The following is a 115,343-nucleotide window of genomic DNA, read 5'->3' as shown; positions in this document are numbered from 1 at the left end:
AAGCGAGGTTAAGGTGAAGCGAGCAGTACTTTACGTTGTTATCTTTATCGTCTTTTTTTCAGTCAGTCTTTTAATAGGATTACCCGTTTCTTGGGTGTTACAGCAAGCACCAACCGTGAGAGGACTAGACATTCAGGGTGCCAATGGCTCTGTATGGCAAGGTCAAGCTTCTAGTGTTCGTTGGCAGCGCCAGAACCTTGGAGAAGTTAATTGGGATTTCCAATGGTCGAGTCTACTAACTGGTAAAGCTGAGTTTGCCGTACGCTTTGGTCGTGGTAGTGAAATGGACGTTCGTGGTCGCGGTTTTGTTGGTTATAGCTTGAGTGGTGGTCCTTATGCCAAAAACTTAGTTGCCTCGATTCCGGCAGTAAAAGTTGTAGAGCAAGCTCGTCTCCCTGTGCCTGTCGGCGTTGATGGGCAACTTGAGTTAAATATTCGTCATGCGACTTATGCCGCGCCTTGGTGTAAGAATGGTGAAGGCACTTTGGTATGGAATGCCAGTGGTATTCAAAGCCCTGTTGGTAGCCTTGAACTCGGCCCTGTGATTGCCGATCTAAACTGTCAGGACAGTGTGTTGACAGCGACTGGTGAGCAAAGCAGTAAACAAGTCTCAGCGGCGTTCTCAGCAGAGCTTATGCCTAATCAGCGATACTCAACCAAAGCCTGGTTTAAACCAGGAGCTGAGTTCCCATCCAGCATGAGTGAGCAACTGAAATGGTTGGGCAAGCCGAATCCCCAAGGTCAATACGAGTTTAATTACCAAGGTCGCTTCTAACCTATCGTGACAAAAACCAAAATTCTCAAAGAGCTGCGATTGTGCAGCTCTTTTTGCTTTTGGATCATAGTAGGCGAAACCCTCTATTCGCTGTACAAAGATCGTGGTGATCATAGGATGTAATTATAAGGTTATGATTCTAAGGGGTTTATTTTCTTGTGTTCAGCACTTTAAGCGATTGGAACATAGTAGGCCAAATACTTCTAACGCTGTACAAACAGGTCAAAAAGAAAAGGCCACGAACATATTCGTGGCCTTTCAATTGCTAGTATTTAGGTGCTAACTTTACGGATAGAGCGCTTAATCTTTGCGTTGTAAAATCTCATTCCAAGGTAAATCCGCGTCACCAAGCACAATAAAGTTTGGGTTCTCTAGCGTTTCCCGCTCGTTATATGACAGCGGCTCCAATTGCGTGCTGAGAATGCGACCGCCCGCTTCTTCAACAATGCACTGTGTCGCGGCGGTGTCCCACTCACCTGTTGGGCCTAGTCTGAGATAGCAATCCACAGCGCCTTCTGCAACAAGACACGCTTTTAATGCCGCAGAGCCGAGCGGAATTAAATCGTAATTCCAAGCACTGCTCATGCGGCTAGTGATGCGATTGATATCTTGACGGCGGCTAATAGCAATCGCGATGCTTTGCCCTGGCTGCTCGTGTTTGTGCGTATGGATTTTTACGCTGTCCGACATGTCGGGAATTTTCCAAGCACCTTTGCCACTATAAGCGTAATAAGTCACGCCAGAGACAGGGCCATAAACGACCCCCATGGTTGGTTTGTTGTTGTCGACCAGTGCAATAATAGTCGCAAAGTCGCCGCTGCGAGCGATGAATTCTTGAGTACCATCGAGAGGGTCGACTAACCAATACCGTTCCCACTGAGCTCGTTGCTCGAGGCTGATGTCTGCGTCTTCTTCTGACAATACGGGAATGTCGGGTGTGAGTTCACTCAAGCGTTCTGTGATGAGCTTGTGAGCCGCGATATCTGCGCTCGTTACCGGAGTCTCGTCACTTTTTGTGTAGGCCTCGTACTGTTTTTTTTCATATATTTCGAGGATCATTTGCCCGGCACTACGGGCAATTTCGATGACTTGAGGAAGCAGGTGAGATAGATCTTTTGTCATTGGCATAAGTGATAGTCCTTACTCACAGTATTATTCGGTTCTCATGACCGTTATTGGTTATGTTTGTGAGTGGTGTTTGGTAAGTGTTTCAGTGCCAACATTAGCGCGGTGATGCTTCGTGCTTCACAGAAATCCATGTGAGTTAATAACTCTTCGGCTTGCGCAAGTGGCCAACGCACAATTTCCAGAGGCTCAGGCTCATCGCCTTCTTGCTTCTCTGGATAAAGCGCCTGTCCTAAAAATAGAGTCATTTTGCTCGAAAAGTAAGATGGCGCGAGGATAACTTGTTTCAACGGAGTCAGCTGATTGCAGCCAAATCCGATTTCTTCTTTTAACTCTCGATCCGCAGCTTGGTGTGGGGTTTCACCTGGATCAATCAACCCCTTCGGGAAGCCCAACTCGTAGCGTTCAGTCCCAGCGGCGTATTCACGTACCAGTAATAAATCGCCTTGCTCAGTCACAGGAACCACCATCACCGCATCGCGTCCACTTGGCTTCATGCGTTCATAAGTACGGTGTTCACCATTGGAAAAACGAAGGTCGAGTGCTTCCACGGCAAACAGTTTGGATTTTGCGACCGTTTGGCATGAGAGTATCTCTGGTGGGGTCCGTTTCGACATGGCGCTGGCTCCTTGGTGTCGTTGGCGTTTACGAGATGCGTAAGATTCTTAATATATGAGAACTCCGCCTGAGTTTCTAGCGGATTTTGCGGGCAGCACTAAGCATCTCAAGGTTACCTCAGTATCGATACAAAAATGGGAGACCGAAGCCTCCCATTTTCTGACCGTATTTACTCTTAGTAGTAAGAGTGATCACCACGGTCATGTTCTGTTGCATCACGAACAGCGGTGAGTTCACCAACGAATTGGTTTAGCAGCTCTTTCTCGATGCCTTCTTTTAGTGTTACGTCAACCATAGAACAGCCATTACAGCCGCCACCAAATGCAACAATAGCAATGCCATCTTCAGTGATCTCAACCAAGTTTACGTGACCACCGTGGCCAGCAAGCTGTGGGTTGACTTGAGTTTGGATAACGTATTCAACGCGCTCAACCAGTGGCGCGTCGTCCGCAACTTTACGCATTTTAGCGTTCGGAGCTTTTAGCGTTAGCTGAGAGCCCATTTTATCGGTAACAAAATCGATTTCAGCGTCTTCAAGGAATGGCAGACTTAGCTCATCCACGTAAGCTGAAAAACCGCTGTAAGGGATTTCAGTGTCGGTCGCTTCTACTGCTTCTGGTGGGCAGTAAGACACGCCACACTCAGCGTTTTGTGTACCTGGGTTCACAACGAAAATACGAATGTTAGTCCCTTCAGGCTGTTGACCTAAAAGGTTAGCGAAATGCGTTTGCGCAGTTTCTGTAATAGTAATATTTGACACGACGAATACCCGAGTAAATTTGTAGGTTACTGCTGCTATTCTACTCTTGTTGACGTATGGGTCTAGTCTTTTTGATGCTAAGGCATGGCGAAGCGATCTAGAGAGAACGAGGAGCAGGTGTTCTGCAGATGCAGTAAATATCGATGCTTTCTACGCCAACTTCAAGTAGTAAATGACATAATTGTCGGACGGTACTGCCTGTGGTGACTACATCATCGACGATGGCAACGTGGGAAGATGGCGGTCGCTTATTGAGAACAAATGCGCCTTTTAAGTTTTGTTCACGGCTTGCTTTGGTATTACCACGCTGTGATTGAGCGAGCTTTACTCGACGAAAGACCTTCGCATCAAAATTGGTCTGCAATTGCTTGGCGAGGTGTCGGGCTAAAACATCACTTTGATTAAAGCCCCGGCGCAGGTAACGCTGCCAGTGCAATGGCACACTGGTAATGATTGGAGCTGGCGTGGTGATGCGCTGTGCCAGTTGCTCGGTTAATGCTTTTACATGCCAAGACTCTCCGTGATCTTTAAAGCGTTGTACTTCCCGTGAAAGGGGAAAGTCGTAATCGCCTAACGTGTATAGCCTTTGCCATGGCGGTGGCTCTGAAAGACATTCACCACAAATACTATCCGTACTCATTTCTTCTTTCTGTAATGATAAACCGCAGCGTTGACATCGTTTTACCGGAGTTAGGTATTTTAAACAGTGCTCGCACCAGCGCAGAGTATTTGTGTGGCTTGGTGTGTGAATAGGGAACCGACACAGACCGCATTGACTGCTCAACACACGATGCATGATGTTTTGCCAGTGATGAGATAACATAGCGCTTATTCATGGTGATATTTTACTCAGCCTAACGCTTGGCTGATGGCGTAGGGAATAAAATAAGTGGGAGAGATTGAGAGCATGAGCACGAAATTACATTGGCAGTCGTTTGGTGAAGGACCTGATCTGGTGTTGTTACATGGTTGGGGTATGAATGGCGCGGTTTGGCAGCAAACCGTCGAATCACTTCAAACCGATTTCCGTGTTCATGTTGTTGACCTTCCGGGCTATGGACACAGTGCCGAGCATCATGGTGAAGATTTAGACCATATTGCTAACTTGGTCGCGCAAAGTGCGCCAAAGAAAGCGATTTGGCTTGGCTGGTCCCTCGGAGGCTTAGTGGCGACGCATGTCGCATTAAACATGCCCGAGCGTGTGACTAAGTTGATCACCGTAGCCAGTTCACCAAAATTTGCCGCAGAGAAGCCTTGGCGCGGTATTCAACCGAATGTACTGAGCGCGTTCACCTCTCAGTTGTTAGAAGATTTTTCACTGACCATTGAGCGCTTTATGGCGTTGCAAGCGATGGGCAGTCCATCTGCACGCAAAGATGTGAAACAACTCAAGCAAGCGGTACTGTCGCGCCCTCAGCCAAACCCTGAGTCGCTGTTGGTTGGGCTAAACATCCTTGCTGATGTGGATCTGCGCGATGCATTGACCTCTCTTTCTGTACCAATGCTGCGTCTTTATGGTCGTTTGGATGGATTGGTGCCGATTAAAGTGGCGAATGATTTAAGTGAACAGTTACCTCATACTCAGCAGTTTGTTTTCAATCAGTCCTCTCATGCGCCCTTTATGACCGAACATGACGAGTTTTGTGCCCAAATTCGAGAGTTTGCTCACGATTAGTCAAATACAAGCGGAAAAAGCTCAAGCTGTTTGAAAAGTGGTCGATATAAAGGTTGGTGAGGTTTTATTAGCCAATAAAGCTAAGCCATATTGACGAGTTGGGCGACTCTGAGGAGGGTTCGCAATGATTGTGTCACCGACCAACGTAAGTGTGCCACTGATCGCCCCATCCGTGAATGTGCAGACGGAACAAGCAGCTCGCGACAATAAAGTCCGAGAGCCTGTGACGCCAACGGTCGCATTGGCCAAAACCAATGCAGAGCGAAAAGTAAAAGGCGATGACAAGCGCCGACGTCAGTCTTCTTGGGATCCTTCAGAGCATCCTGATTATGACATGGAAACAGAAGTCGACACGCGTTATCAAGAAGAGCCGGAAGATACACTAGAACGGCTTTTTAGTTTGCTTGCGCTCAAGTCGTACAGTGAAGACCAAGGTAAGGGCTACGCAATTCGTTTTCGCTTACCAAAGCGCATTTTGGATGCTGCGATCAATGAAGGATTAATGGAAAAGCGCAGGAAGGTGATCAAGTTTCATTATGGTCATGCAGTCGCTCCCCATACCCCGTCAGAAGTGATAGCAGTATTATGACGACTCAATATCCTACTCAAACAAAAACGCTCCAAGCAGATTGAACTGATTGGAGCGTTTTCTTTTTAGCTATGAAAGCTCGTTAGCGGTGAGCCTAGGCGAGATTACTTTTTCGCTTTAGCAAACGCCGCCGCAAAAGCACCGCCCATTGCACTGTTCGATGAAGACTCATCGCGGCGAGGCTGACGACGTTGTGCTTGGTCATTACGACGTGGTGCGGCTGAAGAGCGTTGGCTACGGTTATCTTGACCCGGCTCGTCGTTCAAACGCATCGATAGACCAATACGCTTACGCTGTACGTCCACTTCCATCACTTTTACCTTGACGATGTCACCTGCTTTCACGACTTCACGTGGATCAGAAACATAGCGGTCAGTCAGCGCAGAAATGTGGACCAGACCATCTTGGTGAACACCGATATCGACGAAGGCACCAAAGTTGGCTACGTTAGACACCACGCCTTCGAGGATCATGCCCGGTTCTAGATCAGAAACTGAGTTTACGCCTTCTGCAAACGTAGCGGTCTTGAATTCAGGACGTGGGTCACGGCCCGGTTTATCCAGTTCTTTGATGATATCGGTAACCGTTGGGACACCAAAGTGTTCATCGGTATAATCCACAGCGTGTAAGCCTTTAAGGAATGCTGAGTCACCAATCAGTGCCTTGATGTCTTTGCTGTTTTTCTCAGCAATTGCTTTGACTACTGGGTACGCTTCCGGGTGGACCGCTGAAGCATCAAGTGGGTTCTTGCCGTCCATAATACGTAGGAAGCCAGCACACTGTTCGAACGCTTTAGGACCCAAGCGAGGTACTTTCTTCAACGTCGTACGTGCTTCGAAGCGGCCATTTTCGTCGCGGAAGTCGACAATGTTCTGCGCGATGGTGCTTGATAAGCCTGCTACGCGCGTTAATAGTGCGGCAGAAGCCGTGTTCACATCAACCCCAACCGCGTTTACACAGTCTTCCACAATCGCATCTAGGCGTTTTGCCAACATAGATTGGCTTACATCGTGCTGGTATTGACCCACACCGATCGATTTCGGATCGATTTTCACGAGCTCAGCCAATGGATCTTGCAAACGACGCGCAATCGACACTGCACCACGCAGTGATACGTCCATATTCGGGAACTCTTTCGCTGCGAGCTCAGAGGCCGAGTACACCGATGCGCCTGCTTCGCTGACGATGATTTTCTGAACTTTTAGGTTGCCGCGTTTGATTACGTCTGCGACAAAGCTATCGGTTTCACGAGAAGCCGTGCCGTTACCAATCGCAATTAAATCCACGTTGTACTTACGCACTAACTGGTCAACGATTTGCGCTGATTTGTCGTATTGTTTTTGCGGAGGGTGAGGGTAGATGGTTTCCGTAGCCAGAACTTTACCCGTTGAATCGACAACCGCGATTTTTGAACCGGTACGCAGACCAGGATCGAGACCAAGTGTTGCACGAGGGCCTGCCGGCGCCGCCATCAACAAATCTTTTAGGTTGGTCGCAAATACTTCAATCGCTTCAATTTCAGCACGCTCTTTCATTGCGCCCATTAGCTCGGTTTCCATGTGCATCGATACTTTGATGCGCCATGCCCAGCTGATCACTTGTTTGCGCCATGCATCTGCTGGTGCGCTACTTAACGTCACACCATAATGGTCAGCAATGATGCTTTCACAGTAAGATTGGCGAGCACCTTCTTCCTGCTCTGGATCAGCGTTCATGGCTAAAGTCAGGAAGCCTTCATTGCGGCCGCGCAACATCGCAAGTGCACGGTGAGAAGGGACTTTGCTCAGCGGTTCGTTGTGATTGAAGTAATCTTTGAACTTCTCACCCTCTTGCTCTTTTCCTTCAACGACGCGTGAGACAAGTTCCGCATTACGATTTAAGTGGTTACGGATTTTTTCCAGTAAGTTTGCGTCTTCAGCAATGCGTTCCATGATGATCGCACGGGCACCGTCTAGGGCGGCTTTGGTATCTGTGATGCCTTTGTCGGCATCAAGATATTTGCTTGCTTCGCTTTCTGGCTCGGTTTGCGGATGATTCCACAGCATGTCAGCTAGCGGTTCTAGGCCGGCTTCAATGGCGATTTGGCCTTTAGTGCGGCGTTTAGGTTTGTAAGGTAAGTAAAGGTCTTCAAGACGAGTCTTGCTATCGGCTTGAATAATTTCTTGCTCAAGCTCAGGCGTCAGTTTGCCTTGCTCTTGGATCGATTTGAGAATGGTTTGACGGCGGTCATCCATTTCACGAAGGTAAGACAGACGGCTGTCCAGAGTACGCAGTTGGGTATCATCAAGGCCACCCGTCACCTCTTTGCGGTAACGTGCAATAAAAGGGACGGTGTTACCGTCATCAATTAGGGTGACAGCGGCGTTGACTTGCTCAGGGCGAACATTCAGTTCTTGAGCAATCATACGACAGATAGCTTGGCTCATCCGTGTTTTCTCTTTCAATTCGGTTTGGGTTGTATAGAACATTGGGGTCGTTCGAAGAATTTGCAATGTTTTAAATTAACGAGACAAAAATTTACCGGGCGCTGGTGGACATCAGTCAGATTTGTGTCAAAACTGTAATTAAATTGAGAACTTATATCCGCAACTATCGACTAACCTATATCCACGGTTATTGATATAACTAAATGTACCTCGGCTTATACGGATAATCATGATGAAAAAAATGTCTTTGGCGTTAGCGCTTACGAGTGCCTTACTTTTCGCCCCGCTTAGTTGGGCACAATCCATATCAGCAACCACACAAGACCCTGTATATCAGCTTGATGACAAGTTGGTGCTTGGACGAGTGGAGAGCGTTTACTACAGTGATATTCCAGAGCTAAAAGCGGTACCATTTATTGGCAAGATTGATACTGGTGCTGACACCACGTCTATGCATGCAGAGAACATCCATGTCAGTAGCTCTCATCCCGACTACCAGAACTTGAAAGACAACGAGTTGTTGTGGGCGATTGTCGATGACTTAGGTGGGACGAAGGCGAAGTGGGATGCCGATACTTTTAAACCATATCAAGTGAAGGTGAGCTTTACGGTTCCTCATCCTTACACAGGAAAAGAAATACAGATTACCGATGACCTGGAACGAGTGAGCGCTATTCGTAGTCGAACAAGCAAAAAGCCTATTTTACGCCCGACGATAAAAATGCCGATGACGATTGCAGGCCGCACCGTCGATACAGAAGTGAACCTGACCAAGCGCACGCAATTCTCTTCTCCTATCTTGATTGGTAAAACCTATCTCGATAACAATGCGTGGGTATTCGCTGGCTACGACTATCTTCAAGAGCAACCAAGCGCAAAAATGATCGGCAAAAAAGAGACGGTTGAAGTTGAAGGCGTGCCATACAAGATCAGCATCTCAACCACCAGCCGCTACACCAACGTTCACGCACTGGATATCAAGGTTGATAAAAAGAACAATGCAGTTTCTTTCACGCTAGAAGGTGAAAACGGCAAGCGCCACCCAATGACGTTACCTTTGGTACGCATGCTGAAAACCACTAAGAGCGAGCGTCCGTTGGTCTACTTACCAGTGAAAATTGACGAAAACGAAACCCAACGTTGGTTAGTCTATTTGCGTGACCGCAGTAAGTTCAGTTCACAAATTCGCTTGGGTCAGGATGTCGCGAGCCAACACTTTGTGATTGATACCGACAGAGAAAACCTATTGGGCGGTGTTGAAAAAACGTTCAAGAGCGCACTCAAGTCAAAGCCCCTCGTGATTTCACCGGAAGAACAAGTCACCATTGATGGTTATACCGTTCCTGCTTACCCCACGTTTACGGTGAAAACGCCATTACTGCGTGTAAATGGTTTTGAAGTAACAGAAAAAGGTAAGGATGAATCCGTCACGTTTTATTTAATGAACGATGAGGGCAAAGAAGAAAAAATTACCAAGCCCGTGGTGAAAAAGCTCAAAGTGGGTAGCACTGTGCGTCCCGTTGTTGATGGCGATTTCCTTTTCGGTAGCAAAGAGACATCAATGGAATTTGCACTCGATGTGCTAGATGAAGACGAGACGCAACCATTTTTCGTTTTTGGTCATGATATCGCCAAAGGCGGTGTGCTGCTGAATACTCGTGCCGACCATTTACTAGATGCAAGGCCACTTTTCAAAGCCGGTCATATCGAAGTGGCTGAAGTGGAAGGGATGTCTTTCCCTGTCAAATTGGACACTGGTGCTGACGTGAGCTCGATTAATGCCAAGGACATCAAGCGCTTTCAAAAAGACGGTAAAGATATGGTGAGTTTTACTTATGAAAACGATCTAGGCATGACCAAGGCGTTTACCCGTGAGGTGGTGGATGTCATGCGTATAACGGCCAAAAAAGGAGAAAAGGCCAACGAACGGCCGGTAGTAGAAATGCACGTTAAACTTGGCGAGTTAGAGAAGAAGATCCGAGTCAATTTGCAAGACCGAGGTCGCTTCCATTACAGCATGATTTTAGGTAAAAACTTCCTAAAACATGGCGCGGTTGTTTCGAGTGATACGAATTACATCGTGACGCAAAAACCAGATTACGAAAAGTAGCACTCTGGCCGCCTTATTATCTTGATACCCAAAGCCCGAACGAAGCCAGTGCTTTGGGTATATCATCTCCTTAATGCTGCTCAAGAGCGGCATTTTTTAGTTGAGATAGGAGTTAACTTGAAAACTAAGCTGATTACCCGTGAAGGTTATAACAAACTCAAACAAGAGCATGATTACCTTTGGAATGAAAAGCGTCCTGAAATCACCAAAATCGTCACTTGGGCGGCGAGCCTGGGCGATCGCTCAGAAAATGCGGATTACACCTTCAACAAACGTCTGCTTCGTCAGATCGATCGTCGTGTTCGATTTCTTCGCAAGTTTCTGCCTGAAGTCACGATCGTTGACTATTCTCCGCAGCAAGAAGGCAAAGTCTTTTTTGGTGCTTGGGTTGAAATAGAAAATGAGGCTGGAGAGGTGAAGAAGTTCCGCATAGTTGGGCCTGAAGAGATTTATGGAGATGCGAAAGACTACATCTCTATCGATTCACCTATGGCGCGAGCGATGTTGAAAAAGCAAGTGGATGAAGAATTCACGGTACGCACCCCAGAAGGTGAAAAAGAGTGGTTCATTAACTCGATTGAATACAACAAACCAGCCTTGGAAGACTGAGGCTTTATCACTGATTCAAGTCTCTTGAAGTTCACTAGAAGTGACTTGAGTCTCAACGTCAGCTTATTGGATACAAAGGCATGGTGCCTTTATCGGAGAAGTAAAATGAACAAAGCAGTCATGTGTGGTGCTGCACTAACAATAGGATTCTCACTCTCAGTTTTTGCTCAAGATGAAGTGAAAGGCTGTGACGCCAAAGAGTTAGCGGTAGAACAGCAGCTTGAGTATGCGAAAGCACAAGGTAATGAACATCGAATTAAAGGCTTAGAGCAAGCACTTACCGCTATCCAGAATGAATGCTCGGAAGGTGAACTGCGTCAAGAACTGCAAGCGGAAGTGGACGAAAAGGCGCGAGACGTTGAGGAGCGTGAGCAAGAACTAGCGGAAGCGCAGCGCTCAGGGAAAGCAGACAAAATCGAGAAAAAACGTCACAAATTGGCAGAAGCACAACAAGAGTTACTTGAGGCCAAACGTGAACTGGAATGGAATTATGGCCAATAGTAGGTGCTGAAAATACCTACTAGAGAGAAAATAAAGCGCTTAAGATAAAAAGAGTAACAATTTGCTTGAGCACGTTAGGAAAAACAGTGATACATTTTCGACAATAGATGCTTCTGAAAGGATGTTTCAATGCAAGAAAATCATAAAATTTTAGTGGTTGATGACGATGCTCGTTTACGTGCTCTATTGGAGCGTTACCTTTCTGAGCAAGGTTTTCAGGTCCGAAGTGTCGCCAATGGCGAACAGATGGATCGCCTACTAACGCGCGAAAACTTTCACTTAATGGTGCTGGACCTAATGTTGCCAGGTGAAGACGGTTTGTCGATTTGTCGTCGCCTACGCCATGCAAACAACATGCTGCCAATCTTAATGCTCACCGCGAAAGGTGATGAAGTGGACCGCATTGTGGGTCTGGAAGTGGGGGCGGATGATTATTTGCCAAAACCATTTAACCCACGTGAATTACTCGCTCGCATTAAAGCCGTATTACGCCGTCAAACCGTAGAGTTGCCGGGCGCGCCAAGCACCGAAGAAAAAGTAGTGGAGTTTGGTGAGTTCCGACTCAATCTAGGCACTCGCGAGATGTTCCGCGGTGACGAGGCAATGCCACTGACCTCAGGAGAGTTTGCTGTCCTGAAAGCGCTCGTGACGAATGCGCGAGAGCCGATGTCACGAGACAAATTGATGAACATGGCACGTGGCCGTGAATATTCTGCGATGGAACGTTCTATTGACGTGCAAATCTCACGTTTGCGTCGCATGTTAGAAGACGATCCAAGCAAGCCACGCTACATTCAAACCGTGTGGGGCTTAGGTTACGTTTTCGTCCCAGACGGCAAAGAGGTGTAATCTCCTCACTCCATAGCCAGCACTTGGCTATAGCAACTTCAGCCTTCAAGTCCTTCCCTTCGAAGGCTGAAATTTCGCGATTAGGACCACCAGGAACGTTCCATGCGCATCCGAAGTTCACTGACACAATCTATCCTACTGTTCATCTCTTTGCTCCTCGCTAGCCAAGTTTTCTCTTACTACGCCGTTTTTAACTACGCGTTGATGCCGAGTTTGCAGCAGTTCAATAAAATTCTAGCCCATGAGCTCAATTTGGTGCTTGATGATGAAGGGCCATTAAAATCTGATGCACCGCTGAGACGTCAATTATTAGAAAGGCTGGGGGTGACGGTTCACAGCCTCGACAGCGATAAAGCGGTTGAATTTCATCACGCGATGTCGATTGATTTGATGTCTGAAGAAATGAGCCAAGAGCTAGGCTCGCCCACCGAAGTGCGCTTATTGCTTGGCGATGAAAGTTACATCTTGTGGATGCACATCGAAAAGTTGCCGAACTCCATCATTCGTATTCCTTTATCTGAGCTGCAAGAAGAAGATTTTGCACCGCTGTTTCGTAACAGCTTGATTATGGCGCTGCTGATCATTGCTGGTGGTTGGTTGTTTATTCGTTTACAAAACCGCCCACTTTTGGCTTTAGAGAGAGCCGCGAAAGACGTCGGTCGGGGTGAAATCCCGCCACCGTTGGCAGAAAAAGGCGCATCGGAGATTCGCTCTGTAACCCGAGCGTTTAATCAAATGTCCAAAGGCATTCAGGAGCTCGAAGAAGATCGCGCCCTATTAATGGCGGGGATTAGCCATGACTTGCGAACACCGCTGACGCGCATTCGCTTAGCGACAGAAATGATGTCTCCCGAGGACAGCTACCTTGCTGAAGGGATCATTAGCGATACGGAAGAGTGTAATGAGATCATTAGTCAGTTTATGGACTACCTCAAACCGGTGAACAAAGAATCGTTTGAACCTGTAGATATCAGTACGATTGCCAGTGATGTAGCCAGTTCGGAAGGTGGTTATGAGGCTGAAATTGAAACGGATCTTAATCCTAACCTGCCACCAGCCAAAGGAAGCGCCATTGCGATTAAACGGGCGATCAGTAATTTAGTTGTCAATGCACTGCGTTACGGCAATGGCTGGGTCAAAATCAGTACCGGTGTGACGGCAGATAAGCAGCTAGTGTGGATATCGGTAGAAGACAACGGACCGGGTATCGAGCATTCTCAAATCGCAAAATTATTTGAACCCTTTACGCGTGGTGATACAGCTCGTGGCAGTGAAGGTACAGGGCTTGGGCTGGCGATAGTGAAGCGTATAATCAGCCAGCACTCAGGCTCTGTGGTGATGCGTAATCGCAGTGAAGGCGGTTTAATCGCTCAAATCAGCTTTCCTACCAAGTAAGTCGGTGACTGTACCATTTAAAACAAAAAGCCCAACCTAAACAGGTTGGGCTTTGCTTTTCTCTACAATCTTATTAAGACTCTTTCACTTCTTGAGGAAGTTCATCTTCGTCTTCCAGTTTCTCTGGCAGAAGTAGGTTTAAAATGATCGCTGTGATACCACCTGCAGCAACGCCAGTGGAGAAAATACTCTTAATAAATTCTGGCATGAATTGCAGGATCTCTGGTTTTTGTGCGATACCAAGCCCCATTGAGAAGGATAAGGCCATGATCAGAATTGCGCGGCGATCGAGCTCAACACGAGAGATAATACGCACACCAGCGGCAGCAATCGTACCAAACATGACAATCGTTGCGCCGCCAAGTACTGGCTCAGGAATCAGCTGAACAAAGCTAGCGACACCAGGAAACAAGCCAAGAATCACTAACATGCCAGAAATAAAGTAACCCACGTAACGGCTCGCGACCCCTGTTAGCATGATGATGCCGTTATTCTGGCTAAAGGTGGAGTTCGGGAAACTGTTAAACACGGCTGCGATTGCAGAGTTTAAGCCGTCTGCTAGTACACCACCCTTAATGCGTTTCATGTACACTGGGCCTTTGACTGGCTCGCCAGACACTTCGGATGTGGCGGTAATATCGCCGATGGCTTCTAGTGCGGTAATAAAGAAAATCAGTACCAGCGGAATGAACAGTGACCAGTCAAACGATAAGCCATATTGCATTGGTACCGGTAGTGCTACAAGCTCGGTTGTGCCTAGCTGAGAAGTATCTACCATCCCCATAAAATACGCCATGATGTAGCCTACTAGCATCGCAATCACAATCGAAGCCACACGGATGTATGGGTTTTTAGAGCGGTTTAATATCACAATTAAGCCAAGTACCGTTCCTGCGAGCGCAAGTTTGTCTAAGCTGCCGAATGTGCCTTCATTTAATGCTGAGTAGCCACCGCCCATTGATACTAAGCCGACCTGAATCAGTGTGAGGCCGATAAGAGTGACGACAATGCCTGAAACGAGCGGAGTGATAATGCGACGAGCATGCTCTAATACGCGAGATAGGAAAATTTCTGCAAATGATGCGACTAAAATCGTACCAAAAATGGCTGCCATCATGGTGCTGATGTCTGCACCACCTGCTTTAAGCGATAGGCCTGCACCAATAATAGGGCCTAAAAAGTTAAAGCTGGTGCCTTGAACAGAGAGTAAACCAGAGCCAATTGGGCCAAAGGTGCGAATTTGAATAAACGAAGACACGCCTGACGCAAATAAAGACATGCTGATGATGGTATTCGTTTGGTCTGCTGGTACACCCAAAGACTGACAGATGATCAGTGACGGAGTGATAACCGCGACGAACATCGCCAATAAGTGCTGAAGTGCGGCAAAAATGGTTTGAGGCAAAGGTGGTCGATCATTGAGTTGATAAACCAGTTCCGAAGATCGGTTTGAAGTTGTCATTGTTTGTCTCGCTAGTCGCAATATATTCCCAGATCTCGCTGAATGGGAGAGCAGGGTGGAGTTGACGTCGTTACCTGTGATTGCTGTTAATCAGAGTCAACTCAGGTTGGTGGAGTGTGATGCAACACACTTAAAAATTTGTGCGCGATTATAGAGAGATTTACCTAAAAAGCAAACGATTGCTTTGGTTTTTAGCGTATTAAAAAACGAGCCATTTGGCTCGCTTTCAATCATTACGCTTTGGAGTAAATATCCCGCTCACCCAACCAGCGATCGATAATCGCTGTTGCGTTAGTCGGGTAATTGTCATGAATATGACGCGCAATACGCTGAACTTCGGGAATCAGGCGTTGATCTCGAACTAAGTCTGCAATTTTGAAATCAGCAAGACCAGTCTGCTTTGTACCCAAGAGTTCGCCCGGGCCACGAATCTCTAAGTCTTTCTGTGCGATGACGAAGCCATCGTTACTTTCACGTAGTACTCCCAGACGTTTTTGCGCGGTTTTCGACAGTGGAGAGTGGTACAGCAGCACACAATGGCTAGCAACGGAGCCTCGGCCCACACGACCTCTTAGCTGGTGTAATTGTGCCAAACCAAGACGTTCGGGGTTTTCGATGATCATCAAGCTAGAGTTTGGCACATCCACGCCAACTTCGATCACCGTCGTTGCGACCAGCAAATGCAGTTTATTGTCTTTGAAATCTTGCATCACCGCTTGTTTCTCTGCCGGCTTCATTCGGCCGTGTACTAGACCAATTTTTACTTCCGGTAGCTTACGTTGAAGCTCTTCAGCGGTATCTGCCGCGGCTTGCGCTTCTAATACTTCCGACTCATCAATCAGAGTACACACCCAATATGCCTGCTTACCTTCGTTTAAACAGGCATTTCGGACACGCTCGACGATGTCGTCACGTTTTGTGTCAGGAATGGCGACGGTTTGAATCGGCGTTCGACCCGGTGGCAGTTCGTCAATCACGGAAGTTTCTAGGTCAGCGTATGCGGTCATCGCTAACGTGCGAGGAATGGGCGTTGCCGTCATGATCAACTGATGTGGGTAGGCGCCTTGTTTAGCGCCTTTTTCACGTAACTCTAATCGCTGATGGACACCAAAGCGGTGCTGTTCATCAATGATGACCAAAGCAAGGTGATGAAATTCAACGTGCTCTTGGAATAGCGCGTGAGTACCCACTACCATTTGCGCTTCACCACTGGCAATACGAGCCAGCTCGGCTTCCTTTGCTTTACCTTTGAGTTTGCCCGCTAACCAACCGACTTGAATGCCCATTGTTTCAAACCAGTTGGCGAAGTTGATCGCGTGTTGCTCAGCCAATAGTTCGGTTGGTGCCATGAGTGCCACCTGATAGCCGTGCTCAATGGCACGAACGGCGGCCAAAGCGGCAACCAACGTTTTCCCCGATCCCACATCGCCTTGCACTAGGCGCATCATTGGGTGCGGTTTTTCTAGATCGGCTTCAATCTCTTGTACTACTCGGGTTTGAGCGTTTGTAGGAGAGAAAGGCAGTTGGGCTAAAAGCTGCGTTTTTAGTTTATTACAAGGACCGAGAGGTAGCGCTGAATCCTTCTGGCCTTTGCTACGCACCGCCAGCATGGATAAGTTTTGTGCGAGCAACTCTTCCATGATCAAGCGGATTTGAGCAGGATGTTTGCCTTCATCAAACTCATCTAAATTAATGGTTGGTGGTGGGCGATGAATGGTGTGCAGCGCTTGCGACATCGTGATTTGATGGTTATACAGCCCGGCTGGAAGTAATTCCTGCACTGCGGTTTTATCAAGCAGGGCTAAAGCTTGTTCGGTAAGGTTGCGCAATGTGATTTGGCGTAAACCATCTGTAGTGGGATAAACAGGGGTTAAGTTCTGTTCTACATCGGGCTTTTGATCGCTGACGTAAAACTTGTAGTCAGGATGAACAATTTCCAAGCCCACGCCACCGCGCTTAATTTCACCGTAAGCATGTACTAACTTACCTTGCGTGAAATTGTTCTTCATGGCTGCGGTAAAGTTGAAAAAGCGTAGCGTGATAGTGCCATTACCGTCGCTGATTTTTACCGTTAGCATTTTGCGCTTACCGAAGATGGTGTCGACAGCCATGACCTTGCCTTGCACGGCCGCCCAAAGGCCGGCATGCAGTTTAGCAATAGGATAAATACGGGTACGATCTTCGTAGCGCAGTGGAAGATGAAACAGCAAATCTTGAACGCTATGTAAGCCAACTTTGGCGAGTTTTTCTGCGACTTTCGCGCCAACCCCAGAAAGGGAGGTTAATGGGACGGCAGATAACATTTGGGCGGACATAGAGGGCTCAAGAAAATGGTTAACATAGCAGTATGTTAACCATGGAGCTGTGTTTTTGTACAGGAAAAAATAGTCATGCTTTAGTTAGTGTCATGATTTGACTGATAACCTGTCATTCCGAGGAGGCTAGCGACATCAGGAATCTATTTCCAACAAGTATGTCGTTGAAGTTAACACTATCAGCATCTGTATATTTGAGAATTAGATCCTGAATCACGCTCCTGCGTCGCTGTTCAGGATGACGAAAGTCTGTTACTTGCTTTGCATCTCTTGCCACCACGCGTCATCGGCGATGATTTGACCTTCGTCATCGAGTGGCGGGTAAGCGAGTCCTTTTCGTTTCGCGACTTTTGCCAGCACCGGGTGGCCACGTTCAAAGAGAATACGGTTGATTGCCTCTTTAGGTAGAGCGCTTTCTTCTCGGTCGTACATGCCTGCGGCTTCACGTTGACGTTGCGCTTCATACAAAATTACGGCACTAGCAACCGATACGTTTAGTGACTGCACCATGCCCACCATCGGGATAATAATGTCTTGATCGGCAAGTTGTTTGGCTTGCTCTGAAGCGCCAACTTTTTCACTGCCTAAAATGATGGCAGTTGGTTTGGTGTAGTCGATCTCGCGAAAATCGACGGCGGTGTCCGAAAGATTGGTCACCAAAACCTGCATACCTTGCGCTTTGAGTTCGGTAATCGCAGTTTCAATGGAGTCGTGAGTATCCACTTCAACCCAGTTACGCGCGCCAGCTGAGGTATGGCTCAGCGTACGCATTTTATCAGGCCAAATGGCATGAACTTTGTGTAAACCTGTCGCGTCAGCGGTGCGGATCACGGCAGAAACGTTGTTTGGCTTATGCACTTCTTCGAGACAAAGTGTCAGATCAGTTTGGCGAGTTTTTAGGACTTGGTGAATGCGGTTGTAACGTTCTAGGTTCATATTTATTGAGGTATAAAAAATCGCCACCTAACAGAGTAGGTGGCGATAGAAGTTAGTTCTTTCTGCGTCTGACTCGGGTTGCTTGAGGCATTGCCTTAATCTTACGCATGATACCAGCAAGGTGGACACGATCTTTCGTCGTCAACAGCACAGTCACAGTGTACAAACGACCATCACGTTCTTCCGTTGAAAGACCATGAATGTTTGACCCTGTTTTCGAGATCACGTTGGTCAGTTCTGCAAGAGCACCTTGGTTGTTAAGCATGTCGACTTTAAGTTCAGCAATGAACTCTTTATCGTAGTCGTCAGACCAAGCGACAGCCATATAACGGTCTGGCTCTTTCTGATAACCACGAACGTTCGGACATGTTTCTCGGTGAACAACCAAACCACGACCAGGCGATACGTGAGCAATAATGTGATCATCTGGGATTGGATGACAACAATTTGCAAACGTCAGCAATAAGCCTTCTGCGCCACGAATCGGAAGCTTCTTCTTCGAGTCCGTTGGGATTGAGCTTGTTGTCGTGAGCTCTTCGGTATCACCAAGGAGACGACGTGCGATCACAATGCTCATCAACTCACCCAATCCAATAGCTGCCAATAAATCATCGATGCTTTCTAGGCGAAGATCATTCAAGACTTCTTGGATATTTTCTGGATAAATTGAATCAATCGAGTGGCGGCCAAGTGCGTGATTAAGTAGGCGACGACCTAAAGTAATCGACTCTTCACGACGCATCGTTTTCAGTACTTGTCGAATCTTAGTGCGGGCACGAGAAGTCACGACATAGTTTAGCCATGCCGCATTCGGACGCGCACCAGGGGCACTGATAATTTCCACCGTCTGACCGTTTTTCAATGCCTTACTCAATGGGTAAGGGTTACGATCAACACGAGCACCAACACAAGAGTTGCCTACATCGGTATGTACGGCATAGGCAAAGTCGACAGCCGTTGCGCCTAAAGGTAATTCAACGATACGACCTTTTGGTGTGAAGACGTAAATCTCATCTGGGAAAAGATCGGATTTTACGTTTTCAATGAATTCGAATGAGTTACCCGCGCTTTGTTGTAGCTCTAACAGGCTTTGCATCCAACGCTGAGCTTTCACTTGCGCAGTGGTGCCAGACTTGTCGCCTTTGTCTTTGTAAGACCAGTGTGCCGCGACACCTTTGTCTGCCATTTGATCCATATCTTCAGTACGGATCTGAACTTCAACAGGTACGCCGTGTGGGCCAACCATAGAAGTATGTAGCGACTGGTAGCCGTTTGCCTTTGGTACCGCGATGTAATCTTTCATGCGACCAGGACGTGGCTTATACAAGCTGTGTACTTGGCCTAAAACGCGATAACAAGTATCTGCGGTATCAACAACGACTCGGAACGCATAGATATCCATGATGGTGTGAAAGCGCTGTTCTTTGGTTTTCATCTTGTTGTAGATAGAGAACAGGTTTTTCTCACGACCAACGACGCGAGCATTCAAGCCGAAATCTTGCAGACGGCCTTCTATTTCGCTGTGAATGCGTTGGATCATCTCTTTACGATTGCCGCGTGCCGCTTTTACCACTTCTTTTAGTACGCGGTAGCGGTTGGGATATAGCGCTTCAAAGCCCAGCTCTTCGAGTTCGGTTTTGATATTGTGAATACCAAGACGATGAGCTAGTGGCGCGTAAATCTCTAACGTTTCACGAGCAATACGACGCTTTTTATCTGGTCGAAGCGCGCCAAGCGTACGCATGTTGTGCGTGCGGTCAGCCAGTTTGATCAGAATGACGCGGATATCTTGCACCATGGCCAGAACCATCTTACGAAAGTTCTCGGCCTGAGCCTCTTTCCTATCGCGGAATTTGAGTTTGTCCAGTTTAGATACACCATCAACCAACTCTGCGACAGTGTTGCCGAATTTCTCTTCGAGATCTTCTTTAGTTACATCACAGTCTTCAATGACGTCATGCAGCAAAGCAGCTTGGAGGGTTTCGATATCAAGGCGCATTTCGGCCAAGATACGAGCCACAGCGACAGGGTGGATGATGTATGGTTCACCGCTAGAGCGGGTTTGCCCTTCATGGGCATCTCTCGCTACCACATAAGATTGACGCAGAGCCTCAATCTGAGGCTCTGTTAGGTATTCTTGGGCAACGTCTTTGAGGCTATCGAATAGATACAAATTATAGGCCCGGGAGGTTGTTGAATTCTAAAGTCAGAATTAACGGTTGTGAGCGATGCTGCTTACTGCCGCTAGCTCTGCCGCTTCTTGCTCTTGCTGTTCTTGACGTTCACGAGCGTCTAGAACTTCTTTAGTAATTAAACCTTCTTCGATTTCGCGTAGAGCGATAACCGTTGGCTTATCGTTCTCTTCTGGCACTAGTGCATCTTTACCGCCAGTTTGCATTTGACGAGCGCGGCGAGCCGCAATCAGTACTAGGTCGAAACGGTTGCCAACTTTTTCAACAGCGTCTTGAACAGTTACGCGTGCCATGAGGACTCCAAATAGTTAACTAAAATTTTAGAATGACGAGAAAGTATACAACCTAACTACTTTATTTACTAGCAATTAGACAAGCCACCGTTTGTGGACTTTCTCAAGTAGTTTATTGTGTTTTTCGCACTGAGCAAAAAACGAGAAATTCTTTATGTTTTACAGCGTGACTTTTTTGAAGCTACTCTGCTAACAACGCGTCAAGCATACCTTTATATTTAGCAGCTTGCTTTTCTTCCTTCAATCTCTCTGCACGCAAGATGGCTTTAAAGTCCATCAAAGCGATATCAAAATCGTCGTTTACGATCACGTAGTCGTATTCGCTGTAATGAGAGATTTCTGACTTGGCTTCAGCCATACGTTTTGCGATCACTTCATCGCTATCTTGACCACGAGTGTTCAAGCGACGCTCTAGCTCACCGTTTGATGGTGGCAGGATGAAGATGCTTTTGGCTTCAGGCATTTGCTCACGGATTTGGCGTGCGCCTTGCCAGTCGATATCTAGAAAAACGTCGATACCTTTATTTAGCGTTTCTTCAATCCACACACGAGAGGTGCCGTAATAATTACCAAACACTTCAGCGTATTCTAGGAAATCACCTTTAGCGATCAGGGCTTCAAACTCATCTTTCGCTACAAAATGGTAGTGGACACCATTTTCTTCACCAGGTCGCATGTTACGCGTGGTATGAGACACAGACACTTTCATTGCGTAGGTTGGATTGCGTTCCAACATCGCTGAGATCAAGCTAGATTTACCTGCGCCGCTAGGTGCAGATACGATATAGAGAGTACCTTTGCCCATTGTACTGTTCCACTTTTGATTGGATTGATTGAGTGCCGAAGGAAAGTCCGACATTCTTATAACGATAGCACTGGCAATGATAGATCAACCACCAAAGGGATGGATATTGGTGATAATCCCGCCAGAAAAATGGAGGCGAAGAGTATCATGATCTCTATTTTGTTACCAGTTGATCTTTTCGTCTTACTTAAATGTTGAAAAAAGCTCGCATGCGCAAAAACAAACGAAAAAAGGGGAAGCTTTCACTTCCCCAGGCGTGCGACTGACTCACACTTAATCTTCAAATTATCCTTGGGATTCTAGGAAATTTATCCAAGGGCTAACGGTAGACCTAAATTTTGGCGATTGAGCCGCGCCTTTCATTGCCTGTAAGGCCTTTTGTGGCTGCTTAAGCTCGAAATAGGCCATTCCGCGAATGTATTCAAGTTCTGCCTTTTGCTCTTTAGAGGCATTCGATGCTGCGTTTTCTACAAAGCGAGTCGCTTCAGAATACTGCTTGTCTTGTACCATTAAGCGAGCAATCTGAATTTGCGTTTTAGCAGAAGGAGCGATGTTATATGACTTTTTATAAGCGAGAATCGATTTATCTAGCTCTTTAGCTTGCTGCCAGAAGCTGGCCAAGCGATCATAGTTTTCCTTCGTCTTTTCAATGTTTCCAGATGCCATCTCCTTCTCAAGAGTTTTGGCCGCTTTATATGGAATACCTTGGTAAGCTAAGAAGTTTACAAAACGTAAGTACTCTTTCTCTCCTTCCAGTTTCCCCATTTTGTAAACCATTTCTAAGGTTGCTAAAGAGTTTTGCTCTTGACCCAACTCCATATAAACGCCAGAAAGTTGCATCCAGTAACGCTTTTTCTGAGGGTACTTTGAAGTAAGGGTTTTAAGCACACTGGCAACGCTTTTCAGCTGGCCTAACTCGTAGTGAGAGGCAACGAGAATTAAGTACCAAGACTCACTTGGGCTCTTGCTCATCGCAATTGCTTTTTTGGTTGGTGGGATTGCATTTCTGTAATCTTCCAACTGGACATAAGCGCTTGCTAACGTGATATAAGCATGAGCTTGAGGTTTTTCTTTGGTTGTTTCTGCTACCTTGAACCATTCCTTCATCGTTTTTACAGACAACGTGTACTTCTCTTCAGCTAGGTAAAGCTGAGCTAAGCTGTAGCGAACTTGTTGAGCGACTGGAACGGGAAGCGCATCGAGCTTTAATGCTTCGGCAAAGTATTTCGCGGCTTGCACATAATTGTCTTGTAGCGAATACAAAAAGCCCGTTTGCTGAAGTAAAACTGCTCGGTCGTATTTTTTCGAACTTGTGCTTTCTAAAGCGCTTGCTAGTTTTTCTTTCGCTGCTGAATATTTTTCAGTTGCGATCAACTCTTGCACTTTGTTGACGGTTCGAAATGTCCGATCTGATAACTGAGGAGCTTCTTTTGCCATCGTAGGAGCGGCAAATGCCACTCCTGCGAAGAGAATTAAAGAAGCCACTTTGCTTTTCCATAAACTTTTCATCGTGACTCCTTAATTGGTTGAGAACTCTATTTCTTGCGATAGGCGCGAGCTAACAGGTTTCCCGTCAACCAATTTTGGTTTAAATGTCCATTTAGAGACTGTTTTTCTTGCCGCTCGACCGAGGCCTAAGCGTCGTGGTTGCTCTTTAAGAACTTTGATGTCCTCTACGGCACCACGTGCATTTACAGTAAACTCTAGTAAGACAACCCCTTTTTCAATTCCTGCTTTCGCAGCCTTTCTAGGCATTTGAGGCTGGAATGTTGCAAGAGGGGTCGGACCTCCGCTACCCGCTAATTGTGCACCTCCACCCTGGCTATAATGTCCAAGCACCGAGCCACCTGTAACATTTACGGGTAGGTCAAGTTTTGGCATATCCATTGGGGTCTGCTCCATCACCGGTTTTACTGTCGCTGTCACTTTCATTTCTGGCGGCGGCGGCGGACGCTTAGGTGGTGGTGGTTTTGGAAGTTCGCGTTTTTTCTCCTGTATTTTTTCTTCTGGTTTAATGCGAATAAACTCGACCATACGCAGGTCATCATTCGACACTAACTCGTGGCGCTCTTTGTTTACTAGCTTGTCCATCCCCCAGAACAACCCGAGGGAGACAATGAGCGCCAGTGCAATTGAGGCCAGATACCGCATAAGCTTAATCCTTATTGGTTGCGGCAATGGAGATGCTTTCTACACCTGCCATTTTGATCTGGTCCATAACCTTCACGACTACGCCAGCATTTGCTTCAGTGTCGGCTTGGATAACAACTGCGCCATCAGGACTTTCTGCACGAAGACGTTCAATATTCGCGCGAACCGCGTCCACTTCGATGCGGCGTTTATCAACCCAAACATCACCCGCTGCACCAACTGCGACCATGATGTTACCTTTCTTAACGGTTTGCGCTGAGCTTGCCGTCGGACGGTTTACTTCTAGACCTGCTTCTTTTACGAACGATGTTGTTACGATAAAGAAGATCAACATGATAAATACGATGTCGAGCATCGGTGTCATATCGATAGCGGTTTCATCACTGCTATCACTGCTATAGCGTCTTTTCATGACCTATACCTCTAATTCCATTTACTCAGGCAATATGCTTTAGCTTATCTTCCAGCTTTTGCGTTGTGACTTTGGCTAAATGATCAAGACGTGAACTAAAGAACAGTCCTGATAGAGAAGCCACCATCCCGGCTAAAGTTGGGATTGTTGCCTTTGAGATCCCCGAGGCCATTGCTCGAGGGCTTCCTGTTCCTGTTACCGCTAAGATGTCGAATACTTGGATCATGCCGACAACGGTGCCGAGTAGACCCAGTAGGGGACAAAGTGCAATCAATACTTTCACGATTGGTAGTCCCTTTTTATTCTCAATGTCCTGACGAGAAACGATTTCTTGTCGGATCATCTTAGCGTTCCAACTTTGATGCTCTGAGCGCCCTTGCCATGAGCCAACGGCTTTTTTCATGGCTTTTGGAGCGACGGCAGCAAAATAGAACCAACGTTCTAACAATACTGCCCACAGCATAAAGCTGAGGATGAAGATGGCGACGAGTACATCGCCACCCATTCCCAAGAAGCGCCTAATTGATTCAAGTTCTCCAACTAACCACCACATAACGCCTCCTTAGCTTTCGGCTTTATGCAGTTTTTCCTGATAGCGAGCGATGAAGCCTGCACTCTGTTCTTCAAGAGTTTGAACCAAACGACGACCTTTGCTGTGTACGATGGTGTAAAGGAACAGCAATGGAATTGCGACAACCAGACCTAGCATAGTGGTAACAAGAGCTTCAGAAATACCGCCAGCCATCAGTTTAGGGTCGCCGGTACCGAACAGAGTGATGGCTTGGAATGTGCCGATCATACCCATTACCGTACCCAGTAGACCAAGTAGAGGAGCTACAGAAGCAAATAGCTTGATTGAACTGATGAAGCGTTCAATGCTTGGAGCGTTACGTAGAATGATTTCGTCCAGCTTCGCTTCCAGATCTTCAAGGTTGTCACCTTTGTGCTCTTGGTAAGCTTGGATAACTTCACCCAATGGGTTGCCAGGAATCACGGTTTCTGATTTTGCTTGCTTACGCATTTTGCCGCCAATCACTTGAAGGCGTAGGAAGCAAATTAGAGCAATGATAGCGCCAACTGCACCCATACCAAGGATGACGTAACCTACAATGCCACCTTGATCAATACGTTCTTGAACGGTAGGACTTTGCACAAGTAGAGACAAAATGACACCACGGGATGGGTCAATAAACAGTGGCTCATAGCTGTTTGACGCTGATTCAAAGCCTGCAACATGACGTGTAATGTTGGTGCGAGGCTGTCGAGAGAGTTCTTCGAACTTACCTGTTTGAGGTACATAAGTGACGTACTTACCATCGGCAATCGCGTTAAACTCACCGACGAGAGTGACATCGCGAACCGCTTCTTTACCTTCGCCATAAACAACCGTTGCTTGGGTTGTTGCAGTTTCGCCAGAAGCAACCACTTGTTGAAGAATGGTATGCCAGAAAGCTTCTAGCTCTTGTGTTGACGGCAGTTCTTTACTTTCAGCCAGTTTCGTTAGTAGAGCGTCACGCTCTGGGAACTGAACAGCGTTTTGAGAGGCTGCAAATAAGCCCTTAAACTCTCCCGCATACTGGCGGACCACACCAAACATTTCGCCCAAAGTACCAGAGCGAACACGTAGGGTTTCTGTTAGTTCAGTTAGCTGTTTATCGTTTTCATCAAATGTTGCTTTAAGTTGATCGCCCAGTGCTTGCTGCGCAGCTAACTCTTCGCGAGCTTGTTGCAATAATGCCGCTTGCTTATCGCGATTGTTCTTGAACTCAGCTTCACGGGCTTTGTTCTCTTTCGACTCAACGATGCTTTCTGATTTTACGTTTTTAAGTAGTTCAGATAAGTTTTTAGGCGCTTCTGCTTGTACGCCAGAAACCATAAATAAGCTCGCTAGTAGGCCAGCGGCTAGCGTTTTGAATCCTTTCATCTCTTATTCCTCCCCAGCAAATACAGGCAGTTTGATTAGCGCTGGTGGCGCTTGCTTCTTCGCGATACGAAGGCCTTGCTGTACCGCGATGCGGTAGCTTTCCGGTAATGTTTCCCATTGACGTGTTTGTTGGTTCCACATACCTGTCTCACCACCGTCTGGAGATTGGAATAGAAGTGCTGTGCGACCAATACGTAGGAAATCGTAAGTCACGGTTTCACCATTTCGGTCTAGGCTAGCTTTGTAAGATTCGATTGAGCGAGAGAAGCCTTCTTCAATTTGGTACGCTTCCATCACTTTACGGAATTTTTCTGAAGTTGTTACGTCGGCGCGATCCATGAGACGACGCAGTTCTTGGACACGTTTATTACGCTCTTTTTTCTGGAAAGGCAGATCGAGAGTCACAAATTCGTCGAGTGCATCGATCATTTTTAATGTAAGTGGCACCACTTCTGTTGCCGTTTGATCGATTTGAGCAATTTGGTTATTTAATGAGTCCAACTCGCCTTGCTGCGATTGAACCATACGGTTAATTTGCTCGTTGTAGACTTTCATACTGTCGATTTGACGAAGTAAGCCTTTGTATTCTGCCAACATGCCTTCAGTGCTTTCGGCATAGTTGTCGATTTTTTGTTGCGAAGCTTCTGAAGATTGATTTGCTTTTGCTTGTGTGGAAACGACAGCACCAGAGTTGGCCGCTACAGAGCTACTACTGATAGTAAGCAATGCTGCAGCTATGGCACTGAGACCAAATTCCTTGAATTTCATGGTTGCATCCTTGTCAGTGTTTTAGTCAGTCGAAAAGGGCGCGGAAAACCCGCGCCAAATATTTTTTAGAAGTCGTATGATGCCTCGATGTAAAGCTGACGGCCGATTGGATCGTCATATCCAGTTGCATAGAATGGAGAGGTATCATTTAGAGGATCGGCAGGCGGTACCTTGTCAAACATGTTGATAGCACCAAGAGTTACACGACCACTCTCGTTGAATTGGTAAGAAGCCGTTAGGTTCCATGTTGTCATGCTCGCGATTTCTGCTTTGTAACCAGCTTTCTTAGCAGAGTCACAGTCATCAAAGTAGTAACGGTTCGCATAGCTTGAACACATACGGTCACGGTATTTACCAAATAGGTTGATAGCGACATCTTCGTATGCCCAGCCAAGGTTTAACGTTGCGGTGTATTCAGGCATGAAATCTCTTTCATCCGTTACTGGCTCACTGTCGTTTTCTTGATATTCAGCAATCAAGATCTTAGTTACAGCTACGCGCGTATTGAATGAACCGAACTCATTAGTGTCGTAAGCATATTTCACAGCAAGGTCAACACCAGAGCGCTCTTCATATGACTGGTTGACTGGGCCGTAAGATACGGACTTGATTGTACCGTCTGTATTACGAACTACTTCTGTGCCTGGGTATTTACCTGGATCGTTAATTACGTCTTGGTAAGTTGGTGCTGTTACGACGTCTTCCATCTTGATGTGGTACCAGTCAACGGTTACGCCAAGGTCATCCACAGGTTCCCACGCTAGACCCAAGTTAATGTTTGTACTTGTTTCTTCTTTCAGCTCAGAGTTAGGGCCGTTAAGCGTATCGAAGTATTGAGTATCACACTCTGGGTACTTATCTTTATCTTGTGGGCCGCTACCACCAGCGTTGGCACAAAGCACAGGGTCAAAACCAGAACCAAAGCCTCGAGTTTGATCGCCAAATAGTCGTTTCAAGTCAGGAGCTCGGAAACCTAGACCGTAGCTACCACGAAGCAATAGAGTGTCAGTAGGACGGTATGCTAGTGCTACTTTAGGAGTGAAGGCTCCGCCTGTTGCCGAGTCGTCGAAGTAGTGGTCATAACGACCAGCGACTCTCATTTCCAAATCTTCAATGATAGGAATTAGGGCTTCGACACCAAGACCAATCTGATCACGGTCACCGCCACCTGATGTTCCGCCTAGACCAGAGAAACCACCAGCTGCTGTTGTCGCATCAATCGTTTCATTGTAGTCAGTACGGTTCCATTCACCATAAACAGCAACGCCAGACATACCAGCAGGCAGTTCAACCAAATCACCGGCCAGTGAGCCGTTAACAGAGTAAAGCTTTGAGTAGGCTTCTTTGCTTGATGTGCCGCTGTATTTGTTTACAACGTCTTGAGAGATAGGCCCTAGAAGATCGACATCGCCATTTTGTACGGCTTGATCAAGAGTTAGGTAGATTGCTGGGTTGCTTGTTTCAACGCTTTGCTCTGAGTAACCAGCTGATAGGTCCCAATCATACGTATCAGCAAGCAGGCCGTTCAAGCCTAAGGTTAAGCCAAAAGAATCGGCTTCAGTGTTACTTTCGCGTGGGCCAAATTCGACCATACGGCGAGTGTATTCACCTTCGCCGCGGAAGTGAGTGGCATCAACTTCGACACTGTAAGGGTTAGGTTCGAATTCAGATTCTGTAGATTTGTAGCCAAAACGGGCTTCTGCCATGGCAGTAACATTGTCGTTAATGTCCATTTCACCGCGTAAAAGCAGGTCTACTTGTTTGTTCTCTGGTTTCAACGTTCGGTATGCAGAGCGGTTAACACCACACTTGCCATCCGCTCGTTCAATAGCGGCATCACCAACGACTTCTTTACATGAAGAACCAGCATCAGCGGGTGTTAGAAGTGTTCCGTTTGCGCCTTCAAAGTTTGCACCGTAGCTAGAGTAACCACTTAGTTGAGAACGGCTTGAACCGTCATCGCCAGCCCAATCATCTCGGTCAGATTGTTTAAGCATTTCGTTGCCCGCAAATTGGCCAACGAAGAGAATACGTTTATCGTCAAAATCTTTACCTGCAACAACGTCTAAACGGCCATTTTGGTAGCCACCATCTGTTGCGTCACCCGCACGTACTTTTACAGAAACGCCATCAAAGTCTTTCTTTAAAATGAAGTTTACGACACCGCCGATCGCGTCGGAGCCGTAGATAGCGGAACCTGAATCAGTCATTACTTCAACACGCTCGATAGCGGCAACAGGGATTTGACCAATGTCTTGGAAGTTAGATGTGCCATCTTGAGCCAGTGGGTATTGAGGAAGGCGACGACCATCGATAAGAATCAATGTGCGTGAAGCGCCAAGACCACGTAAGTTGACTGACTGTGCTGCAGGTGTGAATGAGAAAGAGTTCGTTTGAGCCATTACACCACCGGTGTTTTGAGTCAAACTGTTCAACACGTCTTGCGCGCTGTTAAAACCTTTAGATTCAATATCTTTACTATTAATAACAGTAACTGGTGAAGGACCTTCCATATCCGTCGTGGAGATACGCGAACCAGTAACTTTCATCTTTTGAAGTTTTTCAACTTGTTGCTCTTCTGCCAGTGCTGTTGCTGGGGCTACGACTGCTGCTGTCCCCAACGCAAGGCTTATCGCAACAGATAAAGCGGTTGTGTTTTTATACATCCTTGTTGCTCCGATTATTATTATTTCCTATGTCTGGCCGCATAGCGGCCAATTGTGACGTTAATATTTCGTTAACGTTCGGCCAATGTATAACCGAGATGAAAAAAGGAAGTCAAACCAGTGGTAAACGGGGATGCTTAAATGTAAAAAAGATGTAAATAACCAGGGTTGATTTAAAACGCGGAATAAAAAACTAAATAGCCTTACCAAGGCGACATCAAATTTCAATAAAACACCGTATTTTGTGTTTCTTATAAACTTTAATGACTTATCTTGCCTATGGTTTTTTAGTGGGTAATTGAATCTGAAAAAAGATATTTTTCCAGTGAATTGTTCTGAGATGAGTTTTATATCGAATCCATACTTTGGTGACTCGAACTTATAGGGTGGTATCAAAATATGATACCCATTGCTGTAAAAGGGCTCACTCGTATTTTTAGGTCAAATATACATGTGGTGGATATGTCTATTTATTCCATATATTTGCATTTTTATGTAGGGTTTTGGCTCTAAACAGCCTAGATTGATATTCTGTGTGAATTATTTTTGTGGTTTTTTATAATTTTTTACAAAAACATTTCTGTTTTTCGACTTCGGAGGAAGTTTGTCATGTTTTGGTTTCAAACACTTGAAGCTGATGTGGATTCAAGATAAATATGACGCTGAAATTATTGCAGTAGTAGAAAAGCCTGGTTCTTGAAACGCAGGGAGTGTGTTTCAACAGTTTTAGTTACTACGAGATAAATATGCACCACTTTAGGCGGGGAACTTCCTCTTTCACTCCGCCTGAATTGGACAGTAGACAAGGAGCAAGTTGTATATGCTGTCGTACTTTTTACGCCGTTTGGCGTTGGTGATACCAACGTTTCTCGGGATAACTATTCTTATCTTTGCTATCACTCGTTTCGTGCCGGGCGGACCTGTTGAACGCATGTTGTCACAAATGCAGTCTCAAGGGGATGGTGCCGCATCAATGACGTCTGCTGGTGGCAATACCGCCCTTTCTGATGATCAAATCGCTGAGCTAAATGCGTTTTACGGTCTGGATAAGCCAGTGACAGAAGCGTATGTGGAGTGGCTAAGTCGCTTGGTCGTGCTAGACCTTGGTGAGTCAACACGTTACTACGAGCCTGTCTCTGACATGATTGCAGAGCGTTTACCTGTGTCGTTATTTTATGGCGGCATGACCTTTTTTATCAGTTATTTTATCTCGATCCCTCTTGGTTATTACAAGGCGCTCAAGCACGGCTCTGTGTTTGATTCCGCTTCTTCAATACTCATCTTTGTGGGCTATGCATTGCCTGGCTATGTGGTGGGTGTATTGCTCATCACGCTATTTAGTTATCACTTGGAATGGTTTCCGATGGGAGGCTTTGTCGGCGATGACTTCGACGATTACGAAACTTTCTTTGAACGCGCCAAGGACATCATGTGGCACGCGGTGTTGCCTTTAATCTGTTACCTCATTGGCGACTTTGCAACACTGACAATGACGATGAAAAACAACCTGATGGAAAACCTTTCTTCAGACTATATCCGTACAGCTATCGCGAAGGGCTTACCTTTCAAAAAGGCGGTTCGTAAGCACGCGTTGCGTAACAGCTTAATCCCAATCGCGAGTCACTTTGGTAACTCTTTGTTGTTCTTCATGACTGGTGCCTTCCTGATTGAAGTTATCTTCAATATTGATGGCATTGGCTTATTGGGTTACGAATCAATCATGGAGCGTGACTACCCTGTTGTTATGGGTATTGTCGCCATTAATGCGCTGTTGCTGCTCATTGGTAACATTATTTCAGATATTTGTGTTGCTTTAGTCGACCCTCGTGTGAAGTTTGGAGCGTAACATGATTAAAGTTAGTCCATTAACTCAAAAGAAAATTCGCCACTTTAAAGAGATCAAACGAGGCTATTGGTCGTTTGTCATTCTCTCAATCATGTTGATCTTGTCGCTCTTTGCTGAACTTCTGATTAATAGTAAAGCGCTAGTCGTCAAGTACGATGGTAGCTACTATTTTCCTGTTGTCAGTGATGTCCGTTTAGGCAGTGAATTTGGCCAAGAGTCATCCAGCGAAGCGGATTATCGCGTACTGCAAAAAGCGTTTGAGGCCGAAGGGAGCGACAACTTTGTTATTTTGCCGCTTGTGCCATGGAACCCATATGAACAGGATTTTAGTGGTGATTTCCCGCCAACAGCGCCTAGTGCCGAAAACAAGCATTATTTAGGTACAGATGTTATAGGTCGCGATATTTTGGCACGACTTGTCTACGGATTCAGAACGGCAATGGGATTTGCGTTGCTCACCATGGCAATTTCCTACGCGATCGGCACCGCAGTTGGTTGTGCTATGGGTTTTTGGGGCGGTAAATTTGACTTGTTTGTACAGCGACTTATCGAAATCTGGTCAATGGTACCGTTTTTGTACGTCATTATGATTCTTGTCTCAATCGTTCAACCGACGTTCGCTCTCTTTGTCGCTATTAACGTGCTTTTCACCTGGATGGGTATGACATGGTACATGCGGACCATGACTTATAAAGAAGCGGCACGAGAATACGTAATGGCGGCACGTGCTTTAGGGGCATCGACGGGACGTATTTTGTTTAATCACATCCTACCGAATACGATGGTGATGATCGTGACATTGGCGCCGTTCACTATTGCAGCAAACATCACTGCGCTGACCGCTTTGGATTATCTAGGTTTAGGTCTTATGCCACCAACGCCAAGTTGGGGTGAGCTGCTACAACAAGGTAAATCTAACCTAGACTCGCCATGGATTGTTGCCTCAGTGGTGACGTCAATTGTACTCGTGTTGGTAATGGTGACCTTTATTGGTGAAGCCATTCGAGCAGCCTTCGACCCGAAAAAATTCACACGCTATGTTTAAGCGAGCATTGTGAGCAAAACATAAAAAAGGGAAGTTTTATGAAGAAATTATTTTTAGCGTCCACGCTGAGCGCCCTGAGTTTTGGTGCAATGTCAGCAACGCTTCCGACGGACTTAAACTGGCAAACAAACTGGGATGAGCCTCAATATGGTTCGCCTGAAGCGAAACGTGGAGGGACCTATCGCACCTTCATGTCAAGTTTTCCACAGACGTTACGTAGTGTTGGCCCAGACGCCAATGCGGGGTTGCGTTCCTTTATCTTGGATGAAACCCCTGGATTGGTGGTTCGCCACCCAGACACTTTAGAGTTCATCCCTGAACTTGCTAATGAGTGGGCGTTAGCTGGCGACAATAAAACCGTTTATTTCAAACTCAATCCAGAAGCCAAATGGTCGGACGGCAAGCCTGTGACTGCCGACGATTTTGTATTCATGCTTAAGTTTTATCGTTCTAAGGATATCCTAGAACCTTGGTACAACGATTATTACAACAAAACCATTGCGGATGTTATTAAGTACGACGCTTATACGTTTGCTGTTAAGGCCGCGAAAGAGTTCAATCCGGAAGAATTGTTGCTAAGAATGGGGGCTTTACGCCCACGTCCCGCACACTTTTATGCCAACCCTTCAAAGGATGAAAATGGTGATGGTATTCACGACAACTTTGTCCGTTACTACAACTTTAAGAGTGAACCAACGACCAGTGCGTACTACCTAGATGATATCAAAAAAGGTAGAAGTGTGACTTTCAAACATGTTGGCGAAGATTGGTGGGGTTACAGCAATAAGTACTACCAAAATCGCTACAATGTCGACAAGATTCGCATCACGGTGATCCGCGATAGCGATATTGCGATGAAGCATTTTGAAAAGGGTAAGTTGGATGCATTTGGTCTGGTTCTGCCAAGTCTATGGCACGATAAATCGAACACAGAACCGTACCAAAAAGGCTACATTCAAAAGTTCTGGGGTTACAACCAATTTCCAGTCGGTGCGGGCGGCGTATGGATGAACACCGCGATGCCTTTACTGGATGATTTAAACGTTCGCAAGGGCATTACTTACGCAATTGATTTTGATGGCATGATTGAGAACATCATGCGTGGTGACTACTCCCGTAAGCCAAACCCGACGGGTTATGGCCATGGTAAATACACCCTACCAGACGCGAAAGCACCGAAATTTGACCCCGCAAAAGCGGCCGAGGCATTCGAAGCCGCAGGCTTTAACAAAATTGGTTCCGATGGTATTCGTGTCAATGATAAAGGTGAGCGTTTAAGCTTCGAGCTGACCTACGGAACACCTGTTCATACTCCTCGTATTGCTTTTTTGCGTGAGCAAGCCAAGCTAGCAGGGTTGGATATTGAGCTCAAGTTGGTTGATGGCTCATCCATGTTCAAATACGTCCGTGAGAAAAAGCACGATTTGGCTTTCTTAGATATGGGTACGTCCGAGATCCCAACGTATTGGGAGTACTTCCATTCAGTCAATGCGAACAAGCCGCAAACTAACTCTTTCACAAACTACAGCACGCCAGAGCTGGATGAAAAGATCATCGAGTATCGTTTTAGCATGGATATGGATAAAAAGATCCAGCTAGGTCATGAGATTCAGCGTGACATCATTGATGCGCACGTTATCGTAACAGGCTACATGATTCCTTATGTCCGCTACGGTCACTGGCGCTGGCTAAAGTTTCCTGATAAGCCAATGAATCGCATGACAGAGGCGTTGTTCAGTGGTGGCATCATAGGGGATGGCACTTACTGGATTGATAGCGATATCAAGAAAGAAACCAAACAAGCGATGAAATCAGGCAAAGCTTTTGAACCTGTCGTCGTCGTAGATGACACTTATAAGCTGTAAGGATTGGTTATGGAAAACGATGTAATCCTAAGTGTTAAAGATCTCGAGGTTGAATTCACCACCGATGATGGACCAGTGAAGGTGCTGCATGGTGTGAACTTTGATGTGAGAGCTGGACGTACACTCGGTCTGGTGGGAGAGTCAGGCAGTGGGAAGAGCGTAACCTCAATGTCGATCATGGGGCTACTGCCTAAGCCATATGGCAACATCATCAAAGGTGAAGTGAATTATCGCGGCACCAACCTAGTTGATTTGCCTGCGGAAGAGATGTACGCCATGCGTGGCGATCGCATTTCGATCATCTTCCAAGATCCGATGACGGCGCTCAATCCAGTACACACTATTGGTCGTCAAATATGTGAAGTGCTTGAACTCCATCGACCAGAGCTCGACAAAAAGGAGCGGGAGGCTTTCTCGATTGAGATGCTGGCAAAAGTCAAAATCCCAATGCCAGAGAAGCGATTGAATGAGTATCCCCATAACCTATCTGGCGGTATGCGCCAGCGTGTCATGATCGCGATGGCGTTGGCCTGTAAGCCGGACATTCTGATTTGTGATGAACCGACTACGGCGTTGGATGTTACGGTTCAGGCGTCTATCCTTGAACTGATGAATGAGCTTCAGGAAGAAACAGGCATGGCGATGATCTTCATTACTCACGACCTCGGGGTTGTGGCAGAAGTGTGTGATGATGTTGCCGTGATGTATGGTGGGCGTATTGTCGAAAAAGCAGAAATTTTTGAGTTGTTTGATAACCCACAGCACCCATACACAGAGCGTTTGATGGGGTTGATGCCGAGCTTAGATAATGAGCCGAAGCAGATGATCGATATCAAGCCTATTGATGCCAGTATGTTTGTCAGTTAACTGGGCAAAGTGAACGAGTCATAAAAGAGGATGTTATGGCAAAAGAAGTATTAAGAATTGAAAATCTTAAGCAGCACTTTGTTTCTGGTAAAGGGCTGTTCAAGAAAGGCTACACCATCAAGGCGGTAGACGGGGTTTCACTGTCTGTTTCTGAAGGTGAAACACTGGGACTAGTTGGTGAGTCAGGTTGTGGTAAAAGCACCCTTGGTCGCACGATCTTAAAGTTATACGAGCCAACGGAAGGTAAGATTTTCTTTGAAGGTAAAGACATCACTAAACTGTCTGTCAAAGAGATGCGATCGCTGCGGAAAGACATGCAAATCGTCTTTCAAGACCCAATGGAATCACTCAATCAGCGTCATACCATCGGTATGATTCTAGAAGAACCGTTTGTTATTCATAAAATCGGTACGCCAGCCGAGCGCAAACAGTGGGTAAAAGAGCTTTTAATCAAAGTGGGCTTGCCAGAAACGGCAGTCAACCGCTATCCCCATGAGTTTTCAGGCGGCCAACGTCAGCGTATCGGTATTGCTCGTGCGATTGCATTGAAGCCTAAATTACTGATTTGTGACGAATCTGTATCTGCGCTAGATGTGTCGGTACAGGCACAAATCTTGAATCTATTACTACAACTGCAACAAGAGATGAACTTGGCGATCATCTTTATCTCTCACGATCTCTCTGTGGTGAAACACGTCTCTGACAAAGTTGCCGTGATGTATTTTGGTAAAGTGGTAGAAGCAGGCAGCGCGAAAGAAATTTATGCAAACCCGCAAAATGAGTACACCAAGAAACTCCTATCTGCGATTCCGATCACCCACCCTAAATATCGGAAGAAAAAGCGCCTGGCTGAAAAAAAGCAGCAAGTGGCGTAAGTGATGCCACAGGTCCTATAGCACAAAAACGCTCCGCCAAATAAGGGGAGCGTTTTTATAGGCCTATGTTAGGTCTTGGTGTCGATTGGCGCTTGAGTATTATGATTGATTGAAGATCGTTGCATGCTAAACTCAAGGCCTATCTTCTTTGTCTGGATAATGGACCATGCCGTCGAATTTACCGAAATCCTTTAGTCGACCGTTCCTGAAAATCTTCCATATTTTGGAGGCGGTATTACTAGTCTCTATTACCTTGGCGACGTTGTACGCCATGATGCAAGAGTTTGTACACGTATTTGTCGAGAAGCGTGTCTTACTCACGGACATTCTTTTGATGTTTATCTATCTGGAAGTGCTCGCCATGGTGCAGCAGTTCGTGATGAACGGTAAAATTCCGGTACGCTATCCTATCTATATCGCGATGATGGCGATCGCCCGCTATATCACACTCGGAATGAAAGAGCTGGATGCGGTTTTGGTTGTGTGGTTATCTCTGGCAGCGTTTATCTTAGCTGCGGCAACCTTGCTCATCAGAGTCGGGCATCATTATTGGCCCTACGTTGATAACAGAACCTTGGAAAAAGATGAATAAAAGAAAGTCCCGCACTAGCGGGGCTTTTTGTTTCAATACTCGATGACTTTTAGATCATTCAATGTTTTGGAACTGTCTTTCTGAGCGTGTGTTTTTATTAAAAAAAACAAAACATTAAGATTTTTATTCATATTTTAAGACTTTTTGAATCAGTTTGGACACTAGAAAACTGCTTGTTAATGCTGGTGGCCTGTTCATGGATAGATACACAGGGGCAATGCCCATGAGGGGTCTAAGACTAAAAATAGAAGTCGACGATGAGTTTAGCGTCAAAACCCCAGAAGGTTACAAAGAGTGGTTTGTGAACGCCATTCACTACTCATAAATGACGTTGTTCAGCCTGTAGTTAGGCCTAGTGCATACGTTTAGCGCGACTTTCGGCGTACGTCACTAGGCGAATGCTGAAAGCTGCGTTTGTAGGCACGAGAAAAACTCGACAGCTGCGCAAACCCGACTTCGGCGGCAAGTTCTGTCATAGGCATATGGCTGTTACGCAGCAAAAATTGTGCTTTTTGCATGCGTCTCTGCATCACGTATTTTTGTGGTGTCACTCCAAACTGCCTTTGGCATAAGCAGTAAAAATGGCTTTCGCTGAGGTGCATCGCCTGAGCTAGCTGAGCATTGGTTAACGCAGTCGAAATGTTTTGATCGATATACGTATTCAAATGGCTGGCTTCTAAGCGACGATGCGGGGCTGGTGGTGTGACATTGGATGACATTTGCCCAAGCTGCGTTAAAAATAATGACACGAGCTGGCAGTTTATCTGTGGTGACATTTGCCCCTGACTGACTTTCTGCGCAGCAAAATCCAGCAATATCCGACTTTCTGTACCCAAGTCTAGGAAGTAAGGCTGCTGAAATACCGATTCCTTTAATGACAAGTTACACGCTTGTTCCAGCGCTTGGATGTAAGGGTCAGCCGGCGCTAAGTCGATGACTAATAACTCACTATCTTCACTTAAGCCATTATAAAAATGGGGGGCATTATCGGGCACTATCGCCACTGTGCCATGGCCTATATTTCCACTTTCGCGTTCAAACTCGCACGCCATTGTGCCTCGCCAGCCTAACAATACCTGAGCGTAGCTGTGCAGGTGTTGGCCCTGGCGTCTGGCAATAACATTTCTTCTTATCTGAGTTTGATTCACAGTGAGTTTCCTACTTGTATCCGCGCGCTTAGTTTGCCCAATGTAGCTTTTCCTTTCCCAAAGTTTTTCAGTTCCGGAGTCTGGGTTAAATACCGCAGAGTCTCGGGCAAATGAATGGCGCTATTAATAGATAAAATAACAATATATTAACAAGGAAGGAAGAATGACATGCAACTTAACCAGCAACAGGTTCGCGATGCACTAGCTTGGCTACCATTGGTCGACGCTTTAAAAGATATTTTTACCCGTGATGTAACGGCGCCTATTCGTCACCATCACACGATGAATGTGCCGCAAGACCCTAGCGCGACCTTGTTATTAATGCCGGCATGGATTGAAGGCGAGTACTTGGGCGTAAAACAGGTGAATGTCTTTCCGGGGAATTCTGCGCGTAATCAACCTGGACTAAGCAGTCACTATTTACTGAGTTGTGGTCAGACAGGGCAAATGCTGGCTCAGATCGATGGCAATGAGCTCACCGCGCGCAGAACTGCGGCGGCCTCGGCACTGGCTTCTCGTTACCTCTCGCGTGAAACGGCCAGCAAAATGTTGATGGTTGGTGCAGGACGCGTTGCACGACGCCTAGTACCAGCCCATATGAGTGTACGTCCAATTGAAACTGTTCATGTGTGGGATATTAATCCGGCTGCGGCAGAGCAATTGGCTATAGAATTGCGTGATGAGGGCGTTGATGCCATTGCATGCTCCGATGAGCAACTAGAAACGGTCGCGCGCGAAGCCGATCTCATTAGCTGTGCCACGCTTTCAACCGAGCCCCTAATTAAAGGTGAGTGGCTGAAGCCGGGCGCGCACTTAGATTTGGTGGGGAGTTTTACACCGACAATGCGCGAGACTGACAACGAAGCGTTACAGAGAGCGAATGTATTCGTGGATGTGAAGGCGGCGGCACTGGTTGAAACGGGCGAGTTGATCATGCCTATCCGTGACGGAGCGATTACCGAAGAGAAGATTTTAGCGGACTTTTCGGTGTTGTGTAGTGGCCAACATGCAGGACGTGCAGAGCTCGACGAACCAGAAACAGCGATCACGTTGTTTAAATCGGTTGGCGACTCTCGTGAAGATCTGGCGGGCGCGATTCTAGCTTATCAGTCAGTGCAGGGTGCGTAAATCGTAATCAGGCCGACGCATATCTTGGCTTTTCTTTTGCCCTGCTTGCGGCTTTGTTATCCGCTATCAGGTTTTCCATGCGCGCCGCACCTTTTCAGGTGCGGTCCCTCGCGACGTGATTTGGAAAAAGACCTATGACTAAAAAGAACTCAGATTATACGGTGCCGCCACCACTAGGCTTGGCGGTCGTACCGATTATCCTCACCATTGGCTTGTTAGCGACACAGATTTTTTATTATGACGACTTTACTCCACATATCGCGTTAGCGATTGGTTTTGCTATTACCGCGTTAGTTGGCTGGTACCAAGGGCTGCGTTGGCAGGACATCGAATCCGGCGCATTTCGTGTCTTACATGTGGCGATGCCCTCCATTGCAACCCTTATTGTGGTAGGGATGCTGGTAAGTACATGGATAGCCAGTGGCACAGTACCGACTCTTATCTATTACGGTTTAGTCTTGATTGAACCAGAGTGGTTTTTGGCAGCCACCATGCTGTTGTGCTCTTTGGTATCTCTTTCGATTGGTTCGAGTTGGACAACCGTGGGCACGGTCGGGCTGGCGTTGGTTGGAATCGGTTTTGCGTTTGGTATTCCAGCATATTGGACGGCGGGTGCCGTTGTCTCAGGCGCTTTTTTCGGCGACAAGATCTCACCGTTATCGGATACCACTAACCTTGCTGCCGCCGTAACCGAAACCAATGTATTCGCTCATATTCGTAATATGATGCCGACAACCATTCCAGCTATGCTGATCGCTTTGACGCTGTACTCGATTCTTGGTGGTGTGGTGATGGGGGATGCGACCTCTGACGCTCAACAACAGCTACAACAAATCACCGCGATTCAATCGGGCATGGAGAGTCATTTCTTACTCGGTTTGTTGCCTTTACTGCCGCTCTTGGTGGTGATGCTATTGGCGTTTTACAAAATAGCACCGATCCCAGCCCTGTTTATTGGCTTTGTTCTCGGCGCTGGTGTCGCGGTTCATAATTACGATTACAATCTGAATGACATTCTCACGTTTGCCCACAGTGGGTACAAGATAGAGACCGGATCGGCCGCGTTGGATAACTTACTAAATCGCGGTGGCGTTACCTCAATGACTTGGGTGATCACTTTGATGATGTTTGCGTTGGCATTTGGTGGTGCACTGGAGCGGACTGGGTGTTTAGAGTCGGTCGTGAATGCCGTGATGAAGTCGACACGAGGCTTCAAAGGGTTACAAACGAATGCCATTCTTACTTCCGTTGCGACCAACGCCGTATCGGGTGATGTGTACCTCTCGATTGCTTTACCTGGGCGTATGTTTGGGCCGCAATATGACAAGTTGGGCTATAGCCGACTCAATCTTTCCAGGGCGATTGAAGAAGGGGGCACCTTAGTCTCGCCATTGATCCCTTGGAATGCAGGTGGTGCATTTGTGATGGGAACTTTGGGGCTGATTGTCGCACCAGGCGATTACAGTGCTTTGTTGTATGCACCGTTGGCGTTTGCTTGTTGGTTATCACCTGCGATTGGCATTTTATACGCCCAGACAGGGTGGTTCTCAAAGCGTGTGGAGCAAGAGGCGCCGGCAAGCACAGAGCCTGTCTCACCAGCGAGTAGCAGTACCCATTAAACCGTAGCCAATACATTCTTTAGCTAAGCCAGTAGGTAGAACATGACACAATCCGCGAAACATACCCCTTTTAACGACGAGCCCACCGTTGCGGTAGTGGGGGCTGGAGTGTTGGGGCTTTGTACCGCCCTAGAAGCACAGCGTCATGGCTTTCAAGTCACTTTGTTTGACAAGGGTTTGCCGGGTGAAGGCGCTTCGTTTGGTAATGCTGGCTATTTAGCTACAGAACTGATTGATCCTCTGGCAACGAAAAAGACACTGGCTGCCGCGCCAAGGATGTGGATGGATCCCAAGGGGCCGTTGGCCCTTCCTTGGAAGTATTTACCTCAAGCCCTGCCTTGGTTGGCGCGTTTTGTTCGCTCGGCTTCTTCTGCACGAGTGGAGGCAAGCCGACAAGCGCTCTACCAGCTCAATCAAGCGGCCGTTCCTGCTTGGCAACGCTGCTTGGCTGATATAGGGGCCGAAGAATATCTTGTTCCGTCAGGTTACCTGTTGGTATGGGAGTCAGAAAATAAGTTAGACGAGGCCAAAACGCATGCTGCTTACCTTGCTCAATGGGACATAGAAAGTGTCCTACTGCAGGGCGCACAACTGAGGGAAAAAGAGCCAGAGCTGGCTGAGACTGTCAGTCACGCTCTGTTTTTCCCTAATGCGTGTCGAGTGAAAGATCCTTATTTACTATCGAAGCAACTGTTTGCGGTTTTTCAAGCGCGCGGTGGGTGTTTTGAACAAACAGAAGTGAGTGAAATTCTTCTGCAAGAGAACGCCGTTGGGGTGGTCACAGCGACGAGTCAAAATAAGTTCGAGCACGTGGTGCTTTGCACCGGCGCTTGGGGTAAGCCTCTGTTAGAACAAACAGGGATATCTGTCCCACTTGAAGCGGAGCGTGGATACCACCTGACGATAGAGACTGCCGACATGGAGACGCCGCCACTCCAACATCCGATTGGCTCTGCGGAGCGTAAATTTGTGATGAGCCCTTTGGCGTCTGGTTTAAGGGTGGTTGGGATCACGGAAATAGGTGGTTTGCGTTTACCGGAATTTACTCGCAGGTTTAATGTGCTGCGCCATCACAGTAGGCAACTATTGCCACGATTAAACAACCCTGCTCTTAAAGTGAGTGAATGGATGGGACATAGGCCGACTCTGGCGGATTCGTTGCCAGTGATAGACCAGCACCCGCGTCATCCACGGTTATTGTTTGCCTTTGGGAATCAGCACCTAGGGCTGACTCAAGCCGCCATTAGTGCAGAGTTGGTTATTAGCCTATTGCGCCAAGTGGAGCCTGAGTTTGACGTGCAGCCGTATCGGGTAGACCGATTCTAAGGCCCGAAGACAGCAGATAGTAGAGTGATAAAAAAGCACGTCGAACGGAGATCTCACATGTCGATTCACACTGGCACATCATTGATATATTGCCACTTGCCTGCGCCTGATTACCCCCCGCAGATTCGTGGTTGATGATGAATTCCATGGATGTGTATAGAAGAGCGAAATAAGAAAGCCCTTTTAATTAAGGGCTTTATACATGGGCATGGAACTGGTTGGAATCTATTCTATATTCTGGATCTGCTCACGCATCTGTTCAATCAGTACTTTCAGTTCAACGCCCGATGCGGTGATGTCGGTGCTGATGGATTTCGACGCTAGCGTGTTCGATTCACGGTTGAACTCTTGCATCATGAAGTCCAGACGACGACCCACTGCTCCACCTTTTTTCAGAATGTTTGTGGTTTCTTTTACGTGAGAGTCCAAGCGATCGAGCTCTTCAGCAACATCCGATTTTTGCGCTAGCAAAATCAACTCTTGCTCGATACGAGACGGATCCAGTTCCACTTTAGCGTCTTCGAACTTCGAGAATAGTCGCTCACGTTGCCATTCTAGTATTTCTGGCATGCGGGCACGCACTTTTATGACTTCTGCAGAGATGGCGTCTAAACGCTGTTCAATCAGCGCTTTCATGTTCTCGCCTTCACGAGCACGAGCTTCAATAAACTCATCCATTGCGCCATCAAACGCTTCTAGTAGCACTTTATTTACCGCATCCATGTCTTGCTCTGGAGTTTCCATTACCCCCGGCCATTGCATGACTTGAAATGGGTTGATTCGGCTCAGTTCACCAGTCATGTGCATGACTTGTTCAGCGGCCTTAATTACCTGGCTAGCAAGCGCTTCGTTGATGCTAAGCTCACCTTTTGCGGCAGGGTTTGCTTCAAAGCGCAGATTACATTCCACTTTGCCTCGCGCTAAGCGCTTACGAAAACGCTCGCGTAAAACGGGCTCTAATCCGCGAAATTGTTCTGGCATGCGGAAGTATGTTTCTAAATAACGCTGGTTCACGCTGCGGATTTCCCATACCGCAGAACCCCAGTCGCCTTTTACTTCTTTGCGTGCATACGCTGTCATACTGTAAATCATCGAATTTTCCTGTCTTCATTTTTTGAAAATTACTTCAAGAGTGTATCACGCTGCGTCGATAGGTGCGCGGGATGTATGGATTGTTTATGTTGTGCCAGCGGCGTAACCTATGAATCCGGAATCGATTCCGTTATAATCTTCGCCCAACCAAATCGTCTTCTCCTCATATTTAAGGTAGATGCCCATGCGTCCAAACGATCGCAAGGCGGATCAAGTTCGCCCTATCAAAATTACTCGTAACTACACAGCTTACGCTGAAGGGTCAGTGCTAGTTGAGTTCGGTAACACCAAAGTGTTGTGTAATGCGACCGTAGAAGAATCTGTGCCACGTTGGCTAAAAGGCCAAGGTAAAGGCTGGGTTACAGCTGAATACGGCATGCTACCTCGAGCAACACATTCTCGTACTCGTCGTGAAGCGGCAAGTGGCAAACAAGGCGGCCGTACGATGGAAATTCAGCGTCTTATCGCGCGAAGCCTACGTGCCGTTGTCGATCTAAAAGCCATGGGTGAGTTCATGATCACCGTTGACTGTGACGTTATCCAAGCTGACGGTGGTACGCGTACTGCATCTATCAGCGGCGCAAGTGTTGCAATGGCCGATGCGTTCCAACACCTAGTGGATAGCGGTAAGCTAAAAGCGAATCCAATGAAAGGCCACGTAGCGGCAGTTTCAGTTGGTTTGCTAGGCGATGAAGTATTGTGTGATCTTGAATACGTTGAAGATTCAGCGGCAGACACAGACATGAACGTGGTAATGACCGAAGAAGGTAAGATGATTGAAATTCAGGGCACCGCAGAAGGTGAACCGTTCAGTCACGAACAGCTGATGGCATTGCTCGAGTCGGCTAAAATCGGCATTACGGAAATTGTCGCAGCGCAGAAGGCGGCGTTAGCCAATTGATTTAGATAGCTCCCATTATGGGGGCTATTTTTTTATCTCGACAATAGAGAAATGAATGATTGTCGAGAAGAGACACAAGAAACCAAGGATATAGAGAGAAAATAATGAAAGCATACCAGCGTGAATTTATTGAGTTTGCACTTGAGAAAGAAGTTCTTAAGTTTGGTGAGTTTACTTTGAAATCTGGCCGTAAAAGCCCGTACTTCTTTAACGCTGGTCTTTTCAATACTGGTCGTGACCTAGCGCGTCTTGGTCGTTTTTACGCAGCCGCGCTTGCAGATTCGGGCATTGAGTTTGATGTGCTGTTTGGCCCGGCGTACAAAGGTATCCCAATCGCGACGACAACAGCAGTCGCGCTGGCGGATCACCACGATATCGACACGCCTTACTGTTTCAACCGTAAAGAAGCGAAAGATCACGGCGAAGGCGGTAACCTTGTAGGCTCTGCGCTTGAAGGTCGAATCATGCTAGTGGATGACGTAATCACAGCAGGTACTGCAATCCGTGAGTCGATGGAAATTATTAAAGCAAATGGCGCAGACCTTGCTGGTGTACTGGTTGCTATCGACCGCCAAGAGAAGGGCAAGGGCGAGCTTTCTGCGATTCAAGAAGTTGAGCGTGATTTTGGTTGTGCCGTGATTTCAATTGTAAGTTTGGGTGATCTTGTGACTTACTTAGAAGAGAAAGGTGACGCTGCTGAGCACTTGGAAGCAGTTAAAGCCTATCGCTCGGAATACGGCATTTAATTTGTTATTTTTCTGAAAAAGTAAAAAGGGCAGATGGATATCCATCTGCCCTTTTTTTGTTTTTGGATTTATCGCCTTGACGACTTACTTATAGCGAATGCCTTTCTCGACATGCTCATCTTGCATGGTTTTGTAGCGTTTATGGAGCCACATCCATTGCTCTGGAGCGCGTAGAATGACCTCTTCCACATACTTGTTCATATAAGCGGCAGCGGCGACTTCGTCTTTTTGTGGATAGTCGGCTTCAATGCACTTATCGGCGATGATGTCGTATTTTCCTTCGTCATTGCGAAACCCTGAGCCTGGGATGATCGCACATTTTGAGGTATACGCCAGAATGCTCGTGCCTGTTGTCGTACACGCATCGTCTACGGCAAAGAAGGGCACAAATACTGATTTTTTGCGACCGTAATCGTGATCCGGCAGATAGAACAGACGCTCACCACTGCGTAATACACGAATCATCTTTTTCACATCTTTACGATCAATCAATTTATTGCCGTTATGTGTCCGTCCCCAATACTGGATAAAGTTATAAGCAGGATTATTATGTGGACGAAACGCGCCGTACCCGGCCACGCCTAACACGGCGAAAGCACGCGCAGTGATCTCTAGATTAAGAGCATGGACACAACAAAGTAGGACGCCTTTACCTTCTTTGGCTTTTTCACGCAGTGCGCCGAGATCTTTCTCGACGATCAGGTTTTTAAAGCGCCAAGTCGGCCAGAACCAAGTGATCCCGGTTTCTATGAGTGCCATACCGGTATTTTTGAAGTTCTCTTCAACAATATGTTGAATCTCTTCAGGTGTTTTGTCTGGAAAGGCCAATTCTAAGTTACGTTGAGCAACGTGGACACGCTTTTTACCGTAGCGCATGCCAAGTTTACCGAGTGAACGACCTAATGAAAGCAGCAGCCGATAAGGAAGAATATTGACGAGGATGGCCAACAGACCAAAACCAAGCCATACGCCCCAGTTACGAGGGTGAAGAAGTGAAAGAGAAAACTCGGGCTGCGTGTATTTGTCTTTACTCATAATCTTTTACTTTATTTGTGCACTCAAAAGCGCCCAGTACTCGTCAAAGTTTGCAGTCGGCTGGTATTTAAAGTCGCTACGCACAAAGCGGTTTAGGCTACCCTCAACTTGTCCCAGAATTTGCGCGGCTAGGATGCGCTCTTCGACAGGGAAAGACTTCCCTTCACGAATCTTACGTTCACGCAGGATCTGGCGCAATTGTGTTTCTATGCGCTCAAAGAGTTGATTGATGCGTTCACGTAGGCGTTCATTTTCAAACATTAGAGCATGGCCCGACAAAATGCGTGTCAGACCAGGGTTACGTTCAGAGAACGCCAAAATCAGGTGCATCACCATACGAATACGCTCTAGAGTATCTTTTTCGTCGTCTAGAATACGGTTGATACGTGTCATCAATGCTTCTTCAATGAACTCAATCAACCCTTCGAACATGCGCGCTTTACTTGGGAAATGACGATACAGCGCGGCTTCTGAAACGCCGACTTGCTTGGCCAGTTTTGCCGTAGTAATGCGTGAAGCACCATCTGTTGATTCAAGCATTTCTGCCAATGCTTGTAAGATCTCTTCACGACGGTTGGATTTTTTACTGCCGGCCATTAGTTACTTCCTTTCAAAATACAAAGTTGAGCGGAGGGGATTATAAGACGCTATTTCGCCTCAAACTAGACCACTAAGGGTGGAATGGGAGATTTAACACCCTTAGTTGTCATGTTTGTACCAAATTTATGCCAGCTTTTGTGAAAAGTTGGCAGGGTTTTCAAACGTTAGTTACATCAATTGATGCATTTTTTCGAGAATTTTAAAGCTCAATGCTTCTTTTGATTCTAAATCGAGCGCAAGTTCACCCTCAGGCCAGTACAGGGTAATCGCGTTGTCGTTGCTGTTAAATCCTTGCCCTGCAACCGAAACGTCGTTTGCACAGATCATATCGAGGTTTTTCTTTGTTAACTTGCCTCGAGCGTAGGTCTCTACGTCATTGGTTTCAGCCGCAAAGCCGACGGTAAACGGACGCTTCTCCGTCATTGCTGCTACAGATGCAACAATATCAGGATTTTTAACCATATTAATGACCATTTCGTCGTTGTCTTCTGTCTTTTTCAACTTTTGAGACGCGATCGTTTGTGGGCGGTAGTCCGCAACGGCAGCGCAGCTAATAAACGCATCATGCTTGTTTGCGTGTGCAATAACGGCTTCGTGCATCTCTTGTGCACTGGAAACATTAATGCGCTCAGCACCTACGGGCGTATTTAAACTGACAGGACCGCTCACGAGGGTGACTTTGGCTCCCATCTGCGCTGCGGCGCTCGCCAATGCATAGCCCATTTTCCCGGAGCTATGATTCGTAATGTAACGCACTGGGTCAATCGCTTCGCGTGTTGGGCCTGCGGTGATGAGTATCGACTTACCTTCTAGCAATTTTGGCTGAAAGAACTGTTCACATAGATGCACTAGCTGCATTGGTTCCAGCATTCGACCTGGGCCCACATCGCCACAGGCTTGCTCTCCTGCAGCGGGGCCCCAGATGTGCATACCGCGACGCGCTAACGTTGCGATGTTCTCTTGGGTTGCGATATTGCGATACATCTGCTGATTCATCGCAGGAGAAACAGCAACAGGGGAATCCGTCGCGAGCACGAGCGTAGTAAGTAAATCGTTCCCCATGCCTGCGGACATGCGCGCGATTAAGTCCGCGGTCGCGGGCGCTAATAGCACTAAATCTGCCCATTTGGCCAATTCAATATGGCCCATAGAGGCTTCCGCTGCTGGGTCTAGTAAACTGTCCGAGACTGGACGGCCCGAAACGGCTTGCATGGTTAAAGGGGTAATGAACTCTTTTGCTGCTTTCGTCATTACCACTTGAACTTGCGCTCCTCTCTCTATGAGGCGACGGGTTAGCTCCGCACATTTATACGCGGCAATACCGCCACTGATGCCGAGTAGAATTTTCTTTCCTGCTAGTGTTTGCATGTGAGATCTCCAATTTGATGACCGGATTTTAACACAATTCAAAGTCTGACCGCCCGAGCATATATAACGAGAAGATAATTCACATCAAACTCCAGAGTATTAATCTGACCGAGGAAGGGAAAATTCTCGCCTACCTCACAGACAAGTTGCGCGGAGTTTGCAAGTCTGAAAAGAAAAAGAGGTGCTGGAAACCATGGTGTTGAAAAGTCGAAACAAATTGCTGCTGATAACCCTAATTCCGTTGTTGTTGATCACTACGTTGATCTCAGTGGTGTATTACATCAACAGCAGTAAAAGTTTGGAAGCGGAGCTGGCAAGAGACAGGCAAGAGCTCATCGAAACGAAAAAGAAAGAGTTACAAGCCTACATGATGATGGGTGTGACGGCGATAAAACCGTTATACGACACGGATGTAAATGGAAGTAATAAAGAGGCAGCAAAAGAAATTCTGAAAGCCATGCGCTTTGAAAGCGATGGTTACTTTTTTGCCTACGACTCTCAAGGTGTGAATACGTTACATGCCATCAAACCTTCTTTAGAGGGTAAAAACCTTTACGATTTAAAAGATGAAAATGGGGTCGCAGTTATCGCGGGCTTGATTGATGCTTCTCAAAAAGGGGATGGGTTCCTCTATTTCTCGTGGCACAAACCGACCATTGACGCACAAGCGCCTAAGCTAGGCTATGCAGAATATTTATCGAAATGGGACTGGGTTTTAGGCACTGGTGTTTATATTGATGACATCGACCAGCAAGTTGCGATGCACAGAGAGTTAAAGACTCAAGAGCTAAAAGAGCATACGTTATCTGCCGTGTTGATTTCCGTTGTTGGGTTGATCATTACCAGTGTTCTCACCAGTATCGTGGTGTCGAAAGGCATTCAGCCATTACAACATGTCGCGGCGTCATTGAAAGATGTAGCCGCAGGCGGCGGTGACTTAACGGCTCGTTTAAAAGTCGAAAGTCAGGATGAAGTCGGTGAAGTGGCGGCCGCGTTTAATGAGTTTATGGATAAGCTGCACCCACTGATGCAGGATATCCACCGCTCTGCGACGACAGTACAGACCGTTTCTCAAGATTTGAACACTCAGACCAGCCAAGCGAGCGGTCAAATGCAGGATCACTGTTTAGAGACGGACAAAGTCGTGACAGCAGTGACGCAAATGAGCATGACAGCCAAAGAAGTAGCCAGCAATACCAATGCGACCGCGCAGGCAATTGACGATGCCAATAGTCAAGTCACCGCCGCTCAGCATGAGGTCGAGCAAGCAATTGAAGGCATTACCGAGCTAGTGAGGGAGATAGACAGTACGTCAGATGCAATTTCTGAGTTGAGTTTACAAACCGAAAAAATAACCAAAGTGCTGGATGTGATTGGCGAGATAGCCGAGCAAACGAATTTGTTGGCCCTAAATGCGGCGATTGAAGCGGCTAGAGCGGGTGAGCAAGGCCGAGGGTTTGCCGTCGTTGCGGATGAAGTGCGCTCGTTAGCCAGTCGTACGCAAAATAGTACTCATGAAATTGGTGACATGCTTAAGCAGCTGCAAAATGGTGTATCAAGAGCGGTCAGTACAATGTCGGTGAGCCAAAAACGAGGTGTAAAAACGGCGGAAGAGTCGGCGCTCATTCAGCAATCTCTTTCTGGTGTTCATCATTCTATCGGTACGATTCGAGATATGGGTATTCAAACCGCGTCTGCCGCTGAAGAGCAAAGTGCGGTTGCAGAAGACATCAACCAAAACTTAGTGGCTATTCAACAGATCGTGAACAACATTAATGAGACGTTGCAGCATGCCGAGTCAATCAGCACGCAGCTATCACAATCTGGAACAGAAATTCACGGCTTGGTTGGCAACTTTAAACTCTGATGAACTGTTAAGTTGCATGGAAAGCACTGATGGTACGAAGAAAGCGAAAGTCATACTCGACTTTCGCTTTTTGTTTTGTGGAATAGGGGCACTTTCCATATAAAGAGACATCAGATGATACTGAAAGCTATGCCAACTGAGTCCATGCCCAGAGAGAAGTTGTTGCAACGAGGACCGCAAGCATTGACCGATGCTGAGCTACTGGCCATTTTCTTGCGCACAGGCACCCGCGGAATGAACGTGATTGAGCTTGCAGACTTCCTTATTCAAGACTTTGGTTCGCTCAGACAACTATTTTCATCATCAGAAGAAGAGTTTTGTCGTCATAAAGGGTTGGGACAAGCCAAGTATGTTCAGTTGCAAGCGGTACTAGAAATGACGCAGCGCTATTTAGCGGAAACGCTAAAGCGTGGTGACGCCTTAACCAGCCCCGACCAAACTAAGTTATATCTTTCTTCTATTTTAAGGGATCGGCAAAGAGAGGCTTTTTATATTCTTTTTCTCGATAACCAGCACCGAGTGATAAAAGATGAAATTTTATTTGAAGGAACGTTGGATGCCGCGTCGGTGTATCCGAGAGAAGTCGTCAAGCGTGCTCTGCATCATAATGCGGCGGCTTTGATTTTAGCGCACAATCATCCTTCAGGCGTTGCTGAGCCGAGCCAAGCTGACAGAAGGATTACAAGGCGTCTCACCGACGCATTAGCATTGGTGGATATTCGTATTTTGGACCATTTCGTCATCGGAGATGGGGAAAGTGTCTCTTTTGCTGAAAGAGGCTGGATATAACTGTGCGTTTTTTAGGTTGTTAGTTGCTAAAAATCTGCTATCATCCACGCCACTAAATTTTTAACTGAATTCAGCTTGGACTGCTAAAAAAATCTGCTGTCTAAAAAAAGATCACGAAAACCTGTAAAAAGGATCTGTTCGGGTCTTGAGCAATGCATATCAAGTTAGTATAATGCGCGACCTTTGATAGCCTTGTATGGATTTTCCATAGCGGTTCTTAACCTCTAACTTCTTTTCGAGAGATAGAGAGGTTCGGCCACCAAGGTTGATATCGAGCTGAAACGATTTTGGAGAAGACATTCATGTCACGAGTATGCCAAGTAACTGGTAAGCGTCCAGTAACGGGTAACAACCGTTCACACGCACGAAATGCTACTAAGCGTCGTTTTCTGCCGAACCTACAAACTCATCGTTTCTGGGTAGAGAGCGAAAAACGTTTTGTTAAACTACGTCTATCTGCTAAAGGTATGCGCATCATCGACAAGAAAGGTATTGATACTGTTCTTGCAGACATGCGTGCACGTGGCGAAAACGTTTAAGAGGAAATAAGCAATGGCAAAGAAAGGCGTTCGTGAGAAAATCCGTCTAGTATCTTCTGCAGGTACAGGCCACTTCTACACAACTGATAAGAACAAGCGTAACATGCCAGGCAAATTTGAGATCAAAAAGTTTGATCCAGTAGTTCGCCAGCACGTTATGTACAAAGAAGCAAAAATCAAATAATTGGTTTCAGTCTCTTTGATGAATTGAAAAACCCAACTTTCGAGTTGGGTTTTTTATTACTTGAAGAAAAATGTTCAGTACGTCATCGGATTATAAAGCACTGCTGAAGTCATTTTATCGGTCCGACGCTACACTAGAATTTTTGGTTTATCGCTCTCTACCGCTTTGCCACCAATTCTCTACACACTTGCACACCGTTGTTCTAGTCAAGCTCAATACTCTTTGGTAGTTTACTCATAACTATAAGAGAGTAGAGATGGTTATGCGTGTGAGTCCGGCTCGTCGTCGCCGATGGAACAATATTCTTATTCTGGGCATTATCGCGTTTATAGTGATCTTAAATGCGCCGATGTGGATCAAAACTTACCTATTAACAGACCAAGCAGACCCCTACCCAAATGTACTTCGCTCCGATTATACGGTGGAGTCTTTGTACTATAGTGGCTGGGAGTTCGAACTGCATGATGGACGGTGGCAATCTAACGTCAAAGTCGATGCACCGATCAGTGAACTTGTATCACGTTGGCAATCATTGGAAGGGACCGAGCTTACCTCGGAACAGTACGATCATTTAAAACCTAACCTGACGGTACCTGAAACGGTAGAAGTCTGGTATCAGGATCTCGAAGAGCCGCAGCGGGTGACTTTCTTTCGTTTACCTGATTTCTGGCTATTTAAAACCTGGCAAGACAAATGGGTCGCTATCTCCGTCGATGAAAACTACCTTATGCCAGAGTAGAGCCTTTTTGCGCCTATACCCCTAACAAGCTTCCCTATTTATCGTTTTTCTTTTCGATTATGCTAGCAGCGAGAACTATTAGCCGGTGAATTGGAGAATCTAATGCCTGAGTTGCCAGAAGTTGAAGTCAGTCGTATGGGGATTAGCCCCCACATGGTTGGACAAACGATCCAGTCGTTTACTTTTCGAACGCCTAAATTGCGCTGGGATATTCCTATAGAGCTTAAAAAATTGGAAGGGCAGGTGATCCGTGCGATTAGCCGTCGTGCGAAATACTTACTGATCGAGACAAACACGGGTACAGCCATTGTTCACTTGGGAATGTCGGGATCTTTACGTGTTCTAGATGCCGACTTTCCGCCAGCAAAGCACGATCATGTGGATCTCAAACTAAGCAGTGGAAAAATACTGCGTTATAACGATCCGCGTCGTTTTGGGGCATGGTTATGGTGTGCTCCTGGCGAGTCACATGCTGTACTAGCAAACATGGGGCCTGAACCATTAACTGAAGAGTTCAATGCGGAATATGTAGCGGAGAAAGCTAAAAATAAGCGTGTTGCCGTCAAGCAGTTCATCATGGACAACAAAGTCGTAGTTGGTGTCGGGAACATCTACGCGAATGAGTCGTTGTTTAAATCTCGAATTCACCCTTCAAGGCCCGTAGGTAAGCTGACTTCTCAAGAGTGGGGGTTACTTGTTGAAAATATCAAAATGACACTTGAGATTGCCATTACGCAAGGTGGGACTACGCTGAAAGACTTTGCGCAAGCCGATGGAAAGCCGGGTTACTTTGCACAAGAGTTATTAGTTTACGGAAAAGCCGGAGAGCCATGCCCAGAATGTGGCGAACGACTTCAAGAGCTAAAAATAGGGCAGCGTAATACCTTCTTTTGTGGTGAGTGTCAGAAGTAATAGGCTTGGAGAGTTATTGATAGTTCACGCTCAACAATGAGTATCCTTGCTAATAATTATAGGGGTAGATACTATATTGAGCTGCACTAAATCAGCTGAGGGTTTAACGGTGGAACTAAGCAGTAATACACCATTGAAAGTGTTTGTTATTACAACTGGAAATGAAGAGCGAGTAAATCGCATTCAAAATTACCTAAAGGGTATCGATTTTGAATTTGTTTACTCAGATTCTTATGATGATCTTCTTAAGCTAGAGAAAGAGTATGAAAGTTACTCTCATAAGTTTCGCCAAAAAGCGATCATGGCTGGAGAGATTGGTTGTTTTAAGACACACTCTCAAGCATGGGAATTGATTGTTGCGTCTGGAACGCCTGCGATTGTTCTTGAAGACAATATTGAGTTCATCGGTGAAGCATCAAGATTACTTGCTGATGACGTACTATCTTATATCCAAAGTTGTGGCTTAGTGAATTTTACTAACTTCTGCTACATTTTAGACCCAGAAAAACCTTTTAAAATATCAGATGTAAAAGAAAAGAAGCCGTTTCCAACCGTGTGTTATGGCATTACACCATTAAGAGCTAGAGATCTATTAAGCAGCATGAGAAAAACGGCTTATGCTGTGCCAATTGACAAGTGGTTAGCGATTCCCAAATTAAGTGGTTGTTATGGTTACATCAGCCCAATAGTGGTAGCGAAAAGAGAAGATAACCTGACTAGTATTGCTAATAAACGTAAGGGGAAAAAGACTTTTAATCCCCTTAACATGATTCAGCGTGTTATCAATAAAATTAAGTACAACTACTAGTTATTTCAGGGTTACCTAATAGATTTAGGTAACCCTTTTCTTCGTTTCTGCAAGATTAAAATACTTCTCTGCGACCAATAGAGAAATCAACCTTTCTCGTTTGGTGTCTTTAAATTGCTCAACCCACTGATGAGCATTCTGTATAATTTCTTCTGCCTTGTCAGGGTGTTCTAAGTAGTAGTCCATTTTTTCATCTAGGTCAGAAAAATCATCTTTGACTTGAACAAAGTGCACACCCGCTTTTAGTTTTCCTTCCATAAACCATGTTTCATAGCGCAGCTTAGGGGTGAAGCACAAAGAGTTGGAGGACATGATCCACTTAAGATTGGTTGCGACGTCCATTCCCTCCAAGCTCAAAATGAATTTGTACTCAAGTTGTTCTGAGATACTCATTGAAGGGGTCACGTAGCTCAGTTGTTCTGGATCTTTATCCTGCGTATCCACTCGACCGATATTACAGCGAGGATTATGGAAATGACGAGAAAGTAGTTTTCTTCGATTTGGTCGAAATCCCGTCCCACGCCATACAATCATGTCTTTTTTAGTTTGGTACGGCTTGTCTTTGTCCACAAAAAAGTAGTGTCTAACGGCGTTTAGCTTTAGTAGGACCGAGTTGGTGTTCTCTCCTTTAATAGGTCGACTTTTTAAAAAACTCGGCTCGTTTGGTACATCAATGACATCGCCATTGACATATTTGAAGACAGCCTTTTTGGGGAAGCATTTAATAACCTTCAATAGATCATAGTAATAAGCGCTGCCGCCCGTTTTTTTAAAGTCTTTTACTTTCGTAAGATCTGGAGGAGTCAGTTCGAAGCTCGTGGTATGTTTATTGTAATAATTAACGCGTTCACGCAAGTACTCTTCATCATAACTTGGGGCTTGTGCTAATAGTTTTTTTGCGGAATAACGAAACAAAAAAGAAGGTAAATAAGCGAGTATTCCGTTAGATAAGTAATACTTTAACTTTTTCATGCTGAACGTAGTTTTTCTAAGATGGCTGTGTTTACAGGGCTCGGAACGAATTGGGCGACATTTCCACCATGAATCGCTACTTCTCTTACTATTGTTGAGGACAAGAACGCGAACTCTTCTGAAGGGGTAAGAAAAATACTTTCTAGTCCGGGTAGTAACTTACGGTACATACTCGTCAAACCAAACTCGTACTCAAAGTCCATTGTTGTGCGAAGTCCTCTGATTAGGATCGAAGCTTGTTGTTCTTTGGCGAAATCCACAAGTAAACCACTAAAGCCGACAACGCTGACATTGCTTAAGTGTTGACAGCATTGGTGGACCAGTTCTACACGCTGATCCAATGAGAACATGGTGTTTTTCGAAGGGCTAGCTGCAACTCCAATTGTTACTGAGTCGAACATTTTTGATGTGCGTTCGATTAAATCTAAATGGCCATTGGTAATTGGATCGAAAGTTCCAGGATAGATAACCTTTTTATTCATCGCTGCAATCCTCTGAAATAAACTGATCAACACCATTCTCACAACGCTTAAGCTTGTTTTTAATGGTATTATCTAAGATTTCATCGTTTTGGCTCAATGACGCACGAGAGTTTTCTACGTGGTATAAGTGGTAGCCTACACCTGCAAATTTTAAGTAAAGGCGTGACTTGCCCGCATTCAACATGCGGTGAACAAATTCGCTATCTTCGCGTCCCCATCCAACAAAATCTTGGTTGAAGCCGTTGACCTCTAAGACATCTTGTTTCCAAAACGCCATATTGCAACCGCGAGTGGCTTTATCGTTATTGCGCTCGTAAGAGAACCATTTTGATAGCAAGGCGTTGGTGATGCAGTTTTTACGATTACGAATGCCGTTGCTAAAGATAGAAGGCACTAAGCCGTTTTCCATGATGGCCTTGCTGCAGTTTTCATCCGTTAACACACGTCCACCCTGCACAAACCAATTTGGCTTTGCGACTTGTTTATGTGATTCAATAAACGTTTGAGACAGCACCATGTCGCCATCAATCATGATGAGGTAGTCACCTGATGCTTTGGCGATTGCACGGTTGCGGCTCATTGAAAGTTGAAAGCCATTATCTTCGTGCCAGCTATGAATAAGTGGTACTGGAAAGCCTTCACGCAGTTGGTCGATCATTGCTTTGGTCTCGTCTCGAGAACCGTCATCTGCAACGATGACTTCATCAGGCAAAACGGTTTGACGTTTCACGCTTTCTAACACCGCTTTTAATGCTTCTTTCCAGTTGTAAGTGGTGATAATTAAAGTCGTTTTCATGATTTTTTTGCCTGTTCACGTAAGTAGAGATCGATATATTTTACAAAAGTAGAGTGCATGCTTAGCCAAGCTAGAATGAAGCCATGTTTGCCATCAAGGAAACCTCGTTTGAGAACATACATCTTCAAAAAGCTCGCAAGAGCGTGAACGATAGCGGTCGTTAACCCCGCTTTCTTTTTACCTTCCCGTTCATCTGTCCAGGCCTTAAGGTAACCAGTGGTCTTATTGATGTAATGATGAAGGTGCTCGTAAGTGTAGTGATGCAGTCGACCATCCAGTTTTTCAGTTTGATAGTTTTTCTCATCAACTTTTTCATGAACGAGCGAATCATTATATTGTGTATATTCGGTGCGATATAAGCGCACAATCCAGTCTGGAGACCAACCAGAATGGTAGATGAACTTACCAAACGCTGAGCTTAGTCGGTTAAGCTTGTATAAAACGTTCGGCTTATTGGCTGATACCGCGTGTAAGATACTTTCTTTTAGCTCTGGAGTGACTTGTTCGTCTGCATCAAGCCATAAAACGTAGTCTGCCGTAACGTATTGCTGCGCAAGTTGGCGTTGTTTACCGAAACCTGGCCAATCTAGGTTGGTGTAAAACTTATCCGTGTATTGTCGGGCGATTTCTTCGGTGCGATCGGTGCTGCCCGAGTCTAGAAGGACAATCTCATCGACCCAATCTTTTACTGTGTCTAGACAAGCTTGTAAGTGCTTCTCTTCATTTTTTACAATTAAGGCAACGGCTAAGGTTGGTTTGGACAAGGTCATTTCCTTCTTAACAAATCAAGACAGTAAGTTTACTGGTATTGAGGATACAAATCTTCTAAGACTTGATCGAACATGCTCATTACTTGAGTGCTGGTAATGCGGTTCATTGCCGTTTCATCTTTAGCGCGAGTTCGCCAGCTTAACTCGTGACTGTTTTTGCCTGTTTCCGCAAAGATCGTTTCTTCATAAACCGAGACAACGTATTTTAGGTAGCGGTAAGGCCCCACTCGAAGCGGATTATGGTGTGCATAGAGCCCGATGATTGGCGTTTTCATGGCATTTGCCATGTGTGCTGGTCCGGTATCGGGGGCGATGACCATTTCAACCTTATCTATTAACGCAAGCATTTGCAGAATTGAACTTTGTCCAACTAAATTTAGACACGGTTCTTCCAAGCGAGATTGAATGGCCTCTGCCAGGTCCAATTCTACCTGAGCAGGGCTGCCTGCCAGAATCACGTTCCAGCCTTTTGCTCTGGCGTGATGAATCACATCCACATAACCTTCCGCGTTCCAGTTTTTATAAGCTTTGCTCGCACCAGGCACAATCAGCAGGTTAGGTTTACTACGAGAAATATGAGACTCTGCCCAAGCTTGGTCGTGGTCTGAATAAGAAAGTACCCAGTCCAGTTCTGCCTTTGGTACCCCAATTTGATGGGCAAAGGCCATTAAGCCATCTGCGACATGCAGAGATTGCGGGGAAGGCACTTTGACATTGGTAAATAGCGTCTGAAAATCTTGGCTTCTATCAGAAGAGAAACCAAGTTTGTATTTTGCTTTAATGCCCAACGTCGCGACACTCGCTCGAATCGCGTACTGCATATGCAATAGCGCATCAAACTCTCTGCCTTTCAGCTGTCGCCAAAGCGATTTGTAGCCATCAAGTCCCGCTTTTTTATCAAAAACAATCACTTCTACACCATCGATGGCGGCTAATAACTGGGCTTCAAGTTTACCCGTTATCCAAGTAATCTGGGTCGAAGGCCAGTGTTTCTGAATAGCTTGAATGGTGGCGATAGTATTGCAAACGTCTCCAATAGCGGACAAACGCAAGACGCATAGTGACGATGGGGCAGAAGTGAACATAATTATTGTCTGATTCGATGAATAGAGGCAGGTAAATTATGCAGACATCCCCAATAAATGTAAAATACACGGCTCGAATATAGCTAAGTACTGATAAGTGTTCTGCAATGTCAAAGACAACACCGCATCAATCGCAAGAATCTGGCAAACCGGGTAATACCGGGCTAAAGCGCATCGTTAAAGCGACGGGTTATTCGATCCAAGGATTAAAAGCGGCTTTTAAGCATGAAGCTGCCATTCGACAAGAGTTGGCTCTGTTGAGTATCGCTGTGATTTTGGCTTGGCTAGTGGATGTCGGCATGATTGAGCGTATCTTAATGATCGGGGTCGTGGTGTTAGTCTTGATTGTAGAGCTTGTGAATTCAGCTATTGAGGCTGTGGTTGATCGTATCGGTATTGAGCGGCATGAACTCAGTGGTCGAGCTAAAGACATAGGCTCTGCTGCCGTTATGGTTGCATTGGCGTTCGCCGGATTTACTTGGTTGTATATATTAACCAGCCGATATTTAGGCTAGGGGGTAAGCGCGTGACTCAACAGTATCAAAACAACAACCAAATGATCTGGTTTGATGACGAGATCCTTACAGACCCTAGCCAACCGATATTTGATGCGGAATACTGGCAGTCCTTAGACAAGGTGGTTGGCAGTGCGACGGGGCGAGGCACGACATGGTTTATCCAACTAGAGAACATGCAAGCAGCACTGCGTCATTACCGTCGTGGCGGTTTGTTTGGGAAGTTGGTTAACGATCATTATTGGTTCTCTGGCTGGGATAACACCCGTAGTGCGCAAGAGTTTCAGCTTTTATTGGCGCTAATCGAGGCTGGGGTGCACGTTCCTCGTCCAATTGCAGCAAGAGCCGTAAAGTCAGGACTCTTCTATCACGCTGATTTATTAAGTGAGCGAATCCCAAACGCCAGAGATCTGGTTAGTATCTTGCAAGAACAATCGTTATCGGCAGAAATGTATCAGAAAATAGGGCAAGAAATTGCCAAGATGCATCAGGTTGGCGTTAACCATACCGACTTGAATATCCATAATATCTTGATCGACGACAAAGATAAGGTATGGATTATCGATTTTGATAAGTGTCGTTTTGAAACTTCTGGTGACTGGAAGCACCAAAATCTAAATAGACTTCTGCGTTCATTTAATAAAGAGCGTTTAAAGCGACAGATTATTTGGCAAGAATCCGATTTTGAGCATTTGCAGGACGGTTATGCTTCTCAATCTTAATTGAGTTTTTTATTATTTTGCATTAATTGCTCTAAGTAAGCCCTCTTGAGTCTAACGATGCTCGAGTGAGTCTATAAACTACAATAATCATAAAGTATTCATGTGTATCTGATAGCACACAAATTAACGTAGGTAACATTTGTAATGAAAATATTAGTAACCGGTGGAGCAGGCTTCATTGGGTCAGCTGTTGTCCGACATATCATTCGTGACACCCAAGATACCGTTATCAATTTAGATAAACTGACCTACGCAGGGAATCTAGAGTCACTGGTTGATGTCTCAGAGAGTGAACGTTACTACTTCGAGCAAGTGGATATCTGTGACCGAGCTGAACTAGACCGCGTTTTTTCAGAGCATCAACCCGATATGGTGATGCATTTGGCCGCCGAATCTCATGTCGATCGTTCTATTGATGGTCCTGCTGCTTTTATTGAGACCAACGTGATGGGCACTTACCATTTGCTTGAAGCGGCGCGTCAATATTGGTCGAACCTAGATGAAGCGCGCCAATCAGCATTCCGTTTTCATCATATTTCTACGGATGAAGTGTACGGCGATTTAGAGGGGACGGATGATTTGTTCACCGAAACCACTTCATACGCGCCGAGCAGCCCATATTCCGCATCTAAAGCGTCGAGCGATCATCTGGTTCGCGCTTGGCAACGTACTTATGGTTTACCAACACTTATCACTAATTGCTCCAACAACTATGGCCCGTACCACTTCCCAGAGAAGTTGATCCCTCTGATGATTTTAAATGCCCTCGACGGCAAGCCGTTGCCTGTGTATGGCGATGGTATGCAAATCCGAGATTGGCTGTTTGTGGAAGATCATGCACGCGCGCTGTACAAAGTGGTCTGCGAAGGTGAAGTCGGTGAAACCTACAACATTGGTGGCCATAACGAAAAAGCAAACATCGAAGTGGTGAAAACCATTTGTGCTTTGCTTGAAGAGTTGCGACCAGACAAGCCGGCCGGGGTCGAGTCTTATGAATCTTTGATCACTTATGTCAAAGATCGACCTGGTCATGATGTGCGTTACGCAATTGATGCCACCAAGATCGCTCAAGAGCTTGGCTGGACGCCAGAAGAAACGTTTGAAAGCGGTATTCGCAAAACCGTGGAATGGTACCTAAATAATCCACAATGGTGGCAGCGTGTGCTTGATGGCTCATACAGTCTTGAGCGACTAGGAGCGGGCGAATAATGAAAGGCATTATTTTAGCAGGCGGCTCGGGCACTCGCCTTTACCCTATTACACGTGGTGTCTCTAAGCAGTTGCTGCCGGTTTATGACAAACCAATGATTTACTACCCGTTGTCGGTACTCATGCTTGCGGGCATTCGTGAAATCTTAATCATCACCACGCTAGAAGACCAGGAGGGTTTTCAGCGCCTATTAGGTGATGGCTCAGAGTTTGGCATTGAGTTGCAATACGCGATTCAACCAAGTCCAGATGGCTTAGCTCAAGCGTTCATCATTGGCGAAGAATTCATTGGCGATGACTCAGTATGTTTAGTGCTGGGTGACAACATCTTTTATGGACAAGGGTTCACTCCTATTCTTCAGCAAGCTGCGATGAAGAGCCGTGGTGCGACGGTATTCGGTTATCAGGTTAAAGATCCAGAGCGATTTGGCGTTGTAGAATTTGATGCCAATATGCAGGCGATTTCGATTGAAGAAAAACCAGTAAAGCCTAAATCCAATTATGCTGTCACTGGGCTATATTTTTATGATAACCGAGTCGTCGAATTGGCAAAAAAAGTCAAACCTTCATCTCGTGGTGAGTTAGAGATTTCGACGCTAAACCAAATGTACCTTGAGCAAGGTGACCTGAATGTTCAATTACTAGGGCGCGGCTTTGCTTGGTTAGATACTGGAACACATGAAAGCCTGCATGAAGCCTCTTCGTTTGTTCAAACCATTGAAAATGTTCAAGGTCTTAAAGTTGCCTGTTTAGAAGAGATTGCGTGGCGCAATGGGTGGTTATCAACTTCTCAAGTTATCCAATTTGCTCAACCAATGTTAAAAAATGACTACGGACAATACTTAAATAAAATTATTTGTGATGATTGCTCATCAAGCTAAATAGAGATTACCCAAAACGAGTCCAAGCTTCAGGTATTGTTATGTGTAAAAAAATAGTATTACATGCGATGACTAAAAAAGGGTATGAAGTTGCTACCCTTTTATTTGAAAAATATCGAGAAATTGTTGATTTCCTTGTTATAGGAAAAGATAAAAATATTAAAGATGATTATAGTGAAAATTTGAGAAAATTAGCTATCAACTACGGTGTTCAGTATTATTATCATAATGACACTTACACAATACCTCAAGAATCCTATGTGTTAGCAGTGTCATGGCGCTGGATGATTAGAAGTATCGAAGATAGCAAGTTAATTGTTTTCCATGACTCTATTTTACCTCGATATAGAGGCTTTGCTCCGCTAGTGAATAGTTTAATTAATGGTGAGCATGAAATTGGTGTTACAGCTCTATTTGGTTCAGATGAGTATGATAAAGGTGATATTATTGCACAAGCTACTTCATTTATTGACTATCCAATAAAATTATCTGATGCAATTGAAGTGAATAACCTCAATTATATAAAACTGGCAGATTTGATATTTAATAGTTTACATTCCGGAAGAGAAATAAAATCCTCACAACAAGATGAGTCATTAGCGACATATTCAATATGGCGAGACGAATCTGATTATGAGATCGATTGGAATCAAAGTTCTACATACATTAAACGATTTATTGATTCTGTAGGGTACCCATATTCTGGAGCTATTACTAATGTTGATGAGAATAAAGTGGTGGTCTTGGATGCTGAAGTAGTACAGGATGTGGTTTGTGAGCATAGGCATGTTGGTAAAGTGATATTTGTTGAAAATGGCTGCCCCGTTGTAATTTGTGGTAAAGGCTTGTTGAAAATCACCAAAGCAGTAGTGAAGGAAGAAAACCAAGCTCGAGATTTCTTGCCGATCAATAAATTTAGAATGAAATTCTATTGATTGTAACCCCAGAGAGATAGATTAATGATTCCATTTAATAAGCCCCCAGTTGTAGGTAAAGAGCTTAGCTTTATTGAGCAAGCTATCCAAGGAAGTAAACTCTCGGGAGATGGGCCACTTTCTGAACGATGCGAGAGTTGGTTTGAAAACAGAGCGAGCTGTATTAAGACTTTGTTAACGCCTTCATGTACCCATGCGCTTGAACTTGCCGCTTTGCTGATCGATATTCAGCCTGGTGATGAAGTGATTATGCCAAGCTACACTTTTGTTAGCACTGCGAATGCATTTGTACTGCGTGGTGCAAAAGTGGTGTTTGTTGATATTCGTCCAGATACGATGAACATTGATGAAACCAAAATTGAGGCTGCAATCACTGAAAAAACGGTTGCTATTGTACCTGTACATTATGCTGGTGTTGCTTGTGAGATGGACACGATCATGAGTATTGCAGAGAAGTATAAACTCATTGTTATTGAAGATGCGGCTCAAGGTGTGATGTCTACTTACAAAGGGAAAGCGTTGGGGGCAATTGGCCATCTAGGTGCATATAGTTTTCATGAGACGAAAAATTATACGTCCGGTGGTGAAGGTGGACTACTTCTTATTAATGACCAATCTTTTGTTGAGCGTGCAGAAATTGTCAGAGAGAAGGGGACGAACCGAAGCTTGTTCTTCCGTGGCATGGTAGACAAATATACTTGGGTTGATCTTGGTAGTAGTTTGCTTCCAAGTGAGATACAAGCAGCATACCTTTGGGGACAGCTTGAAGAAGCTGAAGGGATTAACCAAAGACGGCTACAAATTTGGCGAAAATATCTAGATGAGCTTACGCCTCTTGCCGCAAAACACAATATAGAAGTGCCAACTGTTCCTTTTGAATGTCAGCACAATGCGCATATGTTCTACTTGAAACTGGAAAATCTGGAATTGAGAAGCCAGTTTATTGAAATGCTTCGTGAAGAGGGCATAGTTTCTGCGTTTCACTATATTCCATTGCATAGCTCACCAGCTGGCCAACAGTTTGGTCGGTTTGTCGGCAGTGATATATATACGACACAAGAAAGTGAGCGCTTGGTAAGACTACCACTGTACTTCAATATGAGTGATAGTGAGCAGTCTTATGTTATTAATGCTATAAAAAATGTTTTAGGGCGCATGGAATTGTAAAAATGCAAAGCAACGAGATTAAACATATTTTTTTAGTGTCTAGCACAGACTACTTTTCCCCTCTGTTTATTGATGCCTTAATTGAGAAAGCTGGCATTAATCACGAGACGTTAGGTGTCGTCATTTTCGGATGTGGTGATATTGAATCTCAGTACCCTAAGAAAATTGATGGAGTCACTTACTTTTCTTATGAGAAGGTGAACAACTCTATTTTTTTGAACGCTTCAACGATAACTTATTTCTCTCTGAGTGCACTTAACTCTGCTCAAATTCGAGAGGTTCTCGAGCTTAGTCCACAAATGAAGAGCAAGTGTTATATGTTTATCACGGATGATGAGGTTGACAGATGGCTTTGGTGCAAAGATAAACATGGACGCTTAGTTGCAGATGTTAAGCTTAACATTACAGAGAATGATCTTTGGGTTTTAAGTCAACAAGAGCAGTTTATTGCTTTAAATAGTGCGTTTCGTGAGAAGTTGAGCCAAGTATTAGAAAGGTGTGATTTTTGTCTTGTTGATTCTAGTGTTGTCTTCGACACATTACCCACTAAATCTGCTGAGACTCTGGCGATTTCTGTTTATGCAGACGAAAAAAATAAGAAAAAAAGTATCCTTTTAGGTACTAAACCTAATGCATTTAAATATCAAAACATTAAAGCGATGTTGCGTGCATTCATAAAAGCTGGAGTGCACACGGAATACAAGTTTGTTGTGATGTGGCCTGTAAAGCAGTGGCGAAAACGTCTTCTTTTAGATCTTTATTTAACCTATTTGCAAAAGATAAAGAAGCAAACAGTCGATGTGTCTGTCATAACTTCACTTCCCCCACTAGCTTACACGGCTGTTGTGATGTCGTGCACCCATCTTGTGCTTCAACCTAGAGGCGGAGCTAGTACCGCCCGTCAACTGATGAAGTGGGGGCAAGGTAAGGTTTATGTGGCGAAAGGAAGCCACAATGAACTGTTCTTTAAAGATGCACAAAATGTTGAACTCTGTAGTTTTTCTACATTTGATGAGCTAGCGAGCAGTTTAGGAAAACAGATTGATGTTAAAGCTAATGCCTCTAAAATAAATGCAGAAGAGCAACGTTCACTTCAAGAGCTAGCTACACTTTATAGCTAGGCCACACCCAGATTTTCAAGGCTAAATATGAGCAATATTCTCTCTCTTATCGGTCGTACCGATGCTTTATTCACTCAAGACATCTCAAATCAAGAAGTTGAATTGTCAAAGATTGTCTCTGAATCTCGCTTTCTTGTCTTAGGTGGGGCGGGCTCTATTGGTCAAGCGGTCACGAAAGAGATTTTTAAACGTAACCCAAAGAAACTTCATGTTGTTGATATTAGTGAAAATAATATGGTTGAGTTGGTTCGTGATATTCGTAGCTCTTTTGGTTACATTGATGGCGATTTTCAAACATTCGCATTGGATATTGGTTCCATTGAGTACGATGCGTTTATCAAATCGGATGGGCAGTTTGACTACGTGCTGAACTTGTCAGCGCTGAAACACGTGCGCAGTGAAAAAGATCCTTTCACACTTATGCGTATGATCGACGTGAATGTATTCAATACAGATAAGACCATCCAGCAATCAATAGAATCTGGAGCGAAGAAATATTTCTGTGTATCGACAGACAAAGCGGCAAATCCAGTCAATATGATGGGAGCGTCTAAGCGCATTATGGAGATGTTCTTGATGCGTAGAAGTAAGCAAATGTCGATTTCAACCGCTCGCTTTGCCAATGTCGCATTTTCTGACGGCTCTTTACTGCACGGCTTCAATCAACGTATTCAAAAGCGTCAACCTATTGTTGCTCCTAATGACATAAAGCGCTATTTCGTAACGCCACAAGAGTCGGGTGAGCTCTGCCTGATGTCTTGTATTTTTGGTGAAAACCGAGACATCTTTTTCCCTAAATTGAGTGAAGCGCTTCACTTAATTTCATTTGCTGATATTGCAGTGAAATATCTAGAGCAATTGGGTTATGAACCATATCTCTGTAGCAGTGAAGATGAGGCTCGTGAACTGGCGAAAACTTTACCTGAGCAAGGTAAATGGCCTTGCTTGTTTACAGAAAGTGATACTACGGGTGAGAAAGATTTTGAGGAGTTCTTCACGGATAAAGAAGTCCTTGATATGGAACGCTTTGAAAACTTAGGCATCATCAAAAATGAACCTCTTTTCGAACAAGCTCTTTTGACTTTGTTCGAGCAAAGCATTGCTGAGATGAAAGATAAACGTGAGTGGAGCAAGGAGCAAATTGTAGAATTGTTCTTTACCATGATTCCCGACTTTGGCCACAAAGAAACGGGAAAATACCTAGACAGCAAGATGTAAGCGGAGCGAATGATGAATCCAACATCGATTGTTGAATTTGTGCAAGATACGTATAAAACCGAAGACTTTATTCCATTACACGCGCCAGCTTTCCAAGGCAATGAAAAAGCGTATGTGATGGAGACTATTGACAGTACTTTTGTATCAAGCGTCGGTAAGTTTGTTGATCAATTCGAACAGAAAATAGAGCAATACACTGGCAGTGAAAAAGCGGTAGCAACTGTTAATGGTACTGCTGCATTGCATGCTGCGCTGTATATGGCAGGTGTGCAACGTGGTGATTTGGTGATCACTCAGGCCCTCACTTTTGTGGCTACCTGCAATGCCCTTTATCATATGGGGGCCGAGCCTATTTTTGTTGATGTTTCAAAAGTTAGCCTTGGTTTGTGCCCTAAAGCGGTTGATGCTTACTTAATGGAACACGCAAAGCTTACAGAGGAAGGGTGTTTTCATCAAACAACGGGTCAACGCATTAGGGCTGTTGTGCCCATGCATACGTTTGGTCATCCCGTTGAGTTAGATGAATTGATTGCGATTTGTCACAAGTGGCAGCTTAATTTGGTTGAAGATGCGGCAGAAAGCTTAGGATCTTTTTATAAAGGTCAACACACTGGAACGATTGGTGATTTTGGTGCGGTTAGCTTTAATGGCAATAAGATTATTACGACAGGTGGTGGTGGTATAGTGTTGTGTAAGACCAAAGAGTTAGGCCAACACACTAAGCATGTGACTACGACCGCGAAAGTGCCTCATCCTTATGAGTTTTATCACGATGAACCTGGGTTTAACTATCGTATGCCAAATCTAAATGCTGCACTTGGCTGTGCGCAGATGGAAGTGATAGAAACGTACTTGGCACAAAAGCGTGAGTTAGCAAAGCAGTATCAAGCTTTCTTCTCTAGTAGTGATGTTCAGTTTGTGACTGAGCCTGAGTACGCACACTCAAACTACTGGCTCAATGCGATCATTTGTCCGGATATCGAATCACGAGAAGCGATATTACAAGAGACTAATGCCGCGGGCGTGATGACTCGTCCAATTTGGAAGTTGATGCATCGTTTGCCGATGTTTGAAAATGCACTGCGTGGTGATTTAAGTCACTCAGAGTTCATCGAGGCGCATTTAATTAACTTACCAAGCACTCCAGTTGCACTAAATCGTTAAGGCAAGATTAAACATGACACAGCAGCAAAAGAAAGTCGCCGTGTTTACCGGGACGAGAGCAGAATACGGGCTGCTTTACTGGCTTCTAAAGGATATTCAAGATGATCCTGAGTTGAAACTTCAGCTCTTGGTGTCTGGTATGCACCTTTCGCCAGAGTTTGGCGAAACTTATCATCAAATAGAGCAAGATGGCTTTGTCATTGATGAAAAAATTGAGATTCTACTTTCATCCGATTCGGCAGTTGGGACCGCGAAAAGTATGGGACTAGGAGTACTTGGCTTTGCTGATGCCCTTTCAAGACAGCAACCTGATGTATTGGTCATTTTAGGCGACCGATTTGAAGCTCTTGCCGCAGCACAAACGGCAATGATACTGCGTATCCCTATTGTTCACTTGCACGGTGGGGAGATCACTGAAGGAGCGTATGATGATGCAATACGCCATGCCATTACCAAATTAAGCTATTTGCATGCTACGTCCACAGAGGATTACAGGCAGCGTGTTATTCAGTTAGGTGAGTCGCCCGACCGAGTAAAAAATGTGGGTGCTATCGGTCTAGACCACCTAAAACGCGCAACGTTTATGACGGTAGATGAGCTTGCTAAGTCACTTGCCTTTAACCTAACTCAACCATTTTTTGTGGTTACATATCACCCAGTGACCTTAGGTGATGAGAAGCCTGAGGCAAGCTTTCAAGCGCTTTTAGGCGCATTAGATGAATTTCCCAATCATCAAGTAATCCTTACTTATCCGAATGCTGATGATGGAGGACGACGTATTATCCCTATTTTGGAACAATATGCTCAAGCTAACCCACAACGTGTATTAGCTATTCCATCTCTTGGGCAAGTACGTTACTTGAGTGCGGTAAAGCATGCAGCTGCTGTGATTGGTAATTCTTCGAGTGGGATTATCGAAGTGCCTGCTTTTGATGTACCTACCGTTAATATTGGTTCAAGACAAAAAGGGCGTTTGGCCGCCAAGAGTGTCCTAAATTGTAAGCCTAATCAGATAGATATTTCTGCTTCAATAAGTGCGGCTGTGCAGAGAGCTTACAAAAGCGATAGCAACGAGGTTGTCTTAAATCCTTATGGGCAAGGCGATACAAGCGGGCAGGTGATTGACATGATTAAGACTTTGCGTTTTGAGCCGAGTAAAGCCTTTTTCGACCTAGATTTTGATAATGTATAATTATCCCATTGTAGATTTAAAGACGATATAAAGAGACTCTATGACATTAATAATTGCTGAAGCTGGTGTAAATCACAATGGTGATGAGACGTTGGCATTTGAGCTAGTCAATGCGGCGCATAAAGCTGGTGCTGATATTGTTAAGTTTCAAACTTTTAAAGCTAAAAACTTAGTTACAGCTGAAGCAAAACAAGCTGAATATCAAGTAGCAAATACGCAAAAGCAAGAGTCTCAACTTGCGATGCTTAGTCGGTTAGAACTTTCTTATGATGTTCATCACCAACTAGTAGAGCATTGTCAGTCAATCGGTATTGAGTTTCTATCGACAGCTTTTGACTCTGAGAGTCTAGATTTCCTTGTTAACGATTTGAATCTCACCCGATTAAAAATACCGTCGGGCGAGATTACTAACGCCCCTCTAGTTTTAGAACATGCACGTACAGGTTGTGATCTCATTGTTTCTACAGGAATGGCTACACTCTCGGAAATAGAAGCTGTTTTGGGAGTGATTGCTTTTGGTTACACTGCTGATCAAAATGCCACGCCAAGTGAGCTAAATTTTCAAAAAGCTTATGCCTCTGAAGTGGGGCAAAAAGCCTTAAAAGCAAAAGTGACGCTACTGCATTGTACGACAGAATACCCTGCACCAATGGAAGAGATAAACCTTAAGGCTATGGATACTCTTGCAAACGCCTTTGAACTATCCGCTGGCTATTCTGACCATAGTGAAGGTATCACAATCCCAATTGCGGCTGTTGCTCGCGGAGCGGTACTAATAGAGAAACACTTTACTTTAGATAAGAATATGGAAGGGCCAGATCATAAAGCTTCGCTCGAGCCGAGCGAGTTGACTGCAATGGTTTCAGCTATTCGTCAGGTGGAAGTTGCGTTAGGTGTTGGAGTGAAAAGCCCAACGGTTTCTGAGGTAAAGAACAAAGCGGTAGCTAGGAAGAGCTTGATTGCAGCGACAAACATCGCTGTAGGTGAAGTTTTTACTCAGGATAACCTGACTATAAAACGCCCTGGCACGGGCCTTTCTCCTTATAAATTTTGGGAACTACTGGATAAGCCAGCCAGTAAGGCTTATCAAGCAGGAGATTTAATCTTTGAATAAAAAGAGCTTGAAGCCTCTCGTCATTATTGGTGGAGGTGGTCACGCTAGTGTACTAGTGGATGTACTTCTACAGCAGCAAAGAGAGATCTTGGCGGTTATTTGCCCGGATGAGCTGAGTGAGCGCGGCATTTTTAACGAGCTACCCCATTTTCGCAAAGACGAAGATGTCTTTAGGTTTGATTGTAACGAAGTTTTGCTAGTCAATGGCATTGGTGCTCTCCCCAAATCGGGCTTAAGAAGCAAGCTAACTCAGTTTTATACAGCGAGTGGGTACCAGTTCGAAACCGTGATTGCCTCTTCTGCTCAAGTATCTCCTTTTGCGGAAGTTCATATGGGGGGGCAAATTCTTTCCAGTGCCATTATTCAAGCCGGAGCCAGAATTGGTCGCCATACAATAGTGAATACTGGCGTTATAGTTGAGCATGACTGTGATATTGGATCTTTTAACCATTTGGCCCCTCGTTCAACACTGTGTGGTCAAGTTCTGACTGGCGATAATGTTTATATTGGAGCTGGGGCTACGGTGATTCAAAACGTCCGAATAGATACAAACTCTATTGTAGGTGCTGGAGCGACAATCACTCAAAATGTGCCAATGGATACGATCTGTTACCCATATAGGGTAACAATGAAAAGTTTTAAATGATTTAGAAAATAGGTTAAGCATGAGTCATTGTTGGAAAAATGTTTTAATTAAGCCAACCAGTTCATTACTTGATGCGTTAGAAATTATAAACAATGAAGCGTTGAGAGTTGTGCTAGTTGTTGACGATAATGACCATCTTTTGGGGGTCGTTACGGATGGTGATATTCGTCGTGGGTTGCTTAAAAACTTGCCTTTGACTGCTGATGTAGCGCAAGTGATGAACACTAACCCATTGACGGCTAATATTAACACCCCTCGTGAAGAGTTAATTTCAGCAATGGAGAGCCGTAGCGTTCTTTCTATTCCATTGATAAAAAACGGAAAAGTGGTTGGTTTAGAAACTTTGCACGGTGCGCTACGCCAACCAACCTATCAAAATCCCGTTTTTCTCATGGCTGGTGGTTTCGGGACTCGGTTGAAACCTCTGACTGATACATGTCCTAAGCCAATGCTCAAAATTGGTGGTAAGCCTATTTTAGAAACGGTTATTCGAAGCTTCATTAAGGCTGGTTTTGTTAATTTCTATATTTCTACTCATTACATGCCGGAGCAGATTGAGCAGTATTTTGGTGATGGCTCTAAGCTCGGGGTAAATATCACCTACGTTTATGAAGAGTCTCCGTTAGGTACTGGCGGTGCTTTGGGTTTGCTACCTAAGGACTTACCAGCAGACCTGCCATTAATAATGATGAATGGCGATGTCTTAACGAAAGTTGATTTTCAGAGACTTCTGGAGTTCCATACAGAAAATCAAGCTGATGCAACGATGTGTGTCCGTGAATATGATTATCAGATCCCGTATGGTGTTATCAATGGCGATGGCAATAGAATTACCAGCATGGTAGAAAAACCAATCCAACGTTTTTTTGTTAATGCCGGAATATACGTTGTATCTCCGAGAGTCATCCAATCCGTACCGAAAAATCATCATATTGATATGCCGACTTTACTTGAGCAACATATGAATGAACGTGAAAATGTACTCATGTTTCCAATTCACGAGTACTGGCTTGACATTGGTAGAATGGATGATTTTAATCGCGCTCAAGCAGATATTCATACGTTAGGTGTACTGTAGTGATCGATGGTAAAAAAGTAATTGCGCTCATTCCTGCTCGTGGGGGTAGTAAGCGCTTGCCTAGAAAAAATGTGTTACCGCTAAACGGTAAACCTTTAATTGCTTGGTCTATTGATGCTGCGAATAATTGCCCATACATCGACAAAGTCTTGGTGAGTACTGATGATCAAGAAATCGCAGATATTGCATTACAATTCGGGGCTGAAGTTCCTGAATTGCGGCCGGAACATTTGGCTTCTGATACAGCGAAAACAGAAAGTGTGTTGATTTACACGCTTGAAAAGTTTGGTAAAGGTGATGAGATACTTGTCTTGTTACAACCGACATCCCCTTTACGCACCACTCAGCACATTAATGAAGCTCTGGAGTTGTTCATAGAAAAGCAAGCTTTGTCAGTGGTTTCTGTTACACCATGTGAGCACTCCCCGCTATGGTCGAACACGCTTCCGGAAGATGGTTCGATGGGGGGATTTTTGAGGCCAGAAGCACTTAATCGTTCACAAGACCTCGGAGAGTTTTACCGACTAAATGGAGCGATATACATTTTTGATGCCAGAGATCTGCTGGAACAAAAAAAAATTCATTATACCGCTAAGTCATACGCCTATGTCATGGATAACCGAGTCTCTTTTGATATCGATCAGAAGTTGGATTTTGAATTGGCTGAGTTTTTTATGGGCAAAACGAACTGATATATAATGCCTTGTTACAAGGCATTATATTACTTAATGGTTCAAATTTTCTTATTTCAGGTTTTTGTCTGTTTTCCATTGAGTAAGGAAATCGTGTAGATCCTGTGCAAGTAAATCAACTTGTATATTATCATTGACCTCTTTTAGGTTCAGTACAGAGGTTGAGTTCAAAGTATAAAGATGAATATTTTTATCATCTGGAGAAATAAGAACTTCAGCTGGTATAAATTTATCTAGAACCAAACAAGAAAAGTGCTTAGTATAATCTGTACATTCGCGAGGATGTGGCTTTATTACTGTAATGTTATATTTCTCAGCAATTTCTTTGTACAGCTCTATTTTTCCATCTTCCGTCACCAGATCGCTGATAGGTTGAGTAAATAAAATGTTTTTTCCACTAAGAGACTCGAAGCTGTGCGTTAGGATCATCTGCAAACTAAAATTTCTGGTGTAGTCCAACATATCAACAACATCGAAGACTTTTGTTTTGCTTTGTAATTGAGAGTCTACAAGTTCTGGTTTTGATAAATAGATGCTAGTTATTTTATTTCCATAGCCCAAAGGAGAGACAACTCTGCCTTTTAAAGCGCGTTTTACTCTTTTTTTGAATGGTATTGGGCCATTATAGTTTCCAGCACCATCTTCTAGAACTGAGCCATGAGATAAATCGAATAGAAACGCATAGGTTAGGTGATCGTGACCAAAAAACTTTTTCTTTTTAATTAGAGTTGTAATGTCATATTGTAGAAGTCCCATTTTGTAAAGAAAAGAGTCCCAATTTTTGTTGAGCTTAGTGTTAACAATGACTACGTTATCTAACTTACTATTCGCTAACAGAGCCTGGAAGTCAATATGGCTAACGAACAGTGTATTATGGCCCCCTTTATTAATATATAAGTATAAAAAAAGTGCGAAAATTGAGTTTACGTAACATACGTTCTCATAATTAGATTGAATTCTCTTATACGTAATGATGTTTTTCATTATTTTTTCTCAAAGATTATTGTTACTATTTTATTCACAACATTTGTATAATTAGCGATGAAATTTGCACTATGCAAACTTATAGAGTTTGTACTTAATGAAAAGTGATTATCTATCAAGTTACTGAGTTCGTTAACTTTTGTAATGATATTGCAGAACGAATGTTTTTTAAGAAGATTAACAATTTCTGTAAAATTGTAATAACTTGGTCCGGTGATTACAGGTACTCCCAGAGCTGCTGGCTCTAACACATTGTGTCCACCGACTTTATCTCCGATTAGACTGCCACCCATAAAGCAGATGTCTGCTGCACCCATCAAAGTTAGCATCTCACCCATAGTATCGCCGAGATATACTTGAGTATTTGTCTCTACTGCATGCGTTGACGTACGACGCACAGTGTTAAAGCCTTGCTGTTGGCAAAGCGTGAATACATCATCAAATCGCTCTGGATGGCGAGGAACCAAAACGAGTAAAGCATTTGGATGAGATTTTAAAACTTGTCTATGTGCATCTAATACCTGTTCGTCCTCGCCTTTGTGGGTGCTAGCGGCAATCCAAATCGGACGATCGTCTCCAAGCTGGGCTCGAAGCTGCTGTCCTTGCTGTTTCACTTGCTCTGATATTTGAATATCGAACTTAATAGAACCGGTAACGGATAGTTTCTTTTTCTCGACGCCTAAGCGTTCAAAGCGCTCGGCATCTGAAGCTGTTTGGCAGAGTACTTGAGTTAGGCATGGATGAAGTTGGTTAAAAAGCTGCTGTATTTTGGCGTAGTTCTTACACGATTTTTCAGATAGGCGCGCATTCACGACAGTTATAGGGATACCCGCTTTGTGAACATTGTGAAGCGTGTTTGGCCACAGCTCAGTCTCAATGATCAACATCTGTTTTGGTTGCACTGCTTTAAGAAAACCTTTGATAGCGAACCCAAAGTCAATTGGCATATAGCGGTGTTCAACTAAATCACCCAACTTAGCAATCTGTTCAGCTCCGGTACTTGTTGTTGTAGTAACTAGAATAGATTGTTCGGGGTTTTGTTCCTTAAGGGCTTTGATTAAAGGTGTTGCTGCTATGCTTTCACCAACAGATACGGCATGTATCCAAATAGGTTTGTCGTTGCTTTTTAGCTTGGGAGTTATGCCAAAGTGCTCTTTCCAGCGAGAGCCGAACTTAGGCTTATTTGGTTTGCTCTTGTACAAACCAAATAAAAGCAGCGGTGACGCTAGAGCGAGTAGTAAGGTATAAACAATACGAACTAACATGAGCTTATCGTAATGGCGTCAAGTTTTTGGATACTATCTAGCACTTGCTTAGGCGAAAGTTCTGTCAAGCACTTAAGGTGTTTGTATTGACATTCACGCTGGAAACAAGGGCGACAATCAATATCGGTATGAACAATCTCCACTTTTTCTGCGAGTGGGGGGGTGTACTTCGGTGAAGTTGAGCCATACACGGCAACAACATTACAACCAACCGCAGCAGCCACATGCATTAAGCCTGAGTCATTCGCGACAACAGTCTTGCATGCAGCAAGTAGATCGACCGCTTCAATTAAGCTGGTTTGGCCGGCTAGAACATGAATGTTCTCATGGAATTGCGTCGGGACAAGTGCGCGGATATTGTTACAAGTCTCTAAGTCTTTTTGAGAACCAAACAACCAGATTTGATGCCCAGATCGAGCCATTTGCGTCGCAACTTCAGCGTAGTGTGTTTCGGGCCATTTTTTGGCAGGACCAAACTCTGCTCCTGGGCACAGTCCAATGATTGGTTGGTCTTGCGTTAAGTTGAACTTTTTGAGCGTGGCTTGTTGCTCAGCCGCGTTGATTGCAAGGCGTGGGCGGGGCAAGATTTCAAGCCCGCCAAGGGAGTTGGAGTCCACCATCTCTGCTTTTGGATAAGCTAATGCTACATAGCGTTCTACCATGTATTGAAAAGACTTCATGTTGGGGCGTAAGTCATTCAATAAACCATAGCGCATTTCTCCCTTCCAGCCAGTACGAAGAGGAATGTTGGCAAACCATGGAATCAGTGCTGATTTCGCTGATTTAGGCAAGATATAGGCGTGGTCATATTGCTTTTCACGTAATGATTTACCAATTTCCCTGCGGCCTAATAAGTTAAATTCACCATGACCGATAGGCATTTCAATCGCTTGGTGGATTTCTGGCATACGCTCAAGAATCGGTTTACACCATCCTGGAGCGATAACTTCAATTTGGCTATCTGGATGACGTTGCTTTAATACGATATATAACGATTGCGACATTACCATATCGCCGACCCACGCAGGGCCAATAATTAAAATCTTTTTCATTTATTTACTTGCCAATCAGTATCATATCTAGGCTTAAAGATATTGTAATAGTTATTGCCGTCTTCTTGAGAGTGCAGCAACTGCAGTACCCACATATATTGTTCGGGTTTATCACCGACAAAATATTCAATGGCTTCATTACAGGTACGAGCGTCTTGCTCTTCGCCTTTGTCTAAGTCAAATGCAGGCAAAATTTCGATATCGAATGTTCCATCTTCGGTGTTCATTGAAGCGAACAGAGGTAATACTTTGGAACGTGATAGTTTAGCAATTTTACCCAATCCAGGGAGCGTTGCTTTACGTGTGGCGAAAAAGTCGACAAACACACTATGTTCTGGGCCGTGATCTTGATCGGGTAGATAATACCCTACATAGCCATCTCGAATGGATTTCAGAAAAGGCTTAATGCCACCTGAGCGTTCATAAACACGACCACCGTATTGAACTCTTTGCTTGTGCATCAGCCAGTCAGCAACATCATTCTTTTGTTTCTTCGCCATTGCAGAAACTGGCATTCCCATTGAAGCGAGCAAGATAGCAGGCACATCAATTGCCCAAGAGTGGGGAACCATTAAAATCACATTTTCGTTGTTATCAATGTGCTGTCGTAAAATGTCTAGGCCGCGAATTTGGCAACGGCTCTGAAGCCATTTTGGTGAGCGTAAACTTAGTAACCCGAAGCGAAAAAAGAATATGGCTGCTGTGTAGAGTGTTTTTTCTATTAAAGCTTCACGTTCTTGGAACGACTTTTCCGGAAAACACAGCTCAAAGTTAACCCTCGCTCGGTGAGCAGGGCCTTTGTGGGATTTAGATAGTTTTTTGGCTATGGTTTTCGCCAACCACTTTTGTAAACTTAGTGGCATTAATGATAAAGGTAAAAATAAGATAACACCTAACCACGTGCCCCAGTACTTAGGCGACAGGAAGTGGCGCTTAAACTCAGGGTTATATGCTTTAGGGTCGAAGTCATCACGTTTTATGGTCATGGCGTGTCTAGTTACCTATTCGTGTACTGGCGAAGTGGTTTAAATGAGAAAAAAGATATTAAGGAATGATACAGGCTATTGCACTTGAGTAAAGGTGGCAGGTTATGGTTCTGCCACCTTGTGGTGCTTAACGGTTTTGGATAGTTAAGTATTCGGCAACGCCTTCTGCAACCGTCTTGAACTCAACATCACAGCCTGCGGCGCGCAGTTTGGTCAGATCGGCTTGTGTGAATTCTTGGTAAGCGCCTTTTAGGTGCTCAGGGAATGGGATGGTTTCAATTTGGCCTTTGCCATGATGTTTGATAACTGCTTTTGCTACCTCTTCAAAAGATTCAGCACGGCCAGTACCACAGTTAAAAATGCCTGATACGCCGTTTTCTAAGAACCACAGGTTTACTTTACAGACATCACCAACGTAAACGAAGTCGCGTTTGAATGATTCGCTGCCCGCGAACAATTTAGGATTTTCACCTGCGTTAAGTTGGTTGTTTAGGTGGAACGCAACTGATGCCATGCTACCTTTGTGGTCTTCACGTGGGCCATATACGTTGAAGTAGCGGAAGCCGGTGATTTGAGAAAGGGTCTCACCATGTTCTTCAGCGTCTTGCCATAGGCGACGAACGTAGTTATCAAACTGCTGTTTCGAGTAACCGTATACATTCAGTGCGCCTTCGTATTCGCGTTCTTCAACGAAAGTATCTGTATCGCCGTAAGTGGCTGCTGAAGAAGCGTATAGGAATGGAATCTCGCGATCTAAACAGTAATGAAGCAGCTCTTTAGAGTACTCGTAGTTGTTTAGCATCATGTACTTACCGTCCCACTCAGTCGTTGCAGAACAAGCACCTTCGTGGAAAATTGCCTCAATCGGACCAAAATCATCGCCCGCCATAATTTGGGTCAGAAAGTCGTCACGATCCATGTAATCTGTGATGTCCAGATCAACTAAGTTCTTAAACTTTTTGCCATTTTTTAGGTTGTCGACAACCAGGATATCGTTAATACCAGCTTCGTTTAGTGCTTTAACAATGTTGCTGCCGATCATGCCAGCGCCACCAGTTACGATGATCATAGAACTTCCACCATAGATTAAAATTTTCTCAGGAATTCTAGCAAGAAACGAAAAGTAGCGCTATTGGAAGCAGGAAGATAGGTTTTAGTCTTCTATGACTCAGTATCTATATATGAAAAAGGGAGCCGCAGCTCCCTTGATTATTTTATTATTCCACATCCGAACGGTTAGGTCTTTGGTACCAAGGATTTCGTTCGTCGGTTAACTCAATTAAGCTGTATTTGCGGCCGAGCTTCTGCCCTCCGTCACGAGTAAGAGGCTGCCAACTAAAGTTCGCACGATTGTTACTTGGCTTAACGGTCATGATGTCAAACGGAATCGACAAGTAGAAACCTTTAGTAAAGCTACCTTCACCAAATTCATCCGCAGACAAGTCTGTAAATGAGGCAAAGGCGCCAGCAATTACGCCACTCTTGAACTGCTTAGAAACATTGATTTGTGTACCAACATCGCCAGCTAGGAACTGACCAACATCGACTTGGATCATCAAATCTTGCAGGAATTCCCATTGAGGGTAGTAGTAACCAGATACAAAACCAGTGAATCCTTTATCAATAACTTGGAACGGACGTCCATATTCTGGCACGTTTTGCCATTTCTCATCGTAAACACCGAAGTAACTTTGTGGATCACGTTGAGAAATTAAGTTGACGTCAGCGCCAATCGCCCAGTTAGCTCCTTGTGGTCGGTAAAGAAACTCGGTACCGACTCCGGCAAACATGCTCTCCAGATAGCCAGCGTAGAATTGCTGGTCCATCGTATTGGAATACTCTTGGAACCAAGTCAATTGTAGGTTTGACATGGTTACAGTATGTTCATTTTGGTAAGCGCGGAACATGGTGCGAACACGAGGAACGGTAGTACCATCAGGTGGAGTGACATAGTTAAACTTATCGTAGTTGTTATACCAATCCCAGTATAAGGAGCCGCCAATTTCAAGGTTATCCGTCAGCCAGTATGAGGCATTACCGCTTAGTCCTACACTAAAGAGGTAGAAGTCTTCTGCGTTACCGAGAGTTTGAACAAGCTTCGGTGCAAAGCCCCAATCAAAACGCTCAAAACCATCATAGACAGATTCTCCACTTGGCTTATTGCTAGCTTTTGCGGTTGCATCTTCTATTTTAGGGTTGATGTAATTAACTTGGGCAAAGTCGCGATATTTCTCCTTGGAAATAATCGTTTGTTCGCCGACTAAGCCTCGGCTACGTTCATTGATCGCATAGGTATCAATATCTTCAGGCATTTCATTATGAAGTACAGCCGCCGCTTTTTCATGTGCCTCTGTACGGTCACGATATTTCTTCTGTTCACCAACGACAGTTACGGTGTTGTCATCAACATAAATGCGCGTGTTTTGGTAACCCGCAATTTTGTCTAAATCTTCCGTTACACGTTCCCAGTCAACATTAGACAGTTCTTCTGGTTGGTTATCTTCGACTTCTGGCGTAGGCTCATCTCGCCAGAATGATGGCATGTCATTGAAGTTAGTGTTGAGCGTTAAACCTGCAACCAAAGTGTCTCCGCGTTCATAACTTAAACGAAAATCGGCCATTCCGATACGGTACAGTATACCAACGTTCCACGGAGTATGTGGTGTCATGTCCACGCCACCTTTTACCACAGGGAAGTCTTCGCTGTAATCATTGCTATCGTATTCGAGTTTAAAGCGTAATGGTGCATGTAAGGTCTGATATTCAACACCACCAAACAATGCAGTTGGTCCTTTAAATGCTCTATCAAAGTTAGTTGTGCCACCTGTATCTAAATAGTCAGAGGGGCGTTCACAAAATCGATCTGACAATTTACAAGTCGGGTTAGAGATGTTGTCACGAGTGCCTAGCGACCCCCAACCAATACCAAAAGTAAAATCAAAGGTCCCTAGCTCAGAGTTGGAATACCGCTTCGTAGCTGCGATGTATTCTCCATCGAATAAGCCGGTACCAGCAAAGTCTCGAACACCCAGTGATAGCTCAGGAATATACTGAGATTCTTTTAGCAATCGAATTTTAAAGTCAATACCTTTATCGGTATAGTTTGTATCTCCCGAGAAACTAGGATCCTTACTATAAAGCAAATCTCGCACCGAAGTATAACGAATGGTTGTTTCTAACCAAGGCATTAGTTGCAGAGTAACGTTGTAAAAAAGGTACTCATCACTACCGGTAACAGAAAAGTTGAATTCCCCTTCAGGAGCCATACGTCCTGTTGGCATCTGCATCAAGCCAACACCACCAAAATCAGATTGAGAAGGCTGTAACGAGGGAGCCTCAAAGGGTACTTCTTGAGCCCAAACCAATGCTGGGCCCATTAAAGAAAGGGTTAAGCTTTTTCTAATTGGTATCATTACGGTCTCTTTGTAGCATTTGGTATCAGTTGAGTGAGTAGGCGGATTATATCTTGATCCATGTCAGACCGTTCAAGATCACCAAACGGTACATATACCAAGGTCAGAGGTGGTAGGTAATATTGTGTTGTTAACCAAGCTCCGTGATGTGGCTTAACTACGTGACCATCTGGGTAGATCAACACTGGTGGTGTTGATAATGCACCAATGTTACTTTTCAAATTCTCTATTTGCTTCTGCAAAGGGATGCCTGCTTGCCCTTTAATAGAATACACGCTATTCAAGTTTCCCAAGAAATACACTTTTTCTTCGCGCAGAGGGCTTGCGAGTAGGAGATTGCCGCGCAACAGTGGGTTGTCGAATTTATTTAGTCGAATTTTATCAACATCGATCGCAGACAGTAAGCGTGGTGCAAAGCTTTGCTTCTGAATGAATTTATAGAATGGATGTGCAACCAAATTATGTTGAATCATTTGATTGAGTACTGTGCTCTTTAAAGCGGTAGAGTTTTTTTCGGCGCGTTCCGATTTGTCAAACAAAGTGGTACCAAGAGAGTATTGCAGAGACACGCTTTGCTCCTTAGCAAGTGCTAACAGGCTTTCTAAACGAGTCGGCTCTTGGAATTGTAGCTGTTTGCCTACTCCTAGCAATTCAACATTTAATGGTTGCATAGCAGAGGTTTCTGTTTGAGCGAAGCTAGGCATACTCAAAAGCGGCATGACCAAACCGAGTAATGTTAGTAGTTGCTTGCTCATGATTTGCTATATCCCTTCAAAATGGTTAACTCAACCGGAATCATATTTGGTCCTAAGTATTGTAAGGTTTTGATAACCTGACCTTGCTCGTTTACCCAATAGTAGTTTTCGACTGATTGAGAAAGGCTGCTAAACTCAACAACTTCTTTATATACGTCGGTCATCGTGTCGGATATAGGGGTTGTTAACGTTTTTTGGCCTGAGTAAGAACGAGTCACACTTGCTGGAAAGCCATAACGATATTGTGTCGCCCAGTCGTATGAGAGTGCGTAGTTGACAGAGGCTGAATCAGAAGAAAAATCTGGCACATCACCATAAACACCCGCTAAGTCCCCATTCTGTAGACCTATCGTTTTGACGATATGCCCATTCTCCGTAACGATCATAGCTTTGTCAGCACTTACCCATTTTAGTTGTGTTTTTCCATTGAGAGGATTTCGCTCTGCAAAAGCTAAAACAACAAATACCTGTTTTTGATTCCCAAGTTTTAAATAGGCACTGGCATAAGGAACGGCATTTATTTCTTCAGGGGTCATCTCTACATCGATGTAGTTACCGTACGCTTCTTGAACGGTTGCTGAAACATCATTGAACTTTTGTGTACAACCAAAGAGTAAGGCGAATAGCGGAAGAGTGAGAAGTGGGCGTATCCATTTAGACGTTCGGAAGATATTCATTATTCCCTCTTACAAATAAAATCGCCCTGAGTCATTCAGGGCGATTATCTTCTATCTACAAAGCGAAATTAGTTAGTAGAAGTAGAAGTAGAAGTAGATGTTGAAGTAGATGTTGAATCGCTATCTGACGCTGCAACTGCCACTACAGTTACTGCTGCAGCTGCACCTACTGCTACGGCTGTTGTACCTGTTGCAGATGCAGACGCTGCGCCTGCTGAACCTGCTTCTTCTGCTGCAAATACAGTTGATGCGCTTAGAGCCATAAGAATAGCTAGAGCTGTATTCTTCATTATTAATCCTTGTGTTAACTAGTTTTAAAACATCGATGTTTGAAACTCTATTTATAGTTCCAATTCATATTCTAGTTAAAAGTTGGGCAGACTGTAAATAGTTTCTTATAAAAGGTTTTTTTTGTTGTATTTATGAAACTGTTGGTTTTTTTACCAAACAATTGCGTGCAGCTAATTAATTGGAAAATTGCGAATATGCTCCATTGAGTATACTCTTCCGCGGGTGTGGACTTGCCTCAAAGGAGAGTTATCTTGTACCCTAGTACGCACTTCAAAGGGGGCATTCACTGTGGGAGAAGCTGATGAGCAAGTCCAGAGTACACCGAGTGCTCAAAGCATCTTATTTGCCAAAATACATACGTGTTATGGATAACGTGTTTAACCATAGGGCGGTAGCGTGCGTAAAAATGACAAAACATCTATTTTTCAGACATAAACATCTCTTCATTTCTCTAGTGTCCATTACAGTGCTGAGTGCATGTGCGAGTAAACCTCGCCACGTTAAGGCAGATCTTCCACTTGTTACGCAAGAGTCATCTTCGATAGAAATGATGGAGGAAGTTCCAGAACAGTATTGGGGATATTTGAACAGACCTGAACTGGTGTCTATATCGCATCCAAATTATCATGTTGCTGTTGGGCCGATTTATTTCTCTGCACTGGGCCTATACTGTCGAGAAGTGAACATTGACTCCACTTCTAATGTAGTGTGCTCGATAAAGTCAGATAAAAACAATACCCCAAATACTTGGTATTGGGTCAATGGGCTTGTTAAAGATAAACTAGAGAAAAAGCTTTAAAAATGATGAAGATGACAAATAAAGCACCTCAATGGCTAGTTGCAATTACAAGCTTTGCTTGTATCAATTCAGCTTTCGCGCTTGATAGTAACAATTTAAACCTCAATGCAGCTAATCCTACGTTTTCTTCCTCTGGAACTTTAAACCAATCTCAGACGCCACCCAACGAGAAACTCTCTGCTGGTTCATTTAATAAAGAGAACAGAAATAATCTTCTTTTGCCAGGTGAGGTGGATGTTAGACAATTACTCCCTTCCTCCGGAGAAGAACTACCACCTCCTTATGCAGCAAATATTTTTGCTGGTGGTTATGAGACTGAAAGAGCTGATGGTTTGAATGATAATTATCTCGTTGCGGCTGGGGATAAGATTAACATCTGGCTGTGGGGAGCTGTAAATTACTCTAATGTTGCTACGGTGGACAATCAAGGAAATATCTTTATACCAGAAGTTGGCCCGATTCATGTCCTTGGAACAAAAGCTAGCCAAATCAACGAGCTTGTGACAAAAAAAATTAAACACGTTTATACCACTAACGTAAACGTGTATGTGAATTTACTTACTGCGACGCCAGTTAGTGTTTTTCTAAGTGGGCCAGTCATTAGACCAGGGCAATACGCTGGAATGGCCTCTGATTCAATACTTTATTTTCTTAAACGTGCTGGCGGTATTGACTCTGAACGTGGCAGTTATCGAGAAATTCAAGTTCTACGAAATGGTAAAATCATAATCAATGTTGATCTCTATGATTTTATGCAATCTGGAGTTATGCCACAAGTTAGCTTTAAAGATGGTGATGTTATCTTGGTTACACCACAGAAAGCTGCTATCACAGTATCCGGAGGGGCTCGCAATCCCTTTCGCTTTGAACTGGAAAATTCTAGTGAATTAGGAGAAAAGTTAGCGGCTTATGCAAAGCCGCTCGCAAAAGTTTCGCATGTTGGAGTTGTTGGGAATCGAATAGATGGGCCATTCTCACGTTATATGACTTACCAAGATTTCCTGAGGTTTGAATTACGAGACGGGGATAAAGTTATCTTCAATGATGATTTACACGCTCAAGTCATAGATGTTCAGGTTTCTGGGAGCTACTTAGGACCATCTTACTTTGCTGTTACAAAAGGCACTAAGTTACATGATTTGCTGAATAATATTCCTATTGATCCCATGCTTGCAGATTACCAATCTATTTATATATTGAGAGATAGCGTTGCGAAAAAGCAAAAAGAAATGATTGATGAGTCTCTTAATCGGCTAGAAAGAAGTATTTTTACTGCACCAGCGTCTTCAGATGGAGAAGCTGTAATCAGAGCAAAAGAAGCAGAAATGGTACTTCAGTTTACTGAACGAGCTCGTAAAGTTCAGCCGCTAGGGAAAGTCATCGTTTCTGAACATGGTCTTGTAGCTAATATATTATTAGAACAAGGTGACCAAATTGTCATTCCAAACAAAACAGATCTAATTCAAGTGGGGGGTGAGGTTTTGATGCCACAAGCGCTCGTTTATAACCCTAATGCCACTATCGACGACTACATTGCTTGGGCCGGTGGTTTCACTGATAGGGCCGAGGATCAGCGTATAGCAGTTGTGCGAGCAAACGGCCTGGTTGAATTTGATAGTGGGAAACCCATACAAAAAGGTGATCAAATCTTAGTTTTACCTAAAGTTGACACTAAAACAATGCAGGCAGTTAAAGATATTACGCAAATCATTTACCAAATTGCTGTAGCAGCAAATGTAGCGATAAACTAACCTATGAAAACTGATCATATAGTGTTATCGCTAGATCCAATGTACTCGCCACTACACGAGAAAATAGCGGGGATATTGGGAAAGAAAAGGTATGCAGTTACTTCCTGTTTATCAAAAAAAATCTATCTACCTACTTTCAAGCAGTTTCTAGCAGTTAATATGATCGCAGCAGTGAGTAAGGAGCAAGCGCAGCCTTACCAAGAAAAAATATCTTTACTTCGAACATACCATCATGCTTATGTTCAAAAAGTAGAAGATCGGACTCTTTGCAATGATGAGTTGAACTATATGGCCAGGTTTTATGTTGCGCTTAAAGAGTTTGTTATAGAAAAAGATATCAATCTCGTTCTACTGCATAATGATGCAAGGTGGTATCACGCTGTGGCAATTGATATATGCAAGGAGTTGGGTATAAATTATTTGGTTACAGAGCAGGGGCTTATTCGACCATTTACAACTGTTATCGATCCCCAAGGTGTTAATGCCAACAGCAAGATAGATTTTAAAATATTTAGTAATGAGGTTCAGCACACCCCAAAAGAGCAGGGGAGTTTTATACCAAAAGATACTCATGACTCAATAAAGTCGATGTTTTTTTTCTTTATTTTTTTATTGGGTTTTGCTTTTGAACGTATAAACAAGAACCGAACAGTTATCCGCTATATGCATAATAGCTATAGTTTGAAAAAGTATTTCAAACGTATTGCGAACAAACTGATTAAGAGAAAAAAGGGAACATTAGTACCTTCATTAAGTTCTCATGGTTCCATTCTACTACTACTCCAGTTGGAAAATGACTCACAGTTTCTACTGCACAGTCCTTTCAAGTCTAATCAGGAAGTTATCAACTTGGTCGCAGGTTTGGCAAAGTCGGCAAAAGTGAAGTTAGCAATTAAGCGTCATCCGTTGGACGACAAAGAGTATCAACTTGATGACAATACCTACTATGTTAATGGGAAAATAGCAGAGCTGGCAGATTCTGCTGAATTTGTATTTACCATTAATTCCAGTGCTAGTATTGACGTATTAAAAACCGCCGCCCCTTTGATACTAATGGGTGAGTCGATTTATGCCCATAAAGGTGTGGCTGTAGAGTTTGACTTTCATCATCCATATCAGCAGATGACACAAGCGAGAGCAGAGGTCGATTTCGTTGCTAGACAACGGTTTATCAATTATCTGCATAACGAATATTTGGTTCAGGGGGCTGGTTATTCGTTTTGTTCTCAGCATCTTAGGCGAAAATTAGAGCAGATTTTAGATTAAAGACGGTATAGACACTGTTGGTTAAAGAGAAGAATTGCATGAAAACACTAGATATTAACGACTACTATTCGATTTCGGCTGAACAAAAGCCAGCACTGGAGTCGATTGTTGATACGTTTAAGCACCAGGCGAACGCATTGAATGAGATGGCTGATAGTATTGATTTAGAGCAATATCAAAAGGCCATCTCTTATATTATCAACTGTCAAGGCCATGTCATTGTATGCGGAATGGGGAAATCTGGTCACGTTGGAAAGAAGATTTCTGCCACTTTAGCGTCAACTGGTACGCCAAGTTTCTTTTTGCACCCAAGTGAAGCATTTCACGGCGATTTAGGGATGATTACGAAAGACGATGTAATTGTCCTAATTTCGAACAGTGGTGAAACAGATGAAGTATTGCAATTGATTCCTTCGTTGAAGTCATTTGGCAATAAGATCATCTCTATTACCGGAAGACTTGATTCTACGATGAGCTGCAACTCAGATGTCACATTGCTACTAGCGCAGATCCAAGAATCTTGCCCTAACAATTTGGCACCAACCACTTCAACAACTCTTACTATTGCCTTAGGTGATGCGTTGGCCGTTGCGTTGATGAAAATGCGCCAGTTTATGCCAAATGACTTTGCTCGCTTTCACCCTGGTGGTTCTTTGGGACGACGTTTGTTGACTCGTGTGCGTGACGAAATGAGTGCCGAGAATTTACCATTAGTAGACGTTAGTGATTTGATGACCTCTGTCATTATTAAAATGAACGAGAGCCGTAAAGGTGTGGCTATTGTTACCGAAAATGACCACCTGAAAGGTATCATCACTGATGGAGACTTACGTCGTGCGTTGGCAAAAGAAGCTGAATTTAATAGTTTAAAAGCTGGCGATATAATGACTATTGAGCCTAAAACTTGCTATGACACGGAAATGTTGGCCGATGCAGAAGATAAGATGCGCCAGTATTCGATTTCATCTTTAGTTGTTTTGGACGATGAGAGCAAGGTTGTCGGACTAATCCAAATCTTTAATATGTAATGAAAGACCTAAGACAGGCTTTAAGAGTACAAGGGCGGGTCTTATACGCCCTTATTTTACGTGAAGCCCTGGGAAAATACGGCAAGAGCAAGATTGGCTATTTGTGGGCCTTGTTTGAACCGTTAACCCAAGTGCTAATATTAGTCGCAATTTTTTCTGCATTAGGGCGTAAATCTCCGGTCGGCGGTGATTTGGCGGTCTTTTTTACTACGGGAATTGTTCCTTGGTTAATCTATAGTAATATCGCAAATAGGTTATCGGGGGCTTTAGGTGCTAACCAAGCGTTGTTGGCGTATCCACACGTGACACCTTTTGATGTACTTATGGGTCGAGCGTTGCTGGAATCTATCACAATGATAGTGGTATTTGCATTGATCATTGTATCTCTTCAGCTAGTTGGTAAAGCATTAGCGATTTATGATTTGTTCAATGTCTTAATGGGACTGATCGTTCTGGTTGTATTTTCAGTTGGATTAGGTATGGCTAACTCAGCGATTAGGATCTATTTTGACAGCTGGGATAAGCTATTTAGTGCAGTTAATCGTCCGCTCTACTTTATCTCAGGTATTTTTTTTACTGCGGCCAGTTTGCCCCCTCAGGCGAGAGAGTACCTTCAGTGGAACCCGCTTTTTCAGTATGTTGAATGGGTGAGAAGTGGCTTTTTCTCTACATATCAAAATGTTTATATTAATCATCAATACGCCATTGCCTGCGCGGTTATAATGTTATTGATAGGATTAGCTTTAACTCAATATACAAAAGAGCAAGCACGTAATTTATGATTGATCTTATCAATGTATCGAAAGTATATAAAACCCCAAAAGGTAAAAAACAAGTTTTGAAACCCTGTTCTGTGAGTTTTCCCAGAGGCAGAAATATCGGGCTTTTGGGAGTTAACGGTGCTGGGAAATCAACGTTGCTGCGGATGATTGCTGGTTCGGAAGCACCTACTACTGGGGTCATAAAGAGAAAAGTTAAAATGTCCTGGCCATTGGGATTTTCGGGCGGCTTTAACGGTTCATTAACCGGAGCAGAAAATTTACGTTTTGTTAGTCGAATTTACGGCGCAAATATAAAAGAAGTGACAGCATTTGTCCGAGAGTTTTCTGAACTGGGAGATTATCTTGATATGCCCATCAGGAGTTACAGTTCCGGTATGAAAGCGAGATTAGCTTTTGGATTGTCGATGGCTATAGACTTTGATTGTTATCTGGTAGATGAAATCACCGGGGTAGGTGATAGAAGGTTTCAGGAAAAATGTCGCATGGCATTTAAAGACCGAAGTGAAAAATCTAGCTTAATCATGGTGTCTCATAGTATGCCTACATTAAAAGAACATTGTGATATGGGATTAGTATTGTCGGATGGGGTATTAACCTTTTTCGAGGATATCAATGAAGCAATCGATAAATATCTGACATTATCAAAATGAAATTACAGAAAAAGCATAAAACATTTATTAATAAGTTTTGGAAAAATAGGAACAATAAACAGAGAAGTTTTATTGTTGTAGTGTTGGTCCCGACGATAATTGCTCTGATTTACTATAGTTTTATAGCATCAGGAAAGTTTGTTGTAGAAACGCGATTTTCTGTAAAAGGTAATGAGATGCAACAGCTCGATCTATTGAGCGGCATTGCTGGAATACCTTCTCAGGGCGGTAGTGCAACAGATTCTTATATTGTACAAGACTATATACACTCTTTAGATATGGTCAGAGAAGTAAGCAAAGAGCTGGCTTTGAAAGACATTTTCAATCACCCTGATGCCGACTGGATATCTGCGTTAGGTCGCAAGACAACACAAATGGAGCTGATAACTTACTGGAATAAGTTTGTCACGGCTTCATATGATCCGACAACGACAATTATCACGCTTAAGGTAAGAGCATTTTCTCCGGAAGATGCGAATAAACTAGCGAAGGCCATTCTTCATCAGAGTGAAATCCTGGTAAATAACCTATCTGAACAAGCGAGAAAAGATGATCTCGCTTTTGCAGAAGCTGAGGTTCAAAGGGCAGAAGAAAGGGTAACCAATGCGCGTGTTCTTATGAATGATTTTCGTACTCAAGCACAGGATTTGGACCCTACACAGACAGCAACTGCAAAAATGATGTTGATCGGTGAGTTGGAAGCGCAGCTTGCAAAAGCCCAAGCCGAATTAAATGCTTTAACCAGTTATATGGATGTCAAAGCTCCTTCTGTTATCAATTTAAAGCGTAAAGTAAAAGCACTCACTCAACAAATACAGAGTGAAAGAAATTCGATAGCAGGGGATACCGATACTCAGTCTGCGCTAAGTGGTGTATTTGCTGATTATGAACCTTTAGTGGTTGAACGAAAATTTGCCGAAAAAGCCTATACCTCTGCTTTGGCATCATTGGAAGCGGCGCGTATTGAAGCTTCGAGAAAACACCGTTACCTCGCGACTTTCGTTGAGCCAACCCTTCCGGATGAGGCATCGGAGCCGCATCGAGTCCGTTCAATCATCACAGTATTCTTAGCTAGCTTAGTCAGCTGGGCGATCGGTTTACTTGGATTAGGAATTATTCGAGAGCACATCGGTTGGGTTTAGTTGGAAAGATTAAAATTTATTAGTAGGTAAAAAATGTCCTTAACTTATATTACACCTTACAATTGCAGTGATAAAAATTCATACCTTTATGAGAGAGCAAAATTCTTCTTGCAAGAATCTTATGTTTCTGATTTCTCAAAAAGAATATTTGTAGACTTTTCCTCTTCAAAAGATATTTCTGATGAACTTGAGCCGATTGCGAAAGCTCGGGGTATTCGTTATATTCGGTTGAATCGACATGGAGAATTATATTCTAGTGGTGTATGTCGAAATGTAGGCGCAATAGAAGCAGATACGCAGTTTATATCTTTCCAAGATGTTGATTTGTTTGCTAATGACTCAGTTTACAAAGCTATTGAAAGTAGGTTAGGGAAATATAAGTACTTTAATGAGCTTGAGCTCATTCCATGTTTATATTTAACAGAGAATTTCTCTAGAGAATATCTAGACATGACTGATTACGATCAGAATTTTACGATTCATCAAGCCTATTTGGAAAATGATAAAGAAATCATACATATGTATGCGCCTGCCTCATCATGTAAACTCTTAGACCGTAAATTTTATTTAATGAGTGGAGGGATGCATAAAGAGTTTTATGGTCATGGTTTTGAGGACTTTGAACTACACTATCGATTGTGTGATATGAGTAAAAAATATTACAAAACACATGAGCCTCGTTCTCATAACTACATGTATGACTCTCTAGATTATAAAGGCTATAGAACTTTTTTTAGTATGTTTGGTAGACCACTAATGGACGAAGGGCTTTATTTTGTTCATCTTTGGCATGATAATCATGTAGGAACAAATTACCAAAAGAGAAACAGGATCAATCGTGGTATTTTTGAGCGTTTGATGAATGAATACGATAGTGGTAAATCACGAATTACACCATTGCCAAACATTCACGCTAAAGAAAATATTCTGATACTAGCTTCAAAAAAATCTATTAATGCAACTTCTCTTAAACAACTATTTGTTGAAATTGGTAATTGTGAGTTTGTTGATGAAAAAATAATTGCAAATAGTGATAGTTTAAAAGAGTTAGTAGAAGATAAACAGTATGATAGAGTGTTTTTCTTTAACCCTTATGGGAATGAACACCGATTGTCTTTGTACAGGGGCTGTAAAGAGTATGGTATTCCATACTATGTCTTTGATCGAGGTGCATTGAATAATTCTTGGTTTATAGATCCAAATGGCTTTAATGGAGATAGCGATTCTTATTCGAGAAAGCGTTGGGACCATGAGTTAACAGAAGAGCAATCTATAGAAGTTGAGGAATATATATATAACACTTTCCTTGATGATGAGACTTTAGAAAAAAATGGAGAAAGGATAGGGAGCGAGTTCTTTAGAGAGAAATATGGCGTAGACAACAAGAAAATACTATTTGTCCCATTCCAAAGACCAAATGATAGTGTGATTAATTATTTCTCTGGTAATGTGGAAAGTGTAGAGGAATTTTCATATCAACTAAGAGTTATTGCAAGTAAGCTTTCTAAGGATTGGGTGGTGGTTGCCAAAAAACACCCATTGGAGAGTTCATTGCAGTTGCCTGAAAATATAATTGAACTTCCTGCAGATACCCATATCTATGATTGTATTCAAGGTAGTGATTCTGTTTTACTAATTAACTCTGGAGTTGGATTGCTTAGCGCGATGGCGAAAACGCCAGTATATCATTTCGGGAAAACATACTACTCACATGAAGGAATTGCATGCGAGGTATTGGATGCTGATGATGCCGTGAGTAAGATTCGATCTGGTTATGAAACAGATTTCGAAAAAGTTAAAAGGTTCATTAGTCACCTCATTAATAATGTATATTCATTTGCAAATACAGACTACCAAGTAGTAAAAGAACCCGATGGTAGCTCTAGAAATATAGCGATGCTTTCAAGATTTTACAAAGTTAATATCATTGATGAGTTGCGGTTTGAGCGTGAATGGAGAGAGACACCATACTCCACAAATACAAGGTTTTATGATTACTACCGGGCATACTTTAAGTTGAGAGCTCAGGGTAATAATAAGAGTGTTAGTCCTACTAAAGCAAAGGTAGAACAAAAGCCTGTAAAGATTGAAAGTCCGAAGAAGGCAAATAACGCAAGTAAAATTATTCCAAGCCAAAACCCGAAGAAGTATGGTGCCAAACACAAGATGAAAAAATTGCTGAAAGACCCTATCGGTGTTGTGAAGAGAAAGCTATTTAAAGTAGCTAGCTAGTTGCTTGTTATACTTCGTTTTCTATTCTCTCTTAGAATAAAGTGTTTGAACTATGAATAATACCTTGGTGCTATCGAAGGGTATAAAAAAGTTACGAAACTTGGGTCGCTTTTTGAATGATGATGTAGTTATATGCTCTACTTGCCATCGGGGACAATATGACTCGGTTATCGGCTGGGGCTTTAAAGCCACTGCAAAGCGAGCCAGAGATTATGCTGAAAAGCATGATCTCCCTTACGTTGCATTGGAAGATGGCTTTCTGCGTTCTATTGGCTTAGGGGTGGCGGGCGCGCAGCCTCTGAGCCTGGTCGTAGATGATGTCGGTATCTATTATGATGCAAGGCAGCCGTCGAAGCTTGAAATTCTGATCAAAGAAAGCGAAGGCTTAGGTGCCGATCAGCTTGTGCGCAGTCGCTTATGTATTAACGCGATTCGCCAGTACCGACTCTCGAAATACAATCAAAACCAGCGGGATGAAACCTTAATAGAAGAAAAACCAAGGGTATTGGTGATTGATCAGACCCTAGGTGATGCTTCTGTTGAGGGCGCGCAAGCCTCGCAAGAAACATTTGTTGACATGCTTAAACAGGCAGTTGAGGAAAATCCAGACGAAACAGTTTGGGTGAAAGTTCACCCTGATGTTGTGCATGGAAAGAAGAAAGGTTTTCTTTACCCTCTGCCATTTGAGCACCCGAATATTCGGGTGCACACGGAAAAAGTAAACCCTTGGGACTTTTTAGACAGCGTTAAAAGTGTCTATACCGTTTCCAGCTTGATGGGATTCGAAGCGCTCTTAGCCGGGGCGAGTGTTCATTGTTTTGGTGTGCCGTTTTACGCCGGGTGGGGGTTGACTAACGATAGACAACAATGCCCTCGCAGAAACGTTGATCGTTCACTGGAGCAGTTATTTTATGCAGCATATATACAATATGCACGCTATGTAGATCCTATTCTTGGGGAACGGTGTGATATTGAGCGTATTATCAGTTATATGGCGGATACACTCAAAGTTATGGCAAAACCTTCCAGAACAGTTTCTATATCAAAATTGTCGTGGTGGAAACAACGATGGATTGGTGACTACCTGAAAGCCTGGCGGTTTGAGAAGGTGAGTTCCGAAGCGGAAGAAATGCTGCGCTGGGGTCGTGGGTCGTTGGATGAAAACAACTATTGTATTGAAGATGGCTTTATCCGATCTGTAGGGTTAGGGGTGCATTTTAATCGTCCGGTATCTCTTGTGTGCGATTCGCGTGGTATTTACTTTGATGTCCGAGAGCCCAGCGACTTAGAGTACATGTTGGAAAATCAGCAGTATAGCGATTGGGACTGCGTACGTGCGCGTGCGCTGATAACTCAACTGCTGGCGACTAATCTGACTAAATACAATGTTGGTAGCGATTGCGACGTCTCTTTGCCTCAAAATCGAAAAATCATTTTGGTTCCGGGCCAGGTAGAGTCTGATGCGTCAATCAAGTATGGCTCACCGGAGATCTATCACAACGAGACGCTTCTTAAAGCTGTAAGGACGGCGGAGCCGGATGCCTACATTATTTATAAGCCACATCCCGATGTTTTGGCTGGTCAACGAGATAACGGTAACTGGCAGGGCGATTTCACACGCGCGGCCGACCATGTCGAAACGCAGGCCTCAATGGCAAGCTTATTAGAAATGGTCGATGAGGTTCATACCATGACGTCCTTAACCGGGTTTGAAGCGCTGTTGAGAGGTAAGCGCGTCACCTGTTACGGCTTACCATTCTATGCGGGGTGGGGGCTTACCAATGATAAGCTGATTTGCGCAAGAAGAACGCGTTCTCATTCGGTCGAAAGCTTGGCTTACTTTGCCTTGATAGAATACCCGACTTATGTGGACCCTATTACGCGTAAAACGATGACAGCAGAACAGGCGGTGACTCGTGTAGCACAAATGAAAGCTGGAAAAGTGCAAGTCAAAGATACCAAGTTGCAGTTGTTACTTGCGATGAAGAAAGCTAAAAATACGCTCAAGCGATTTATCCGATCTTAGATCTGCTTCTTATCTCTAATCAACGTCACTCACAAAGATGGAACGTTAATGTCTAATATTCATATTGTTATTCCAGCTCGCTTCGGTTCAAGCCGATTGCCTGGCAAACTAATGCTGGATCTGGTGGGTAAGCCAGTGATTGCCCATGTTGTAGAGCGTGCCCTGACCCTGACAGACTCGGTCTACGTAGCGACAGATAATCAAGATATTTTTGATGTTGTCAGTCACGCTGGTGCAACCGCGGTCATGACCTCGGAGAAACACAATTCCGGCACCGATCGCTTAGCTGAGGCGGCGAACAAGCTAAACTTTGCTGATGACGACATCGTGGTAAACCTTCAAGGAGATGAGCCATTGATGCCGATCGCGCTGTTACGACAAGTCTCAGCCCTGCTTGATGCCCATAGTAACGCTGGCATTGCGACACTAATGCAGCGCATTAAGCATGTAAAAGATTTTATCAACCCTAACGTGGTAAAAGTAGCTCAAGGCGAAAGATGCAAAGCTCTTTACTTTAGTCGAGCTCCAATTCCTTACCCGCGTGATGAATTCTCTACTGAAATAGCTGAATTGCCACAAGGCGACTATTTCCGACATATCGGTTTATATGCCTATCGAGTAAAGACGTTAAAAGCGATTACTCAACTTACTGAGCATCCTCTTGAGTCTTTAGAGAAACTGGAGCAGTTACGTCCGTTAGCTCACGGCGTCGAAATCGTCATTGATGAGGCAAGTGAGGAGCCTGAGCACGGTATTGACACTCTTGAAGATTTAGAACGTGTTCGTCATGTTCTACTAGCTAAATAAATATATTCATTAAGATAAAAACGGAAACCCCAATGAACCAGAAAACCGTAAACATCGGTCATATTGAAGTTGCGAATGACAAACCATTCACTCTATTTGGTGGTATGAATGTCCTAGAATCGCGTGACTTAGCGATGCAGATTTGTGAGTACTACGTAAAAGTAACGGAAAAGCTTGGTATTCCGTATGTTTTCAAGGCGTCATTTGATAAAGCGAACCGTAGCTCTGTGCACTCTTATCGTGGTCCAGGTCTTGATGAAGGGATGAAAATTTTCCAAGAGTTGAAAGATACATTTGGTGTGAAAATTATCACTGATGTTCATACCGAAGCTCAAGCACAGCCAGTTGCTGAAGTGGTGGATGTGATTCAGCTACCTGCATTTTTAGCTCGTCAGACAGATCTTGTAGAAGCGATGGCTAAAACTGGTGCTGTGATCAACGTCAAGAAACCCCAGTTTATGAGCCCGGGCCAAGTAGGCAATATTGTAGAAAAGTTTGGCGAGTGTGGGAACGATCGTATAATCCTGTGTGAACGTGGTGCTTGTCATGGTTATGATAACCTAGTTGTTGATATGCTTGGCTTTGGGGTAATGAAAAAAGCATCGCAAGGTAGCCCAATCATTTTTGATGTGACGCACTCATTGCAAATGCGAGACCCTTCTGGTGCCGCGTCAGGCGGACGTCGTGAACAAACGGTTGAGTTAGCTCTTTCTGGTATGGCAACCGGGATTGCTGGTCTGTTTATGGAAGCTCACCCTGAACCGAATAAAGCAAAATGTGACGGCCCGTCTGCGTTCCCGTTGGCGAAACTAGAGCAGTTCTTATCTCAGGTTAAGCAAGTCGATGACCTAGTTAAGAGCTTTAGTGCAATTGATATCAAATAATCACTAGTTTTGATTTTTAAACGTTGTCTAATCGTCACATAACTAAGTTTGGCTTTGTTTAAAACTAGCTATTTATAAAAGCAAGCGCATTTGAGCTTGCTTTTTTGTATAAAATCTAATTCAAGAGAATTTATTTGATATACAATTAGTAGGTGATTTTGATAAACGCAGGAACTAATGCCTGTTAGATCACAAACCGCGTGCAAGCAAGTTTAGCTAAATCAGCTGATTTAATGAAAGCCGCAAAATGTTTCTTATAACTATACTTATCACAACGGAACTTGGTTTGATCTCTCTCGTTTTACTTACTGTCAGTGTGTCTTTTATTAGCTTGTTTACTTTCAGGAAGCTTGCTCTTGCCCATGACTTCGTCGATAGACCATCATGTCGCAAAAAGCATATTGGAGATGTACCTGTAATAGGCGGTTTGTCCCTCTTTGTCACGATTACTTTAGCAAGTATGTTTGAAGGACAACTTTTGCCAAATCAGCAAGACTTTCTTGCATGTGGTTTAATACTGACTATTATCGGCACAATAGATGACAAGTTAGACATCAGCGCTTCTTTCAGGCTGTGCGTCATTACCGTTATATCCGTTTGGCTTACACTTGGTGAAGGGATTGCGCTTACAGAGCTTGGCAATCTATTTGGATTTGGGGTACTCAACGTAGGCAGTGCAAATGTTTTGCTAACAACGATTGCTATCATTGGTTGTATTACAGCATTTAATATGGTCGATGGAATTGATGGTTTATTGGCGTCTTTAGCATCAGTCACATTTTTAGCTTTAGGGTTCATGTTTTACCAAGCTGGAGAAGTAAAGCTAACAATATTCTGTTTTATCTTTGTGCTTTCCATGTTCCCGTACATATTGTGTAACCTAGAGCTGATCCCTAAGCGCTCATTTAAGGTATTTATGGGAGACTCAGGAAGCTTTCTGATTGGTTTTACTATCGTTTGGTTACTAATACATAGCTCGCAAAGTATTTCTAATGAGGTACAAGCTATTTTAATGAAGCCTGTCACGGCCTTATGGCTAATTGCCGTTCCTTTAATGGATATGGCAATGGTCATGCTACGTCGTTTAAGGAAGAAACAGTCTCCTTTTAAGGCAGATCGTTTACATCTTCACCACATATGTATGCGGTTGGGTTTGTCATCGCGACAAACTTTAGCATTCATTACCTTCTGGGCGCTATTGTTTGCCGCGTTTGGAATTTTAGGGCAGGTGTTTCAGGTGCATGAACATGTCATGTTGATACTCTTTTTATTAGCATTTACATGTTATGTCTTCATCATTAGCTACATTTGGCGTATTACCTGCTGGATTAGAAAGCGATTTCAAATTGGTAAGACACATGTAACGGTAAGTAGCTGACGCTTATTTAACAACGGTGGAGCCTTTTTCTGTTAAGTTGGATTGTAGGGCTCTTTTTACTTTATTTTCACCATGAATTAAATGCACTTCTTTCGGTGGTGGATTAATTCCTTCTACAAAGCAAATTAGATCGGATTGATCTGCATGAGCAGAATAGCCAGACATCGTATGTATTTGAGCTTTCACTTTAATTTTCTTTCCTTCGATATCAACCTCACTCGCACCCTCTTGAATTTCTCTCCCTAGCGTTCCCTCTGCTTGATAGCCAGCAAACAGCACATCATTACGACTATCTGGTAACAACGCATTGAGGTAATTCACCACTCGACCACCTTCGCACATCCCAGAAGCAGCAACCACAATAGCCGGTTCAGAAGTGCTCGCCAGACGATTCACCAATCTCATATGTTCAGCATGAGTCTCAATCGTAATACATTGTTCAAACGCTAAAGGGTGACGATGTTGCTCCAAACGCTGCTTCGCTTCTTTACCCCAAAGCTTTTTAAAGCGCCGATAAGTCTTTGTCACCTTTTTTGCTAAAGGCGAATCAAGAATAATCGGTAGGGCTCCATGTAAAGACTCCTGGTACAAAAGCTGTTCAATATCGAATAACAGTTCTTGTGTTCTACCTACACTAAAAGCAGGAATAACAATCACACCACCATCTTCCAGTGCATGTTCGACAATAGAAAGCAGCCGAGCACTTCTACTTTTCACACTTTCATGGTGCTTATCACCATAGGTCGATTCAATAAACAAATAGTCCGCTTTTTCTGGCGGCTTAGGATCAGGGAGTAAAGGCGTATCACTTGGACCGAGATCACCGGAGAATACAACTACGTCATTATTTGAGAGTTTAAATTCCAAATAAGCAGAGCCTAAAATATGGCCTGCAGGCTGAAAGCGTAAATAAGCCAACCCCTTAAGAGGAAGCCATGTGTTGTACTGGCACGGTACCAATCGTTGCTTAATTAGATTTAAGATGTGCTGTCTTTGATGCTTGCCTAAACCCAGTTGTAGCTTTAATCCATCCTCTAGCATAAGAGGGACCAACTCAGCAGTAGCTTGTGTGCAGTAGATTTTACCTTTAAAACCCGCAGCGAGTAACCACGGTAATCGGCCTATGTGGTCAATATGAGCATGAGTCAACACCAGTGCTTTTACCTTGGCTAAGGAAAACTCTATCGCCATCGAACGGTCATGACGGCCTACCAATGCATCCTTACCCTGAAATAGCCCACAATCGATCAAAATGCTCCCGTGCTCGAGTTGCAGTTCGTGACAAGAGCCTGTCACCGTATTCTTCCCACCATGATGAAGTACTTTCATAACGATCTCCTTTTCATGAGCATCAATGTAATGAATTCAAGAAAGAAGAGGGAGAGGCAACCAGCCAGATAAACACAAAAGTAGGAGTCAAAATGCTAGGAGAGTGTCAAATGGTGTTTTTAGTTGCACTAAATTGTGATGCATATTCCACATAGTCAACTTTTTGCATTTTGTAATAAATAAAAATGAATAAATGCGTATTATAAAACGCGTTTTAGGTAGGCAGAATTTACGATTTTCTGGTTAAACTGACAGTTTGCATTTTGGCCAGTTGTCATAAAAAAGCCATTTTTTTGTCAGTGTTGTGCTTTTCGTTGCAACCTGTTTGCTATACAATCCTTTGCCTTGAGCACAAATGATAAAAAAACAAATGCATTGCCTTTAGGAGCCAGACCTAAGGGCGGTAGCGTGCCAAAAAGCAAAAAAAGTTCTCCGAGTGACATAAAAATGTCGCCAGACAATAAATACAATTAAGCACATAGTTGCATTTCTGGCAAGGTCGGCTTTTATAAAAAGTGCGCCTAAACAAATAATTAACTAAATGTCCCATTACGTCAGAGGGGCAATTCAAAGCTGCGATGGCAGTTTTTGAGTGATAATTGGCTAGGCATAAGGTTCCTCCCTTCTATTTACCATTCATGTATCTAGTTCCGTAGCGCGTTCTCGTTGCACATATACTCATGTGCCATATCAACGTGTCTACGGCATGCCTAAAACATCCATATTCGCCATTCGAATACAAATCACTCTAACAAGTATTAAGAATTTTTAAGGGTGCCTTGAGCGTCCTTAGTCTATCTACGCCTTTGGTTACCCTAACCAGACCTAAAGGCGTTCTAAAAATCTAAACTTGCTAGGAACTAAAAATGAATTTTTCATTAGAAAACGCCAGAGTTGGCATCATTGGCTTAGGTTACGTTGGTTTACCACTCGCGGTGGAATTTGGCAAAAAGTCACCAACGATTGGCTTCGATATCAATCAAGCCCGTATCGATGAACTCTCTGCCGGACGCGATAGCACATTAGAATGCAGCGATAATGAATTAGCAGAAGCAAAATACCTTTCTTATACTTCCTCTCTTCAAGAACTCAAAGAGTGCAATGTTTACATTGTTACCGTTCCTACTCCAATTGACGAACACAAACAACCGGATTTAACGCCTCTTATTAAAGCTTCAGAAGCATTGGGTACAGTAGTCAATCAGGGTGATATCATCGTTTATGAATCAACCGTATACCCAGGTGCAACAGAAGAAGATTGCATTCCGGTTGTTGAGCGTGTTTCTGGCCTTAAGTTTAACCAAGACTTTTTCGCAGGCTACTCTCCAGAACGAATCAACCCTGGTGATAAAGAACACCGAGTCACGAACATTCTTAAAGTAACAAGTGGCTCAACGCCAGAAGTCGCAGAGTTTGTCGACCAGCTATACAAAACCATCATCACTGCAGGTACACACAAAGCGTCATCAATTAAAGTAGCCGAAGCTGCCAAAGTCATTGAAAACACTCAGCGTGATGTAAACATTGCATTAATCAACGAGCTATCCATCATCTTCAACAAGCTGGGTATCGATACGCTAGAAGTGTTAGAAGCGGCAGGCACTAAATGGAACTTCTTACCATTCCGTCCAGGTTTGGTAGGCGGTCACTGTATTGGTGTTGATCCGTACTACCTAACGCATAAAGCGCAAGCAGTAGGCTACCATCCTGAAATGATTTTGGCTGGCCGACGCCTAAACGATGGTATGGGGCAATACGTTGTTTCTCAGCTGGTGAAAAAAATGCTGAAAAAACGTATTCACGTAGAAGGCGCAAACGTACTTGTTATGGGCCTAACATTTAAAGAAAACTGCCCAGACCTACGCAATACCAAAGTGGTGGATATTATCTCTGAGCTAAAAGAGTACAACATCAACGTCGATGTTATGGACCCTTGGTGTTCAAATGATGAAGCGCAACATGAATATGGCTTAACGCTTTGCGAAAAAGAAAAGCAAGGTAATTACGACGCGATCATCATGGCGGTATCTCATAACGAATTTAAAGAAATGGGTGTCGAGAAAATTCGTACGTTGGGTAAACCAGAACATGTATTGTACGACCTGAAATACGTTCTAGATAAAGAAAGCGTAGATATGCGTTTGTAAGGAAGGTCCTAGGTCCTAGAAGCTATAACCTCAGAGCCGAGCCATGAAATTCGAGCAATTAGACGTTTGGAAGCGTTCATCACGTTTGGCGAGTAACGTCTATAAACTCATGCGAGATTGCCAAGATTATGGCTTTAAAGATCAAATAACGCGATCAGCTTTATCTGTTCCCTCTAATATCGCAGAAGGTCTTGAAAGAGAAACCGCGAAAGAAGAATCAAGGTTTCTCTATTACGCAAAAGGCTCGTTAGGTGAACTCCTTACGCAAACCTATATTGGCATCGATATAGGTTACATCGATAAAGAAAGTGGCTTATTCATTGTTGCAGAATGCAAAGAGATAGCAGCAATGATCGCCGCTTTGATTAAAATCCGGAAAGGTTTTGTTAGGGAAGAAAAGGGAGATTATGTTTCCTAGACCCTAGACCCTAGACCCTAGACCCTAGACCCTAGACCCTAGACCCTAGACCCTAGACCTTCCCCACACGGAAAAACACAATGACCAAATACGAACAAATCCAACAAGAACTAGTTGAATCACCAAAGACGTGGTTAGTAACGGGTGTTGCGGGCTTTATTGGCTCAAACCTACTGGAAAAATTACTCAAGCTTGATCAAACCGTAGTGGGTTTAGATAACTTCGCGACAGGCCATCAACACAACTTAGATGAAGTAAAAAGCCTAGTAAGTGAAGCACAGTGGGATCGTTTTACCTTTATTGAAGGAGACATCCGTGAGCCGAAAACGTGCCAACAAGCCGTAAAAGGTGTTGATTACGTACTACACCAAGCAGCACTCGGTTCTGTACCACGCTCTATCGCTGATCCACTAACGACAAACGCAGCGAACATTACCGGCTTCTTAAATATGTTGGATGCCGCAAAAGAAGAAGGGGTAAGCAGCTTTACTTATGCTGCAAGCAGCTCGACATACGGTGACCATCCAGCATTGCCAAAAGTGGAAGAAAATATCGGTAACCCACTTTCTCCTTATGCAGTCACTAAATACGTAAATGAGCTTTATGCTGGTGTATACGCCCGTACTTACGGTTTTAAAACGATAGGGCTTCGTTATTTCAATGTATTTGGTCGCCGACAAGATCCAAACGGCGCTTACGCTGCGGTAATTCCAAAATGGACAGCAGCAATGATCAATGGTGAAGATGTCTACATTAATGGTGATGGCGAAACAAGCCGAGATTTTTGTTACATCGATAACGTAGTACAAATGAACCTGTTAGCAGCAACAGCGGAAGAAGATGCAAAAGACGAAGTCTACAACGTAGCTGTTGGTGATAGAACTACGTTGAATGATTTGTACTATGCAATTAAAAATGCGCTGAATGAAAATGGTATAAAAGTCGAGGGTAAGCTGGTTTATCGTGATTTCCGAGCTGGTGATGTGAGGCATTCTCAAGCTTCTATAAGTAAAGCTAATATTAATCTTAACTATGATCACATGATACGAATTAATATTGGTATAAAATTAGCCATTAACTGGTATGTCAGAAAAGCATTATATCTATGAGCACATCAATTAGCTCAATATTCAGCTTGTTAATAAGCTCTGCAGGTGTCGGGTTTGTGGGGCTATTGATTCAATGGACTATAGCAAAACAGCTTAATGTTGATGAATTTGGAAGTTTCTCTGCAGCATATAATATGGTGATGCTACTTTCTCCGCTTGCAGGGTTAGGAATCCAGCAGGTTCTATTAAGACTTTATGGCGAGTATGGTAGCTCAGCTAGTAAAGGAAAAAAAACGTATATATCATATATATTATTAACAACAATTACTGCAAATATCTTACTTTTTTCTATAAGTTTTTTAATTTATGGTGGAGATCAAACGGGGTTTATACTAAGAGTTCTTTCTATAATAATAGTAGCTCAATTGATGCTTCAGTTATTGAACACCAAGTATCAGATTGAAGGAAATTATAAATCCTATTCAATATTAAATTTCACATATATAGCTTCAAGGTTAATTGTTATATATCTTCTGGTATTATTTGGATTTTCATTTAATATAGTCACATTAAGCCTTTCTTATTCGATGCTGGCATTTATTTTCATTGTATATGCTACAGTTAATTTACATGACGTTGAGAATAGATTAAAGTTAAATAGTAATAAAAATCTAGAATCATATGACTCTACCGAGATTAATGTTAAGAATGTTTTTAGTCTTGGTTGGATGTATGGATTTAGTGGCATCTTATATTTGATATATTATCAGAGTGATATAATAATTATTGAATATTTCATATCTTCTAAATCTGCTGGATTATATACTGTTTCCTATATAATAATATCCGTTGCCTATATTTTACCTAGTGTAGTGTTTCAGAAGTATTTATTACCTATAGTGCATAGATGGTATTATGAGAAGAATGAAAATATTATATTAATATTTAAGGTTTGGACTCCGATATCATTTTTAGTAGGTTTTTTTATAGCCATATTTATATACTTTATTTCTGAATACTTGGTTGGTTACTTTTTCGGTGAAAGTTATTTGGAGGCCTTGAGTTATATTTATTTGTTAGTTTTTTGCATTCCTATTAAATTTGCATCCACATGTCTTGGTTTATTATTTAGTTTAGAGGTTTTAATTAAAAGAAAATTCCAAATAATGTGCTTTGTTGCTGCTTTAAACTTAGTCTTAAATGTCTTGCTTATCCCTAGTTATGGAGCCATGTGGGCTGCTTATACGACAGTTATTTCTGAGTTTTTGATTTTATTGTTCTTTATTTTTGTTATTAACTTGAGATTTATTAATGAGTACAAGAAAGTATAGGTATATGTTTACTGGCTTTTATGGCATGAGAAATTTTGGTGATGATCTGTTTTCGTCAATATCTTCTCACGGAGCAGCAAAGTATTGGAATGAAAATAATGTTAAGATTATTGGTCCTAAAGTAGATAATAGTAATGTGTACTATTCTATTCCAAATGAAAAAATGCTTAACATCTATTCCAGCCATGGTTTTTTAGGTAAAAGCTACAGATTATGGAATAGTTTATCAAATGCAATTAATAGTGAAACGGTTGTGTATAGTGGTGGCTCATTATTTTCAAATGTAAGTTCTAGTGTGAGAGAGTTCGTTGATAGTTACAGTGGAGCACAACTATTTGCATTGGGAGTTTCTGTAGGTCCATTTATTAATTCTCACGACGAATTAAAAGTAAAACAAAAACTATCTAAATTTAAATATATATCTGTTAGAGATAAAACTTCATTTGATATTGTTAATAGTTTTGAACTCGATAGTAAGATTGTTCAAAGTTGTGATTTGGCAGGCTTGATTCCAGAGATATATAATTTTCATAAAGAAGATAGTGATTTTATTAAAGTAGGATTTTCGCCTTGTAATAACGTTAATAATCCAGAGGAAATGAGGAGCTTTTGTGAGGATTTTTATAATTCAATATTAAAGTTGTCAAAATTTATTAATCTGGAAGTTACTTTATTTAATTTAAATACACACTCTATTATTGGAGATCAGAAGTTAAATAATAGATTGTATTATCGATTAATTAATTCTGGTATCAACTGTAAAATAATATCGTATTCTAGTTGCGGGATTGAAAAAACCATATCATTAATCAATAATTTAGACTTGATGGTTAGTGCTAGACTACATGGTGCGGTAGCTGCATATACACTAAAAGTTCCATATATACTATACGAGTATCACAAAAAGTGTGAAGAATTTAACTTATTTGTTGGTAACGATAAAGGATTAAGTTTGAAAAACAACTCAATGTATAGCTCAATTTCTTACGCATTAAATAACCCAACAGCAACTGTACTTAGTACAGAGGAATATTGCCAGAAATCAAGATTGAATTTTATAGAGGCGCCAATAAATGGAAAGTAACTTCCTACCTATCTCAGTCGTTATACCATGCTATAACTGTTCTTCAACTATTGAGCGTGCTGTCAAATCAATATCTAAGCAAACAAGGCTACCATATGAGGTTATTCTTGTTGATGATAAAAGCTCTGACAAAACTGTTCCATGCTTAGAATATTTGAAAGATAAATATTCTTCACTTCGAATTAAAATCATTGAACTTAACAAAAACTCAGGGCCCGGAACTGCAAGAAATGTTGGTTGGAATAGCTCTAGTCAAAAGTTTATTGCTTTTTTAGATTCTGATGACTCATGGCATAAAAGTAAACTGGAGATTCAATATAAAGTAATGGTCGAAAATAAAGATATTTACTTTTCATGCCATGGTTCAGAGCTGTTTGAAGATGCACATCGCGGCAATACTAAAAAAAATCAATTAAAAATTGTAGAGCTGACACCTAAAAGTATGTTTGTCTCTAATAAAGTTTGTACAAGAAGTGTTATGGTGGTTAACGATGATAGCTTTAGGTTTAAAGAAAAAAAGAAATATTCAGAGGATTTCTTACTCTGGATGGAAATTATATTAAATAAAAAGCAAGCGGTTTTTATTGATGCTACGCTGGCATTTTCCTACAAAAGTCCATTTGGAGAAGGAGGTCTAACTGGTGACTTGTGGAAAATGCAGAAAGGGCAGTTTGAGACATATGACATTTTAAGAGAGAAAGATTTAATATCATCAACGTTTATAAAGTTTATAAAAACTTACGCTTTTTGTAGATATTTAAGAAGAGTTTTAATTAGTAAGTTTTCGCTATGAAACTAATAAATGTTACTTTATTTTGTATTGTCACTTCTATATTAATGAAACCATTGTATTTATGGAGTAGTGGTCTTCCTCAGATATCTGATTTTCTTTCAATATTAGGCATCTTGTGTTTTATAGTATATTCATTGAAAAATAAGGTTTGTTTTTCCAATGATAAAAAAATGATTTTAAATATTTTTTGTTTTTTTGTTCTTTATACGTGGGTCATTAACATATCATTATCAATTATTTATTCTAATCCAGAAGCAATAAAGACCTCTATATATTATACATATAATCTAACCTATGCATTTGTATTGATTGTCACGATCGAGACTATATATTCTAAGAATAATAATATTTTAATGGTTAATCATTTTGTCTTATTAAGTCTTTTTATAGGTTTGATACTAGTTTCACTTCTTTTAATATTACCTCCTGATTATGGGACTAGATATTCTTTGACATTCAACAATCCAAATCAATTAGCGTCGTATGTTATGTTGATTAGCGTGATATTAGTATTTTTTTCTATTGATTACAGGCGTTTGGTTACTTATAAATATAAAACTCTAACTTTGATTACCCTGATGTTAATGATTGTTGTGTCTATTGCTTCACAGTCGGTTGCTGCAATTTTTGCGGTTGTAATGGCATCTATTTTGTTTGTTAACTTTATGTATGTCGGCTATCAAAAAGTAGTGTTATTTTTTTTGGTTTTTATTTTGTTTATATATTTTATCTCGTCAAATATTGACTACTATTTTTCTGAGGTTATGGTGAGAATGGATGATAAAATATCAACTTCTAGTATTGACGAGTTTTTTAAGGAAAGAGGATACGACAGAATTTTTAATCATTTAGATTTAATTATTTTTGGTGCCGGAGAAGGGATATACTCACGATTAAACTCATTTATAATCGATGATTACTATCAATTAGAGTTACACTCTACTTTTGGAAACATCCTCTTTAGTTATGGTCTGTTTGGTTTTTTATTGTTTTTGTTGGCTATAATTAGATTGTGTTGCAAAAATTTAAACTATATGTTTATTTTAATGTTTATGATGCCTTATCTATTAACTCACAACCTAATTAGACAGCCATTGTTTTGGTTTTTTTTAATGGTTCCACTTATTCTTCTATATAATGAAAAACAGAATAGGATAGTTTCATGAATTGCTACATAATAGGTGCTCTACCTCAATCATTGATTAATTTTAGAGGAGAGCTTATTAGATCTTTTTCTCAAAAAGGTTTAGCTGTTGTTTCTATGGCTAGTGGGGCTAAAGTGAATGAAATAGAACAATTGAATATAATTGGTTCTAAGTATCTGGGCTATCACGTATCCAGAAATGGATTAAATCCAATATCAGATATAAAAACTTTAAAGAACTTGATAGAGGTTTTCTATAAAAATCGGCCAGATTATATTTTAGCGTATACTATTAAGCCTATAATCTGGGGAGGGTTATCGGCAAGAATCACTAAGATTAATAACTTTTATGCTTTAGTTACTGGTCTTGGCTATGCTTTCCAAAAAGGTGGATTTGCAAAAAACTTACTCAATTTTCTTGTTAGACTCCTATACCGTTTAGCATTGAAGAAGTCTAAAGGCGTTATTTTTCAAAACAGAGACAACATGCAAGTCTTTATTGATGAAGGCATTGTCCCAAAAGAAAAATGTTTTCTCGTAAATGGTTCGGGGGTCGATCTCAGCCATTACAGCTTATCTCCTTTACCTTCTACTCCACACTTTCTGTTAATTGCCCGGTTACTAGGCGATAAAGGGATAAGAGAATACGCTCAAGCTGCTAAGTTAGTTAAGCAGAAGTATCCTGAAGCGGTATTTGAGTTAGTTGGCCCTGAAGACCCATCTCCTGATGGTATTAAGCTTGATGAGGTTCACCAATGGACTGAGTCGGGAGCGATTAAATACAGTGGCGCAACCACAGATGTGCGTCCATTTATTGAAAACTGCGCTATTTATGTACTGCCCTCTTATCATGAAGGAATGCCTCGTACAGTGTTAGAGGCGATGGCGATGGGTAGACCAATCTTAACCACTGATGTGCCAGGTTGTAGAGAAACGGTAATTGATGGCGAAAATGGTTGGTTAGTTGAAAAAGCCAATGCAGAACAGCTTGCAGAAAAAATGATCTGGTTTATCGAGAACCAAGACAAGTGGCAGGAAATGGGCAAAAGCAGTCACGATATGGCATATGAAAAATTTGATGTCCATAAAGTTAATGCGGAGATTTTAAAAATCATGGGACTATCTAATGAAAAGGATATTTGATTTCACGGCTTCTTTATGTGGCCTTATTTTACTTTCGCCAATTATCGCGCTCGTGGCTTGGAAAATACGTAAGAACTTAGGCTCGCCTGTATTGTTTCGTCAAACACGTCCTGGTTTGCATGGTAAGCCGTTTGAAATGGTTAAGTTCCGTACCATGAAAGATGCGGTCGATGCACAAGGGAATCCACTTCCTGATTCCGAGCGAATGACTCCGTTCGGAGACAAGTTGAGAAACTCGAGCCTAGATGAGCTTCCGGAGTTGTGGAACGTATTGAAAGGTGAGATGAGTTTAGTGGGGCCACGTCCTTTATTAATGCAGTACTTACCTCTTTATAGTAAAGAGCAAGCAAGACGTCACGAAGTCAGGCCTGGCGTAACGGGCTGGGCTCAAATTAATGGGCGTAATGCGATTAGTTGGGAAGATAAGTTTAAGCTTGATGTCTGGTATGTCGATAATCGTAATCTGTGGCTAGATATCAAAATTCTGTTCCTAACCGTTAAAAAAGTGTTTGTGAAGGAAGGAATATCGGCAGATGGCCATGTCACGATAGAACCTTTTACTGGTCAATCAAAGCAGAGCGAAATCCATGAATAGAACTTGCGCAATTTTAGGCGCTAGTGGTCACGGTAAAGTCGTTGCTGAAATTGCGGAGCTAAATGGTTATACAAACATTGAGTTTTTTGATGACCGCTGGCCGGAGTTGCAAAATGTTGAGCATTGGCCAGTCAAAGGGAATTCCGAAGCCTTGTTAAAGATAGCGGCACAGTTTGATCTAACGGTGATAGCCATCGGCAATAATAAAGTCAGGTTAGAAAAGCAGAAGCAACTGAGTATAGCTGGCGCTAAATTCTCTGTACTAGAGCACCCTAGGGCCACAATTAGTCGGCATAGTCAGCTTGATAAAGGTACGGTGGTCATGGCTGGTGCTGTCATCAATCCTTTTGTCAAAGTTGGTAAAGCATGCATTATTAACACGGCCTCAACGATAGATCATGACTGCCATTTAGCGGATGGCGTTCATGTTAGCCCTGGTTGTAATCTTGCGGGCGGGGTAACTGTCGGGGAAGGTTCTTGGCTCGGTATCGGAAGCCAAGTTAAACAACTTATTTCCATTGGTACGGGCGTAATGGTAGGAGCCGGCGCGACTGTCCTGAACCATGTACCAGATTTGCAAACTGTTGTGGGTACGCCTGCACAGCTCGTAAATTCAAAATAACATTCTCAGAATAATTTTTATTTAGGTGACATCGTGCTTAATACTCCATTTTCTCCATGGCCTTCTTTTACTCAAGAAGAAGCCGACGCAGTTAGTCGTGTACTACTGTCAAACAAAGTAAACTACTGGACGGGTAGTGAGTGCCGCGAGTTCGAAAAAGAATTCGCAGCTTGGGTTGGATGTGATCATGCTGTTGCACTAAGCAACGGTACCCTTGCACTCGATGTCGCGCTTAAAGCGTTAGCGATTGGTGAAGGGGACGAGGTTATTACGACGCCTAGAACGTTTCTTGCTTCTGCGTCTTCTATTGTTACGGCTGGTGCTAATCCTGTTTTTGCGGATGTAGATCTAAACAGCCAAGCCATTACGGCAGCGTCGATTGAAGCGGTCCTAACTCCTAAGACTAAAGCGGTCATCGTTGTTCATTTGGCTGGTATGCCGGCAGAAATGGATGCCATCATGGCGCTTTCAGAAAAACATGGTTTTTATGTTATTGAAGATTGTGCTCAAGCACATGGCGCAAAATACAAAGGGCGCAGTGTCGGCACAATCGGTCACATTGGTGCTTGGTCATTCTGTCAAGATAAGATCATGACGACAGGCGGTGAAGGCGGCATGGTGACCACGAATGATAAAGGTTTGTGGTCAAAAATGTGGTCTTACAAAGATCATGGTAAAAACTATGACGCGATTTATAACCGTCAGCATCCACCAGGTTTTCGCTGGTTGCACGACAGCTTTGGAACCAACTGGCGTATGACTGAGCTACAAGCTGTGGTTGGTCGTATTCAATTGACTCGCATGTCAGAGTGGACGGCAAAACGCCAAGCCAATGCGGCACAAATCGATGAGGCTGTTGCAGATCTCAATATTGTTCGACGCGTTCACGTACCTGAGCATTCGCAGCACGCTGAATACAAACATTACCTTTTTGTTGAGCCTAAACATTTGGCAGAGGGCTGGACGAGAGATCGCATTGTGGAAACCATTGTGGAACGTGGTGTTCCGGCTTATCAAGGTAGCTGCTCTGAGGTGTATTTAGAAAAAGCATTTGATAATACGCCATGGCGACCAGAAAAACGTTTGCCGAATGCAGTGCAGTTAGGTGAAACCAGTTTAATGTTTTTGGTTCATCCAACATTATCGTCAGAAGAAGTCGCTAAAACGTGCGGTGTGATCCGTGAAGTGTTGTTAGAAGCGCAGAAGTAAACCAGTTCAGTCTAAGTGGGACGCATAAATAATAGTGCTTTAATATGTCGTTATTTATGTTTTCCTGTAACAGCGTCCCACCACTTGATGAAAATGTAAAATGTCTGCTACGCAGATTGCTTAAAAGATGCGATGCAGTGAGAGAATATGCAATTAATGGTTCTATACATAATCATCAGGTTGTATAATCTTTGCTCAGGCTATCTCATAATATTAACTAGCATTACCACCAAACTCTAAAAATAAACTTGGGGTAATGAGGCTTACATACTGTCATGATTGAAAATAATTCCAAACTTAACGTCATTTGGTCTTTACCGAGATATCAAAAGCGCCTTATTAGTATCGGAGTGGATTTCTTTATTATCTCTGCTGCTTTTATGTTTGCTTATTGGTCTCGCATTGGTGAATTCCGCCCACTTCCAGATATAAGCAGTAACTATGTACTGTTGGCAACCATTGTGTGTACGCTTGCTGTTTTTGTCTCGTTTGGCCTCTATCGAGCGGTGCTACGCTATTTAGGCTTTCATGTGCTGGCAGTCGTCGGGTTGGGTACGATTCTATCTGCGCTTTGTGTGGCCAGTTTTGCTTTCGCATTTGATGCCCAACTACCACGCTCGATTCCTTTTATTTATGCCGCTTTTCTTGCGATCGGAGTAGGGACTAGCCGTCTGTTGGTAAGGAGCTTGGTTGCTCAATCGGTACACAAAGCTGGAGCGCCAGTTCTTATTTATGGTGCGGGTAGTGCCGGTCGTGAGCTTGCGTTTGCGCTGCGACAATCAGAAACCTACCGAGTTATTGGCTTTGTCGACGAAGACAAAACGCTTCAAAACACAATGCTAATGGGTTACCGAGTCTATACAGCGGATAACGCGATGAAGGCGATTAGAAAGTATGAAGTAAAAAAAATCTTACTTGCTATTCCTAGCGCTTCAAACAAACGCCGTAAGGAAGTCTTAGATAGAATTTCTAAACTGCCTGTTGAAATCCAAACCGTTCCAGATATGAAAGATATCCTTACGGGTAAGGCGAAAATTGATGAACTGAAAGAGGTTCCGATTGGTGATTTGTTAGGTCGAGACCCTGTTCAGCCGCAACAAGTATTAATGGAAGCGAACATCAAGAATCAAGTAGTCATGGTGACGGGAGCTGGTGGCTCAATTGGTTCTGAGTTATGTCGTCAGATTTTAAACTACTCGCCAAAATCATTGATCTTATTTGAACTGTCTGAATTTGCGTTGTATCAGGTGCACAGTGAATTGAGTCAAATCATTAAAGCTAACAATCTGAGCATTGTCGTCGTTCCATTGGTTGGCTCTGTGCAGAGACAAAATCGCTTAGAAACTACCATGAAAGCCTTTGAAGTGGACACGGTTTACCATGCTGCGGCGTACAAACATGTTCCGCTGGTGGAGTACAACGTTGTTGAAGGTGTAAGAAACAATGTGTTTGGCACTTACTATACAGCGCAAGCGGCGATTGATGCAGGTGTGAAGAATTTTGTTCTTATTTCTACTGATAAGGCTGTTAGACCAACGAACGTGATGGGTGCGACTAAACGCATGGCTGAGTTGGGTCTACAGGCGTTGGCACAGCAACAAAACCGAATTCGTGAGAGCAACCCTAATCTGGGTACGCGTTTCTGTATGGTGCGCTTTGGTAATGTTTTGGGTTCGTCTGGCTCGGTAATTCCTGTATTCAAAAAACAGATTGAGAAGCGAGAACCTATTACGGTCACCCACAAAGACATTACTCGATACTTTATGACAATTCCAGAAGCTGCCCAGTTGGTTATTCAAGCTGGGGCGATGGGTAAAGGTGGCGATGTATTTGTTCTCGATATGGGGGAGCCCGTTAAGATTGTCGATCTAGCGAAGAACTTGGTTTACCTGTCAGGGCTTGAAGTTAAAGATGAAAACAATCCTCATGGCGATATAGAGATTCTCTTCACAGGTTTGAGACCGGGAGAGAAGTTATATGAAGAGCTGTTGATTGGAGATGACAATGTTTCCGAAACGGCACACGCACGTATTATGACCGCGCAAGAAAGTTACCTACCACTAAAAGAGTATGAAGTCTTAATCGACAAGCTCGATGTCGCCTGTCACAACTTCCAACACGAAGTGATTCGTCGCTTGTTACTCGATGCTCCTACAGGCTTTAATCCGGTGGATGGCATTGAAGATCTCGTATGGAAGCAAAATACTCGCACTGCGGAGTTATATACTTTTGAACCAAAGCAAAGTAATGCAAGTGAAACTTGATGCTTTTGTCTGGTTGGTAAATAATAGAAAAATTAATAAGATATGTTGTCTTGGTGCTCGCAGTGGTGGTTTGTTTACTACGAGCGTAACGTGAACATGTCGTAATCTCAAAAAGGCACTTCTGAGTGCCTTTTTCTGTATTCAATACATTAACAGTGGCTAAAACTGATGGCACAGAAAACGATAAAAACAGGGATAGCAGCATTATCGCTGCCGCTACTGGTAAGTACTTCTCTTACCGCTCAGGAGTTGGCGACGCTGCCTTCGAACCAAAGCTTTACCGGATTGACTTTTACGCCCAATGCACAGTCTTTAAATTACGGCGATTTTTCTTTTACGTACGCTCAAGGCTTACCATTTAGGACGGCAGTTCAAGATTTAGATTCTCTTAAGTTTTCGTTTGGCTTGCTTGAGGGGTTAGAAGCTCACGGAAGAATCGTCACAGATGATTACACCTCCAACTGTTTTTATGATTGTGGAGACATTCGTGATTTATCTATGTCTTTCAAGTATCAGGTCCCTAACTTTTGGGGTTCGGAGAATCTCGACTTTGCTCTAGGTATTCAGGATTTGGGTGGCGCCGGGAATCAGTTCAGCACTAAATACGCAGTTGCAGATTACTCGTTCGACTTTGCTCCGGTTCGCGTTTCTGCAGGTTATGGGCTTTCTGATATTGAATTAGGTGTGATGGATGGCCCATTCGGTGGTATTGAATATCAACCATTGAGCTTTTTACAGGTTAGCGGAGAATACGATGCTGTGGAGTTTAACTCTTCGGTTAAGCTTTTTACCCCACAAGGCACATTGCCTTATGATGTGACAGCCTCGCTCAGTTATCAGCTCTACTCTGGCCACAATACTGATGAACAAAATATTTGGAACGCGGCACTTTCAGTACCTCTAGTTACTGGGTATACACGTTCTCGCGATTACTCGCGCAATAATCTCACGTTAATGGAAAAGCTGTCTTTGGAGCAGAATAAAGCTAAAGAGGCTTCTATCTCTGCTTTAGTGAGCGCGCTTCGTAATGAAGGCTTTGTGAATATTCAAATCGGTTTGCTGAATCAAACAACAGTAGTGGCGCTAGAAAACCGTCGTTATAACCATAACCAAGTAGATGGTTTAGGTGTTGCTATGGGGATCATCTCTAGCCACCTAGGTCAAAATGCGGTATCAGAAGTGGGTGGTGATTCAGAGCGTATTGAGCTATTTATGCTCGCAAACCAAAAGCCCGTTGTTAGTGTGCAAGCGAATTCAACGTGCTATCAGAGTTTTATCAATGGTTCTGCTGCGTGCGAGGATATTAAATTCACGACACGAGATTTAGCCGAAAAACTTGAGTTGGTTAACTGGAAAACAGAGCGCGTAAATAGCGGCGCACTAGACTCTCAACTTGTCTTTTCACCAATGGTTCGTCATGCCGTTGCGACCGAGTTTGGTGTTTATGACTACTCTTTTGCGATGTCGAGTAACTTATATACCTACCTTTGGTCTGGCGCTGCTGTCGATGTTCGCCATATTTTGCCGTTAGCGGAAACTGACGATTATGAAAAATGGGGATACTTTGAGGATAGTGCTTACGAAAATGATATCGAACGCGCAATGCTGCACCAATTCTTCCGTTTACCTTATGTCGATATTGCGAACCAAGTATCCGTCGGTTTGGCGAAAACAGATTATATTGGCGCGAGAAGTGAGTCTACATGGTTTTCTCAGTCTGGTGCGCACGCTTTGAGTTTGGAAATGAGCTACTTCCAGCATGTCGATGAGAAAGATGAAAATGGCTATGAAACTCTCGATCGTCAAACTTCGCTAGCTCGCTATACTTTTTCAATGCCCGAATGGGATTGGCAGTTTAACGCGACAGCGGGTGAGTTTTGGCGGGGTGATGTTGGTGCTAAGCTAACAACATCGCATTGGTTTGAGGATATTGAGGTTTCTGCTACTTACCAGGTTACTAAGTACAAAGATACTGATGAAGAGCAGTTTGTCGCTGTGTCAGTCAAGCTACCACTAACACCTTGGCGAGATATGTCACCTGGCTTGTTGCAGGTTCGAGGCAACGAAGCTTATGACTTTAATGTGATGACGCGAGTAGGCAATGACGTCAATTTCTTAAGTGATGGACAAGGTGATGAGCTTATCATGGACAACAGCATGCTACGTCGTTACTTCAACCGTGGTCGTTATGGTAGCTATTACTTTGAAGAGAATAAGATTCGCTTACGTAACGCCTATCTGCGTTACTTATCAACTCAGTTAGACTAAACCCATAGAACAGTACGATGTATAAAAGCGGCCAATGTGCCGCTTTTTTATTTTCTAATGTATGAAGCTTAGGTTGCACAATATTGTTTCACTATCCAAAAATTAAAACTATTGATATTCTGATATAAGAACTAAAGATTAGGGTATTGGAATGAAAATAGCGGTTGCCGGTACGGGGTATGTCGGGCTCTCTAATGCGATGTTGTTAGCCCAAAACCACCAAGTTGTTGCACTTGATATTGTAGAAAAAAAAGTTGAGTTGCTTAACAACAAGTGTTCACCCATTGTAGATAAAGAAATTGAAGATTTTCTGTCTAATCGAGAACTAGACTTTACTGCTACCACGGACAAAGAGCTCGCCTACAAAGGTGCTGATTTTGTTGTTATAGCAACGCCAACGGATTATGACCCACAAACCAATTACTTTAATACGGCTTCCGTCGAAGCGGTGATAAAAGATGTAATGGCGATTAATCCAAATGCTGTAATGGTAATTAAGTCTACAGTGCCTGTGGGTTATACTGCACGCATTAAGCAAGAGTTAGGTTGTGAAAATATTATTTTCTCGCCAGAGTTTCTTCGCGAAGGCAAAGCACTTTACGATAACCTCCACCCATCTCGCATCATTGTTGGTGAGCGCAGTGCACGTGCTGAGACATTCGCCAACCTTCTGGTTGAAGGGGCGGTAAAAGAAGACATCCCAGTTTTGTTTACTGATTCTACAGAAGCTGAAGCGGTTAAGTTGTTCTCAAATACTTACCTTGCAATGCGCGTAGCTTATTTCAATGAGTTAGATTCTTACGCTGAGGCGCATAATCTTGATTCTCGCCAAATTATCGAAGGTGTTGGTTTGGACCCCCGTATTGGTAACCACTACAACAATCCTTCATTTGGATATGGTGGTTATTGTTTACCAAAAGATACCAAGCAACTTCGTGCAAACTATCAAGATGTCCCAAACAGTATTATTGGGGCCATAGTGGAAGCCAATCGCACTCGTAAAGACTTTATTGCTGAGTCTATTCTCAAACGAGAACCTAAAGTGGTTGGGATCTACCGTTTGATAATGAAAGCCGGCTCGGATAATTTCCGCGCTTCGTCTATTCAAGGTATTATGAAGCGTATCAAGGCAAAGGGCATTGAAGTGGTGGTGTATGAGCCAGTACTTCAGGAAGAGGAATTCTTTAACTCACGTGTAATTAAAGATCTTAATGAGTTTAAACAAAGCGCCGATGTGATTGTCTCTAACCGTATGGTTGAAGAACTTACTGATGTGGCTGATAAGGTGTACACGCGAGACCTATTTGGTAGTGATTAGACTTTAGTTAAGATGATTGTGTGTAATCTAATACACAAACAAAAAGGGATGCATGATGCATCCCTTTGTTATTTCTACTCTCAGTAATAACGAGATTAAGCTTTTGCTTTAGCCGCTGCTTTAGCGATTGCTGCGAAGCTTTTCGCGTCTAGAGAAGCACCGCCAACGAGAGCGCCGTCGATGTCTGGTTGTGAGAAGTAAGCTTCAGCGTTTTCTGGCTTAACAGAACCACCGTATTGGATGATTACTTGTGCTGCAACTGCTTCGTCTTTCGCAGCGATAAGTGCGCGGATAGAAGCGTGGATGCGCTGTGCATCTTCAGCTGTTGCTGCTTTACCAGTACCGATAGCCCAGATTGGTTCGTAAGCGATGATTGCGCCGTTTAGAGCTTCAACACCGTAAGTGTCGATAACTGCGTTGATTTGACGTGCACATACAGCTTCAGTTTCGCCAGCTTCGTTTTGCGCTTCAGATTCACCGATACAGAAAACAGGAGTTAGGCCGTTTTCTTTTAGGAAGTTGAATTTCTTCGCGATGAACTCGTCAGATTCGTTGTGGTATTCACGACGCTCTGAGTGACCGATGATGATGTGAGTAGCACCGAAATCTTTCAGCATTTCTGGAGACATATCGCCAGTGAACGCACCGCTGTTGTTTAGGTCAGTGTTTTGAGCACCTAGGATGATCTTGTTACCGCCTTCAGCGATTACGCGCTCTGCTAGGTCGATGTAAAGTGCTGGTGGAGCGACTGCTACGTCAACACCTTCAACGCCTTCAAGCTCAGCGTTAAGACCAGTTAGCAGCTCAGTTACCATTGCTTTGCTGCCGTTTAGTTTCCAGTTACCCATCACTACAGGACGACGCATAGGAATATCTCCCTTATCTTTAATGTAAATAGTCAATTAATGTAAAAAATCTACGTAGGAATATAACAGAATAATGTGAACAGATCATGATTGGCGTCATGTCTTGTCCGGCTTTCTTTACTGATTCGACCAAGCATCGATCCTGTTATTTTTGTTAAAAGCAACCGATTGGTGATCGCGTAGACAGAATGATAGTTCATTCCTCGGAAATTGCTGCTGAGATTGGTATTACTACGCGCTGGAATTAATTGTTGTAGAAAGGAATCAAAATGCCAAATCTCGTTTTAGAGTATTCAAACTCGGTGGAAGAACGCGTCAATGTTCAGGGGTTACTGGAGGATTTACATAAAACGGCGTTAGAAAGTGGCCTTTTTGAACTCGCGTCGGTGAAATCTAGAACGCTCCGGTGCCACAATTGGTTAATAGGAGAGGAGGGAGATAGCCTCGATTTTATCCATATCAACTTTGATTTGTTATCTGGTCGCTCCCAAGAACAAAAGCGAGAACTGTCACGAGCCTTGATGGCGACACTTCAAGAGCAAGCTAGTCACGTGCACAGTTTAACGGTCAATATCCGAGACATGGATAT

107 protein-coding genes and 1 pseudogene (2 of these 108 running past the window's edge) are annotated in these 115,343 nt (G+C 43.5%); 69 read left to right on the top strand and 39 right to left on the bottom strand.

Annotated elements, in window-relative coordinates:
* Positions 1-12, top strand: partial view of a type II secretion system protein M gene (locus FR741_RS14700; protein ID WP_012841219.1) — the end only. 480 nt of this gene lie to the left of the window's left edge; 12 of the gene's 492 nt are visible here — the last part of the coding sequence; its start codon lies off the left edge, out of view; the stop codon is at positions 10-12.
* A gap of 1 nt (position 13) precedes the next feature.
* Positions 14-775, top strand: coding sequence for a type II secretion system protein N (locus tag FR741_RS14695; RefSeq protein ID WP_167427028.1), 762 nt, complete (start codon positions 14-16; stop codon positions 773-775).
* Positions 776-1,075: 300 nt separating this feature from the next.
* Here the strand turns inward: FR741_RS14695 and cysQ are convergent, their stop codons facing one another.
* From cysQ to FR741_RS14675, 4 genes are all read right to left on the bottom strand, one after another.
* Positions 1,076-1,903 carry a 3'(2'),5'-bisphosphate nucleotidase CysQ gene (cysQ, locus tag FR741_RS14690; RefSeq protein WP_005394972.1) on the bottom strand — a complete coding sequence of 276 codons (828 nt, stop codon included), beginning with the start codon at positions 1,901-1,903 and terminating at the stop codon, positions 1,076-1,078.
* Positions 1,904-1,947: 44 nt separating this feature from the next.
* Positions 1,948-2,517 (bottom strand): ADP compounds hydrolase NudE, encoded by a 570-nt coding sequence (gene nudE / locus FR741_RS14685; RefSeq protein ID WP_005394971.1) that lies wholly within the window; start codon positions 2,515-2,517, stop codon positions 1,948-1,950.
* Between the two features lie 176 nt (positions 2,518-2,693).
* Complete coding sequence (gene nfuA / locus FR741_RS14680; protein ID WP_005394968.1) at positions 2,694-3,278, bottom strand: Fe-S biogenesis protein NfuA; 585 nt, start codon at positions 3,276-3,278, stop codon at positions 2,694-2,696.
* A 97-nt stretch (positions 3,279-3,375) separates the two neighbouring features.
* Complete coding sequence (locus FR741_RS14675) at positions 3,376-4,101, bottom strand: ComF family protein (RefSeq protein WP_167427027.1); 726 nt, start codon at positions 4,099-4,101, stop codon at positions 3,376-3,378.
* A gap of 84 nt (positions 4,102-4,185) precedes the next feature.
* Between FR741_RS14675 and bioH the strand changes: the two genes are divergently transcribed.
* Positions 4,186-4,953: a pimeloyl-ACP methyl ester esterase BioH gene (gene bioH, locus FR741_RS14670; protein ID WP_006741796.1), complete on the top strand. Its 768-nt coding sequence runs from the start codon at positions 4,186-4,188 to the stop codon at positions 4,951-4,953.
* A 124-nt stretch (positions 4,954-5,077) separates the two neighbouring features.
* On the top strand, positions 5,078-5,542 hold the full coding sequence (locus FR741_RS14665) for a hypothetical protein (RefSeq protein ID WP_005379316.1): 465 nt from the start codon (positions 5,078-5,080) through the stop codon (positions 5,540-5,542).
* 104 nt (positions 5,543-5,646) lie between these two features.
* Here FR741_RS14665 and FR741_RS14660 read toward each other — a convergent pair whose 3' ends face one another.
* Positions 5,647-7,968 (bottom strand): Tex family protein, encoded by a 2,322-nt coding sequence (locus FR741_RS14660; RefSeq protein ID WP_104971141.1) that lies wholly within the window; start codon positions 7,966-7,968, stop codon positions 5,647-5,649.
* A gap of 229 nt (positions 7,969-8,197) precedes the next feature.
* Between FR741_RS14660 and FR741_RS14655 the strand changes: the two genes are divergently transcribed.
* The 5 genes from FR741_RS14655 to envZ all read left to right on the top strand — a co-directional run bounded on the left by FR741_RS14655 (position 8,198) and on the right by envZ (position 13,432).
* Positions 8,198-10,078, top strand: a complete 1,881-nt coding sequence (locus FR741_RS14655; protein WP_174856102.1) for an ATP-dependent zinc protease family protein — start codon at positions 8,198-8,200, stop codon at positions 10,076-10,078.
* Positions 10,079-10,195: 117 nt separating this feature from the next.
* A complete protein-coding gene (greB, locus tag FR741_RS14650) occupies positions 10,196-10,687 on the top strand; it encodes a transcription elongation factor GreB (RefSeq protein ID WP_005394962.1) in 492 nt (163 codons plus the stop codon).
* Between the two features lie 105 nt (positions 10,688-10,792).
* Positions 10,793-11,188, top strand: a complete 396-nt coding sequence (locus FR741_RS14645; RefSeq protein WP_085343388.1) for a DUF1090 domain-containing protein — start codon at positions 10,793-10,795, stop codon at positions 11,186-11,188.
* A gap of 129 nt (positions 11,189-11,317) precedes the next feature.
* Entirely contained in the window at positions 11,318-12,037 is a 720-nt protein-coding gene (gene ompR / locus FR741_RS14640; protein WP_005394960.1) for an osmolarity response regulator transcription factor OmpR, read from the top strand.
* Between the two features lie 102 nt (positions 12,038-12,139).
* Complete coding sequence (envZ, locus tag FR741_RS14635) at positions 12,140-13,432, top strand: two-component system sensor histidine kinase EnvZ (RefSeq protein WP_047009400.1); 1,293 nt, start codon at positions 12,140-12,142, stop codon at positions 13,430-13,432.
* 73 nt (positions 13,433-13,505) lie between these two features.
* Here envZ and FR741_RS14630 read toward each other — a convergent pair whose 3' ends face one another.
* From FR741_RS14630 to FR741_RS14570, 13 genes are all read right to left on the bottom strand, one after another.
* The gene (locus tag FR741_RS14630; RefSeq protein WP_167427026.1) at positions 13,506-14,894 is read right to left on the bottom strand and encodes a uracil-xanthine permease family protein; all 1,389 of its coding nucleotides are present in this window, start codon (positions 14,892-14,894) and stop codon (positions 13,506-13,508) included.
* Between the two features lie 233 nt (positions 14,895-15,127).
* On the bottom strand, positions 15,128-17,209 hold the full coding sequence (gene recG / locus FR741_RS14625) for an ATP-dependent DNA helicase RecG (protein WP_167427025.1): 2,082 nt from the start codon (positions 17,207-17,209) through the stop codon (positions 15,128-15,130).
* A gap of 252 nt (positions 17,210-17,461) precedes the next feature.
* A complete protein-coding gene (gene trmH / locus FR741_RS14620) occupies positions 17,462-18,145 on the bottom strand; it encodes a tRNA (guanosine(18)-2'-O)-methyltransferase TrmH (protein ID WP_152812951.1) in 684 nt (227 codons plus the stop codon).
* A 52-nt stretch (positions 18,146-18,197) separates the two neighbouring features.
* A complete protein-coding gene (spoT, locus tag FR741_RS14615; RefSeq protein ID WP_005394948.1) occupies positions 18,198-20,318 on the bottom strand; it encodes a bifunctional GTP diphosphokinase/guanosine-3',5'-bis pyrophosphate 3'-pyrophosphohydrolase in 2,121 nt (706 codons plus the stop codon).
* Between the two features lie 39 nt (positions 20,319-20,357).
* Complete coding sequence (rpoZ, locus tag FR741_RS14610) at positions 20,358-20,630, bottom strand: DNA-directed RNA polymerase subunit omega (protein ID WP_005379346.1); 273 nt, start codon at positions 20,628-20,630, stop codon at positions 20,358-20,360.
* Between the two features lie 181 nt (positions 20,631-20,811).
* Positions 20,812-21,435, bottom strand: a complete 624-nt coding sequence (gene gmk, locus FR741_RS14605) for a guanylate kinase (RefSeq protein ID WP_167427024.1) — start codon at positions 21,433-21,435, stop codon at positions 20,812-20,814.
* A gap of 285 nt (positions 21,436-21,720) precedes the next feature.
* The gene (locus FR741_RS14600; RefSeq protein ID WP_047009404.1) at positions 21,721-22,944 is read right to left on the bottom strand and encodes a tetratricopeptide repeat protein; all 1,224 of its coding nucleotides are present in this window, start codon (positions 22,942-22,944) and stop codon (positions 21,721-21,723) included.
* A 9-nt stretch (positions 22,945-22,953) separates the two neighbouring features.
* Complete coding sequence (locus FR741_RS14595) at positions 22,954-23,586, bottom strand: energy transducer TonB (RefSeq protein WP_006741809.1); 633 nt, start codon at positions 23,584-23,586, stop codon at positions 22,954-22,956.
* Between the two features lie 4 nt (positions 23,587-23,590).
* On the bottom strand, positions 23,591-23,998 hold the full coding sequence (locus FR741_RS14590; protein ID WP_005379359.1) for an ExbD/TolR family protein: 408 nt from the start codon (positions 23,996-23,998) through the stop codon (positions 23,591-23,593).
* A 25-nt stretch (positions 23,999-24,023) separates the two neighbouring features.
* Positions 24,024-24,551, bottom strand: a complete 528-nt coding sequence (locus tag FR741_RS14585; protein ID WP_005379363.1) for a MotA/TolQ/ExbB proton channel family protein — start codon at positions 24,549-24,551, stop codon at positions 24,024-24,026.
* A gap of 9 nt (positions 24,552-24,560) precedes the next feature.
* The gene (locus FR741_RS14580; protein ID WP_005394940.1) at positions 24,561-25,922 is read right to left on the bottom strand and encodes a MotA/TolQ/ExbB proton channel family protein; all 1,362 of its coding nucleotides are present in this window, start codon (positions 25,920-25,922) and stop codon (positions 24,561-24,563) included.
* Positions 25,923-25,925: 3 nt separating this feature from the next.
* Positions 25,926-26,690, bottom strand: coding sequence for a DUF3450 domain-containing protein (locus FR741_RS14575; RefSeq protein ID WP_104971145.1), 765 nt, complete (start codon positions 26,688-26,690; stop codon positions 25,926-25,928).
* 65 nt (positions 26,691-26,755) lie between these two features.
* Complete coding sequence (locus FR741_RS14570) at positions 26,756-29,356, bottom strand: TonB-dependent receptor plug domain-containing protein (RefSeq protein WP_006741813.1); 2,601 nt, start codon at positions 29,354-29,356, stop codon at positions 26,756-26,758.
* Between the two features lie 820 nt (positions 29,357-30,176).
* On the opposite strand from FR741_RS14570, the gene FR741_RS14565 reads away from it, so the two are divergent.
* The 7 genes and pseudogenes from FR741_RS14565 to FR741_RS14535 form a co-directional block, all read left to right on the top strand.
* The gene (locus FR741_RS14565; RefSeq protein ID WP_005394935.1) at positions 30,177-31,202 is read left to right on the top strand and encodes an ABC transporter permease subunit; all 1,026 of its coding nucleotides are present in this window, start codon (positions 30,177-30,179) and stop codon (positions 31,200-31,202) included.
* A gap of 1 nt (position 31,203) precedes the next feature.
* On the top strand, positions 31,204-32,247 hold the full coding sequence (locus FR741_RS14560; RefSeq protein WP_005394934.1) for an ABC transporter permease: 1,044 nt from the start codon (positions 31,204-31,206) through the stop codon (positions 32,245-32,247).
* Positions 32,248-32,285: 38 nt separating this feature from the next.
* On the top strand, positions 32,286-34,112 hold the full coding sequence (locus tag FR741_RS14555; RefSeq protein WP_114323047.1) for an extracellular solute-binding protein: 1,827 nt from the start codon (positions 32,286-32,288) through the stop codon (positions 34,110-34,112).
* 9 nt (positions 34,113-34,121) lie between these two features.
* On the top strand, positions 34,122-34,979 hold the full coding sequence (locus FR741_RS14550) for an ABC transporter ATP-binding protein (RefSeq protein WP_167427023.1): 858 nt from the start codon (positions 34,122-34,124) through the stop codon (positions 34,977-34,979).
* A 35-nt stretch (positions 34,980-35,014) separates the two neighbouring features.
* Complete coding sequence (locus tag FR741_RS14545) at positions 35,015-35,854, top strand: ABC transporter ATP-binding protein (RefSeq protein WP_005394930.1); 840 nt, start codon at positions 35,015-35,017, stop codon at positions 35,852-35,854.
* A 166-nt stretch (positions 35,855-36,020) separates the two neighbouring features.
* Entirely contained in the window at positions 36,021-36,446 is a 426-nt protein-coding gene (locus FR741_RS14540) for a phosphate-starvation-inducible protein PsiE (protein WP_012841209.1), read from the top strand.
* Positions 36,447-36,684: 238 nt separating this feature from the next.
* Positions 36,685-36,771 (top strand): annotated as a pseudogene (locus FR741_RS14535) (transcription elongation factor GreB); the annotation flags it as partial.
* A gap of 40 nt (positions 36,772-36,811) precedes the next feature.
* Here the strand turns inward: FR741_RS14535 and FR741_RS14530 are convergent.
* Complete coding sequence (locus tag FR741_RS14530; RefSeq protein ID WP_167427022.1) at positions 36,812-37,594, bottom strand: AraC family transcriptional regulator; 783 nt, start codon at positions 37,592-37,594, stop codon at positions 36,812-36,814.
* A gap of 168 nt (positions 37,595-37,762) precedes the next feature.
* On the opposite strand from FR741_RS14530, the gene lhpI reads away from it, so the two are divergent.
* The 3 genes from lhpI to FR741_RS14515 all read left to right on the top strand — a co-directional run bounded on the left by lhpI (position 37,763) and on the right by FR741_RS14515 (position 41,667).
* Positions 37,763-38,722 (top strand): bifunctional Delta(1)-pyrroline-2-carboxylate/Delta(1)-piperideine-2-carboxylate reductase, encoded by a 960-nt coding sequence (lhpI, locus tag FR741_RS14525; protein WP_167427021.1) that lies wholly within the window; start codon positions 37,763-37,765, stop codon positions 38,720-38,722.
* Between the two features lie 134 nt (positions 38,723-38,856).
* Positions 38,857-40,341 (top strand): Na+/H+ antiporter NhaC, encoded by a 1,485-nt coding sequence (nhaC, locus tag FR741_RS14520; RefSeq protein ID WP_167427020.1) that lies wholly within the window; start codon positions 38,857-38,859, stop codon positions 40,339-40,341.
* Between the two features lie 42 nt (positions 40,342-40,383).
* Entirely contained in the window at positions 40,384-41,667 is a 1,284-nt protein-coding gene (locus FR741_RS14515; protein ID WP_167427019.1) for an NAD(P)/FAD-dependent oxidoreductase, read from the top strand.
* A gap of 225 nt (positions 41,668-41,892) precedes the next feature.
* On the opposite strand, the gene FR741_RS14510 is transcribed toward FR741_RS14515, so the two are convergent.
* Entirely contained in the window at positions 41,893-42,759 is an 867-nt protein-coding gene (locus FR741_RS14510; RefSeq protein WP_167427018.1) for a YicC/YloC family endoribonuclease, read from the bottom strand.
* A 184-nt stretch (positions 42,760-42,943) separates the two neighbouring features.
* On the opposite strand from FR741_RS14510, the gene rph reads away from it, so the two are divergent.
* Together rph and pyrE are read left to right on the top strand one after the other, a co-directional pair.
* Positions 42,944-43,660 (top strand): ribonuclease PH, encoded by a 717-nt coding sequence (gene rph, locus FR741_RS14505; protein WP_104971148.1) that lies wholly within the window; start codon positions 42,944-42,946, stop codon positions 43,658-43,660.
* A 104-nt stretch (positions 43,661-43,764) separates the two neighbouring features.
* Positions 43,765-44,406 (top strand): orotate phosphoribosyltransferase, encoded by a 642-nt coding sequence (gene pyrE, locus FR741_RS14500; protein WP_006741831.1) that lies wholly within the window; start codon positions 43,765-43,767, stop codon positions 44,404-44,406.
* Positions 44,407-44,490: 84 nt separating this feature from the next.
* Here pyrE and FR741_RS14495 read toward each other — a convergent pair whose 3' ends face one another.
* From FR741_RS14495 to coaBC, 3 genes are all read right to left on the bottom strand, one after another.
* Positions 44,491-45,441, bottom strand: coding sequence for a Kdo(2)-lipid IV(A) acyltransferase (locus tag FR741_RS14495; RefSeq protein WP_033905948.1), 951 nt, complete (start codon positions 45,439-45,441; stop codon positions 44,491-44,493).
* Between the two features lie 6 nt (positions 45,442-45,447).
* A complete protein-coding gene (slmA, locus tag FR741_RS14490) occupies positions 45,448-46,038 on the bottom strand; it encodes a nucleoid occlusion factor SlmA (RefSeq protein WP_005379386.1) in 591 nt (196 codons plus the stop codon).
* A 171-nt stretch (positions 46,039-46,209) separates the two neighbouring features.
* Positions 46,210-47,409 (bottom strand): bifunctional phosphopantothenoylcysteine decarboxylase/phosphopantothenate--cysteine ligase CoaBC, encoded by a 1,200-nt coding sequence (coaBC, locus tag FR741_RS14485; RefSeq protein WP_164666575.1) that lies wholly within the window; start codon positions 47,407-47,409, stop codon positions 46,210-46,212.
* Positions 47,410-47,602: 193 nt separating this feature from the next.
* Between coaBC and FR741_RS14480 the strand changes: the two genes are divergently transcribed.
* From FR741_RS14480 to FR741_RS14450, 7 genes are all read left to right on the top strand, one after another.
* A complete protein-coding gene (locus FR741_RS14480; protein WP_167427017.1) occupies positions 47,603-49,276 on the top strand; it encodes a methyl-accepting chemotaxis protein in 1,674 nt (557 codons plus the stop codon).
* A 114-nt stretch (positions 49,277-49,390) separates the two neighbouring features.
* On the top strand, positions 49,391-50,065 hold the full coding sequence (radC, locus tag FR741_RS14475; protein WP_139059354.1) for a RadC family protein: 675 nt from the start codon (positions 49,391-49,393) through the stop codon (positions 50,063-50,065).
* A 302-nt stretch (positions 50,066-50,367) separates the two neighbouring features.
* The gene (gene rpmB / locus FR741_RS14470) at positions 50,368-50,604 is read left to right on the top strand and encodes a 50S ribosomal protein L28 (RefSeq protein WP_005384783.1); all 237 of its coding nucleotides are present in this window, start codon (positions 50,368-50,370) and stop codon (positions 50,602-50,604) included.
* Between the two features lie 13 nt (positions 50,605-50,617).
* Entirely contained in the window at positions 50,618-50,788 is a 171-nt protein-coding gene (gene rpmG / locus FR741_RS14465) for a 50S ribosomal protein L33 (RefSeq protein ID WP_004410866.1), read from the top strand.
* 262 nt (positions 50,789-51,050) lie between these two features.
* Positions 51,051-51,527 (top strand): hypothetical protein, encoded by a 477-nt coding sequence (locus tag FR741_RS14460; protein ID WP_167427016.1) that lies wholly within the window; start codon positions 51,051-51,053, stop codon positions 51,525-51,527.
* A gap of 102 nt (positions 51,528-51,629) precedes the next feature.
* Positions 51,630-52,439 carry a bifunctional DNA-formamidopyrimidine glycosylase/DNA-(apurinic or apyrimidinic site) lyase gene (mutM, locus tag FR741_RS14455; protein WP_167427015.1) on the top strand — a complete coding sequence of 270 codons (810 nt, stop codon included), beginning with the start codon at positions 51,630-51,632 and terminating at the stop codon, positions 52,437-52,439.
* Between the two features lie 109 nt (positions 52,440-52,548).
* Positions 52,549-53,247, top strand: coding sequence for a glycosyltransferase family 25 protein (locus FR741_RS14450; RefSeq protein ID WP_154647399.1), 699 nt, complete (start codon positions 52,549-52,551; stop codon positions 53,245-53,247).
* Positions 53,248-53,271: 24 nt separating this feature from the next.
* Here the strand turns inward: FR741_RS14450 and FR741_RS14445 are convergent, their stop codons facing one another.
* Genes FR741_RS14445 through FR741_RS14425 form a run of 5 tightly spaced genes read right to left on the bottom strand, consistent with a single transcriptional unit; the run spans position 53,272 to position 57,352 of the window.
* Positions 53,272-54,219, bottom strand: a complete 948-nt coding sequence (locus tag FR741_RS14445) for a glycosyl transferase family 90 (protein WP_006742527.1) — start codon at positions 54,217-54,219, stop codon at positions 53,272-53,274.
* The gene (coaD, locus tag FR741_RS14440) at positions 54,216-54,701 is read right to left on the bottom strand and encodes a pantetheine-phosphate adenylyltransferase (RefSeq protein ID WP_167427014.1); all 486 of its coding nucleotides are present in this window, start codon (positions 54,699-54,701) and stop codon (positions 54,216-54,218) included. The genes FR741_RS14445 and coaD overlap by 4 nt, the downstream gene beginning before the upstream one ends.
* Entirely contained in the window at positions 54,694-55,497 is an 804-nt protein-coding gene (locus tag FR741_RS14435) for a glycosyltransferase family 2 protein (protein ID WP_167427013.1), read from the bottom strand. Before FR741_RS14435 ends, coaD begins: the two co-directional genes overlap by 8 nt.
* A complete protein-coding gene (locus FR741_RS14430) occupies positions 55,494-56,261 on the bottom strand; it encodes a glycosyltransferase family 2 protein (protein ID WP_005395793.1) in 768 nt (255 codons plus the stop codon). The genes FR741_RS14435 and FR741_RS14430 overlap by 4 nt, the downstream gene beginning before the upstream one ends.
* 35 nt (positions 56,262-56,296) lie before the next feature.
* On the bottom strand, positions 56,297-57,352 hold the full coding sequence (locus FR741_RS14425) for a glycosyltransferase family 9 protein (RefSeq protein ID WP_130544845.1): 1,056 nt from the start codon (positions 57,350-57,352) through the stop codon (positions 56,297-56,299).
* Between the two features lie 107 nt (positions 57,353-57,459).
* Between FR741_RS14425 and FR741_RS14420 the strand changes: the two genes are divergently transcribed.
* The 14 genes from FR741_RS14420 to FR741_RS14355 all read left to right on the top strand — a co-directional run bounded on the left by FR741_RS14420 (position 57,460) and on the right by FR741_RS14355 (position 71,006).
* A complete protein-coding gene (locus FR741_RS14420; RefSeq protein WP_167427012.1) occupies positions 57,460-57,867 on the top strand; it encodes a diacylglycerol kinase in 408 nt (135 codons plus the stop codon).
* An 11-nt stretch (positions 57,868-57,878) separates the two neighbouring features.
* Positions 57,879-58,589 carry a 3-deoxy-D-manno-octulosonic acid kinase gene (locus FR741_RS14415; RefSeq protein WP_167427011.1) on the top strand — a complete coding sequence of 237 codons (711 nt, stop codon included), beginning with the start codon at positions 57,879-57,881 and terminating at the stop codon, positions 58,587-58,589.
* Positions 58,590-58,733: 144 nt separating this feature from the next.
* Complete coding sequence (gene rfbB, locus FR741_RS14410; RefSeq protein ID WP_167427010.1) at positions 58,734-59,798, top strand: dTDP-glucose 4,6-dehydratase; 1,065 nt, start codon at positions 58,734-58,736, stop codon at positions 59,796-59,798.
* The gene (gene rfbA / locus FR741_RS14405) at positions 59,798-60,679 is read left to right on the top strand and encodes a glucose-1-phosphate thymidylyltransferase RfbA (RefSeq protein ID WP_167427009.1); all 882 of its coding nucleotides are present in this window, start codon (positions 59,798-59,800) and stop codon (positions 60,677-60,679) included. Before rfbB ends, rfbA begins: the two co-directional genes overlap by 1 nt.
* Positions 60,680-60,720: 41 nt before the next feature.
* On the top strand, positions 60,721-61,614 hold the full coding sequence (locus tag FR741_RS14400; RefSeq protein ID WP_167427008.1) for a formyltransferase family protein: 894 nt from the start codon (positions 60,721-60,723) through the stop codon (positions 61,612-61,614).
* A 24-nt stretch (positions 61,615-61,638) separates the two neighbouring features.
* Positions 61,639-62,781 carry a dTDP-4-amino-4,6-dideoxygalactose transaminase gene (gene rffA, locus FR741_RS14395; RefSeq protein WP_006742520.1) on the top strand — a complete coding sequence of 381 codons (1,143 nt, stop codon included), beginning with the start codon at positions 61,639-61,641 and terminating at the stop codon, positions 62,779-62,781.
* A gap of 2 nt (positions 62,782-62,783) precedes the next feature.
* Positions 62,784-63,902: a hypothetical protein gene (locus FR741_RS14390; protein ID WP_134647613.1), complete on the top strand. Its 1,119-nt coding sequence runs from the start codon at positions 62,784-62,786 to the stop codon at positions 63,900-63,902.
* 27 nt (positions 63,903-63,929) lie between these two features.
* Entirely contained in the window at positions 63,930-65,120 is a 1,191-nt protein-coding gene (locus tag FR741_RS14385; RefSeq protein ID WP_006742518.1) for a UDP-N-acetylglucosamine 4,6-dehydratase, read from the top strand.
* Positions 65,121-65,132: 12 nt separating this feature from the next.
* Positions 65,133-66,284 (top strand): LegC family aminotransferase, encoded by a 1,152-nt coding sequence (locus FR741_RS14380; protein ID WP_104971160.1) that lies wholly within the window; start codon positions 65,133-65,135, stop codon positions 66,282-66,284.
* 13 nt (positions 66,285-66,297) lie between these two features.
* The gene (gene neuC / locus FR741_RS14375) at positions 66,298-67,476 is read left to right on the top strand and encodes a UDP-N-acetylglucosamine 2-epimerase (protein WP_167427007.1); all 1,179 of its coding nucleotides are present in this window, start codon (positions 66,298-66,300) and stop codon (positions 67,474-67,476) included.
* Positions 67,477-67,516: 40 nt separating this feature from the next.
* Entirely contained in the window at positions 67,517-68,590 is a 1,074-nt protein-coding gene (gene neuB, locus FR741_RS14370; protein WP_167427006.1) for an N-acetylneuraminate synthase, read from the top strand.
* Positions 68,583-69,236 (top strand): acetyltransferase, encoded by a 654-nt coding sequence (locus FR741_RS14365; RefSeq protein ID WP_167427005.1) that lies wholly within the window; start codon positions 68,583-68,585, stop codon positions 69,234-69,236. The genes neuB and FR741_RS14365 overlap by 8 nt, the downstream gene beginning before the upstream one ends.
* A 19-nt stretch (positions 69,237-69,255) precedes the next feature.
* The gene (locus tag FR741_RS14360) at positions 69,256-70,314 is read left to right on the top strand and encodes a nucleotidyltransferase family protein (protein ID WP_017449102.1); all 1,059 of its coding nucleotides are present in this window, start codon (positions 69,256-69,258) and stop codon (positions 70,312-70,314) included.
* A complete protein-coding gene (locus tag FR741_RS14355; protein ID WP_006742512.1) occupies positions 70,314-71,006 on the top strand; it encodes an acylneuraminate cytidylyltransferase family protein in 693 nt (230 codons plus the stop codon). The genes FR741_RS14360 and FR741_RS14355 overlap by 1 nt, the downstream gene beginning before the upstream one ends.
* A gap of 51 nt (positions 71,007-71,057) precedes the next feature.
* Here the strand turns inward: FR741_RS14355 and FR741_RS14350 are convergent, their stop codons facing one another.
* The 9 genes from FR741_RS14350 to FR741_RS14310 all read right to left on the bottom strand — a co-directional run bounded on the left by FR741_RS14350 (position 71,058) and on the right by FR741_RS14310 (position 80,428).
* Complete coding sequence (locus tag FR741_RS14350; protein ID WP_167427004.1) at positions 71,058-71,990, bottom strand: glycosyltransferase family 52; 933 nt, start codon at positions 71,988-71,990, stop codon at positions 71,058-71,060.
* On the bottom strand, positions 71,990-73,255 hold the full coding sequence (gene waaA / locus FR741_RS14345) for a lipid IV(A) 3-deoxy-D-manno-octulosonic acid transferase (protein WP_167427003.1): 1,266 nt from the start codon (positions 73,253-73,255) through the stop codon (positions 71,990-71,992). The genes FR741_RS14350 and waaA overlap by 1 nt, the downstream gene beginning before the upstream one ends.
* Positions 73,249-74,307, bottom strand: coding sequence for a lipopolysaccharide heptosyltransferase II (gene waaF, locus FR741_RS14340; protein WP_047732770.1), 1,059 nt, complete (start codon positions 74,305-74,307; stop codon positions 73,249-73,251). Before waaF ends, waaA begins: the two co-directional genes overlap by 7 nt.
* Positions 74,304-75,293 carry a lauroyl-Kdo(2)-lipid IV(A) myristoyltransferase gene (gene lpxM, locus FR741_RS14335; protein WP_167427002.1) on the bottom strand — a complete coding sequence of 330 codons (990 nt, stop codon included), beginning with the start codon at positions 75,291-75,293 and terminating at the stop codon, positions 74,304-74,306. The genes waaF and lpxM overlap by 4 nt, the downstream gene beginning before the upstream one ends.
* Before the next feature lie 127 nt (positions 75,294-75,420).
* Positions 75,421-76,362, bottom strand: a complete 942-nt coding sequence (gene rfaD / locus FR741_RS14330) for an ADP-glyceromanno-heptose 6-epimerase (RefSeq protein ID WP_048626024.1) — start codon at positions 76,360-76,362, stop codon at positions 75,421-75,423.
* Positions 76,363-76,510: 148 nt separating this feature from the next.
* Complete coding sequence (locus FR741_RS14325) at positions 76,511-78,706, bottom strand: YjbH domain-containing protein (RefSeq protein ID WP_167427001.1); 2,196 nt, start codon at positions 78,704-78,706, stop codon at positions 76,511-76,513.
* On the bottom strand, positions 78,706-79,461 hold the full coding sequence (locus FR741_RS14320; protein ID WP_154204904.1) for a capsule biosynthesis GfcC family protein: 756 nt from the start codon (positions 79,459-79,461) through the stop codon (positions 78,706-78,708). Before FR741_RS14320 ends, FR741_RS14325 begins: the two co-directional genes overlap by 1 nt.
* Complete coding sequence (locus tag FR741_RS14315) at positions 79,458-80,138, bottom strand: YjbF family lipoprotein (protein WP_167427000.1); 681 nt, start codon at positions 80,136-80,138, stop codon at positions 79,458-79,460. Before FR741_RS14315 ends, FR741_RS14320 begins: the two co-directional genes overlap by 4 nt.
* A 68-nt stretch (positions 80,139-80,206) precedes the next feature.
* Entirely contained in the window at positions 80,207-80,428 is a 222-nt protein-coding gene (locus FR741_RS14310; protein ID WP_154204902.1) for a hypothetical protein, read from the bottom strand.
* Between the two features lie 302 nt (positions 80,429-80,730).
* Between FR741_RS14310 and FR741_RS14305 the strand changes: the two genes are divergently transcribed.
* The 12 genes from FR741_RS14305 (at position 80,731) to wecA (ending at position 95,174) form a co-directional block, all read left to right on the top strand.
* A complete protein-coding gene (locus FR741_RS14305; protein WP_154204901.1) occupies positions 80,731-81,228 on the top strand; it encodes a hypothetical protein in 498 nt (165 codons plus the stop codon).
* A gap of 2 nt (positions 81,229-81,230) precedes the next feature.
* Positions 81,231-82,979, top strand: coding sequence for a polysaccharide biosynthesis/export family protein (locus FR741_RS14300; protein ID WP_167426999.1), 1,749 nt, complete (start codon positions 81,231-81,233; stop codon positions 82,977-82,979).
* Positions 82,980-83,138: 159 nt separating this feature from the next.
* On the top strand, positions 83,139-84,245 hold the full coding sequence (locus tag FR741_RS14295; protein WP_233059790.1) for a capsular polysaccharide export protein, LipB/KpsS family: 1,107 nt from the start codon (positions 83,139-83,141) through the stop codon (positions 84,243-84,245).
* 38 nt (positions 84,246-84,283) lie between these two features.
* Positions 84,284-85,273 (top strand): KpsF/GutQ family sugar-phosphate isomerase, encoded by a 990-nt coding sequence (locus FR741_RS14290; RefSeq protein ID WP_167426997.1) that lies wholly within the window; start codon positions 84,284-84,286, stop codon positions 85,271-85,273.
* Positions 85,273-86,055: an ABC transporter permease gene (locus tag FR741_RS14285; protein ID WP_167426996.1), complete on the top strand. Its 783-nt coding sequence runs from the start codon at positions 85,273-85,275 to the stop codon at positions 86,053-86,055. The genes FR741_RS14290 and FR741_RS14285 overlap by 1 nt, the downstream gene beginning before the upstream one ends.
* Positions 86,052-86,705 (top strand): ABC transporter ATP-binding protein, encoded by a 654-nt coding sequence (locus FR741_RS14280; RefSeq protein WP_167426995.1) that lies wholly within the window; start codon positions 86,052-86,054, stop codon positions 86,703-86,705. The genes FR741_RS14285 and FR741_RS14280 overlap by 4 nt, the downstream gene beginning before the upstream one ends.
* Positions 86,702-87,847 (top strand): capsule biosynthesis protein, encoded by a 1,146-nt coding sequence (locus tag FR741_RS14275; protein WP_167426994.1) that lies wholly within the window; start codon positions 86,702-86,704, stop codon positions 87,845-87,847. Before FR741_RS14280 ends, FR741_RS14275 begins: the two co-directional genes overlap by 4 nt.
* Before the next feature lie 33 nt (positions 87,848-87,880).
* Positions 87,881-90,079 (top strand): capsular polysaccharide export protein, LipB/KpsS family, encoded by a 2,199-nt coding sequence (locus FR741_RS14270; RefSeq protein ID WP_167426993.1) that lies wholly within the window; start codon positions 87,881-87,883, stop codon positions 90,077-90,079.
* A 52-nt stretch (positions 90,080-90,131) separates the two neighbouring features.
* Positions 90,132-92,105 carry a capsular polysaccharide biosynthesis protein gene (locus FR741_RS14265; protein ID WP_167426992.1) on the top strand — a complete coding sequence of 658 codons (1,974 nt, stop codon included), beginning with the start codon at positions 90,132-90,134 and terminating at the stop codon, positions 92,103-92,105.
* A 48-nt stretch (positions 92,106-92,153) separates the two neighbouring features.
* On the top strand, positions 92,154-92,912 hold the full coding sequence (gene kdsB, locus FR741_RS14260; protein WP_167426991.1) for a 3-deoxy-manno-octulosonate cytidylyltransferase: 759 nt from the start codon (positions 92,154-92,156) through the stop codon (positions 92,910-92,912).
* Between the two features lie 32 nt (positions 92,913-92,944).
* Positions 92,945-93,796 (top strand): 3-deoxy-8-phosphooctulonate synthase, encoded by an 852-nt coding sequence (gene kdsA, locus FR741_RS14255; RefSeq protein WP_006742492.1) that lies wholly within the window; start codon positions 92,945-92,947, stop codon positions 93,794-93,796.
* Between the two features lie 247 nt (positions 93,797-94,043).
* Positions 94,044-95,174, top strand: a complete 1,131-nt coding sequence (wecA, locus tag FR741_RS14250) for a UDP-N-acetylglucosamine--undecaprenyl-phosphate N-acetylglucosaminephosphotransferase (protein WP_053805962.1) — start codon at positions 94,044-94,046, stop codon at positions 95,172-95,174.
* 3 nt (positions 95,175-95,177) lie between these two features.
* Here the strand turns inward: wecA and FR741_RS14245 are convergent, their stop codons facing one another.
* Positions 95,178-96,503 (bottom strand): MBL fold metallo-hydrolase RNA specificity domain-containing protein, encoded by a 1,326-nt coding sequence (locus FR741_RS14245; RefSeq protein WP_167426990.1) that lies wholly within the window; start codon positions 96,501-96,503, stop codon positions 95,178-95,180.
* Positions 96,504-97,369: 866 nt separating this feature from the next.
* On the opposite strand from FR741_RS14245, the gene tviB reads away from it, so the two are divergent.
* From tviB to FR741_RS14175, 14 genes are all read left to right on the top strand, one after another.
* Positions 97,370-98,650 (top strand): Vi polysaccharide biosynthesis UDP-N-acetylglucosamine C-6 dehydrogenase TviB, encoded by a 1,281-nt coding sequence (gene tviB / locus FR741_RS14240; protein WP_167426989.1) that lies wholly within the window; start codon positions 97,370-97,372, stop codon positions 98,648-98,650.
* A 43-nt stretch (positions 98,651-98,693) separates the two neighbouring features.
* Positions 98,694-99,068 carry a four helix bundle protein gene (locus tag FR741_RS14235; RefSeq protein ID WP_047009463.1) on the top strand — a complete coding sequence of 125 codons (375 nt, stop codon included), beginning with the start codon at positions 98,694-98,696 and terminating at the stop codon, positions 99,066-99,068.
* Positions 99,069-99,148: 80 nt separating this feature from the next.
* Complete coding sequence (locus tag FR741_RS14230; RefSeq protein WP_167426988.1) at positions 99,149-100,177, top strand: NAD-dependent epimerase/dehydratase family protein; 1,029 nt, start codon at positions 99,149-99,151, stop codon at positions 100,175-100,177.
* A complete protein-coding gene (locus FR741_RS14225; RefSeq protein ID WP_167426987.1) occupies positions 100,174-101,448 on the top strand; it encodes an oligosaccharide flippase family protein in 1,275 nt (424 codons plus the stop codon). Before FR741_RS14230 ends, FR741_RS14225 begins: the two co-directional genes overlap by 4 nt.
* 4 nt (positions 101,449-101,452) lie before the next feature.
* Complete coding sequence (locus FR741_RS14220) at positions 101,453-102,532, top strand: polysaccharide pyruvyl transferase family protein (RefSeq protein WP_167426986.1); 1,080 nt, start codon at positions 101,453-101,455, stop codon at positions 102,530-102,532.
* A complete protein-coding gene (locus tag FR741_RS14215) occupies positions 102,522-103,325 on the top strand; it encodes a glycosyltransferase family 2 protein (RefSeq protein ID WP_167426985.1) in 804 nt (267 codons plus the stop codon). Before FR741_RS14220 ends, FR741_RS14215 begins: the two co-directional genes overlap by 11 nt.
* A complete protein-coding gene (locus FR741_RS14210) occupies positions 103,322-104,491 on the top strand; it encodes a hypothetical protein (protein WP_167426984.1) in 1,170 nt (389 codons plus the stop codon). The genes FR741_RS14215 and FR741_RS14210 overlap by 4 nt, the downstream gene beginning before the upstream one ends.
* Positions 104,488-105,612, top strand: coding sequence for a glycosyltransferase family 4 protein (locus FR741_RS14205; protein ID WP_167426983.1), 1,125 nt, complete (start codon positions 104,488-104,490; stop codon positions 105,610-105,612). The genes FR741_RS14210 and FR741_RS14205 overlap by 4 nt, the downstream gene beginning before the upstream one ends.
* Positions 105,596-106,207, top strand: coding sequence for a sugar transferase (locus tag FR741_RS14200; protein ID WP_167426982.1), 612 nt, complete (start codon positions 105,596-105,598; stop codon positions 106,205-106,207). The genes FR741_RS14205 and FR741_RS14200 overlap by 17 nt, the downstream gene beginning before the upstream one ends.
* The gene (locus tag FR741_RS14195) at positions 106,200-106,829 is read left to right on the top strand and encodes an acetyltransferase (protein ID WP_167426981.1); all 630 of its coding nucleotides are present in this window, start codon (positions 106,200-106,202) and stop codon (positions 106,827-106,829) included. The genes FR741_RS14200 and FR741_RS14195 overlap by 8 nt, the downstream gene beginning before the upstream one ends.
* A 33-nt stretch (positions 106,830-106,862) precedes the next feature.
* Entirely contained in the window at positions 106,863-108,038 is a 1,176-nt protein-coding gene (locus FR741_RS14190; protein WP_167426980.1) for a DegT/DnrJ/EryC1/StrS family aminotransferase, read from the top strand.
* A 275-nt stretch (positions 108,039-108,313) separates the two neighbouring features.
* The gene (locus FR741_RS14185; protein ID WP_167426979.1) at positions 108,314-110,302 is read left to right on the top strand and encodes a polysaccharide biosynthesis protein; all 1,989 of its coding nucleotides are present in this window, start codon (positions 108,314-108,316) and stop codon (positions 110,300-110,302) included.
* A 168-nt stretch (positions 110,303-110,470) separates the two neighbouring features.
* The gene (locus FR741_RS14180; protein WP_233059789.1) at positions 110,471-112,570 is read left to right on the top strand and encodes a YjbH domain-containing protein; all 2,100 of its coding nucleotides are present in this window, start codon (positions 110,471-110,473) and stop codon (positions 112,568-112,570) included.
* Positions 112,571-112,721: 151 nt separating this feature from the next.
* Positions 112,722-113,888, top strand: a complete 1,167-nt coding sequence (locus FR741_RS14175) for a nucleotide sugar dehydrogenase (RefSeq protein WP_167426978.1) — start codon at positions 112,722-112,724, stop codon at positions 113,886-113,888.
* 95 nt (positions 113,889-113,983) lie between these two features.
* Here the strand turns inward: FR741_RS14175 and tpiA are convergent, their stop codons facing one another.
* Positions 113,984-114,754, bottom strand: coding sequence for a triose-phosphate isomerase (tpiA, locus tag FR741_RS14170; protein WP_005384863.1), 771 nt, complete (start codon positions 114,752-114,754; stop codon positions 113,984-113,986).
* A 269-nt stretch (positions 114,755-115,023) separates the two neighbouring features.
* Here tpiA and FR741_RS14165 point away from each other — a divergent pair, with 269 nt between their 5' ends.
* On the top strand, positions 115,024-115,343 hold the 5' portion of the coding sequence (locus FR741_RS14165) for a 5-carboxymethyl-2-hydroxymuconate Delta-isomerase (protein ID WP_017820736.1). 28 nt of this gene lie beyond the right edge of the window; only the first 320 of its 348 coding nucleotides appear in the window; the start codon lies at positions 115,024-115,026; its stop codon lies beyond the right edge, outside the window.

This window comes from Vibrio diabolicus, from assembly GCF_011801455.1.
GTDB classification, from domain to species: Bacteria; Pseudomonadota; Gammaproteobacteria; order Enterobacterales; family Vibrionaceae; genus Vibrio; species Vibrio diabolicus.
The sequence above is the reverse complement of the archived record's forward strand: the minus strand, read 5'-3'. Positions and strand labels throughout refer to the sequence as shown.

Excerpts from the sequence above, each read along its gene's own strand:
- cysQ (WP_005394972.1), bottom strand. The coding sequence starts at position 1,903 with ATGCCAATGACAAAAGATCTATCTCACCTGCTTCCTCAAGTCATCGAA.
- nudE (WP_005394971.1), bottom strand. The coding sequence starts at position 2,517 with ATGTCGAAACGGACCCCACCAGAGATACTCTCATGCCAAACGGTCGCA.
- FR741_RS14675 (WP_167427027.1), bottom strand. The coding sequence starts at position 4,101 with ATGTTATCTCATCACTGGCAAAACATCATGCATCGTGTGTTGAGCAGT.
- bioH (WP_006741796.1), top strand. The coding sequence starts at position 4,186 with ATGAGCACGAAATTACATTGGCAGTCGTTTGGTGAAGGACCTGATCTG.
- FR741_RS14665 (WP_005379316.1), top strand. The coding sequence starts at position 5,078 with ATGATTGTGTCACCGACCAACGTAAGTGTGCCACTGATCGCCCCATCC.
- FR741_RS14660 (WP_104971141.1), bottom strand. The coding sequence starts at position 7,968 with ATGAGCCAAGCTATCTGTCGTATGATTGCTCAAGAACTGAATGTTCGC.
- FR741_RS14655 (WP_174856102.1), top strand. The coding sequence starts at position 8,198 with ATGATGAAAAAAATGTCTTTGGCGTTAGCGCTTACGAGTGCCTTACTT.
- FR741_RS14645 (WP_085343388.1), top strand. The coding sequence starts at position 10,793 with ATGAACAAAGCAGTCATGTGTGGTGCTGCACTAACAATAGGATTCTCA.
- ompR (WP_005394960.1), top strand. The coding sequence starts at position 11,318 with ATGCAAGAAAATCATAAAATTTTAGTGGTTGATGACGATGCTCGTTTA.
- envZ (WP_047009400.1), top strand. The coding sequence starts at position 12,140 with ATGCGCATCCGAAGTTCACTGACACAATCTATCCTACTGTTCATCTCT.
- FR741_RS14630 (WP_167427026.1), bottom strand. The coding sequence starts at position 14,894 with ATGACAACTTCAAACCGATCTTCGGAACTGGTTTATCAACTCAATGAT.
- recG (WP_167427025.1), bottom strand. The coding sequence starts at position 17,209 with ATGTCCGCCCAAATGTTATCTGCCGTCCCATTAACCTCCCTTTCTGGG.
- trmH (WP_152812951.1), bottom strand. The coding sequence starts at position 18,145 with ATGAACCTAGAACGTTACAACCGCATTCACCAAGTCCTAAAAACTCGC.
- rpoZ (WP_005379346.1), bottom strand. The coding sequence starts at position 20,630 with ATGGCACGCGTAACTGTTCAAGACGCTGTTGAAAAAGTTGGCAACCGT.
- gmk (WP_167427024.1), bottom strand. The coding sequence starts at position 21,435 with ATGGGCAAAGGTACTCTCTATATCGTATCTGCACCTAGCGGCGCAGGT.
- FR741_RS14600 (WP_047009404.1), bottom strand. The coding sequence starts at position 22,944 with ATGAAAAGTTTATGGAAAAGCAAAGTGGCTTCTTTAATTCTCTTCGCA.
- FR741_RS14595 (WP_006741809.1), bottom strand. The coding sequence starts at position 23,586 with ATGCGGTATCTGGCCTCAATTGCACTGGCGCTCATTGTCTCCCTCGGG.
- FR741_RS14590 (WP_005379359.1), bottom strand. The coding sequence starts at position 23,998 with ATGAAAAGACGCTATAGCAGTGATAGCAGTGATGAAACCGCTATCGAT.
- FR741_RS14585 (WP_005379363.1), bottom strand. The coding sequence starts at position 24,551 with ATGTGGTGGTTAGTTGGAGAACTTGAATCAATTAGGCGCTTCTTGGGA.
- FR741_RS14580 (WP_005394940.1), bottom strand. The coding sequence starts at position 25,922 with ATGAAAGGATTCAAAACGCTAGCCGCTGGCCTACTAGCGAGCTTATTT.
- FR741_RS14575 (WP_104971145.1), bottom strand. The coding sequence starts at position 26,690 with ATGAAATTCAAGGAATTTGGTCTCAGTGCCATAGCTGCAGCATTGCTT.
- FR741_RS14570 (WP_006741813.1), bottom strand. The coding sequence starts at position 29,356 with ATGTATAAAAACACAACCGCTTTATCTGTTGCGATAAGCCTTGCGTTG.
- FR741_RS14565 (WP_005394935.1), top strand. The coding sequence starts at position 30,177 with ATGCTGTCGTACTTTTTACGCCGTTTGGCGTTGGTGATACCAACGTTT.
- FR741_RS14560 (WP_005394934.1), top strand. The coding sequence starts at position 31,204 with ATGATTAAAGTTAGTCCATTAACTCAAAAGAAAATTCGCCACTTTAAA.
- FR741_RS14555 (WP_114323047.1), top strand. The coding sequence starts at position 32,286 with ATGAAGAAATTATTTTTAGCGTCCACGCTGAGCGCCCTGAGTTTTGGT.
- FR741_RS14550 (WP_167427023.1), top strand. The coding sequence starts at position 34,122 with ATGGAAAACGATGTAATCCTAAGTGTTAAAGATCTCGAGGTTGAATTC.
- FR741_RS14545 (WP_005394930.1), top strand. The coding sequence starts at position 35,015 with ATGGCAAAAGAAGTATTAAGAATTGAAAATCTTAAGCAGCACTTTGTT.
- FR741_RS14540 (WP_012841209.1), top strand. The coding sequence starts at position 36,021 with ATGCCGTCGAATTTACCGAAATCCTTTAGTCGACCGTTCCTGAAAATC.
- lhpI (WP_167427021.1), top strand. The coding sequence starts at position 37,763 with ATGCAACTTAACCAGCAACAGGTTCGCGATGCACTAGCTTGGCTACCA.
- nhaC (WP_167427020.1), top strand. The coding sequence starts at position 38,857 with ATGACTAAAAAGAACTCAGATTATACGGTGCCGCCACCACTAGGCTTG.
- FR741_RS14515 (WP_167427019.1), top strand. The coding sequence starts at position 40,384 with ATGACACAATCCGCGAAACATACCCCTTTTAACGACGAGCCCACCGTT.
- FR741_RS14510 (WP_167427018.1), bottom strand. The coding sequence starts at position 42,759 with ATGATTTACAGTATGACAGCGTATGCACGCAAAGAAGTAAAAGGCGAC.
- rph (WP_104971148.1), top strand. The coding sequence starts at position 42,944 with ATGCGTCCAAACGATCGCAAGGCGGATCAAGTTCGCCCTATCAAAATT.
- pyrE (WP_006741831.1), top strand. The coding sequence starts at position 43,765 with ATGAAAGCATACCAGCGTGAATTTATTGAGTTTGCACTTGAGAAAGAA.
- FR741_RS14495 (WP_033905948.1), bottom strand. The coding sequence starts at position 45,441 with ATGAGTAAAGACAAATACACGCAGCCCGAGTTTTCTCTTTCACTTCTT.
- slmA (WP_005379386.1), bottom strand. The coding sequence starts at position 46,038 with ATGGCCGGCAGTAAAAAATCCAACCGTCGTGAAGAGATCTTACAAGCA.
- coaBC (WP_164666575.1), bottom strand. The coding sequence starts at position 47,409 with ATGCAAACACTAGCAGGAAAGAAAATTCTACTCGGCATCAGTGGCGGT.
- FR741_RS14480 (WP_167427017.1), top strand. The coding sequence starts at position 47,603 with ATGGTGTTGAAAAGTCGAAACAAATTGCTGCTGATAACCCTAATTCCG.
- radC (WP_139059354.1), top strand. The coding sequence starts at position 49,391 with ATGATACTGAAAGCTATGCCAACTGAGTCCATGCCCAGAGAGAAGTTG.
- rpmB (WP_005384783.1), top strand. The coding sequence starts at position 50,368 with ATGTCACGAGTATGCCAAGTAACTGGTAAGCGTCCAGTAACGGGTAAC.
- rpmG (WP_004410866.1), top strand. The coding sequence starts at position 50,618 with ATGGCAAAGAAAGGCGTTCGTGAGAAAATCCGTCTAGTATCTTCTGCA.
- FR741_RS14460 (WP_167427016.1), top strand. The coding sequence starts at position 51,051 with ATGCGTGTGAGTCCGGCTCGTCGTCGCCGATGGAACAATATTCTTATT.
- mutM (WP_167427015.1), top strand. The coding sequence starts at position 51,630 with ATGCCTGAGTTGCCAGAAGTTGAAGTCAGTCGTATGGGGATTAGCCCC.
- FR741_RS14445 (WP_006742527.1), bottom strand. The coding sequence starts at position 54,219 with ATGAAAAAGTTAAAGTATTACTTATCTAACGGAATACTCGCTTATTTA.
- coaD (WP_167427014.1), bottom strand. The coding sequence starts at position 54,701 with ATGAATAAAAAGGTTATCTATCCTGGAACTTTCGATCCAATTACCAAT.
- FR741_RS14435 (WP_167427013.1), bottom strand. The coding sequence starts at position 55,497 with ATGAAAACGACTTTAATTATCACCACTTACAACTGGAAAGAAGCATTA.
- FR741_RS14425 (WP_130544845.1), bottom strand. The coding sequence starts at position 57,352 with ATGTTCACTTCTGCCCCATCGTCACTATGCGTCTTGCGTTTGTCCGCT.
- FR741_RS14420 (WP_167427012.1), top strand. The coding sequence starts at position 57,460 with ATGTCAAAGACAACACCGCATCAATCGCAAGAATCTGGCAAACCGGGT.
- rfbB (WP_167427010.1), top strand. The coding sequence starts at position 58,734 with ATGAAAATATTAGTAACCGGTGGAGCAGGCTTCATTGGGTCAGCTGTT.
- rfbA (WP_167427009.1), top strand. The coding sequence starts at position 59,798 with ATGAAAGGCATTATTTTAGCAGGCGGCTCGGGCACTCGCCTTTACCCT.
- FR741_RS14400 (WP_167427008.1), top strand. The coding sequence starts at position 60,721 with ATGTGTAAAAAAATAGTATTACATGCGATGACTAAAAAAGGGTATGAA.
- rffA (WP_006742520.1), top strand. The coding sequence starts at position 61,639 with ATGATTCCATTTAATAAGCCCCCAGTTGTAGGTAAAGAGCTTAGCTTT.
- FR741_RS14390 (WP_134647613.1), top strand. The coding sequence starts at position 62,784 with ATGCAAAGCAACGAGATTAAACATATTTTTTTAGTGTCTAGCACAGAC.
- FR741_RS14385 (WP_006742518.1), top strand. The coding sequence starts at position 63,930 with ATGAGCAATATTCTCTCTCTTATCGGTCGTACCGATGCTTTATTCACT.
- FR741_RS14380 (WP_104971160.1), top strand. The coding sequence starts at position 65,133 with ATGAATCCAACATCGATTGTTGAATTTGTGCAAGATACGTATAAAACC.
- neuC (WP_167427007.1), top strand. The coding sequence starts at position 66,298 with ATGACACAGCAGCAAAAGAAAGTCGCCGTGTTTACCGGGACGAGAGCA.
- neuB (WP_167427006.1), top strand. The coding sequence starts at position 67,517 with ATGACATTAATAATTGCTGAAGCTGGTGTAAATCACAATGGTGATGAG.
- FR741_RS14360 (WP_017449102.1), top strand. The coding sequence starts at position 69,256 with ATGAGTCATTGTTGGAAAAATGTTTTAATTAAGCCAACCAGTTCATTA.
- FR741_RS14350 (WP_167427004.1), bottom strand. The coding sequence starts at position 71,990 with ATGAAAAACATCATTACGTATAAGAGAATTCAATCTAATTATGAGAAC.
- waaA (WP_167427003.1), bottom strand. The coding sequence starts at position 73,255 with ATGTTAGTTCGTATTGTTTATACCTTACTACTCGCTCTAGCGTCACCG.
- waaF (WP_047732770.1), bottom strand. The coding sequence starts at position 74,307 with ATGAAAAAGATTTTAATTATTGGCCCTGCGTGGGTCGGCGATATGGTA.
- lpxM (WP_167427002.1), bottom strand. The coding sequence starts at position 75,293 with ATGACCATAAAACGTGATGACTTCGACCCTAAAGCATATAACCCTGAG.
- rfaD (WP_048626024.1), bottom strand. The coding sequence starts at position 76,362 with ATGATCATCGTAACTGGTGGCGCTGGCATGATCGGCAGCAACATTGTT.
- FR741_RS14325 (WP_167427001.1), bottom strand. The coding sequence starts at position 78,706 with ATGATACCAATTAGAAAAAGCTTAACCCTTTCTTTAATGGGCCCAGCA.
- FR741_RS14320 (WP_154204904.1), bottom strand. The coding sequence starts at position 79,461 with ATGAGCAAGCAACTACTAACATTACTCGGTTTGGTCATGCCGCTTTTG.
- FR741_RS14315 (WP_167427000.1), bottom strand. The coding sequence starts at position 80,138 with ATGAATATCTTCCGAACGTCTAAATGGATACGCCCACTTCTCACTCTT.
- FR741_RS14310 (WP_154204902.1), bottom strand. The coding sequence starts at position 80,428 with ATGAAGAATACAGCTCTAGCTATTCTTATGGCTCTAAGCGCATCAACT.
- FR741_RS14305 (WP_154204901.1), top strand. The coding sequence starts at position 80,731 with ATGAGCAAGTCCAGAGTACACCGAGTGCTCAAAGCATCTTATTTGCCA.
- FR741_RS14300 (WP_167426999.1), top strand. The coding sequence starts at position 81,231 with ATGATGAAGATGACAAATAAAGCACCTCAATGGCTAGTTGCAATTACA.
- FR741_RS14295 (WP_233059790.1), top strand. The coding sequence starts at position 83,139 with ATGATCGCAGCAGTGAGTAAGGAGCAAGCGCAGCCTTACCAAGAAAAA.
- FR741_RS14290 (WP_167426997.1), top strand. The coding sequence starts at position 84,284 with ATGAAAACACTAGATATTAACGACTACTATTCGATTTCGGCTGAACAA.
- FR741_RS14285 (WP_167426996.1), top strand. The coding sequence starts at position 85,273 with ATGAAAGACCTAAGACAGGCTTTAAGAGTACAAGGGCGGGTCTTATAC.
- FR741_RS14280 (WP_167426995.1), top strand. The coding sequence starts at position 86,052 with ATGATTGATCTTATCAATGTATCGAAAGTATATAAAACCCCAAAAGGT.
- FR741_RS14275 (WP_167426994.1), top strand. The coding sequence starts at position 86,702 with ATGAAATTACAGAAAAAGCATAAAACATTTATTAATAAGTTTTGGAAA.
- FR741_RS14270 (WP_167426993.1), top strand. The coding sequence starts at position 87,881 with ATGTCCTTAACTTATATTACACCTTACAATTGCAGTGATAAAAATTCA.
- FR741_RS14265 (WP_167426992.1), top strand. The coding sequence starts at position 90,132 with ATGAATAATACCTTGGTGCTATCGAAGGGTATAAAAAAGTTACGAAAC.
- kdsB (WP_167426991.1), top strand. The coding sequence starts at position 92,154 with ATGTCTAATATTCATATTGTTATTCCAGCTCGCTTCGGTTCAAGCCGA.
- kdsA (WP_006742492.1), top strand. The coding sequence starts at position 92,945 with ATGAACCAGAAAACCGTAAACATCGGTCATATTGAAGTTGCGAATGAC.
- wecA (WP_053805962.1), top strand. The coding sequence starts at position 94,044 with ATGTTTCTTATAACTATACTTATCACAACGGAACTTGGTTTGATCTCT.
- FR741_RS14245 (WP_167426990.1), bottom strand. The coding sequence starts at position 96,503 with ATGAAAGTACTTCATCATGGTGGGAAGAATACGGTGACAGGCTCTTGT.
- tviB (WP_167426989.1), top strand. The coding sequence starts at position 97,370 with ATGAATTTTTCATTAGAAAACGCCAGAGTTGGCATCATTGGCTTAGGT.
- FR741_RS14235 (WP_047009463.1), top strand. The coding sequence starts at position 98,694 with ATGAAATTCGAGCAATTAGACGTTTGGAAGCGTTCATCACGTTTGGCG.
- FR741_RS14230 (WP_167426988.1), top strand. The coding sequence starts at position 99,149 with ATGACCAAATACGAACAAATCCAACAAGAACTAGTTGAATCACCAAAG.
- FR741_RS14225 (WP_167426987.1), top strand. The coding sequence starts at position 100,174 with ATGAGCACATCAATTAGCTCAATATTCAGCTTGTTAATAAGCTCTGCA.
- FR741_RS14220 (WP_167426986.1), top strand. The coding sequence starts at position 101,453 with ATGTTTACTGGCTTTTATGGCATGAGAAATTTTGGTGATGATCTGTTT.
- FR741_RS14215 (WP_167426985.1), top strand. The coding sequence starts at position 102,522 with ATGGAAAGTAACTTCCTACCTATCTCAGTCGTTATACCATGCTATAAC.
- FR741_RS14210 (WP_167426984.1), top strand. The coding sequence starts at position 103,322 with ATGAAACTAATAAATGTTACTTTATTTTGTATTGTCACTTCTATATTA.
- FR741_RS14205 (WP_167426983.1), top strand. The coding sequence starts at position 104,488 with ATGAATTGCTACATAATAGGTGCTCTACCTCAATCATTGATTAATTTT.
- FR741_RS14200 (WP_167426982.1), top strand. The coding sequence starts at position 105,596 with ATGAAAAGGATATTTGATTTCACGGCTTCTTTATGTGGCCTTATTTTA.
- FR741_RS14195 (WP_167426981.1), top strand. The coding sequence starts at position 106,200 with ATGAATAGAACTTGCGCAATTTTAGGCGCTAGTGGTCACGGTAAAGTC.
- FR741_RS14185 (WP_167426979.1), top strand. The coding sequence starts at position 108,314 with ATGATTGAAAATAATTCCAAACTTAACGTCATTTGGTCTTTACCGAGA.
- FR741_RS14180 (WP_233059789.1), top strand. The coding sequence starts at position 110,471 with ATGGCACAGAAAACGATAAAAACAGGGATAGCAGCATTATCGCTGCCG.
- FR741_RS14175 (WP_167426978.1), top strand. The coding sequence starts at position 112,722 with ATGAAAATAGCGGTTGCCGGTACGGGGTATGTCGGGCTCTCTAATGCG.
- tpiA (WP_005384863.1), bottom strand. The coding sequence starts at position 114,754 with ATGCGTCGTCCTGTAGTGATGGGTAACTGGAAACTAAACGGCAGCAAA.